The 113376-nt window shown below is 63.6% G+C and carries 105 protein-coding genes and 1 pseudogene (2 of these 106 only partly in view); 62 read left to right on the top strand and 44 right to left on the bottom strand.

Annotated elements, in window-relative coordinates; translation table 11 throughout:
* The 3 genes in view from BTN82_RS01035 to BTN82_RS01025 are tightly spaced (at most 51 nt apart) and all read left to right on the top strand, a layout consistent with a single transcriptional unit that may run on beyond the window.
* On the top strand, positions 1–662 hold the end of the coding sequence (locus tag BTN82_RS01035) for an ATP-binding protein (RefSeq protein ID WP_075117492.1). Its footprint begins 1147 nt before the window's first position; only the last 662 of its 1809 coding nucleotides appear in the window; the start codon falls outside the window, past its left edge; its stop codon occupies positions 660–662.
* Complete coding sequence (locus BTN82_RS01030) at positions 659–2056, top strand: sigma-54-dependent transcriptional regulator (protein WP_075117330.1); 1398 nt, start codon at positions 659–661, stop codon at positions 2054–2056. The genes BTN82_RS01035 and BTN82_RS01030 overlap by 4 nt, the downstream gene beginning before the upstream one ends.
* Before the next feature lie 51 nt (positions 2057–2107).
* The gene (locus BTN82_RS01025; RefSeq protein WP_075117329.1) at positions 2108–2563 is read left to right on the top strand and encodes a YiiD C-terminal domain-containing protein; all 456 of its coding nucleotides are present in this window, start codon (positions 2108–2110) and stop codon (positions 2561–2563) included.
* A 33-nt stretch (positions 2564–2596) separates the two neighbouring features.
* On the opposite strand, the gene cysQ is transcribed toward BTN82_RS01025, so the two are convergent.
* Positions 2597–3424 (bottom strand): 3'(2'),5'-bisphosphate nucleotidase CysQ, encoded by an 828-nt coding sequence (cysQ, locus tag BTN82_RS01020; protein WP_075117328.1) that lies wholly within the window; start codon positions 3422–3424, stop codon positions 2597–2599.
* A gap of 11 nt (positions 3425–3435) precedes the next feature.
* Positions 3436–4002, bottom strand: a complete 567-nt coding sequence (nudE, locus tag BTN82_RS01015) for an ADP compounds hydrolase NudE (protein ID WP_075117327.1) — start codon at positions 4000–4002, stop codon at positions 3436–3438.
* 89 nt (positions 4003–4091) lie between these two features.
* Between nudE and yrfG the strand changes: the two genes are divergently transcribed.
* A complete protein-coding gene (gene yrfG, locus BTN82_RS01010; protein ID WP_075117326.1) occupies positions 4092–4754 on the top strand; it encodes a GMP/IMP nucleotidase in 663 nt (220 codons plus the stop codon).
* A gap of 119 nt (positions 4755–4873) precedes the next feature.
* On the opposite strand, the gene lysM is transcribed toward yrfG, so the two are convergent.
* Positions 4874–5314 carry a peptidoglycan-binding protein LysM gene (gene lysM, locus BTN82_RS01005; RefSeq protein WP_075117325.1) on the bottom strand — a complete coding sequence of 147 codons (441 nt, stop codon included), beginning with the start codon at positions 5312–5314 and terminating at the stop codon, positions 4874–4876.
* Between the two features lie 138 nt (positions 5315–5452).
* On the opposite strand from lysM, the gene BTN82_RS01000 reads away from it, so the two are divergent.
* The 4 genes from BTN82_RS01000 to BTN82_RS00985 all read left to right on the top strand — a co-directional run bounded on the left by BTN82_RS01000 (position 5453) and on the right by BTN82_RS00985 (position 10383).
* On the top strand, positions 5453–6340 hold the full coding sequence (locus tag BTN82_RS01000) for a LysR family transcriptional regulator (RefSeq protein ID WP_075117324.1): 888 nt from the start codon (positions 5453–5455) through the stop codon (positions 6338–6340).
* Positions 6341–6435: 95 nt separating this feature from the next.
* Positions 6436–7275, top strand: a complete 840-nt coding sequence (gene fdhD, locus BTN82_RS00995; protein ID WP_075117323.1) for a formate dehydrogenase accessory sulfurtransferase FdhD — start codon at positions 6436–6438, stop codon at positions 7273–7275.
* Complete coding sequence (locus BTN82_RS00990) at positions 7272–9620, top strand: FdhF/YdeP family oxidoreductase (RefSeq protein WP_075117322.1); 2349 nt, start codon at positions 7272–7274, stop codon at positions 9618–9620. Before fdhD ends, BTN82_RS00990 begins: the two co-directional genes overlap by 4 nt.
* A 280-nt stretch (positions 9621–9900) precedes the next feature.
* Positions 9901–10383: a YMGG-like glycine zipper-containing protein gene (locus BTN82_RS00985; RefSeq protein WP_075117321.1), complete on the top strand. Its 483-nt coding sequence runs from the start codon at positions 9901–9903 to the stop codon at positions 10381–10383.
* Between the two features lie 128 nt (positions 10384–10511).
* On the opposite strand, the gene BTN82_RS00980 is transcribed toward BTN82_RS00985, so the two are convergent.
* The 9 genes from BTN82_RS00980 to BTN82_RS00940 all read right to left on the bottom strand — a co-directional run bounded on the left by BTN82_RS00980 (position 10512) and on the right by BTN82_RS00940 (position 18547).
* Positions 10512–10943 carry an acyl-CoA thioesterase gene (locus BTN82_RS00980; RefSeq protein ID WP_075117320.1) on the bottom strand — a complete coding sequence of 144 codons (432 nt, stop codon included), beginning with the start codon at positions 10941–10943 and terminating at the stop codon, positions 10512–10514.
* 156 nt (positions 10944–11099) lie between these two features.
* Positions 11100–11555: an HIT family protein gene (locus BTN82_RS00975; RefSeq protein ID WP_075117319.1), complete on the bottom strand. Its 456-nt coding sequence runs from the start codon at positions 11553–11555 to the stop codon at positions 11100–11102.
* 6 nt (positions 11556–11561) lie between these two features.
* The gene (locus tag BTN82_RS00970) at positions 11562–12539 is read right to left on the bottom strand and encodes a ThiF family adenylyltransferase (RefSeq protein WP_075117318.1); all 978 of its coding nucleotides are present in this window, start codon (positions 12537–12539) and stop codon (positions 11562–11564) included.
* Positions 12540–12590: 51 nt separating this feature from the next.
* Positions 12591–12797 (bottom strand): hypothetical protein, encoded by a 207-nt coding sequence (locus BTN82_RS30820; protein ID WP_148169437.1) that lies wholly within the window; start codon positions 12795–12797, stop codon positions 12591–12593.
* 165 nt (positions 12798–12962) lie between these two features.
* Positions 12963–14897 carry an ATP-dependent DNA helicase RecQ gene (locus BTN82_RS00965; protein WP_075117317.1) on the bottom strand — a complete coding sequence of 645 codons (1935 nt, stop codon included), beginning with the start codon at positions 14895–14897 and terminating at the stop codon, positions 12963–12965.
* Between the two features lie 235 nt (positions 14898–15132).
* Positions 15133–16257, bottom strand: coding sequence for a polysaccharide deacetylase family protein (locus BTN82_RS00960; RefSeq protein WP_075117316.1), 1125 nt, complete (start codon positions 16255–16257; stop codon positions 15133–15135).
* A gap of 66 nt (positions 16258–16323) precedes the next feature.
* Positions 16324–17499: a tetratricopeptide repeat protein gene (locus BTN82_RS00955; RefSeq protein WP_075117315.1), complete on the bottom strand. Its 1176-nt coding sequence runs from the start codon at positions 17497–17499 to the stop codon at positions 16324–16326.
* Positions 17500–17674: 175 nt separating this feature from the next.
* Positions 17675–17905: a hypothetical protein gene (locus BTN82_RS00950; protein ID WP_075117491.1), complete on the bottom strand. Its 231-nt coding sequence runs from the start codon at positions 17903–17905 to the stop codon at positions 17675–17677.
* A 219-nt stretch (positions 17906–18124) separates the two neighbouring features.
* Positions 18125–18547 carry a hypothetical protein gene (locus BTN82_RS00940; RefSeq protein WP_315969259.1) on the bottom strand — a complete coding sequence of 141 codons (423 nt, stop codon included), beginning with the start codon at positions 18545–18547 and terminating at the stop codon, positions 18125–18127.
* A 188-nt stretch (positions 18548–18735) separates the two neighbouring features.
* Here BTN82_RS00940 and BTN82_RS00935 point away from each other — a divergent pair, with 188 nt between their 5' ends.
* Positions 18736–19089, top strand: coding sequence for a DUF1493 family protein (locus tag BTN82_RS00935; RefSeq protein WP_075117313.1), 354 nt, complete (start codon positions 18736–18738; stop codon positions 19087–19089).
* 140 nt (positions 19090–19229) lie between these two features.
* On the opposite strand, the gene BTN82_RS00930 is transcribed toward BTN82_RS00935, so the two are convergent.
* Both BTN82_RS00930 and hslO read right to left on the bottom strand, forming a co-directional pair.
* Positions 19230–20771: a phosphoenolpyruvate carboxykinase gene (locus BTN82_RS00930; protein ID WP_075117312.1), complete on the bottom strand. Its 1542-nt coding sequence runs from the start codon at positions 20769–20771 to the stop codon at positions 19230–19232.
* A gap of 179 nt (positions 20772–20950) precedes the next feature.
* Positions 20951–21853, bottom strand: coding sequence for an Hsp33 family molecular chaperone HslO (gene hslO, locus BTN82_RS00925; RefSeq protein WP_075117311.1), 903 nt, complete (start codon positions 21851–21853; stop codon positions 20951–20953).
* 100 nt (positions 21854–21953) lie between these two features.
* Between hslO and BTN82_RS00920 the strand changes: the two genes are divergently transcribed.
* Positions 21954–22754: a phosphatase PAP2 family protein gene (locus tag BTN82_RS00920; protein ID WP_075117310.1), complete on the top strand. Its 801-nt coding sequence runs from the start codon at positions 21954–21956 to the stop codon at positions 22752–22754.
* Between the two features lie 138 nt (positions 22755–22892).
* On the opposite strand, the gene BTN82_RS00915 is transcribed toward BTN82_RS00920, so the two are convergent.
* Entirely contained in the window at positions 22893–23291 is a 399-nt protein-coding gene (locus BTN82_RS00915; RefSeq protein WP_075117309.1) for an RNA-binding S4 domain-containing protein, read from the bottom strand.
* Between the two features lie 219 nt (positions 23292–23510).
* On the opposite strand from BTN82_RS00915, the gene BTN82_RS00910 reads away from it, so the two are divergent.
* Together BTN82_RS00910 and rimK are read left to right on the top strand one after the other, a co-directional pair.
* Entirely contained in the window at positions 23511–23993 is a 483-nt protein-coding gene (locus tag BTN82_RS00910) for an ATP-dependent zinc protease (protein WP_075117308.1), read from the top strand.
* Entirely contained in the window at positions 23990–24895 is a 906-nt protein-coding gene (rimK, locus tag BTN82_RS00905) for a 30S ribosomal protein S6--L-glutamate ligase (RefSeq protein ID WP_007931744.1), read from the top strand. Before BTN82_RS00910 ends, rimK begins: the two co-directional genes overlap by 4 nt.
* A 108-nt stretch (positions 24896–25003) precedes the next feature.
* Here rimK and BTN82_RS00900 read toward each other — a convergent pair whose 3' ends face one another.
* Positions 25004–26317, bottom strand: a complete 1314-nt coding sequence (locus tag BTN82_RS00900; RefSeq protein WP_075117307.1) for an ATP-binding protein — start codon at positions 26315–26317, stop codon at positions 25004–25006.
* A gap of 102 nt (positions 26318–26419) precedes the next feature.
* Positions 26420–27160: a two-component system response regulator OmpR gene (gene ompR, locus BTN82_RS00895; protein WP_075117306.1), complete on the bottom strand. Its 741-nt coding sequence runs from the start codon at positions 27158–27160 to the stop codon at positions 26420–26422.
* A 360-nt stretch (positions 27161–27520) separates the two neighbouring features.
* Here ompR and BTN82_RS00890 point away from each other — a divergent pair, with 360 nt between their 5' ends.
* The 9 genes from BTN82_RS00890 (at position 27521) to BTN82_RS00850 (ending at position 36756) form a co-directional block, all read left to right on the top strand.
* Positions 27521–29845, top strand: a complete 2325-nt coding sequence (locus BTN82_RS00890; protein ID WP_075117305.1) for a Tex family protein — start codon at positions 27521–27523, stop codon at positions 29843–29845.
* Positions 29845–30228 (top strand): PaaI family thioesterase, encoded by a 384-nt coding sequence (locus BTN82_RS00885; protein WP_075117304.1) that lies wholly within the window; start codon positions 29845–29847, stop codon positions 30226–30228. The genes BTN82_RS00890 and BTN82_RS00885 overlap by 1 nt, the downstream gene beginning before the upstream one ends.
* Before the next feature lie 292 nt (positions 30229–30520).
* Complete coding sequence (gshA, locus tag BTN82_RS00880) at positions 30521–32104, top strand: glutamate--cysteine ligase (RefSeq protein ID WP_075117303.1); 1584 nt, start codon at positions 30521–30523, stop codon at positions 32102–32104.
* 235 nt (positions 32105–32339) lie between these two features.
* The gene (gene tauA, locus BTN82_RS00875; RefSeq protein WP_075117302.1) at positions 32340–33317 is read left to right on the top strand and encodes a taurine ABC transporter substrate-binding protein; all 978 of its coding nucleotides are present in this window, start codon (positions 32340–32342) and stop codon (positions 33315–33317) included.
* A 106-nt stretch (positions 33318–33423) separates the two neighbouring features.
* Positions 33424–34218: a taurine ABC transporter ATP-binding subunit gene (gene tauB, locus BTN82_RS00870; protein WP_075117301.1), complete on the top strand. Its 795-nt coding sequence runs from the start codon at positions 33424–33426 to the stop codon at positions 34216–34218.
* The gene (gene tauC, locus BTN82_RS00865; protein ID WP_075117300.1) at positions 34215–35054 is read left to right on the top strand and encodes a taurine ABC transporter permease TauC; all 840 of its coding nucleotides are present in this window, start codon (positions 34215–34217) and stop codon (positions 35052–35054) included. The genes tauB and tauC overlap by 4 nt, the downstream gene beginning before the upstream one ends.
* Positions 35055–35129: 75 nt before the next feature.
* Positions 35130–35978, top strand: coding sequence for a taurine dioxygenase (gene tauD, locus BTN82_RS00860; RefSeq protein WP_075117299.1), 849 nt, complete (start codon positions 35130–35132; stop codon positions 35976–35978).
* A 107-nt stretch (positions 35979–36085) separates the two neighbouring features.
* Positions 36086–36331, top strand: a complete 246-nt coding sequence (locus BTN82_RS00855; RefSeq protein WP_075117298.1) for a FitA-like ribbon-helix-helix domain-containing protein — start codon at positions 36086–36088, stop codon at positions 36329–36331.
* The gene (locus BTN82_RS00850; RefSeq protein WP_075117297.1) at positions 36328–36756 is read left to right on the top strand and encodes a type II toxin-antitoxin system VapC family toxin; all 429 of its coding nucleotides are present in this window, start codon (positions 36328–36330) and stop codon (positions 36754–36756) included. The genes BTN82_RS00855 and BTN82_RS00850 overlap by 4 nt, the downstream gene beginning before the upstream one ends.
* 107 nt (positions 36757–36863) lie before the next feature.
* On the opposite strand, the gene mgrA is transcribed toward BTN82_RS00850, so the two are convergent.
* From mgrA to BTN82_RS00835, 3 genes are all read right to left on the bottom strand, one after another.
* Positions 36864–37901, bottom strand: coding sequence for an L-glyceraldehyde 3-phosphate reductase (gene mgrA / locus BTN82_RS00845; RefSeq protein ID WP_075117296.1), 1038 nt, complete (start codon positions 37899–37901; stop codon positions 36864–36866).
* A gap of 146 nt (positions 37902–38047) precedes the next feature.
* Positions 38048–39376 carry an LLM class flavin-dependent oxidoreductase gene (locus tag BTN82_RS00840; protein ID WP_075117295.1) on the bottom strand — a complete coding sequence of 443 codons (1329 nt, stop codon included), beginning with the start codon at positions 39374–39376 and terminating at the stop codon, positions 38048–38050.
* A gap of 110 nt (positions 39377–39486) precedes the next feature.
* Complete coding sequence (locus BTN82_RS00835) at positions 39487–41745, bottom strand: TonB-dependent receptor (RefSeq protein WP_075117294.1); 2259 nt, start codon at positions 41743–41745, stop codon at positions 39487–39489.
* Positions 41746–41951: 206 nt separating this feature from the next.
* Between BTN82_RS00835 and BTN82_RS00830 the strand changes: the two genes are divergently transcribed.
* Positions 41952–42998 (top strand): LacI family DNA-binding transcriptional regulator, encoded by a 1047-nt coding sequence (locus BTN82_RS00830; RefSeq protein WP_075117293.1) that lies wholly within the window; start codon positions 41952–41954, stop codon positions 42996–42998.
* A 45-nt stretch (positions 42999–43043) separates the two neighbouring features.
* Here the strand turns inward: BTN82_RS00830 and BTN82_RS00825 are convergent, their stop codons facing one another.
* The 3 genes from BTN82_RS00825 to BTN82_RS00815 all read right to left on the bottom strand — a co-directional run bounded on the left by BTN82_RS00825 (position 43044) and on the right by BTN82_RS00815 (position 44672).
* On the bottom strand, positions 43044–43445 hold the full coding sequence (locus BTN82_RS00825; RefSeq protein WP_075117490.1) for a type II toxin-antitoxin system HicB family antitoxin: 402 nt from the start codon (positions 43443–43445) through the stop codon (positions 43044–43046).
* Positions 43446–43474: 29 nt separating this feature from the next.
* Positions 43475–43657, bottom strand: a complete 183-nt coding sequence (locus BTN82_RS00820) for a type II toxin-antitoxin system HicA family toxin (RefSeq protein ID WP_075117292.1) — start codon at positions 43655–43657, stop codon at positions 43475–43477.
* Positions 43658–43781: 124 nt separating this feature from the next.
* A complete protein-coding gene (locus BTN82_RS00815; RefSeq protein ID WP_075117291.1) occupies positions 43782–44672 on the bottom strand; it encodes a LysR family transcriptional regulator in 891 nt (296 codons plus the stop codon).
* 127 nt (positions 44673–44799) lie between these two features.
* On the opposite strand from BTN82_RS00815, the gene BTN82_RS00810 reads away from it, so the two are divergent.
* The 5 genes from BTN82_RS00810 to BTN82_RS00790 all read left to right on the top strand — a co-directional run bounded on the left by BTN82_RS00810 (position 44800) and on the right by BTN82_RS00790 (position 47868).
* Positions 44800–45540, top strand: a complete 741-nt coding sequence (locus BTN82_RS00810; protein WP_075117290.1) for an SDR family oxidoreductase — start codon at positions 44800–44802, stop codon at positions 45538–45540.
* A gap of 31 nt (positions 45541–45571) precedes the next feature.
* Entirely contained in the window at positions 45572–46081 is a 510-nt protein-coding gene (locus BTN82_RS00805) for a DUF1097 domain-containing protein (protein WP_075117289.1), read from the top strand.
* Between the two features lie 29 nt (positions 46082–46110).
* A complete protein-coding gene (locus BTN82_RS00800; RefSeq protein ID WP_075117288.1) occupies positions 46111–47007 on the top strand; it encodes an SDR family oxidoreductase in 897 nt (298 codons plus the stop codon).
* Positions 47008–47078: 71 nt separating this feature from the next.
* The gene (locus BTN82_RS00795) at positions 47079–47558 is read left to right on the top strand and encodes a DoxX family protein (protein ID WP_075117287.1); all 480 of its coding nucleotides are present in this window, start codon (positions 47079–47081) and stop codon (positions 47556–47558) included.
* A 52-nt stretch (positions 47559–47610) separates the two neighbouring features.
* The gene (locus tag BTN82_RS00790; protein WP_075117286.1) at positions 47611–47868 is read left to right on the top strand and encodes a hypothetical protein; all 258 of its coding nucleotides are present in this window, start codon (positions 47611–47613) and stop codon (positions 47866–47868) included.
* A 95-nt stretch (positions 47869–47963) separates the two neighbouring features.
* Here BTN82_RS00790 and betT read toward each other — a convergent pair whose 3' ends face one another.
* Positions 47964–49928, bottom strand: a complete 1965-nt coding sequence (gene betT / locus BTN82_RS00785) for a choline transporter BetT (RefSeq protein ID WP_186828342.1) — start codon at positions 49926–49928, stop codon at positions 47964–47966.
* Between the two features lie 367 nt (positions 49929–50295).
* Positions 50296–51222, bottom strand: coding sequence for a serine O-acetyltransferase EpsC (gene epsC / locus BTN82_RS00780; protein ID WP_075117284.1), 927 nt, complete (start codon positions 51220–51222; stop codon positions 50296–50298).
* Positions 51223–51414: 192 nt separating this feature from the next.
* Here epsC and BTN82_RS00775 point away from each other — a divergent pair, with 192 nt between their 5' ends.
* The 11 genes from BTN82_RS00775 (at position 51415) to BTN82_RS00725 (ending at position 62681) form a co-directional block, all read left to right on the top strand.
* A complete protein-coding gene (locus tag BTN82_RS00775; RefSeq protein WP_075117283.1) occupies positions 51415–52410 on the top strand; it encodes a D-cysteine desulfhydrase in 996 nt (331 codons plus the stop codon).
* A gap of 310 nt (positions 52411–52720) precedes the next feature.
* A complete protein-coding gene (tcyJ, locus tag BTN82_RS00770; protein WP_075117282.1) occupies positions 52721–53518 on the top strand; it encodes a cystine ABC transporter substrate-binding protein in 798 nt (265 codons plus the stop codon).
* Positions 53518–54183, top strand: coding sequence for a cystine ABC transporter permease (gene tcyL / locus BTN82_RS00765; RefSeq protein ID WP_075117281.1), 666 nt, complete (start codon positions 53518–53520; stop codon positions 54181–54183). Before tcyJ ends, tcyL begins: the two co-directional genes overlap by 1 nt.
* A 4-nt stretch (positions 54184–54187) precedes the next feature.
* Complete coding sequence (gene tcyN / locus BTN82_RS00760) at positions 54188–54949, top strand: L-cystine ABC transporter ATP-binding protein TcyN (RefSeq protein ID WP_075117280.1); 762 nt, start codon at positions 54188–54190, stop codon at positions 54947–54949.
* Between the two features lie 366 nt (positions 54950–55315).
* Positions 55316–56557: an SfnB family sulfur acquisition oxidoreductase gene (locus BTN82_RS00755; protein WP_075117279.1), complete on the top strand. Its 1242-nt coding sequence runs from the start codon at positions 55316–55318 to the stop codon at positions 56555–56557.
* A gap of 24 nt (positions 56558–56581) precedes the next feature.
* Positions 56582–57787, top strand: a complete 1206-nt coding sequence (locus BTN82_RS00750; RefSeq protein ID WP_075117278.1) for an SfnB family sulfur acquisition oxidoreductase — start codon at positions 56582–56584, stop codon at positions 57785–57787.
* Positions 57787–59181 (top strand): LLM class flavin-dependent oxidoreductase, encoded by a 1395-nt coding sequence (locus BTN82_RS00745; RefSeq protein WP_075117277.1) that lies wholly within the window; start codon positions 57787–57789, stop codon positions 59179–59181. Before BTN82_RS00750 ends, BTN82_RS00745 begins: the two co-directional genes overlap by 1 nt.
* Positions 59182–59268: 87 nt before the next feature.
* A complete protein-coding gene (locus BTN82_RS00740) occupies positions 59269–60078 on the top strand; it encodes a MetQ/NlpA family ABC transporter substrate-binding protein (protein ID WP_075117276.1) in 810 nt (269 codons plus the stop codon).
* Position 60079: 1 nt separating this feature from the next.
* On the top strand, positions 60080–61216 hold the full coding sequence (locus BTN82_RS00735) for a methionine ABC transporter ATP-binding protein (RefSeq protein ID WP_075117275.1): 1137 nt from the start codon (positions 60080–60082) through the stop codon (positions 61214–61216).
* Positions 61206–61850 carry a methionine ABC transporter permease gene (locus tag BTN82_RS00730; RefSeq protein ID WP_075117274.1) on the top strand — a complete coding sequence of 215 codons (645 nt, stop codon included), beginning with the start codon at positions 61206–61208 and terminating at the stop codon, positions 61848–61850. The genes BTN82_RS00735 and BTN82_RS00730 overlap by 11 nt, the downstream gene beginning before the upstream one ends.
* Before the next feature lie 204 nt (positions 61851–62054).
* The gene (locus BTN82_RS00725; protein ID WP_075117273.1) at positions 62055–62681 is read left to right on the top strand and encodes a class I SAM-dependent methyltransferase; all 627 of its coding nucleotides are present in this window, start codon (positions 62055–62057) and stop codon (positions 62679–62681) included.
* Positions 62682–62700: 19 nt separating this feature from the next.
* Here the strand turns inward: BTN82_RS00725 and BTN82_RS00720 are convergent, their stop codons facing one another.
* The 4 genes from BTN82_RS00720 to BTN82_RS00705 all read right to left on the bottom strand — a co-directional run bounded on the left by BTN82_RS00720 (position 62701) and on the right by BTN82_RS00705 (position 70286).
* Positions 62701–64956, bottom strand: a complete 2256-nt coding sequence (locus BTN82_RS00720) for a glycoside hydrolase (protein ID WP_075117272.1) — start codon at positions 64954–64956, stop codon at positions 62701–62703.
* Positions 64957–65059: 103 nt separating this feature from the next.
* Entirely contained in the window at positions 65060–68125 is a 3066-nt protein-coding gene (locus BTN82_RS00715) for an efflux RND transporter permease subunit (RefSeq protein WP_075117271.1), read from the bottom strand.
* On the bottom strand, positions 68122–69192 hold the full coding sequence (locus tag BTN82_RS00710) for an efflux RND transporter periplasmic adaptor subunit (protein ID WP_075117270.1): 1071 nt from the start codon (positions 69190–69192) through the stop codon (positions 68122–68124). Before BTN82_RS00710 ends, BTN82_RS00715 begins: the two co-directional genes overlap by 4 nt.
* Entirely contained in the window at positions 69189–70286 is a 1098-nt protein-coding gene (locus BTN82_RS00705) for an efflux RND transporter periplasmic adaptor subunit (protein ID WP_075117269.1), read from the bottom strand. The genes BTN82_RS00710 and BTN82_RS00705 overlap by 4 nt, the downstream gene beginning before the upstream one ends.
* 251 nt (positions 70287–70537) lie before the next feature.
* Between BTN82_RS00705 and BTN82_RS00700 the strand changes: the two genes are divergently transcribed.
* Positions 70538–71698 (top strand): AAA family ATPase, encoded by a 1161-nt coding sequence (locus BTN82_RS00700; RefSeq protein WP_075117268.1) that lies wholly within the window; start codon positions 70538–70540, stop codon positions 71696–71698.
* Positions 71699–71867: 169 nt separating this feature from the next.
* Here BTN82_RS00700 and BTN82_RS00695 read toward each other — a convergent pair whose 3' ends face one another.
* The 11 genes from BTN82_RS00695 to BTN82_RS00645 form a co-directional block, all read right to left on the bottom strand.
* A complete protein-coding gene (locus tag BTN82_RS00695) occupies positions 71868–72752 on the bottom strand; it encodes a transporter substrate-binding domain-containing protein (protein WP_075117267.1) in 885 nt (294 codons plus the stop codon).
* Positions 72749–73531: an amino acid ABC transporter ATP-binding protein gene (locus BTN82_RS00690; protein ID WP_075117266.1), complete on the bottom strand. Its 783-nt coding sequence runs from the start codon at positions 73529–73531 to the stop codon at positions 72749–72751. The genes BTN82_RS00695 and BTN82_RS00690 overlap by 4 nt, the downstream gene beginning before the upstream one ends.
* A complete protein-coding gene (locus tag BTN82_RS00685; protein WP_075117265.1) occupies positions 73528–74187 on the bottom strand; it encodes an amino acid ABC transporter permease in 660 nt (219 codons plus the stop codon). Before BTN82_RS00685 ends, BTN82_RS00690 begins: the two co-directional genes overlap by 4 nt.
* Positions 74168–74833, bottom strand: a complete 666-nt coding sequence (locus tag BTN82_RS00680; protein WP_075117264.1) for an amino acid ABC transporter permease — start codon at positions 74831–74833, stop codon at positions 74168–74170. The genes BTN82_RS00685 and BTN82_RS00680 overlap by 20 nt, the downstream gene beginning before the upstream one ends.
* Before the next feature lie 490 nt (positions 74834–75323).
* Positions 75324–76106 (bottom strand): MetQ/NlpA family ABC transporter substrate-binding protein, encoded by a 783-nt coding sequence (locus BTN82_RS00675; RefSeq protein WP_075117263.1) that lies wholly within the window; start codon positions 76104–76106, stop codon positions 75324–75326.
* 335 nt (positions 76107–76441) lie between these two features.
* Positions 76442–77374, bottom strand: a complete 933-nt coding sequence (locus tag BTN82_RS00670; RefSeq protein ID WP_075117262.1) for a sigma 54-interacting transcriptional regulator — start codon at positions 77372–77374, stop codon at positions 76442–76444.
* A 55-nt stretch (positions 77375–77429) separates the two neighbouring features.
* Positions 77430–78011 carry an alpha/beta hydrolase gene (locus BTN82_RS00665; protein ID WP_075117261.1) on the bottom strand — a complete coding sequence of 194 codons (582 nt, stop codon included), beginning with the start codon at positions 78009–78011 and terminating at the stop codon, positions 77430–77432.
* Positions 78012–78417: 406 nt separating this feature from the next.
* Positions 78418–78819 (bottom strand): ExbD/TolR family protein, encoded by a 402-nt coding sequence (locus BTN82_RS00660; protein WP_075117260.1) that lies wholly within the window; start codon positions 78817–78819, stop codon positions 78418–78420.
* 1 nt (position 78820) lies between these two features.
* Entirely contained in the window at positions 78821–79546 is a 726-nt protein-coding gene (locus BTN82_RS00655) for a MotA/TolQ/ExbB proton channel family protein (protein WP_075117259.1), read from the bottom strand.
* Positions 79547–79624: 78 nt separating this feature from the next.
* Positions 79625–80434 (bottom strand): energy transducer TonB, encoded by an 810-nt coding sequence (locus tag BTN82_RS00650; protein WP_075117258.1) that lies wholly within the window; start codon positions 80432–80434, stop codon positions 79625–79627.
* Positions 80435–80735: 301 nt separating this feature from the next.
* The gene (locus BTN82_RS00645; protein ID WP_075117257.1) at positions 80736–81593 is read right to left on the bottom strand and encodes a LysR family transcriptional regulator; all 858 of its coding nucleotides are present in this window, start codon (positions 81591–81593) and stop codon (positions 80736–80738) included.
* Positions 81594–81702: 109 nt separating this feature from the next.
* On the opposite strand from BTN82_RS00645, the gene BTN82_RS00640 reads away from it, so the two are divergent.
* The 12 genes from BTN82_RS00640 to BTN82_RS00585 all read left to right on the top strand — a co-directional run bounded on the left by BTN82_RS00640 (position 81703) and on the right by BTN82_RS00585 (position 95898).
* Positions 81703–82362 carry an ankyrin repeat domain-containing protein gene (locus BTN82_RS00640; protein WP_075117256.1) on the top strand — a complete coding sequence of 220 codons (660 nt, stop codon included), beginning with the start codon at positions 81703–81705 and terminating at the stop codon, positions 82360–82362.
* Positions 82363–82383: 21 nt separating this feature from the next.
* Positions 82384–82845 carry a nucleoside deaminase gene (locus tag BTN82_RS00635; RefSeq protein ID WP_075117255.1) on the top strand — a complete coding sequence of 154 codons (462 nt, stop codon included), beginning with the start codon at positions 82384–82386 and terminating at the stop codon, positions 82843–82845.
* A complete protein-coding gene (locus BTN82_RS00630) occupies positions 82832–84049 on the top strand; it encodes a CynX/NimT family MFS transporter (RefSeq protein WP_075117254.1) in 1218 nt (405 codons plus the stop codon). The genes BTN82_RS00635 and BTN82_RS00630 overlap by 14 nt, the downstream gene beginning before the upstream one ends.
* Before the next feature lie 311 nt (positions 84050–84360).
* Entirely contained in the window at positions 84361–84879 is a 519-nt protein-coding gene (locus BTN82_RS00625; protein ID WP_009041653.1) for an Hcp family type VI secretion system effector, read from the top strand.
* A gap of 134 nt (positions 84880–85013) precedes the next feature.
* Positions 85014–87056, top strand: a complete 2043-nt coding sequence (gene tssI / locus BTN82_RS00620; protein ID WP_075117253.1) for a type VI secretion system tip protein TssI/VgrG — start codon at positions 85014–85016, stop codon at positions 87054–87056.
* Complete coding sequence (locus BTN82_RS00615) at positions 87046–87783, top strand: DUF4123 domain-containing protein (protein ID WP_075117252.1); 738 nt, start codon at positions 87046–87048, stop codon at positions 87781–87783. The genes tssI and BTN82_RS00615 overlap by 11 nt, the downstream gene beginning before the upstream one ends.
* Positions 87783–92585, top strand: coding sequence for an RHS repeat-associated core domain-containing protein (locus tag BTN82_RS00610; protein ID WP_075117251.1), 4803 nt, complete (start codon positions 87783–87785; stop codon positions 92583–92585). The genes BTN82_RS00615 and BTN82_RS00610 overlap by 1 nt, the downstream gene beginning before the upstream one ends.
* Complete coding sequence (locus BTN82_RS00605) at positions 92582–93013, top strand: hypothetical protein (protein ID WP_075117250.1); 432 nt, start codon at positions 92582–92584, stop codon at positions 93011–93013. The genes BTN82_RS00610 and BTN82_RS00605 overlap by 4 nt, the downstream gene beginning before the upstream one ends.
* A 447-nt stretch (positions 93014–93460) precedes the next feature.
* Complete coding sequence (locus tag BTN82_RS00600; RefSeq protein WP_075117249.1) at positions 93461–93898, top strand: hypothetical protein; 438 nt, start codon at positions 93461–93463, stop codon at positions 93896–93898.
* Between the two features lie 55 nt (positions 93899–93953).
* On the top strand, positions 93954–94622 hold the full coding sequence (locus BTN82_RS00595) for a hypothetical protein (RefSeq protein WP_075117248.1): 669 nt from the start codon (positions 93954–93956) through the stop codon (positions 94620–94622).
* Between the two features lie 27 nt (positions 94623–94649).
* Positions 94650–95012, top strand: a complete 363-nt coding sequence (locus tag BTN82_RS00590) for a hypothetical protein (RefSeq protein ID WP_075117247.1) — start codon at positions 94650–94652, stop codon at positions 95010–95012.
* A 214-nt stretch (positions 95013–95226) separates the two neighbouring features.
* Positions 95227–95898 carry a hypothetical protein gene (locus BTN82_RS00585; RefSeq protein ID WP_075117246.1) on the top strand — a complete coding sequence of 224 codons (672 nt, stop codon included), beginning with the start codon at positions 95227–95229 and terminating at the stop codon, positions 95896–95898.
* Between the two features lie 108 nt (positions 95899–96006).
* Here the strand turns inward: BTN82_RS00585 and BTN82_RS00580 are convergent, their stop codons facing one another.
* The gene (locus tag BTN82_RS00580) at positions 96007–98376 is read right to left on the bottom strand and encodes a TonB-dependent receptor (RefSeq protein WP_075117245.1); all 2370 of its coding nucleotides are present in this window, start codon (positions 98374–98376) and stop codon (positions 96007–96009) included.
* Between the two features lie 154 nt (positions 98377–98530).
* Between BTN82_RS00580 and BTN82_RS00575 the strand changes: the two genes are divergently transcribed.
* A complete protein-coding gene (locus BTN82_RS00575) occupies positions 98531–99475 on the top strand; it encodes a LysR family transcriptional regulator (RefSeq protein ID WP_075117244.1) in 945 nt (314 codons plus the stop codon).
* 230 nt (positions 99476–99705) lie between these two features.
* Complete coding sequence (locus tag BTN82_RS00570; protein WP_075117243.1) at positions 99706–101322, top strand: alkaline phosphatase family protein; 1617 nt, start codon at positions 99706–99708, stop codon at positions 101320–101322.
* Positions 101323–101454: 132 nt separating this feature from the next.
* Here the strand turns inward: BTN82_RS00570 and BTN82_RS00565 are convergent, their stop codons facing one another.
* Entirely contained in the window at positions 101455–102360 is a 906-nt protein-coding gene (locus BTN82_RS00565) for a TauD/TfdA dioxygenase family protein (protein WP_075117242.1), read from the bottom strand.
* 181 nt (positions 102361–102541) lie between these two features.
* On the opposite strand from BTN82_RS00565, the gene BTN82_RS00560 reads away from it, so the two are divergent.
* Positions 102542–103462, top strand: coding sequence for a LysR family transcriptional regulator (locus tag BTN82_RS00560; protein WP_075117241.1), 921 nt, complete (start codon positions 102542–102544; stop codon positions 103460–103462).
* A 236-nt stretch (positions 103463–103698) separates the two neighbouring features.
* Here the strand turns inward: BTN82_RS00560 and BTN82_RS00555 are convergent, their stop codons facing one another.
* Positions 103699–104721: an ABC transporter substrate-binding protein gene (locus tag BTN82_RS00555; RefSeq protein ID WP_075117240.1), complete on the bottom strand. Its 1023-nt coding sequence runs from the start codon at positions 104719–104721 to the stop codon at positions 103699–103701.
* A 427-nt stretch (positions 104722–105148) separates the two neighbouring features.
* Between BTN82_RS00555 and BTN82_RS00550 the strand changes: the two genes are divergently transcribed.
* The 3 genes and pseudogenes from BTN82_RS00550 to BTN82_RS30815 all read left to right on the top strand — a co-directional run.
* Positions 105149–106744 (top strand): ABC transporter permease, encoded by a 1596-nt coding sequence (locus BTN82_RS00550; protein ID WP_075117239.1) that lies wholly within the window; start codon positions 105149–105151, stop codon positions 106742–106744.
* Positions 106741–107574 carry an ABC transporter ATP-binding protein gene (locus BTN82_RS00545; protein WP_075117238.1) on the top strand — a complete coding sequence of 278 codons (834 nt, stop codon included), beginning with the start codon at positions 106741–106743 and terminating at the stop codon, positions 107572–107574. The genes BTN82_RS00550 and BTN82_RS00545 overlap by 4 nt, the downstream gene beginning before the upstream one ends.
* Before the next feature lie 14 nt (positions 107575–107588).
* Positions 107589–107687 (top strand): annotated as a pseudogene (locus BTN82_RS30815) (hypothetical protein); the annotation flags it as partial.
* Between the two features lie 169 nt (positions 107688–107856).
* Here BTN82_RS30815 and BTN82_RS00535 read toward each other — a convergent pair.
* A complete protein-coding gene (locus tag BTN82_RS00535; RefSeq protein ID WP_075117237.1) occupies positions 107857–108717 on the bottom strand; it encodes a LysR family transcriptional regulator in 861 nt (286 codons plus the stop codon).
* A 113-nt stretch (positions 108718–108830) separates the two neighbouring features.
* Here BTN82_RS00535 and BTN82_RS00530 point away from each other — a divergent pair, with 113 nt between their 5' ends.
* The 5 genes from BTN82_RS00530 to BTN82_RS00510 all read left to right on the top strand — a co-directional run.
* A complete protein-coding gene (locus BTN82_RS00530) occupies positions 108831–109244 on the top strand; it encodes a VOC family protein (protein WP_075117236.1) in 414 nt (137 codons plus the stop codon).
* A gap of 161 nt (positions 109245–109405) precedes the next feature.
* Positions 109406–110437, top strand: coding sequence for an amino acid ABC transporter substrate-binding protein (locus BTN82_RS00525; RefSeq protein WP_075117235.1), 1032 nt, complete (start codon positions 109406–109408; stop codon positions 110435–110437).
* 63 nt (positions 110438–110500) lie between these two features.
* The gene (locus BTN82_RS00520; RefSeq protein ID WP_075117234.1) at positions 110501–111679 is read left to right on the top strand and encodes an amino acid ABC transporter permease; all 1179 of its coding nucleotides are present in this window, start codon (positions 110501–110503) and stop codon (positions 111677–111679) included.
* 10 nt (positions 111680–111689) lie between these two features.
* A complete protein-coding gene (locus BTN82_RS00515; protein ID WP_075117233.1) occupies positions 111690–112787 on the top strand; it encodes an amino acid ABC transporter permease in 1098 nt (365 codons plus the stop codon).
* A gap of 10 nt (positions 112788–112797) precedes the next feature.
* A protein-coding gene (locus BTN82_RS00510) for an amino acid ABC transporter ATP-binding protein (RefSeq protein ID WP_075117232.1) crosses the window boundary here: on the top strand, positions 112798–113376 show its 5' portion. 186 nt of this gene lie beyond the right edge of the window; the window shows 579 of its 765 coding nt (coding positions 1–579); the start codon lies at positions 112798–112800; its stop codon lies off the right edge, out of view.

Below are 113376 nucleotides of genomic sequence, written 5' to 3'. Positions count from 1 at the left end.
CGCTGGCGGCGATCCGCAGCTACGCGGAAAACGCCGAGGTGCTGCTGGACCATCAGCGTACCGAGGACGCGCGCGGCAACCTCAAGCTGATCAGCGAACTGACCGGGCGCATGGCCTCGATCATCGCCCACCTGCGCGCCTTCGCCCGGCGCGACCGCCACGCGCCGGAAAGCGTCGCCCTGCAACCGGCGCTCGACGACGCCCTGGCGCTACTGGCCAAGCGCCGACGGGCAATGGAAGTGGAACTGATCCGCGACCTGCCGGCGGCCACCCTGTGGGTCGAGGCCGGGGAGACGCGTCTGCGCCAAGTGCTCGGCAACCTGCTGGCCAATGCCCTGGACGCCCTGACCGAGAAAGCTCCGCCGCGCCGGCTCTGGCTGAGTGCCGAATCCACCGCCACCGGCGTCAACCTGTACATTCGCGACAATGGCCCGGGCTTCTGCATGGAAGCCCTGGGCCGTGCCGGCGAGCCGTTCTACACCACCAAGACCCGCACCCAGGGCCTTGGCCTGGGCCTGGCGATCTGCGACACCCTGATGCGCGCCTTCGGCGGTGAACTGTCGTTCGCCAACTACCGCGAAGGCGGCGCCCTGATTACCCTGCGGCTGCGCGCCGGCGCGCCGGGAGTGAGCCTGCAACCGTCCGAGGACCGCAGCGTATGAGTACACCGATCCCCCGCGATGTGCAGGTGGTGTTGATCGACGACGATCCGCACCTGCGCCAGGCCCTGAGCCAGACCCTGGACCTGGCCGGGCTGAAGATCCTGCCCCTGGGCGAAGCCCGGGGCCTGGCCGCGCGCCTGGAACGCGACTGGCCGGGGGTGGTGGTCAGCGACATCCGCATGCCCGGCATGGACGGCCTCGAACTGCTCGGCGAACTGCACGCCCAGGACCCGGAGCTGCCGGTGCTGCTGATCACCGGCCACGGCGACGTGCCGCTGGCGGTACAGGCAATGCGCGCCGGCGCCTATGACTTCCTGGAAAAACCCTTTGCCAGCGACGCCCTGCTCGACAGCGTGCGCCGGGCCCTGGCGTTGCGCCGCCTGGTGCTGGACAACCGCAGCCTGCGCCTGGCCCTGAGCGACCGCCAGGAACTCAGCGCGCGGCTGGTCGGGCTGTCGGCACCGATCCTGCGCTTACGCGAGCAAATCGGCGCCCTAGCGGCCACCAAGGCCGACGTGCTGATCCTCGGCGAGACCGGCGCCGGCAAGGAAGTGGTGGCGCGGGCGCTGCACGACCTGTCGAGCCGGCGCAACGGCCCGTTCGTGGCGATCAACGCCGGGGCCCTGGCCGAATCGGTGGTCGAAAGCGAGCTGTTCGGCCATGAGCCGGGAGCCTTTACCGGCGCGCAGAAACGCCGCATCGGCAAGTTCGAATTCGCCAACGGCGGCACGCTGTTCCTCGATGAAATCGAAAGCATGAGCCTGGACGTCCAGGTCAAGCTGCTGCGCATGTTGCAGGAGCGGGTGGTCGAGCGCCTGGGCGGCAACCAGTTGATCCCGCTGGACATCCGCATCATCGCCGCGACCAAGGAAGACCTGCGCCAGGCGGCCGACCAGGGACGCTTTCGCGCCGACCTGTATTACCGCTTGAATGTCGCGCCGCTGCGCATCCCGCCGCTGCGCGAGCGCGGCGAGGACGCTTTGTTGCTGTTCCAGCATTTCGCCGACGAAGCCAGCGCCCGCCACGGCCTGCCGCCCCACGAACTGCAACCGGGGCAACGCGCCCTGCTGCTGCGCCATAGCTGGCCGGGCAACGTACGCGAACTGCAGAACGCCGCCGAGCGCTTCGCCCTCGGCCTGGAGTTGGCCCTGGACAACAGCGCCCCGGACGGCACCCCACAACCGGCGCAGACGGTGGTCGAGGGCGGCCTCAGCGAACAGGTGGAGAACTTCGAGAAGAGCCTGATCGCCGCCGAACTGGCACGCTCCCACAACTCCATGCGCAGCCTGGCCGAAGCCCTGGGCTTACCGCGCAAGACCCTGCACGACAAACTGCGCAAGCACGGCCTGAACTTCGGCGACAGCGGCGCCAGTACCGGCGACGATATCGACTGAACGATGCCGACTAATCTTGTTAAAGCACCTCCTTCACCACCGAGGCCCCGCATGAACCGCGACAGTCGTTACCTGGAATCCATCCTCCATCACGACATTCCCCTCACCCGGGACATGGGCCTCAAGGTGCTCGACTGGCGCGCCCAGGAACTGCGCCTGCAACTGCCGCTGGACGCCAACGTCAACCACAAGAGCACCATGTTCGGCGGCAGCCTGTATTGCGGCGCAGTGTTGGCCGGCTGGGGCTGGCTGCACCTGCGGTTGAAGGAAGCGGGAATCGACGACGGGCACATCGTGATCCAGGAAGGGCAGATCAATTACCCCCTGCCGGTGACCAGTGACGCCACGGCCATTTGCGCCGCGCCGAGCGAAGAGGTGTGGCACCGGTTTATCGCCATGTACCAGCGCTACGGTCGGGCGCGGCTGATCCTGCACACGCGGGTGGTGAATGATGGCAGCGACGAGGATGCGGTGCGTTTTACCGGGCAGTACGTGTTGCACCGCTAGATTCCTTCGCGAGCGAGCGCAAAGCGCTCGCCTTCAGCCCTGCGCCAGTTCCAGCAAGCGCCCGCGCCAGGCGGCCTTGGCCGGCAGCGCCAGGAAGAAACCATTGAGCAGCGACTCCCGCGCCGGGTAACGGAACGGCGCGCCGCTCAGGTCCAGCACCTCGCCGCCCGCGCCTTCCAGTACACCCTGGGCCGCCGCGGTGTCCCACTGCGAGGTCGGCGCCAGCCGCGGATAACAATCCGCCACGCCCTCGGCCAGCAGGCAGAACTTCAGCGAACTGCCGATGTTCGCCAGTTGCAGCTCGCCCAGGGTCGCGCTCAACCCGGCCAGCAGACGCTCCTGTTCGGGGCTGCTGTGCCGCCGGCTGGCGACCACGGTGAAGGCCTGGCCCGCCGAAAGACTGTCGCGAACCTGGATCGCCACCGGCGCCTCGCCCTGGTCGACGCGCCACGCGCCGAGGCCGGCGCCGCCGAAATAGCAGCGACCGCTGGTCGGCATCGACACCACGCCGAACACCACCCGGCCTTGTTCGATCAGGGCGATATTGACGGTGAACTCTTCGCTGCCGGCGATGAATTCCTTGGTCCCGTCCAGCGGGTCCACCAGCCACCAGCGCTGCCAACCGGCACGCACCTCGCGCGAGATATCGGCGTCTTCTTCGGAGAGCACCGGGATGCTCGGGTCCAGCGCGGTCAGGCCTTGCAGGATCAGGTGGTGGGCCGCGAGGTCGGCCGCCGTCACCGGCGACTCGTCAGCCTTGCTCGCGACCGCGACGCCGGAGCGCCAGAACGGCAGGATGGCCTCGCCGGCCTGCAAGGCCAGGTCGATCACCGGGGCCAGCAGCGGGTGGGGGAAATTCATCGATGGCTCGCTCATGCTTGAAAGGCGCCGCGCTGGATCAACAGGTCGCGGGCCAGGTACAGCGCGGCCAGGGCACGGCCCTCGGTGAACTGCGGATTCTGCGCCAGGCCCGACAGTTCGCGCAGGTTGATCTTGTCCACGCGCATCGGCTCGGGCTCGTCGCCTTCGAGCCGCTCCTCATAGAGATCGGTGGCCAACACCACCTGGATCTTCTGGCTCATGTAGCCGGGGGACAACGACAACTCGGTCAGGTGCTCCAGTTGCCGCGCGCCGAAACCGGCCTCTTCCTTGAGCTCACGCTCGGCGGCCGCCAGCACATCCTCGCCCGGCTCGATCAGGCCCTTGGGCAGCGACAGCTCATAGGCGTCGGTGCCGCCGCAATATTCCTCGACCAACACCGCGTGGTCGGCATCGAGCATCGCCACGATCATCACCGCGCCGTAACCGTTGCCCTTGCCCACCAGCCGCTCGTAGGTACGCTCCACGCCATTGGAAAAGCGCAACTGCACCGCCTCGACGCAAAACAGACGGCTGGTGGCGACGATCTCGCGGGCGAGTACGGTGGGTTTCTGGCGCATAAAAGGCTCCTTGGCGTGAACGCGCTACTATAGCGCGGCTTTCCCGATTGTTTGTGTCGGATATCTTTCTACCGCTCGAGACGTTTTCCATGCCTTCACTGCCCTGGCGCGACATCGATACCGTTCTGCTGGATATGGACGGCACCCTGCTGGACCTGCACTACGACAACCACTTCTGGCTGGAACACCTGCCCCAGCGTTATGCCGAACTGCATGGCGTCAGCCGCGCCATGGCGGAAATGGAACTGCGCCCGCTGTTCGAGCGTAACGCCGGACAATTGCAGTGGTATTGCCTGGACTTCTGGAGCGCCGAACTGAAACTGCCGGTGCGCGAACTGAAGCTGGAGACCGCCCACCTGATCGCCCTGCGCCCGGATGCCGATACTTTTCTCGCGGCGATCAAACAGGCCGGCAAACGTGTGGTGCTGATCACCAACGCGCACCGCGACTCGCTGTCATTGAAGCTGGAAAAAATCGAACTGGCGCCCTATTTCGAGCGGTTGATCAGCTCCCACGATTACGGCTTCGCCAAGGAAAACCCGCAATTCTGGGACGCCCTGCAAGCGGATATCGGCTTCGATCCGGCGCGCAGCCTGTTTATCGACGACACCTTGCCGATCCTGCGCAGCGCGAAGATTTTCGGCGTGGCCCATCTGTTGGCGGTGAGTGAACCGGACAGCCGCAAAGGGCCGAAAGACACGGCCGAATTTGCCGCGGTGGGGGATTATCGGGAGTTGATAGAAGGGTTGTAGAGCAACCCTGTAGCCGCTGCCGCAGGCTGCGATCGACCGTGAAACGGTCGTAGCGATATCCATCGCAGAAGGTCCTTCGGACCTTATCGCAGCCTTCGGCAGCGGCTACAGACCGAGCATTACTCAGGAATGCGCAGTACCTGGCCCGGGTAGATCTTGTCCGGGTGCGACAGCAGCGGCTTGTTGGCCTCGAAGATCTTGTTGTACTTGTTGGCGTCGCCGTACTCGGCCTTGGAAATGGCGCTGAGGGTGTCGCCTTTTTTCACGGTGACGAAACGCGCGGCGGCGGCCACAGGACCGGTGACGGTGATCTGGTCGTCCACGCTACCCACGCCGGCGATGTTGCCCACGGCCAGCAGAATCTTTTCCTTTTCTTCCTGGCTCGCGACTTCGCCGGTCACGATGACCTTGTCGCCTTCCACGGTTGCCTGGACGTTGGGGTTGCCCAGGCCGACCTTGGCGATGTGGTCCTTGAGCTGTTCGCTCGCATTGGCATTACCCGGCGTCAACAAATCGATAAGCTTTTCGCCCGCTTCTTTCACAAAGCTAAAAATACTCATGGTGCACACTCCTTGGGTTTTATGGGTCCAGACGCGAAAGACTAGACCAGAGCGCAGAGGCGAGGTTCAAAATCGACCAATGACTCTGTGCCCGGCAAGCACGCTAGAATCGCCTACCCCCCGCCGCCAGGAGCGAAGATGGACATCAAACAGCTGAAATTCCTCATCGCCCTCGACGAAACCCGCCACTTCGGCCAAGCCGCCGCGCGCTGCCACATCACCCAGCCGACCCTGTCCATGCGCCTGCGCAGCCTCGAGGAAGAACTCGAGCTGCCGTTGGTCAACCGCGGCCAGCGGTTCGAGGGTTTTACCGCGCCGGGGGAGCGGGTGCTGGCCTGGGCCCGCAGCGTGCTGGCCGCCTACGACGGGCTGCAGGCCGAGGCGGCGGCCTGTCGCGGTAGCCTGGTCGGCACCCTGCGCCTGGGTGTGGTGCCGCTGTCGAGCTTCGACCCCCTGCCGCTGATGCAGCAATTGCACCAGGCCCACCCGAACCTGCGCTTCGAGCTGTCGGCCTTGAGCTCCGAGCAGATCCTCGAACAGCTGGCGAGCAATCGGCTGGACCTGGGCGTGTCCTACCTGGAGCGCCTGGACAACGAACGCTTCGAGTCCCGGGCCCTCGGCAAAACCCGCATGGGCTTGCTCTATGACCAGCGCTTCTTCAGCTTCGGCGAGCAGCCGCTGAGCTGGGAGGCGTTGATCGAACTGCCGCTGGGCATGCTGACCAGCGGCATGCATTTCCGTCAGTCCATCGACCACAACTTCCACAGTCGCGGCCTCACTCCGCAACCGTTGCTGCAAACCGATGCCGTGCACCAACTGATGCAAATGGTGCAAGGCGGCCTGTGTTGCGCGGTCATGCCGCTGGACGGCGGCCTGGAAGCCTTCACCGAACACCTGCGCCTGCAACCGATAGCCGACGCCCATACCCTGGCGCAGTTGGGTTTGATCATGCGTCGCAGCGCACCGCGTTCGGCGCTGGCCGAGGCCTGCTTCGCGCTGTACCAGGAATCACCAATCGAACCTTGATCGACGTCATCTATCGGAGCATCAGTACTAGCAATTAGACGCGACACTTTGACGCGCTTAGTCTAGGGGCTGGATATTCCGCCGGTGATGCCCCCATGAAACCCCAGCGCCCGGCCCGCGCGACGCCTGCACCACAAACGCCCGCGCCCGCCGCCAGTCAGAGCTACCGCTACAGCAACCTCGACCGCAGCGAGTCGGCCAGCACGGCGCTCGCCGAGGAAGTCGCGCTGGCGATCGCCTATAACGGCATCAACCAGGCCGTGATGCTGGTCACCCCCAGCGACCTGGAAGACTTTATCGTCGGTTTCAGCCTCGGCAGCGGCATCATCGAAGACGCCTCGGATCTCTACGACCTGCAATTGAGCGGCAACGGCTCGGCCCAGTACGCCCAGGTGCAGATTTCCAGCCGCGCCTTCTGGAGCCTCAAGCAGCAGCGCCGCCAAATGGCCGGTACCAGCGGTTGCGGCCTGTGCGGCGTGGAAGCAGTGGAACAGGCGCTGCCGGATCTCAAGGTCCTGCCCGGCGCACCCTTGCCGCCCGCCCAATGGCTCGACGGCCTGCGCCAGCGCATCAGCGCCTTCCAGCCGCTGGGCCAACACTCCGGCGCGGTGCATGCGGCGGTGTTCATGAACGCCCAGGGCGAACTGCTGCTGGGCCGCGAAGATATCGGCCGGCACAACGCCCTGGACAAACTGATCGGCGCCTTGATCCGCCAGGACATCCCCACGGCCGGCGGCGTGGCCATCGTCACCAGCCGCTGCAGCCTGGAACTGATCCAGAAAGTCCTGCGCGCCGGCATCCAGACCCTGGTCAGCCTCTCGGCGCCCACCGGCCTGGCCCTGCAATGGGCGCGCCGGCACAACCTCAATCTCATCCACCTGCCGCAGAAAAGTGCGCCGCGGGTCTATAGCCCAGCCATGGAAAATCAAGCGTGAGCACTCATCAACAAGCCGACCAGACTCCCACTCCACGCTACAAGCCCTACAAGGGGCCGGCGGGCGGCTGGGGCGCGCTCATCAGCGTCGCCCAAGCCTGGCTGACCAGCGACAACGCGCTGAAGAACCTGCGCATGATGCTCAAGACCAACCAGAACGGCGGTTTCGACTGCCCGGGCTGCGCCTGGGGCGACTCGCCGGAAAGCGGCATGGTCAAGTTCTGCGAAAACGGCGCCAAGGCGGTGAACTGGGAAGCCACCAAACGCCGCGTGGACGGCAAGTTCTTCGCCAAGCACAGCGTCGCCTCGCTGCTGGAACAGAGCGACTATTGGCTCGAATATCAGGGCCGCCTGACCGAGCCCCTGAGCTACGACGCCGAGACTGATCGCTATAAGCCCATCAGCTGGGAGGCGGCCTTCGCCCTGATCGGCAAGCACCTGCAGGCGCTGCCCAGCCCGGACATGGCCGAGTTCTACACTTCCGGCCGCGCCAGCAACGAAGCCGCCTACCTCTACCAGTTGTTCGTGCGCGCCTACGGCACCAACAACTTCCCCGACTGCTCGAACATGTGCCACGAAGCCAGCGGCGTAGCCCTGGCGCAAAGCGTCGGCGTCGGCAAAGGCACCGTGACCTTCGACGACTTCGAGCATGCCGACGCGATTTTCGTCTGGGGCCAGAACCCCGGCACCAACCACCCGCGGATGCTCGAACCGTTGCGCGAAGCCGTGAAACGCGGGGCTCAGGTGGTGTGCGTCAACCCGCTGAAAGAGCGTGGCCTGGAACGTTTCCAGCACCCGCAACACCCGTTCGAAATGCTCACCAACGGCGACAAGCCGACCAACACCGCCTTCTTCCGCCCGGCCCTGGGCGGCGACATGGCCCTGGTGCGGGGCATGGCCAAGTTCCTTCTGCAATGGGAACGCGACGCGCAGAAGAGCGGCGCGCCGGCCGTGTTCGATCATGACTTCCTCAACGAGCACACCGCCGCCGTTCTCGACTACCTGGGCGTCATCGACGACACCCCCTGGGAGCAGATCGTCGAGCAGTCCGGCCTGACCCTGGTGGAGATCGAACGAGCGGCGCGCATGTACGCCAAAGGCAAGAACGTGATCATGTGCTGGGCCATGGGCCTGACCCAGCATCGCCACTCGGTGCCGACCATCCAGGAAATCGCCAACCTGATGCTGCTGCGCGGCAACATCGGCCGTCCCGGCGCCGGCCTGTGCCCGGTACGCGGCCACAGCAACGTGCAGGGCGACCGCACCATGGGCATCAACGAACGCCCGCCGGTCACCTTCCTCGACAGCCTGGAGCGGCGCTTCCAGTTCAAGGTGCCTCGCGAGAACGGCCATAACGTGGTCGAGGCGATCCACGCCATGCTCGACGGCCGCTCGAAAGTCTTCATCGGCCTGGGCGGCAACTTCGCCCAGGCCACGCCGGACAGCCCACGGACCTTCCAGGCCCTGAGCAACTGCGACCTGACCGTGCAAATCAGCACCAAGCTCAACCGCAGCCACCTGGCCCACGGCAAGGAGGCGCTGATCCTGCCGTGCCTGGGCCGTACCGACATCGACCTGCAGACCGAAGGCGCGCAAGCGGTGACAGTGGAAGACTCCTTCAGCATGGTCCATGCCTCCAACGGCCAATTGCAGCCGCTGTCGCAGCACATGCGCTCGGAACCGGCGATCCTCGCCGGCATCGCCGCTGCCACCCTGGGCAGCCATCCGGTGGACTGGAACTGGCTGGTGGCCGACTACGGCCGCATCCGCGACCTGATCGCCGACACCATCCCAGGCTTCAAGGACTTCAACGAACGGCTGAAGAACCCCGGCGGTTTCTACCTCGGCAACACCGCCGGCATGCGGCGCTGGAATACTCCGTCGGGCCGTGCCAATTTCCGCCCGAACCTGCTGCCCAAGGACCTGGTACACGAGCGCACCCGCGCCACCGGGCAATTGCCGGACCTGATCCTGCAATCGATGCGCTCCCATGACCAGTACAACACCACCATCTATGGCCTGGACGACCGCTATCGCGGCGTGAAGGGCCAGCGCGACGTGTTGTTCGCCAACGAAGCCGACATCATCCGCCTGGGCTTCAAGCCGGGGCAGAAAGCCGACATCGTTTCGCTGTGGGACGACGGCCGCGAACGCCGGGTCAAGGGTTTCACCCTGCTGGCCTTCGACATTCCGGCAGGACAGGCCGCGGCCTACTACCCGGAAGTGAACCCGCTGGTGCCGCTGGAAAGCACCGGGGACGGCAGCCACACCCCGACCTCGAAGTTCATCGCGATCCGCCTGGAAGCAGCCAGCGACAATGGCTTGATCATGGCCAAGTCGGCCTGAGCCTTATCGTGGGCCAGCCAGCTCCTATATCCCTTGTAGGAGCGAGCTTGCTCGCGAAGCGCCCTCCCCCCACCCAACAAATCCCGGGCACAAAAAAGGCCGCTTTCCTGCGAAAGCGGCCTTGTTCCAAGTAGCTAAAGACCGACGAAAATCACTTAAGTTCCGCATTAAAAACAATAAGTTACGAGATTGTGTACAACTCGTGTTATTCGTCGGATTTCGATTGTAAGCCCCTCAACACAGCCTCAGGATCGCGCCGTCATCCCTTTGAGGCTCCTCTATGAAGTTCTCCTCGATTCTCTTGTTGTCCCTTGGCCTCGTCAGCGGCATCGCCTCTGCCGGCGGCACCACTGAAGCAGGTGTGGGCGGCGCATTGGGCGGGGTTCTAGGCTCGGTCGTCGGTCAATCCCTGGGTGGTAGCACCGGCTCTACCATCGGCGCAGCCCTGGGCGGCGCAGGCGGCAGTGCGGTCGGCGCGGACAAACGCAGCCGTGGCGAAGCCGCTATCGGCGGCGCGCTGGGCGCCGCCGGCGGCAACGTGGTTGGCCGCAGCATGGGCGGTACCACCGGCAGCCTGATCGGCGCGGCAGCAGGCGGCGGCGCCGGTGGCGCGCTGGGTAACTACATGGGTAACGACAGCGATCGCGATGATCGCCACTACCGCGATCGTGATCGCGATGACCGCCGCTACTACCGCGACGGCCGCCGGGGTCATGGTCATGCCTACGGGCATCGCAAGCATAAACGTCACTGGCGCGACTAAGACCTGAAACGGTCGCAACCCGCTGACGAAAACGACCGCAGCCTGACGGCAGCTCCTGTAAAACAGGGTTCATCACCCCCGGGATGAACCCAAGGAGCCCGCCCGAAGGCTGCGGTCGTTTTTGTGCCTTACACCAGCAAACGCTCCAACGCCTCCCGCAACCCGACGGGAATCCCTACCGGCTGGTTCGACGCCCGATCGACGAATACATGCACGAAGCGCCCTGCCGCGCAGGCATCCGCTTCATCTGCCTTGAACACCGCCAACTCGTACTGCACCGAACTGTTGCCCAGCTTGCCGACGCGCAAGCCAATCTCGATGCGCTCGGGAAAAGCGATCGAGGCAAAATAATCGCAGGCCGAACTCACCACGAAGCCCACCACCTCGCCATCGTGGATATCCAGGCCGCCCTCTTCGATCAGGTAGGTATTCACCGCCGTGTCGAAAAAGCTGTAGTAAGTGACGTTGTTCACATGGCCATAGACATCGTTGTCGTGCCAACGCGTGATGATCGGCTGGAAATGGCGGTAGTCGGTACGTTGCGGCATGCGGTCAGTCATGGGGCCCCCGGCGGCGATACGCCTTCCCGCGCCATGCGGGAAAGCCTGCGCGGACGCTGGCGTCCGCTCCTGTAGCGGCGGTCATCTTATCCAGTGCCCGGCAAAACACCCACCCTGGCGTTCACCCCGACACTGACCCCGAAGTACGCTACCGATCTAACTACCGCTTATAAGCCTGGCTATTTCCCGCAACTTTTCGTCGCTCTCGCGAACATGGTCATGTGAAGAGATATAGCCTTCGTAAGTCTGGAAATACTTATCGACATTGGACTTGACCTGGCGCCACTCTTTCTGCCCGCCGGTACCATGCATCGGGAACAACTTGGCATGAACATGATTGACGCCAAACCCCTCAAGCATCATTCCGGTTCTGCCCACATCATCAAATGCCCGATCTATCAACTGCGCTACTTTCTTGCAAGCAATAACCAATTCGCTGAGCACTACATCATCAAGCTCGAAGGCATAACTGGAATAATGCTTTTTCGGCAAGACCACACTAAAGCCTTCCGTATTGGGATAGATCGAAAGTATGGCAATGTGTTTTTCATCTTCCCAAATCTTATGACAGGGAGCTTCCCCGCTGACAATATCGCAAAAAATGCACGACATCGGACATCACTCCCGTAATGACTTTCTTGGAAATACCCTTGAATCCCAGACGTCCTTGAAACCTTCTTGCCAATTCAGCCCATGGCCTTTATCGACAACATAATTGACGGTAAACGAGGCAATGAGTCCGGCCAGTTCAGTATTCGACGGCCCGAAACTTGGGCCGATGAAACCAGGGCTGCGTCGCCACTGAATGTCTTCCGTCGCGCTGTTGTACGAGGTGGAAGCATTGCCAGCTTCAATGGACAAGTACTGGTGAAAATAGCCGCTGCTGATGACCAATCTATCGGCCGTATGCAACGCGCCGTTCATCGCCGATTGGCCGAGCCCGAGAGGCTCGTCGGCGGTAATGATGGTCACGTCGTGGTCGCGAGAACGTTCTGTTATTTCGTCCTCGGAAAGAAATTCGTTAGCGATAATGCAGTCAACATCGGCAAACCTGTTGCCAATGACTTGCTTTAGCTGATCCGCCTTGAGCTTCCCGACATCGGCATCCTCCCAGAAGAACTGACGGTTCAGGTTGCTTTTCTCGATCCGGTCGCCATCGATCAACGTGATATGCCGAACGCCTGCGCCGGCCAGGTTCAATGCCGTCATCGAACCGATTCCGCCACAACCGACAATCAGCACTTTTAGCGCCTCGAGGCGCTCGGCGGCAGAAAGAAAGTCATGGCAGTTCTTGATACGGCCCAGCAGATAGGACGATGTCCGACTGGTTCTGCCCGCCTGAAGCCGTTCTTTTACTTGGCGGATTTCCTCCGCCTGGCCAAAGATCAACGAACCGCTCTGCACCAGAGCGGACCATAAGGATTCATGTGTAAGGGCTTCAATCTTTATGACGCACGCGGGACCAGAAACGTAATTGGCCCCACTCCGGTCTGTTCCGAAAATAACCGAGGGGACCAAGATGGCCAATGGCTGATCGTCGCTATAGGCAATGCCATCGACTATCTTCTCTCGTCCCTGAGACAACAACTCTTCCATGCTTCACATCCAATGCCCCTTGCCGTCGGCAAAGGGCACTCTCCTGATAAGTTAGTTACACTTCAATCCCATCGCCCGTGCATCCTGATAGCTGAGCGGGATATTAGAGCACCAGCCTTGCGGCACCGATTCGATCTTTTTCTCGGCCACGGACTTCAAGCCGAGATTGGAGTGAGAGTTGACAGCGGAAGATCCTGTTTCCATTGCAAAGCTCTGGGCAGCAAAAAGCATCAAGCCAACTGCAGTAACTTTTTTCATCTAAATATTCCCTTTTAGGTCGCTTGAAAAATCAAAGCGAGCGGATGCTAGCAGCCCGGACAAACGCGATCAAGTATCATTATCATCTTGTTTTATCAAACTAACACTCGACTCCACATAACCGTGGCCGCGACGCAGATTTCACCAGCGACTACAGAAGTGCGTTCATTGCCGCAGGCAGGCTTGCACCCACTTTCGCACCTCGGCGTAGGGGTAATCCTCGAGCACCGCAAAACCTGGAATCGAGCGCGCCTTGAGCTTGGTGAACAGCGGCACGCTGAGGCCGCACAGAAACCGGGTCAGCCGTTCCGCTCCCGGAACCGTGCCGTTGTGCTGTTGGTGCCTGTGGATAAAGTCGCTACACAACGCCTCGAAATTTTTATCCACAAGCGCGGGCAGCGCCGGTGGCTCCGGTAGACGAGCCACCTGGCCATGGCACACCGAGCAATGCCCGCATTGCCGTGGTGCCTGGCTATCACCAAAGTACTGCGCCAGGCGATAGCCCAGGCACTGCTCGGTGGCGAACAGCTCGAGCATGGCGTGGATCCGGGCGATCTCGCTGCTTTCGTGCTGCTTGAAGTAATCGTGCAATTGTTGGCTCAAGGCCACGGCATCGCCCCCCGTTTCCAGCAGGTTGTAGACCTCGGTCATCTGCTTGCTTTCCAGCTCAATCCAGCCCCGCTCCTGGAAATAATCCAGGGCCTTCACCACCCGGTTACGTTCAGCCCGATGCTGCTGGTAAAGCGCGTCGAAATCCACCGTGGCCCAGGTCCGGGCGCGGCTGGAGGTCTCGATGATCGCCGCCACGAACGCTCGACGCTCGCCCTCGAAACGCGCCAGCAGCGCCTGCGGCTCTTCGAGAAACTTGAAGCGGTATTCGGCGAAGTAGGCATACCGCGGCGCGATCAGGCCACGCAGCTCCAGCTGCACCAGCAGCGTCTTGAGCGGCAGTTGGCGAATATTGCTCTGGTCCGCCAGCGGCCCCAGCAGGAACTCCCACTGCCCTTCGGGCACCGCCCCCTGCAGTTCCTCCAGAACGCAGCGAATGCCTTCCAGCTCCGGCGTATCGCCGTAGACGAAGTTCTCCAGCACGTTGAGGCTGTCGCGGTTGGCCAGCACCAGGCAGTCGGACGGCTTGCCGTCGCGCCCGGCGCGGCCGATTTCCTGGCTGTAGTTCTCGATGGACTTGGGCAGGTCGAAATGCACCACGTTGCGGATGTCGCTCTTGTCGATGCCCATGCCAAAGGCGATGGTGGCGACGATGCAATTGGACTGGCCGGCCATGAACCGGCGCTGGATGGCCTCGCGCTGCTCGTGAGGCAGGCCGGCGTGATAGGCCTCGGCCTGGATACCGTTACGACCCAGGTGTTCGGCGATGTGCTCGGCGGTTTTTTGCAAGGTGACGTAGACGATGCTCGGCTGCCCGGAGCGAGCGCCCAGCCACTCCACCAGACGCCGGCGCTTGTCCTGGCCACGCACCGGTTCCACCAACAGGTTGAGGTTGGGCCGGTAGAAGCCGGTGGTCACCACGTCCTCCGCGGCGATGGCGAATTTCGCCTGCATGTCGGCGATCACCTTGGGTGTGGCGGTAGCGGTCAGCAATAAGGTCTGGGGGATATTGAACTGGCGCTGGTAGTCCGGCAGCTTGAGGTAGTCGGGACGGAAGTTGTGGCCCCATTCGGAGATGCAGTGCGCCTCGTCCACCACCAGCAGGGAAATCCGCACCTGCTGCAGGAAGTTGCGAAAGCGTTCGTTCTTCAAGCGCTCCACCGAGATCATCAGGATCTTCAACTCGCCGGCCCGGGCTCGCGCCATGACGTTGTTGGCGTCGTCGCGACTCTGCACCGAATCGATGCTCGCCGCGGCGATGCCGTGCCGTTGCAGGAACGCCAGCTGGTCTTGCATCAGCGCCAACAATGGCGAGACCACCAGTGTCAGGTGCGGCAGCAGCAGCGCTGGCAACTGATAGCACAGCGACTTGCCGGACCCCGTGGGAAAGATCGCCGCCGCCGAGCGCCCGGCCAGCACCGCGCTGACCGCCGCCTCCTGGCCAGGACGAAACTGTGGATAACCGAAGACCTGTTCGAGGGTGTCGTGCATGAGCTGTCACTCCTTTGACCGCTGACGTGCCTTGCAGCCTGGCACAGCGGTCGGGAAAGGTCGGGAGAGGAAAGGATACGGGATGATACAGGGGGACGGAGAGCCGCGTATGGCGAGGGTTACGCGGTGTTTTTCAGGGTGTATCGCGAGCAATCGAGCGTCGACCGGCTGCTCCTACGTCGACCGCGTCGTCCCCTGTAGGAGCGAGCTTGCTCGCGATGGCGATTTCAGGTCATCACCGCGTCGCGCGACAATCCACCCACCTCACGCCATTGCTCTTGTTCGCGGCAATCAGCGCCGGCACCGCAGCAGGCGCCTTGTTGTGGATATCGTGGAACAAAATGATCCCCCGGCGCCATAGCAACATCAGCGTCTGCACCCGCTGGTTCGCCGCGCTGGCGCTGATCGATTTGCTCCAGTCCTGGGAGTCGATGCCCCAGAGCATCACCTTGATTCCCTGGGCCTTGAAAAATACCGCGCTGTCGCTCTGGCGCTGGCCATAAGGCGGGCGGAACAACGGCTGGTAGTCATCCGGCAACGTGCCGCGTACCAGGGTCACAGAGCGGGTGACGGATTGCTGCCATTCGCTCCAGGCGCTGTGAGACTTGTGCGCCCAGCCATGCAGGGCAACGCATTGGCCGCTGTACAACTCGCGCATCTTGGCCGGCGACGACTGGCGCAGGCGGGCTTGGAACGGCTCGCCCAAGACGAAGAACAGGCCATGCAGGTCGTTGGCCCGCAGTACGTTAGCCAGGGTATCGGTGTGCCCGCCCGCTGCCGTAGGACCGTCGTCGAAGGTCAGCAGGAACTGCCGGTCCGCCAGTTCGTCGCCCATGAGCTCGCTGCTGTCGAAACGCTCAATCTCGCTGCTGATCTTGGGAAACAGCGCGGCCAGGCGCAGTTGCTCGTTCAGGTACTGCTCATGAAACAGTCGGCTCGCCTGGGCCCACCCGTCGTAGGCCGGGCTGGTCGTTCCGGTAAAGCTCTGGGCCAGTTGTCGCAGGTCGTCCAGGTTGCGTACCGGCGGGCAGAAGATCGCGCCTGCGCAATTCTGGCTGGCGCTGTGGTAGCCGGCGAGCAAACGGATCCAGAAACGCTCGCGTACTTGCTCCACCGAATGATGGTCCAGGGTTTTGACGCCCAGGCGCTGCTGCAGGCTGGCATCGTCCAGAGCCTCACTGGCCAGCAGGGCCTTGCCGAACATCAGGATTTCCGCGCGCGAAGCGGTATCGAAGCCCGCCGCGGTGGCTAGCGAACCCGGCCAGGTGCTGCGGTCGAGGGTGGCGAACACCAGCGGACCGGCAGCCTGGGCAACGGCGGTCCACAGGGACAACATCAAGGCAACGAGCAAAACCCGCATGACACAACCTCCATAAATGCATAACGCGCCGGGGAACGGCGCGTTATGGGGTCCAACATCCGTGAATCAGCGGTTCTGTACGCGCTCGATGGCTTTGTCGTACACCGGATTGGCCTTTTGCTGCTTGGCCAACTGATAGTGCCGCAGGGCATCGGCGAACTGGCCGGCCGCTTCATAGATACGGGCAATGTTGTAGTAGGAGCTGGCGCGCACGGTGGCCGCCGAATTGCCGCTGGCCAGGGCGATGGCCTTGCGGTTGGCCCAGATCGACTCGGCGGTGTTGCCGGCCTTCTGATAAGCCAGGCCGAGGTTGCTGTAAGCCTGGCCGTAGCCGTTGTTCAGCTCGATGGCCTGGCGGTAGAAGTCGATGGCTTGCTGCAGGTTACCGGCGTGGTAAGCCTCTTCGCCTTTACGGTTCAGGGTTTTCGCATCGGCTTGCGCGCTGCTGCTGACGGCGACGGCCGCGACTTCCACTTTGTCGTCGAGCAACGGCGACACTTCGTTCAACACGTCCTGGGCGTCGACGGTCACGCCAGTCAGGGTGTTGATGTCCTGGAAGTCGCCGTTACCGGTCATGCGGAACACCGTCCACAGGTTGCCGCTGCGGTTCTGCGGCACGTAGTAGGTGCGCACCAGCGACTGGCCCATGTACACGAACACCTTGGCCTGGCTGGCGGAGAGCTGGCTGGAGTTCGGACGGGTCTGGTTGCTGTAGTCATGCACCGCGTACACGTAGCTTTCGCCGTAGTGTTTCTTTTCCAGGGTGATGGTTTCCGGGCCGTAGCTGTCGATATCGTCGACGTCCAGGTGGGCGTCATCGCCTTGCTGGTTGCGGAAGTAGATGTTGTTGCCCGGGAAGATCATGTGCGAATCGAGGTCGCTGGGGTTAGCGCCCCAGGTCAGCACCACCCGCAAACCGTCGAGGTTCTGCATCACCGGGCTGATGGCGTAGGTCATGCCGCTGCACGGGCACTTGACTACCAGGTTGGAATAGCCGGGTTTCTTGATGATCAGCAGGTTGCTGGCGTCATCGGCGAAGTCGGTATTGAGGGTCACCTGGCCTTGCGCATCGGTACGGCCGACCACGCTCTGCGCGCCATTGCGCTGCACCAGCACTTCGGCGTCAGCGATCTTCTGATCCTTGACCACCGCACTCAGCACCTCGACCGGCAGCTGCTGCGCCGTCACCGAAAACGCCAATGCCCACAACGAAAAAATCGAAGTCACGCGAAACAAGCGCATACCTAATTCCCTTTAAGTGTATGAAGTCGGCACCCAAGGGCGCCCGGCAGATTTGGCGGGCACGATACACAGAATTTTCGGGGTTTGCTCGCTAATCCATCGGGAAAGCGAGTGTCTGCGGGGATTCTTGAAATTTGCTGAGAAGTGGGGGATGACAGCAACTCCCAGGAAACGCTCAGCCATTTACTGTGAGCTGGAAGTCATAAGCCGAAATATCAAACTTCTTCCCTGAGATTTCCTCCAGCACCACCAGTTGAGCAGCACTCAGATCGTATCCCTCCCAACCTTGCTGCTCCACCGTCCACCCCATCAGGCGCTTGAGCTGCTCATCGCAACCAGCGGGTAGCCCCACTTCAAAGACCAAGCATTCGGTCTGCCTATCAAAGGCTTCAATCCGATACTCCATGAAACTCTGCTCCATGTCGTTTCAAGATGGGAGGCATAGATCTACGCACTGCACGACAGGAAAAACAGGTACTCCGGGCTGTGAAATTGGTGCCCTATCAGCTTCTCCAAATCAGCTATCTGCTCATCTGATAGCTCGTACTCATAGATCGGGTCATCAGGCTCTTGCCATTCCATCAACCCTGTTAGCTGCTCAAAGTTTTCCGAGGGAATCTCCACCTTAAAAGCCAGACGTTCCGTCGTTCTGTAAAATGCTCTGACTGAGTGTTTCATTTAGCCGTTCTCCGTTTAGGGTTGGGATTTTCCAATCCTTGCGACCACCCAACAGCGTCAGAGCACCGTAATTCGCCACCGCATCGGTCGGGATAAAGCCTGTCGGGGTGACGTAGTCGATAACTGCATCCGGCAGCTTGCACGACTTGGCGAATACGCAACCGGTAAGTACTGGTGGCGCCTCCACCCGCGGAGGCGGCAAGCGGTCTTCATAAGCTTGCTGGCGAGCGAGCATCTGCTCATAGTGCCGCTGCGCCTCATCCCGCTCGGCCAGCTCGCTCGCGGTCATCTTGCGCAAGCGGCGGTAGCCACCGCCGTCAGCGTCGTGGTGCTGCCATACCTGGGGCACATCATCCTTGTCACGGGGCATAGTCCTTTGCTCGGTCGCCTGAGGATCCCGGCCTTCAACCGGACCCTCACGTTAACCAGCGCAAGCGAAGCTGGCTGTCAGGCAAATCCGAGTTGCTCGAACGACTTTTCTTTTTCGTTCAACCCGACCGATTACTCCTAAACTGGAGGCCGACCGGCATCACCGACAAACCCTGCGGACACTCCACCATGCACCTCGCCCCCGGCTTCCCCGACGACCCGACCATGCGCCAGCTCATGCAGTTGCTGCACGAAGAAATCGGCCTACCCGAACGCAAGAGCATCAGCCTCAAGACCGCTATCAACCACGACCTGGGCTGCGACGGCGCGGACGCCGAACAGTTAGTGCAGCTGTTGGAAGAACAGTTCGCCATCGAGTTTATCGACTACGACGCCTACCGCTATTTCCAGCCCGAAGGCTACGACGTCTTCCTCAAGCGCCGGGCCAAGGGACGCGGCGACAAGCTCCCGCTGACCATCGGCATGCTGTACCGGGCGATCAAGGCCAAGTGTTGGGATACGCGGGAATTGGAAGGGGCCTGAGCGCCGTGCCGGCCCCTCGCCAGCCGGCAACGAAGCTTCACCCTCTATCGTCAAGGCGCCCCACTGCGCATTCACCCGTGCGATGACGCCCACAAAAAAGCCGCCCCTAAGGGCGGCTTCTCAAACCACTGACCCGACGCTTACAGCTTCGGACCGGCAGCCTTGATAGCGTCGCTCACGTCGAACTTCTTGAAGTTCTCGATGAACAGGCCGGCCAGGGCCTTGGCGGCTTCGTCGTAGGCAGCTTTGTCGGCCCAGGTGTTGCGCGGGTTGAGCAGGCCGGTTTCGACACCTGGTACGGCCAGTGGCACGTCCAGGTTGATGGTGTCCAGGTGCTCGGTCGCGGCACCGACCAGAGCGCCGCTCTGGATGGCAGCGATCACGCCACGGGTGGTCGGGATGTTGAAGCGTTTGCCGACGCCGTAGCCACCACCGGTCCAGCCGGTGTTGACCAGGTAGACCTTGGAGCCGAAGCCGCGGATGCGCTTGATCAGCAGCTCAGCGTATTCACCGGCAGGACGCGGGAAGAACGGTGCGCCGAAGCAGGTGGAGAACGTGGACTTGATGCCGCTGCCCGAACCCATTTCGGTCGAGCCCACCAGCGCGGTGTAGCCGGACAGGAAGTGGTAGGCGGCTTGTTCTTCGCTGAGGATCGACACCGGCGGCAGTACGCCGGTCAGGTCGCAGGTCAGGAAGATCACAGCGTTCGGCTCGCCGCCGAGGTTCTTCTCGGAACGCTTCTCGACGTGCTCCAGCGGGTAGGCGGCGCGGCTGTTCTGGGTCAGGCTGCCGTCGGCGTAGTCGGCCTTCTTGGCATCGTCCAGTACCACGTTTTCCAGCACGGCGCCGTGCTTGATGGCTTTCCAGATGACGGGCTCGTTCTTCTCGGACAGGTCGATGCACTTGGCATAGCAACCGCCTTCGATGTTGAACACCACGCCCTCGCCCCAGCCGTGTTCGTCGTCGCCGATCAGGTAGCGGCTTTCGTCGGCGGACAGGGTGGTCTTGCCGGTGCCCGACAGACCGAAGAACAGGGTCACGTCGCCTTCTTCGCCGATGTTGGCGGCGCAATGCATCGGCAACACGTCGGCGGCCGGCAGCAGGAAGTTCTGCACCGAGAACATGGCTTTCTTCATTTCACCGGCGTAACGCATGCCGGCGATCAGCACTTTCTTCTGCGCGAAGTTGAGGATCACGCAACCGTCGGAGTTGGTGCCGTCACGCTCTGGAACGCATTCGAAGTTGGCAACGTTGAGCACCTGCCACTCGTCACGGCCAGCCGGGTTGTACTGGACCGGATCGATGAACAGGCAACGGCCGAACAGGTTCTGCCAGGCAGTCTGGGTGGTCATCTTCACAGCCAGGTAGTGCTCTTCGGCAGCACCTACATGCACATGGGAAACGAAATGCTCTTGCGCGTTGTTGAACGCCTCGACGCGAGCCCACAGGGCATCGAACTTGTCGGCCGGGAACTTGCGGTTGATCGGGCCCCAGGCAATGGCGTCCTGGGTGGAAGGCTCTTCAACGATGAAACGGTCGACTGGCGAACGGCCGGTGCGGTGACCGGTTTCCACGACCAGCGCACCCGTATCGGCAAGCACGCCTTCACCGCGCTGCAGGGCTTCTTTGACCAGATCATCAACACTCAGATCGGTGTACACGGCGTTATTGGCTTGCGTCATGAGGTTCCCCGTCGGCCAGTGGCCGAGTGCTCCAAACGTTTTGTAGTAGAAACTCGCGCACTACTACCGCGAAAAAAGTGCGCCGGATTATGCCAGAAAAGCCCAAAAAGAGTAGGGCCCTCCCGTCAGAACGGCGTTAATCCGGCACTTGCCAGGTGATTTACCTGCGCTGAAACGTTTTAGTGACGAGTATCTGACGGTGACTCGACACCCGCTCCGGCGAACAACTGGCTGATATCGGCCGCATCGAACAGGTAGCGCTCGTTGCAGAACTGGCAATCGATCTCGATGCTGCCGCCGTGTTCGACCACCAGTTTTTGCGCATCTTCCAGGCCCAGGCTGACCAACGCATTGCCCGAACGCTCCCGTGAGCAGCTGCAGCGAAAACGCAACGACTGCACGTCGAACAGGCGCACGGCTTCTTCATGGTAAAGGCGATGGAGCACGGTTTCGTTGTCCAGGCTCAGCAATTCGTCGGCGCTCAGGGTACTGGCCAGCGCGGTGATGTGCTGCCAGCTGGCGGCGCGTTCTTCTTCGTCCTTGAGGCGGTCGGCCGGCAGTTGCTGCAACAGCAGGCCGCGGGCGCGACGACCGTCGGCGTGCAGCCAGAAACGGGTACCGGTCTGCTGGGACATGACGAAGTAGTTGGTGAAGCATTCCGACAGGGTCGCGCCGTCCAGGTCGACGATGCCCTGGTAGCGCTGGCCTTGTCTTGGGTCGACGGTCAGGGCCAGTACGCCATTGGGCATCATGTCGGCCAGGGTCGCATCCGGCGCGATCTGCTCAGCGTCGTAACGGGCCAGGCCGCGGATCTCGCGCTCGCTGGAGCACTCGATCATCAGCAACGGCACCGGGCCTTCGGAACGCGCCTGGAGAATCAGCAAGCCATCGAACTTCAGGGTGCCGACCAGCAGCGCGGCGGCCGCCATCAGCTCGCCGAGCAACTGCGCGACCGGCTCCGGGTAAGCGTGTTTGGCAAGGACTTCGGCATAGCTGAGTTCCAACGCCACCAGCTCGCCGCGGGTGTCGCTCTCATCGAAGATGAAGCGTTGGGTGAAGTCGGTATCCGGCAAATGAGTCATAGGTTTGGGTATCTGAAATGATGACAAAATAGTTACAAGACATGAAAATCGTATTTTTGCACTATAACGGTGCGCGATTTTCTGCCATTGGAGGCATTTTATGAACAATCCGGGTTTGTTCCAAGCAAGGTGGAACCTCGGCAAGCTGGCGCTGTGCAATTTACTCCCCCTGGCACTGTTGGGTTTCTGGTTATGGCCAAACGGACAGATGCTTTGCACGATGTTCGACGAATGGTTGTTCCGCCTGCTGAATACTCCCCTTGCGAGCAACTCCACCTGGCTGCATATCTGGGCCGTGGCCAGCCTGCGGCCTTTCGACGCGGTGGTCGGGCTGATTCTGCTGACCCTTTTGATTCGCGGCGACTGGGTGTTCAAGGCCGTGGACGTACGCCGAGCCTTTTTCGGCTTCCTGTCGATCCTGGTGCTGATGCTGATTATCCGCCTGCTGTTTTCCAAGCTCGCCGATACCCTGGGCTGGCAGCATGACAGCCCGTCAATAATGCTCGAGGGCGCTGTGCGCATGAGCGACTACTTCCCGTCCTGGGAAAAGGCCTGGGAGCTCAAAGACCGCTCCCGCCAGAGCTTCCCCGGCGACCACGCCTCGGTGCTGCTGATCTGGGGATTGTTCATGGGAATTTTCAGCCGTAGCGTCGGCCAGTTCCTGGTGATCTGGGGCCTGACCCTGCTGTTCATGATGCCGCGCCTGGTGGCCGGCGCGCACTGGGGGCAGGACGACTATATCGGCGGCGTGCTGCTGGCGGTCTGGGCCCTCGGCTGGGGCTACTACACCCCATACGCGGCCAAGGCCTCGAACTTCCTGATGCGCGTCACCGACCCGCTGTTCAATCTGCTGGGCAAGCTACCGGTGGTGTCGCGCCTGAGTGTGGTGCGGGCGGCCTGACTGGGCGTGCTGCTGTCTCGCGTCTTTGCCGCTGATCGCGGGCAAGCTCGCTTCTACAGGAAGTTTGAGCGCATGCGCCGTCTGGGTAGGAGCCCACTTGCTGGCGATTGAGCCCGCAGGGCGCAGAGGGCCAAGGGTCTATTCGCTGCTGCGGAACTTGAACAAGTCGCGCCTCTGCTTCTTGGTCGGCTTGCCGTCAGTACTCACGCCCAGGGCGCCGGCCTTGCGCAGCGCCGCGGCGTTTTCCCGCTTGGCGATGCTGGCCGCGGTTTCCTCGTAGAGAGTCTGCGCTTGCGGCGCGCCACGCCGCACGATCGACAGCGCCTGGACCACCACGGTGCGCTCGTCGAAACCGGTACGTATCTCGTACTCGTCGCCAACCCTCGGCTCCTTGCCCGGCTTACAGCGCTCGCCGCGGTGATGCACCTTGCCGCTCTCGATGGCGGCCTTGGCCAGCGCGCGGGTCTTGTAGAAGCGCGCCGCCCACAGCCATTTATCCAGACGGACCTTGTCGTCGTCCTCGGCCTTTTGTGCCATGGCATTTCCTCATTCTGAAATATTTTCGAACTGTACTACCGTTTCTCTCGTGCCATGAATGACGATGGCTCGGTTTAGAATGCGAGACTCCACAGTCGCCCGTCCGGGGGCTGGGAACCGGGCCTTAGATATCTGTCGCCTTTTACCCATTATTCTGCGTGAATACCGCGAATTCGGCCGCTCGACGGCGCGAGCGGGTTCCCCAGCGGTTGAGCACATTTGAAGACATTTGACCATTTGACCGTCGTGGGTCTGCGCGAGTGGGTGGCGCTCCCGGATCTGGGAGTCGCCGGCCTGCGCGCCAAGATCGATACCGGCGCCAGCACCTCCAGCCTGCACGCCACCGAAATCGAGCCGTTCCAGCGCGACGGCGAGCAATGGGTGCGCTTCAACGCGCATCTGGGCAGCGTGGTGCAATTGCGTCACCGGCGCTGCGAAGCGCCGCTGGTGGCGATGAAAACCATCAAGAGTTCCAACGGCCAGGCCCAGGTGCGCTATGTGATCAGCACTACCCTGGCGCTCGGCGACCGGGTGTGGCGGGTGGAGTTCACCCTCGCCTGCCGCAAGGCCATGCGCTATCGCCTGCTACTGGGCTCCAAAGCCCTGATCGACGGCCAGCTGGTGGTCAATCCGGGGATCAAATACGTTCAAGACAAACCGGTGTTCCCGGTGTCCACTACCTCTGCCACAGGTGTTGCATGAAGATCGCTGTGCTGTCGCGTAACCCGCGTCTGTATTCCACTCGTCGCCTGGTCGAAGCCGGTACCGAGCGTGGCCATGAAATGGTGGTGGTCGATACCCTGCGCGCCTATATGAACATCGCCAGCCACAAGCCGCAGATCCACTATCGCGGCAAGCCGCTGGAAGGTTTCGACGCGGTGATTCCGCGGATCGGCGCCTCGGTGACGTTCTACGGCTGCGCGGTGCTGCGCCAGTTCGAAATGATGGGGGTGTTCCCGCTCAACGAGTCGGTGGCCATCGCCCGCTCGCGGGACAAGCTGCGCTCGCTGCAACTGCTGTCGCGGCGCGGCATCGGCCTGCCGGTGACCGGTTTCGCCCACTCGCCGGACGACATCCCCGACCTGATCGAGATGGTCAACGGCGCGCCGCTGGTGATCAAGGTGCTGGAAGGCACCCAGGGCATTGGCGTGGTGCTGTGCGAAACCGCCACCGCGGCGGAGTCGGTGATCGAGGCCTTCATGGGCCTGAAGCAGAACATCATGGTCCAGGAGTACATCAAGGAAGCCGGCGGCGCCGACATCCGCTGCTTCGTGGTCGGCGACAAGGTGATCGCCGCGATGAAGCGCCAGGCCAAGCCCGGCGAGTTCCGCTCCAACCTGCACCGCGGCGGCAGCGCCAGCCTGATCAAGATCACCCCGGAAGAACGCATGACCGCCCTGCGCGCGGCCAAGGTCATGGGCCTGAGCGTGGCCGGCGTGGACATCCTGCGCTCGAACCACGGGCCGCTGGTGATGGAGGTGAATTCCTCACCGGGCCTGGAAGGCATCGAGACCACCACCGGCAAGAACGTGGCGGGGATCATCATCGAGCACATCGAGAAGAACGGCGGGCCAAACATGACCCGGACCAAAGGCAAGGGTTGAGTTGTAGCCGCTGCCGCAGGCTGCGATCGGCTGCGTAGCAGACGCAGCATTCGCAAATCGAGCGAAGGTCCTGCGGCCCTTATCGCAGCCTTCGGCAGCGGCTACAGGTCAAACCGCATCCCTGGGCAGTAGCAGCCCCAACGGCAAGCGCACCCGCGCTTCCAGCCCACCGTCGGCGCGGTTGCGCAGTTCGACGTTGCCGCCGTGCATCGAGGCGATTCGCTTGACGATCGCCAGGCCCAGGCCAGTGCCCTTGCCGCCCCGGGCACGGTCGCCGCGGGTGAAGGGGTTGAAGATCGCCTCCAGCTCCGATGGATCGATGCCCGCGCCGCGGTCCATCACGCTCAGCACCACATAAGGCGCACTGGTGTCGCCCGACACATAGGCCGCCACTTCGACGTCGGTGCCGGCGTGGTTCAAGGCGTTGCCGATCAGATTGTTCAACAGGCGCTTCATCGAGACCCGACGCAGCGGAAACGGCGGGATCGGCTCCAGGCGCAGGCGCACCTGCTCCTCGTTCTGGTTGTAGGGCGCCGCCACTTCGCGCACCAGGTCGCTGAGGTCGACCTCCTCCACCGACTCGTCGCGACCGTCGCGGATAAAGGCCAGGAACTGATCGAGGATCGCGTCCATGTCTTCGATGTCGCGGACCATGTCGTCGGTCAGGTCGGTGTGGTCGCCCATCAGCTCCAGGGACAGGCGCAGGCGGGTCAACGGCGTGCGCAGGTCGTGGGACACCCCCGCCAGCATCAACTCGCGTTCGCGACCGGCTTGTTCCACGTCCTCGGCCATCTGGTTGAAGGCGCGGTACACCTCGGTCATCTCGCTCGGCGTATCGCTGATCGGCAGGCGCACACTGCGGCCCTGGCCCAGTTGCCGGGCGGCATAGACCAGGCGCTTCAACGGTTGGTTGAGCTGGCTGACGAAGATCCACGCCGAGGCCGTGGACAACAGGCCGATGGCCAGGAACCAGCCCAGCACGCTCCAGATCTTCTGGCCCCGCAGCGGGTGCGGATACAACGGCACTTTCAGCCAGCCATCGCCTAGGCTCGGCGCGCGCACCCAGAGCGCCGGCGGCGCATGCATGCGCAAGCGGACTTCGGTGTCGGCGCCCAGTTCGGCCTGCATCTGCCGCTGATAGATCTCGCTATACGGCCAATGCTGCTCGCCCGCCGGCACACCGCTGCCGACCACCTTGATCAGCCCCGCGGCCTCGGCGATCTGGTCGCGGTTGGACTCGTCGGCGGCCCAATAGGCGCGCAGGGTCAGGGCCACGCCGTGGCTGTACTGGCGGTCCACCAGCACGTCCTCGTTCATCAGCAGATAAACCAGGGTCAGCGCCTTGGAGAACAGCACCACGATCAGCACCAGCCACAGGGTGCGGGAGAAGAAACTCTGGGGGAACCACAGCGGGGTTTTCATAACAGCCAATACACACTTTGCAGGAGCGAGCCACGCTCGCAGCGTTGCGGAATGCGAACGCCCGGGTCAACGGCCCGGGCGCTCGCTCCTACAAATCACCGATCACTTGGTCGCGGTGCCGTCCGGCACGAACACATAACCCACGCCCCAGACCGTCTGGATATACCGCGGCTTGGACGGATCGGGCTCGATCATCCGGCGCAGGCGAGAGATCTGCACGTCGATGGAACGCTCCAGGGCATCCCACTCGCGGCCGCGGGCCAGGTTCATCAGCTTGTCGCGGGTCAGCGGCTGACGGGCGTTCATCACCAGCGCCTTGAGCACCGCGAACTCACCGGTGGTGAGCATGTGCACTTCTTCGCCGCGCTTGAGTTCGCGGGTGGCCAGGGACAGCTCGTAGTCGCCGAAGGTGACGTTCTCGTCTTCGCTGCCCGGCGCGCCCGGCACCGGGGCCGACTGGCGACGCAACACGGCCTTGACCCGCGCCATCAGCTCGTCGGGGTTGAACGGCTTGGCCAGGTAATCGTCGGCGCCCAGTTCCAGGCCCTTGATCCGGCTCAGCTCGTCACCCTTGGCGGTCAGCATGATGATCGGGATCTGGTTGTTCGCGCTGCGCAGGCGGCGGCATGCGGTCAGGCCGTCTTCGCCAGGCAGCATCAGGTCGAGGACGACCAGGTTGAATACTTCGCGGCCCAGCAGACGGTCCATCTGCTCGGTGTTGGGAACCGCGCGGGCACGGTAGCCCTTGCTGACGAAAAAGCGCTCCAGCAGGCTGCTCAGCCCCGGGTCGTCGTCAACAATCAGAATTTTTTCGCCTTCAGCAGTTTGTGCGGTGCTGCTCATCGGATGCTCCTTTTATCTCGGTGCGCATTATGGCGTAGCTGCCGTTATACGCACCGTGTGCATTGTTAGCAGATTTTTCCTCAATCGCCAGAAAACCCGCCGTCGGCCGGCGCCCTCCGATGCTCCTCAAGTCCGGAACGCTGGTTATAATGCGCCGCCTTTTGTGTCAGGCAACCTCTTATCGTTATCGCCCGCGGCCCCTTTTTATTTTTCCCGGCCAGGCAGTAATTGTTCGATTTCACGGGTCAACAGGCTGCCTTTTGATCCAGGTAGCGGCGCATGCCAGGCCGCTCAACCAGACTCGCCGAGCCCAATGCTCCGTGCCGGCGGGCCTGCTTTCACAATTTGTCAGGTGGTTTTATGGACAGCATCAACAGCCGCATTGCCGAGGAACTCGGCGTACGCCCACAACAGGTCGAAGCGGCCGTCGCTCTATTGGATGAAGGCTCCACCGTGCCCTTCATCGCCCGCTACCGGAAGGAAGTGACCGGCAGCCTCGATGACACCCAGTTGCGTCATCTGGAAGAGCGCCTGCGCTACCTGCGAGAACTCGACGAGCGGCGCGCCAGCATCCTCGCCAGCATCGAGGAACAAGGCAAGCTGACCCCGGAGCTGGCCCGCGACATCAAGCTCGCCGACACCAAGACCCGCCTCGAAGACCTCTACCTGCCGTACAAGCAGAAGCGCCGCACCAAGGGCCAGATCGCCCTGGAAGCCGGCCTCGGCGAACTGGCGGACGGCCTGTTCAACGACCCGAACCTGGCCCCGGAAAGCGAAGCCGCGCGCTTCGTCGACGCCGAAAAAGGCGTGGCCGACGTCAAGGCGGCGCTCGAAGGCGCCAAGTACATCCTCATGGAACGCTTCGCCGAAGACGCGAGCCTCCTGGACAAGCTGCGCAACTACCTCAAGCAGGAAGCCACCCTCAGCGCCCGCGTGATCGCCGGCAAGGAAGAGGAAGGCGCCAAGTTCCGCGACTACTTCGAGCACGACGAGCCGCTGAAAAGCATGCCGTCGCACCGCGCCCTGGCGATTTTCCGCGGCCGCAACGAAGGCATCCTCAGCTCCGCGCTGAAAGTCGGCGACGAGCTGCCGGGCACCATGCACCCGTGCGAAGGCATGATCGGCCAGCAAGTCGGCATCCAGAACCAGAACCGCGCGGCGGACAAATGGCTCGGCGAAGTGGTGCGCTGGACCTGGAAGGTCAAGCTCTACACCCACCTGGAAACCGACCTGCTGGGCGAGCTGCGCGACGGCGCGGAAACCGAGGCGATCAACGTCTTCGCCCACAACCTGCACGACCTGCTGCTGGCCGCGCCGGCCGGCCCGCGCGCCACCCTGGGCCTGGACCCGGGCCTGCGCACCGGCTGCAAGGTCGCGGTGGTGGATGCCACCGGCAAACTGCTGGACCACGCCACCGTCTACCCGCACGTGCCGCACAACAAGTGGGACCAGACCCTCGCCGTGCTGGCCGCCCTGTGCGCCAAGCATTCGGTGGACCTGATCGCCATCGGCAACGGCACCGCCAGCCGCGAGACCGACAAGCTGGCCGCCGACCTGATCAAGCAATACCCGGCCATGCGCATGACCAAGGTCATGGTCTCCGAGGCTGGCGCCTCGGTGTACTCGGCCTCGGAACTGGCGGCCAAGGAATTCCCCGACCTGGACGTGTCGATCCGTGGCGCGGTGTCCATCGCCCGCCGCCTGCAGGACCCTTTGGCCGAGCTGGTGAAGATCGATCCGAAATCCATCGGCGTCGGCCAGTACCAGCATGACGTGTCGCAGTTGAAGCTGGCACGCGGCCTGGACGCGGTGGTCGAGGACTGCGTGAACGCCGTCGGCGTGGACGTGAACACCGCCTCCGTGGCGCTGCTGGCGCGGATCTCCGGCCTCAACACCACCCTGGCGCAGAACATCGTCAGCCACCGCGATGAAAACGGTGTGTTCAAGACCCGCGCCGCGCTGAAGAAGGTCGCCCGCCTGGGCGAGAAGACCTTCGAACAGGCCGCCGGCTTCCTGCGTGTGATGAACGGCGACAACCCGCTGGACGCCTCCGCGGTGCACCCTGAGGCTTATCCGCTGGTGCAACGCATCGCCGCCGAAACCGACCGCGACATCCGCTCGCTGATCGGCGACAGCGGCTTCCTCAAGCGCCTGGACCCGAAGAAGTTCACCGACGAGACTTTCGGCCTGCCGACCGTCACCGACATTCTCCAGGAACTGGACAAGCCCGGCCGCGACCCGCGCCCCGAGTTCAAGACCGCCGAGTTCCAGGAAGGCGTCGAAGACCTCAAGGACCTGCAACTGGGGATGATCCTCGAAGGCGTGGTGACCAACGTCACCAACTTCGGCGCCTTCGTCGACATCGGCGTGCATCAGGACGGCCTGGTGCATATCTCCGCGCTATCGGAGAAATTCATCAAGGACCCGCGCGAGGCGGTGAAGGCCGGCGACGTGGTCAAGGTCAAGGTCATGGAAGTCGACATTCCGCGCAAACGCGTGGGCCTGTCGATGCGCATGAGTGACACCCCGGGCGAGAAAATCGACGGCGCCCGCGGTTCGCGTCCAGGTTCGGCGCCGCGCTCTTCCCAGGGCAACGCTCCACGCAAGGAAACCACGGCCGCGGCGCCAAGCAACAACGCCATGGCCTCGCTGTTCGCCAACGCCAAACAGTTGAAGAAACGCTGATGGAAATCCCTGCCGGCCTGACCGAAAGCGCCTTCAGCCAATTGCTCGGCTGCCGCCTGCAACGCCTGGAAACAGGCGAGGCGGACGTCGCCCTGGCGCTGACCCCGCAGTTGCGCAATCGCGGCCAGAAGCTGCATGGCGGGGCGATCTTCAGCCTGGTGGACATTGCCATGGGGCTGGCCTGTTCCAGCTCCCACGGTTTCGACCAGCAGAGCGCGACCATCGAGTGCAAGATCAACTACATCCGCGCGGTGGCCGAAGGCGAGGTGCTGTGCCGCGCCAAGGTCATCCACCCCGGCCGCCGCACCCTGGTGGTCGAGGCCGATGTGGTGCAGGGCGACAAACTGATCGCCAAGGCACAAGGCACGTTCGCGGTCCTCTGAGGCCCCGGTTGGCGACAGCCGCGACGCAAACTCATCCGGTAGCGACGCGGCCCGCCCCCGAACAGCGACAAACCTAGCTCCGCGCCCTCGATTTGAGTTAATTTCGGCGCTGCGAAAGCGGCGTCGGAGTTTTCCGCGTGCGCCAAAACCAGATTCAGGGATGAAGCGTGGTGCTTGCAAAACGGGCCGAGACGGCTCAACGACCAGGCGAAAACGCCAGTTTCAACTTCACCCTTGTAGACCGTCCTGCCCACCCCCATATTGGGGCGACTGACGCGTGAAGGAATCCAACTTGAGCGAACTTCTCAACCGCCGCCTGGCCCTGCTCGGCGAGCGCGCCAACCTCTCTCTGCTCGAGCAGTGCCTGCACGGTATCGAGCGCGAATGCCTGCGCGTGACCGGCGAGGCGCGCCTGGCGCAGACCCCGCACCCGGAAGAGCTGGGTTCCGCGCTGACCAACGAACAGATCACCACCGATTATTCCGAGTCGCTGCTGGAATTCATCACCCCGGCCCTGGCCGATCCGGCCGACACCCTGGCCAGCCTCGACAAGATCCACCGCTTCGCCTACAGCAAGCTCGGCAACGAGTACCTGTGGAGTCCATCGATGCCGTGCCCGTTGCCGGCCGAGGAAGACATCCCGATCGCCTACTACGGCACCTCCAACATCGGCCGCCTCAAGTATGTCTACCGCCAGGGCCTGGCCCTGCGCTACGGCAAGACCATGCAGTGCATCGCCGGGATCCACTACAACTTCTCCCTGCCGGAGAAACTCTGGCCGCTGCTCAAGCAGGCCGAAGGGTTCGTCGGCAGCGACCGCGACTATCAGTCCTCGGCCTATATCGCGCTGATCCGCAACTTCCGCCGCTACAGCTGGCTGTTGATGTACCTGTTCGGCGCTTCGCCGGCGCTGGACGCAGGCTTCCTGCGTGGGCGCTCGCACCAGCTGGAACAACTGGACGCCGAGACCCTGTACCTGCCGTACGCCACGAGCCTGCGCATGAGCGACCTGGGCTACCAGAGCAACGCCCAGGCCGGCCTGACCCCTTGCTACAACGACCTGAACAGCTACACCGACAGCCTGCGCAAGGCCGTCGCCACGCCGTACGCGCCTTACGTGGAGATCGGCACCCACCAGGACGGCGAGTGGGTCCAGCTCAACACCAACATCCTGCAGATCGAAAACGAGTACTACTCCAACATCCGCCCGAAACGCGTGACCTACACCGGCGAGCGGCCGATCCAGGCGCTGATGGCCCGGGGCATCCAGTACGTCGAAGTGCGCTGCCTGGACATCAACCCGTTCCTACCGATGGGCATCGACGTGCAGGAGGCGCGCTTCCTCGACGCCTTCCTGCTGTATTGTGCGCTCAACGAGAGCCCGCTGCTGGAGAACAACGAGTGCGGCAACGCCACCTCGAACTTCCTCAGCGTGGTCAAGGAAGGACGCCGCCCGGGGCTGCAACTGCAGCGCCAGGGGCAGCCGGTGGAGCTCAAGGAGTGGGCCGGCGAATTGCTGGAGAAGATCGCGCCGCTGGCCGCCCTGCTCGACCGCAGCCAGGACAGCGATGCCCACAGCAAGGCGCTGGACGCCCAGTTGGACAAGGTCAAGGACCCGTCCCTGACCCCTTCGGCCCAGGTCCTGGCCGCCATGCAGGAGCACAAGGAAAGCTTCAGCCAGTTTTCCCTGCGCCAGAGCCTGGCCCACGCCGAGTTCTTCCGCAGCGAGCCCCTGAGCAAGGAAGACCAGGCGCGCTTCGAGGAAGCGGCGCGCAACTCGCTGCAACAACAGGCCGAGCTGGAACAGAACGAAGTCGGCGACTTCGATGTGTTCGTCGGCTCGTACCAGGCGAGCATCCTGGCGATCAGCAATTAAGCCAAGCGCCTGCGGCGCTTATCGCGGGCAAGCCTCGCTCCTACAGAATCATACGGCCCCTGTAGGAGCGAGCTTGCTCGCGATGGAGCGCAAAGCGCTCCCTCCCGGCAAAACGCCCTCATTAGAACATTCCCCTTTTAAGCTAATTCCAAAAAGTTATTTATTTCAGAGTTCTTAGATCATTTAGTCTCCTTACACGCCCCACACCCGGCCGCCTGTCTTGAGGAGCTTCACAATGAAACTGCACGCCCCCCTTCGCCTGCTGGCGGCCGCATCGCTGGCCACCGCGAGCTTCTTCGCCCAGGCCGCCGACGTCACCGTCGCCTACCAGACCACCGTCGATCCGGCGAAAGTCGCCCAGGCCGACGGCACCTACGAAAAGGTCACCAAGGCCAACATCGACTGGCGCAAATTCGACAACGGCGCCGACATCATCGCCGCCATCGCCTCCGGCGACGTGCAGATCGGCTACCTGGGTTCCAGCCCGCTGACCGCCGCGATCACCCGCAAGGTACCGGTGCAAACCTTTCTGATCGCCACCCAGATCGGCGCCGCCGAGGCCCTGGTGGCCCGTGACGGTTCCGGGATCAAGACGCCCCAGGACCTGGTCGGCAAGAAGGTCGCCGTGCCGTTCGTTTCCACCGGCCACTACAGCCTGCTGGCCGCGCTCAAGCACTGGAACATCGATCCGGCGAAAGTCCAGGTCCTCAACCTCGCGCCACCGGCGATCATCGCCGCCTGGAAGCGCGGCGACATCGACGCCACCTACGTCTGGGACCCGGCGTTGGGCGTGGCCAAGGAAAACGGCAAGGTGCTGATCACCTCCGGCGAACTGGCCAAGTTCGGCGCGCCGACCTTCGACGCCTGGATCGTGCGCAAGGACTTCGCCGAGAAGCACCCGGAAATCGTCACCGCCTTCGCCAAGGTGACCCTGGATGCCTATGCCGACTACCGCAAGGACCCGGCCGCCTGGCTGGCCAACCAGGGCAACGTCGACAAGCTGGTGAAGCTGTCCGGCGCCAAGGCCAGCGACATCCCGCTGCTGTTGCAGGGCAACGTCTACCCGCTGGCCGCCGACCAGATCAGCAGCCTCGGCGCGCCGACCACCCAAGCGATCACCGACACCGCGGCGTTCCTCAAGGAGCAAGGCAAGGTCGAAGCGGTGCTGCCGGACTACGCGCCTTACGTCAGCGCCCGGTACATCACCCAGTAAAGGCCTGCCGCTGGAGTCGCCGGGCACTGGCCCGGCGTTCTTCGTCACGCTTGGCGCCGCGGTAACCGCTGCATCTGTAAAAAGGCATCTATAAAGGAGAGCCGTCATGGCTTTGCTACAACTGGAGCGCATCAGCGCACAGTACCCCGGCGCCGCCGAACCGGTGCTGGCGGATATCTCCCTGACGCTCGGCCCCCGGCAACTGCTGGTTGCCCTCGGCCCTTCCGGCAGCGGCAAGACATCACTGCTGAACCTGATCGCCGGCTTCGTCGCCCCCAGCGCCGGACGCATCACCCTGGATGGCGTACCCGTCGCCGGCCCCAGCGCCGAACGCGGCGTGGTGTTCCAGGACGATGCCCTGCTGCCCTGGCAAAACGTGCTGGCCAACGTTGGCTTCGGCCTCGAACTGGCCGGCGTCGCCCGTGAGCAGCGTGAGGCCCGGGCCCGGGAGATGCTGGCGCTGGTGGACCTGGCCGGCTTCGACACGCGGCGCATCTGGCAGCTGTCCGGCGGCCAACGCCAGCGCGTCGGCCTGGCCCGGGCCCTGGCCGCCGACCCGCGCGTATTGCTGATGGACGAACCTTTCGGCGCCCTCGATGCCTTCACCCGCGAGCAGATGCAGGAGCTGTTGCTGCAAGTCTGGCGCCGCACCGCCAAGCCGGTGTTCCTGATTACCCACGACATCGAAGAAGCGGTGTTCCTCGCCACCGAGCTGATCCTCCTGGCGCCCAACCCGGGGCAGATCGTCGAGCGCCTGAGCCTGGACTTCGGCCAGCGCTATGCGGCCGGCGAGTCGGCGCGGGCGATCAAGTCCGACCCGCGCTTCATCGAAACCCGCGAACACGTGCTGGCCCGGGTGTTCTCCCAACGCAGCGCCGCCTCGCGGCAGGAGCCCGCATGAGCAGCTATGACCTTCCGGCCGCCACGGCCAAAACCACCACCGCGCCCACGGCGCTGCCTGTGCGTCGCAGCCTGAGCACGCGCTGGATCAGCGTCCTGACCCTGGTCGTGCTGCTCGCGCTGTGGTGGGCAGTGACCGCCAGCGGGCTGATCGAGCCGCTGTTCCTGCCGTCGCCCGGCGCCGTGCTGCAAAAAGGCTGGCTGCTGGCGACCAGCGGCTATATGGATTCCACCTTGTGGCAGCACCTGGGCGCGAGCCTCGGGCGCATCGGCCTGGCCCTGGGCTTTGCCGTGCTGACCGCGATTCCGGTGGGCATCGCCATCGGCCACAACCGCATCGCCCGTGGCGTGCTGGACCCGCTGATCGAGTTCTACCGGCCGATTCCGCCCCTGGCCTACCTGCCGCTGATCGTCATCTGGTGCGGCATCGGCGAGCTGTCCAAGGTGCTGCTGATCTACCTGGCGATCTTCGCGCCGATCGCCATCGCCACCGCGACCGGCGTACGCACCGTGGACCCGGTCCGGCTGCGCGCCGCGCAGTCCCTGGGCGCGACCCGGGCCCAGCTGATTCGCCATGTGATCCTGCCCAGCGCCCTGCCCGACATCCTCACCGGCGTGCGCATCGGCCTCGGCGTGGGCTGGTCGACCCTGGTCGCCGCCGAACTGATCGCCGCCACCAGCGGCCTGGGCTTCATGGTGCAGTCCGCCGCGCAGTTCCTGGTCACCGACGTGGTGGTACTGGGAATCCTGGTCATCGCCCTGATCGCCTTCGCCATGGAAATGGGCCTGCGCGCCCTGCAACGCAAGCTGGTGCCCTGGCATGGCCAGGGCCATTGAAACCCTGTAGCGGGCATATTTTTACCGAAAAAGCTGACCACGCCGGCAATTCGGCGCCCTAATCCGAGAACGACCATGAGCCTGACCGTCACCCCTTTAAGCTCCGCCCTGGGCGCCCAGATCGGCGGCGTCGATATCCGCCAGCCGCTGGACGCCGAACAGCGCGACGCCATCGAACAGGCGCTGCTCCAGCATCAGGTGCTGTTCTTGCGCGACCAATCGATCTCGCCGCAGCAACAAGCGCGCTTCGCGGCCAATTTCGGCGACCTGCATATCCATCCGATCTACCCCAACGTGCCGGAACAACCGCAGGTGCTGATCCTCGACACCGCCGAAACCGATGTGCGCGACAACGCCATCTGGCACACCGACGTGACTTTCCTGCCGACCCCGGCCCTGGGCGCGGTGCTCAGCGCCAAGCTACTGCCGGCCTACGGCGGCGATACCCTGTGGGCCAGCGGCATCGCGGCCTTCGAGGCGCTTTCGGAGCCGATGAAGAAGCTGCTGCAAGGGCTGACCGCGACCCACGACTTCATCAAGTCCTTTCCGCTGGAGCGCTTCGGCAATACCCCCGAGGACCTGGCGCGCTGGGAAGAAACCAAGCGGAAAAACCCGCCGCTGTCGCACCCGGTGATCCGCACCCACCCGGTCAGCGGACGCCAGTCGCTGTTCGTCAACGAAGGCTTCACAACGAAGATCAACGAGCTGTCGGACAGCGAAAGCGAGGTCATCCTCAAACTGCTGTTCGCCCATGCCACCCGCCCCGAATTCACCCTCCGCTGGCGCTGGCAAACCAACGACGTGGCCTTCTGGGACAACCGCGTGACCCAGCATTACGCGGTCGACGACTACCGCCCGCAGCGCCGCGTGATGCACCGCGCGACGATTCTGGGGGATGCGCCGTTTTTCAAAGAGCTCCCGTAGCGCATGGCCCGCATAGAGCGGGCCACCCAGACGACCAGCGGTTGCTCGCCTCCGCCAACTCGCCGTTATGCTATCAATGATTGCATTGATTTCATCCGGAGGAGCCCATGGCCAGCCTTACCATCCGCAATCTGGACGACCAGATCAAAGAGCGCCTGCGTATCGAGGCCGCCCACAACGGTCATTCCATGGAAGAAGAAGCCCGACTGATCCTGCGCCGCGCCCTGAGCCGCACGACCGACGGCCAGGGCCTGGGCAGCCGCATCCGCACACGTTTTGCCGCGACCGGCGGGGTGGAACTGGAACTGCCCGAGCGCACCGAGCCGGCCCGCGCAGCGGACCTGAACGAATGATCGTGCTCGATACCAACGTGCTGTCAGAACTGATGCGTCCTCAACCGGATGCCTCGGTGCTGCTGTGGATCGAGTCGCAACCCATCGAAGACCTCTATATCAGCGCCATGACCATGGCCGAGATTCTCCACGGCATCGCGCGCCTGCCCCACGGCAAACGCAAGCAGACGCTGCATGCCTCGGCGCTGGCCATGTTCGAGGAAGACTTCATCGACCGCATCATGCCCTTCGGCACCCAGGCCGCGCTGTACTACGCGCACCTGATCTCGCACCGGGAAAAGTCGGGCCGTCCGATCAGCCTGGTGGATGCGCAGATTGCAGCGATCTGCCGGGTCCACGACGCCGCCATCGCCACCCGCAATACCAGGGACTTCGCCGACACCGGGCTGATCGTTATCAACCCCTGGTTGCCGCTCGAGGGTTGAGCGACTGCTTGGCAGTCATCGCGAGCAAGCTCGCTCCTACAGGATTCTGTCGGACCTTGTAGGAGCGAGCGTGCTCGCGATGCGGCCCGAAGGGCCGCGTGCCGGCCTCACTCCGCCGTCGAGGGTTTCTCCCACAGATTGATCCCGCCTTCCTGGGCAAAGCGGTCGATTTGCGCCAGCTCTTCGGCGCTGAAGCTCAGGTTACGCAACGCGCCGACGTTCTCGACAATCTGCTCCGGGCGGCTGGCGCCGATCAGCGCCGAGGTCACCCGCGGGTCACGCAGGGTCCAGGCCAGGGCCAGTTGCGCCAGGCTCTGGCCGCGGCTTTTGGCGATCTCGTTCAAGGCCCGTACATGGGCGATATTGGCCTCGGACAGGTGCGAGGCTTGCAACGAACCGCCGCCCGGGCGGTTGACCCGCGCATCCTCGGGAATGCCATTGAGGTACTTGTCGGTCAGCAGGCCCTGGGCCAACGGCGTAAAGGCGATCACCCCGGCGCCGAGCTCGTCGGTGGTGTCCAGCAGGTCCTTTTCCACCCAGCGGTTGAGCAGGTTATAGGCCGGCTGATGGATCAGCAGCGGCACCTTCCATTCCTTGAGCAGGGCGGCGATTTCGCGGGTTTTAACCCCGGAGTAAGACGAGATGCCGATGTACAGCGCCTTGCCCTGCTGCACCGCGGTGGCCAGGGCGCTGGCGGTTTCTTCCAGCGGCGTGTCCGGGTCGAAACGGTGGGAATAGAAGATATCCACATAGTCCAGGCCCAGGCGCTGCAGGCTCTGGTCGAGGCTGGCCAGCACGTACTTGCGCGAACCGCCGCCCTGGCCATAGGGACCGGGCCACATGTCCCAGCCGGCCTTGCTGGAGATGATCAACTCGTCGCGGTAGTGCTTGAAGTCTTCGCGCAACAGGCGCCCGAAGTTGATCTCGGCGCTGCCGTAGGGCGGGCCGTAGTTGTTGGCCAGGTCGAAGTGGTTGATGCCCAGGTCGAAGGCGGTGCGCAGCAGCGCGCGCTGGGTGTCGATCGGCGTGCTGTCGCCGAAGTTGTGCCACAGGCCCAGGGACAGCGCCGGCAGCACCAGGCCGCTGCGCCCGACGCGGCGGTAGGGAATGGAGTCGTAACGGTTTTCGGCAGCGATATACGTCATCAGATCCTCTCTCATTGGCGGGACTATGTGTGGGGTAAAGCCTTCAGGTCCTGCGGACCTTATCGCGAGCAAGCTCGCTCCTACAGAGGGAGCGCAATCCTGTAGGAGCGAGCGTGCTCGCGATCGACCGCGCAGCGGTCGTCTATCTATGCAAAACGGTTCTTCGGTCGCGCCAGCCCCAGGTTCTCGCGCAACGTCTTGCCTTCGTATTCGGTTCTGAACAACCCGCGGCGCTGCAGTTCCGGAACCACGGCATCGGCAAAGTCCTGCAACCCGCCCGGCAGGTGCGGGACCAGCACGTTGAAACCGTCCGCCGCGCCCTCCTCGAACCAGCTCTGCAACTCGTCGGCGATCTGCGTCGGCGTACCGATCAGGCTGTAATGCCCGCGGCCGCCGGCGATTTTCCGCCCCAGCTCGGCCAGGCTCAGGTTGTCCTGGCCGGCCAGTTCGGTCAGCAGTTTCTGCCGGCTTTGCTGACCGCTTTCGGTCAACGGCAATTCGGGTAGCGGGCCGTCCAGCGGGTACGGCGACAAGTCGAAGTTGCCCAGCATACGCCCAAGCAAGGCCACGCCAACCTCGGGTTCGACCCACTGCTGAAACGATTCATATTTTTCCCGGGCTTCGCTTTCGCTCTGCCCCACCACCACGAACACCCCGGGCATGACTTTCAACGAATCGGCCTCGCGCCCGTAGCGCGCAAGGCGGCCCTTGAGGTCGGCGTAAAACGCCTGGGCGCCGGCCAGCGAAGCCTGGGCGGTGAACACCACGTCGGCGGTCTGCGCCGCCAGTTCGCGCCCGGCTTCGGAGGAGCCGGCCTGGACGACCACCGGGTGGCCCTGGGGCGGGCGCGCCACATTCAGCGGCCCCTTGACCCGGAAGTGTTCGCCCTGGTGATCCAGCACGTGCAGCTTGTCCGGGTCGTAGTACAGGCCGCTGGCCTTGTCGCGGACGAAGGCGTCGTCCTGCCAACTGTCCCAGAGCCCGGTGACCACCTCATGGAACTCGCGGGCACGGCGGTAGCGCTCGGCGTGGCCAAGATGCTGTTCGAGACCGAAATTCTGCGCTTCGGCCGCATTATCGGAAGTCACCAGATTCCAACCCGCTCGACCGCCCGACAGGTGATCCAGCGAAGCGTACTTACGTGCTACGTGGTACGGTACGTTATAGCTCGTAGTACTAGTGGCAATCAGCCCAATATGCGCGGTGACGACGCTGAGGGCGGCCAATAAAGTCAAGGGTTCAAACTGGTCGGAACGCGCCATCCTGCTGGCCCCGGGGCCTATGGCGGCAGCCACGCTGTCGGCCAGGAACAGCGCGTCGAACTTCGCGTCTTCAGCGATCCGGGCCAATTGCCGGTACGCAAAAAAGTCTAGTCCAGCATCCGCTGGTACGTACGGATGCCGCCAGGCGGCAACGTGATGACCGGTCGCCATCAGGAAGGCGCCGAGCTTGAGTTGGCGAGGAGCTTGGGGCATGGGCGGGTCCTTGGAGCATGTGGACGGGTTCAGGCGGGGGGCGAGCCTGGGTGCGCTATCGCGAGCAAGCTCGCTCCTACAAGGGGGGCGTGCCCCCTCTTCTCGAGTGCTCAGAAATCCTTGCGCAGCTGCACCCCGAAATAGCGTTCGTCGTCCCGTGGCACGGCGCGATAGATGTAGTTGCCGCCGCTGGCCAGCAGTGGCGAATAGGACTTGTCGGCGAGGTTCTTGCCCAGCAGCGCCACCCGCCAGCCCTGGTTGTAGTCGGCCAGGGCGATGCTGGCGTTCCAGATGCCATAGGCGCCCTGCTTGGTGTCGGCGTTCTGGCTGATGTCGTACTGCACTTCGCTCTGCCAGCTGTAGTCGGTGCCCAGTTCGATATCCAGGCCGTTATCCAGCGGGATGCTGTAATCGGCGCGCACGTAGCTCTTCCAGTCCGGGGTGAACGGCAGCGGCTTGCCGTTGACGTTGCAGGAGGCCGCCGCGCCCACCGGGCATGCGAACTCGTCGATCCGCGCACGGGTGTAGGCCAGGGCGCCGGAGATCTTCAACTGCTGGGTCGCCTGCAAAGCGTAATCCAGCTCGACGCCTTCAGTGCTGACGCTGCCGGCGTTGATCAGGCGGGTCACCACCTGACCGGCGACCGTGTCGAAGAAGTTCGCCTGGTAGTTGTCGTAATCGCTGTGGAAGATCGCCAGGTTGGCAGTCAGGCGCTTGTTCCAGGCCGTGGCCTTGACCCCGGCTTCCCAGGTGTTGGAGGTTTCCGGTTTCAGCGCCTCGGTGTCCCGCGGCTGCATGTTGAAGAACACGTTGTAGGCCGGCCCCTTGTAGCCGCGCGAATAGGTCAGGTAGGTGGTGACCGCCTCGCTCAGGTCGTACTGCAGGCCCAGGCGCCCGGACCAGCCATCCTCGTCCACCGACCCCGAACTGCTGGTGCCGGGCTGGATGCCGCTGACGGTGGTGGCCGACGTGGACACGCGGCGGTGATCGTATTCCAGGTCGTCGTGGGTCCAGCGTAGGCCGACGATCCCGCGCAAATCCGAGGTGAAGTTCAGGGTGGTTTCGCCGAACACCGAATAGCTGTCGCTGGTGGTGCTGTAGTCGGCAATGCCGCGGTTGATGCCGGTGGTCGTGGTCAGGGTGCGCCGATAGGTTTCTTCGTCCTTGCCGTGCATGTAGAACAGCCCGCCGACGTACTCGAGGAACTGCCCCTTGGGCGAAGCCAGGCGCAGCTCCTGAGAGTACTGGTTGTAGTCCAGGTCGCCCTTGTCGGCGGTGCCGGGGAACGCTGCGGTGACGGCGCCGAGGCGATCGCCATCCTGATACTGGGTGTTGTTCCAGCCGCGCCAGGCGGTGATCGAGGTCAGGGTGTAATCGCCGAGGTTCCAGTCCAGCTGGCCGGACAGGCCCTTGTTGATGTCTTCGACGTGAGTGCGGGTATCGGTGTTGATATCGCGGTTGTCGCTGCGGGCCCGGAACGGGCTCAGCGCGCTGGCGAAGGCCGGCGTCAGGGCCTTGCTGACAACGCCGTTGGGCGCGTCGTCATGGGACTGCATGTAGTCGGCCGCCAGGGTGAAGGTGAGGTCGTCGCTAGGGGTGAACTCCAGCTTGCCGCGCACGCCTTTGCGGTTGTAGCCGTTGACCTCATGGCCGTTGTGCCGGTTGTCGACGTTGCCGTCGTAGCTGCCGAACAGGGTGGTGACCGAGCCCTTGAGCGTGTCGGGAATCAGGCTGCCGCCGATGCCGAAGCGGGTGCGGCTTTCGTTGCCGCTGTAGTAGCCCTGGTCGATGTAGCCATGGGTTTCGGCGGTCGGCGCCTTGGTCACGATGTTCAGCACCCCGGCCGAAGCGTTCTTGCCGAACAGGGTGCCCTGGGGGCCGCGTAGCACTTCGATGCGCTCCAGGTCCAGCAGATCGAGGGTGGCCTGGCCCGGCCGGCCATAGACCACGCCGTCGATCACCGTGGCCACGGTCGGCTCGACGCCCGGCGAGGTGGAAATGGTGCCTACGCCGCGAATGAACAGCGACGTGTCCTTGTTCGAGGCGCCCGTGCGAAAGTTCAGCGAAGGCACCTGCTGCACGATGCTGGCGACGCCGTTGCGGTTGTCGCGCTCCAACTGTTCGCCATCGACCACCGACACTGCCACCGGCACCTTTTGCAGCGACTCTTCGCGGCGAGTGGCGGTGACCGTCACCGACTTCAGCGTCGGTTCCTGAACCTGCGCCGCCTGGCCATTGTCGGCGGCGAACGCGCCCGGCGACGGCAGCGCCGCCAGCCCTGCCAACAGCCAGCCCAGAGGCGCTCGCGATGCGTTGACCGCGCGGATCGACCGCGCCCGTTTCTGCTGATCCCCATGAATGTTCTGCATGCTGCACCTGCGCGGAATTTGCCCTGAACCGCTGCCGATCTACGCCGGCAGCGCCGAAAAACAGGTCGTGGGCATTCGCTCGAGCGAGTAGCAGACAACTGACTTTGTTAGCGCTAACATCGCCAGTATCGGTACGCTGCACATAGAGCGTCCAATACTGAAAAATTACTTTTATATGCCTTTTCGTTTCATGGAAGGAGCGTGTCTTGACCGCTGAAAAATCCCCAGGCCGCAAACGCCGCGGCGCCGGGCGGGTGACCCTGAACACTGTCGCCCGCCAGGCCGGCGTTTCGGCGATCACCGTGTCGCGCTATTTCAACCAGCCGGACAGCGTCTCGCCGGAACGCCGCGAACGCATCGCCCAGGTCGTGGCCGAACTGGGTTATGTACCGAACCTGGTGGCCGGCGGCCTGGCCTCGGCACGGGGCAAGATCGTCGCCATGGTGATTCCGAACATCTCCGGGCCGATCTTCGCCGACACCATCCAGGGCTTCAGCGATACCCTCAGCCGCCACGGCTACCAGCTGCTGCTGGCGTCGAGCTACTTCGATGCGCAGCAGGAGGAAAACGCCGTGCGGGCCTTTCTCGGCTGGTCGCCGGCGGCCCTGGTGCTGACCAGCCACTTCCACAGCCCGGGCACCGAAAAGATGATCGCCGAGGCGGATATCCCGGTGATCGAAACCTGGGACTACCAGCCCCAGCGCGAACCGCTGCAAATCGGTTTTTCCCACTATCAGGTCGGGGTGACGGCGGCGCGTTATCTGCACGGCAAGGGCTACCGGCGGATCGCCTTCGTGCAGAACAGCGCCCCCGGCGACCTCAGCGCCCTGGAGCGCCGCGACGGCTATGCCGCGACCCTGAACGAGTTGGGCCTGGAACCCTGGGTGTTCGCCCCGGATGCCGACCGGCCGCCATTCGAGGCCGGCAAGCAGGCCATGGAAGCCTTGATGAACAGCCGCCCGCGCCCGGACGCGATCGTCTTCGCCAACGACAACCTGGCCGCCGGCGGCTCCCTGGCCGGGCAACGGGCGGGGCTGAAGATCCCCGAGGAATGCGCGGTGCTGGGCTTTGGCGATTACCCCTTCGCCCAGATGTTGCTGCCCAGCCTGAGCACCATCAAGCCGCCGGCCCTGGAGATCGGCGTGCTGGCGGCGACGCGGGTCCTGGAAAGCCTGGGCGTGTTGCCGGTGGAAGAGGACGTGCAGCGCCTGAACCTGCTGGAATGCCGGGTAATCGAGCGCGAGAGTGCGTGAAGGCCCTTGCGGGCCTTATCGCGAGCAAGCTCGCTCCTACAGCGGCTAGACCGACAGCTCGCGCAAGGCCGCGGCCGCCAGGAAGCCCGAGCGCGAACGGTAGCGCTGGTCGCGCTTGACGGTCTGGTCGATGCGCTCCAGCAATTGCTCCGGCAGGGTGGCGTTGAAGCGCACCGACTTGCCGAAGTACGGAGTGATATCGAACTCGACCACGCCCCAGACACCGCCGGCGTAATCGGGGTTGTCGATATGCGCGTCGATCTCGCGTACCTGGGGCAGCGGCTCGCCGTCGGCCACCAAGCCCTCGTAGTGCAGGGACAGCGCCTCCTGCACGTTATCGAACGCTTGGGCCACGCTCGGGCCCGCGGAAAAGCAGCCCGGCACATCGGGGACGATGACCCCGTACTCGGAGTCGGCATCCTTGTGCAGCACCACCGGAAATTTCATGTCGTTGACCCTCTCATCGAACACCTGCCTCATTTCAGGCCCGCCTGCTTCAGGATGCTGTGGACCGTACCCCTGGGCAGATCCGCGTCCGGGTGGGGGACAGTAACCCGCCCCGGCTTGTGCAGATGCTTGTACTGGTGATGACTGCCCTTGACCGCGATCAGATACCACCCATCCTCCTCGATCATCCTGATCAGTTCCCGACTGCGCATTGCCGTGTCCTTTCGATGCGTCACGAAAAGCCACCGTACACAGTCAAAAGCTAACAATACACACTATACACATCATGACATTCAATACAGTAAACGGCGATGACTGGCGTCGCTCGGGCACGCTTCAGACCGCCCGGGCGAACACCTGCGCCAGCCAGTCGACGAACACCCGCACCCGGGGCGACATGTGGCGGTTGTGCGGGTACAGCACCGACACCGGCATCGGCGGCGGGGGCGTATCGGCCAGGATCTCGCGCACCAGCCCCTGGGATATCTGCTCGGCCATGCGGTAGCGCGGGCACTGGATGATGCCCAGCCCGGCCACCGCCGAGGCCGCGTAGATTTCGGCGCCGAACACCGACAGCGCGCCGTCGATGGCGACTTCCCGCAGCTCGCCGTCGACCATGAACTCGAACGGGAACAGCTTGGCCGTGGTGCGCGAGACGTAGTTCACCGCACGGTGCCGCGCCAGGTCGTCGAGGCTCTTCGGCTCGCCGTATTGGCGCAGGTACGCCGGGCTGGCGCAGGTGATCTGTTGCAGGTTGGCCACGCGCCGGCCGATCAGCGTCGAGTCGCCCAGGCTGCCGGCGCGTAGCACGCAGTCCACCCCTTCGGCGATCAGGTCGACAAAACGGTCGGCCTCGCTGACCGACAGCTCGATGTCCGGGTAGCGCGCCATGAATTCGGGCAGCGCCGGAATCACGAAGTACTTGGCCAGGGTGCCATGCAGGTCGACCCGCAAACGGCCCTTGGGCGCCACCGTGCGAAACGCCAGCTCGGCCTCTTCCAGTTCCGCCAGCAACTGCACGCAACGCGGGTAATAGGCCTCGCCGTCGAGGGTCGGGCGCACGCGACGGGTGCTGCGCTCCAGCAGGCGGGTGCCGAGCCAGGCCTCGAACTGGTTGAGGGAATGGGTCAGGGTGGCGCGCGGCAGGTTCAGGTCCGCGGCGGCCAGGGTGAAGCTGCCGCGTTCGTAGATCCGCACGAACACCTTCATCGCTTTGACTTGATCCACGCCGGCCTCCCGAGGTCTTGATTGTTGGCGATTATTGAACAGTCAAGCCAACTCTGGCGCATTTATCCGCCGGGATAAACCTGTGAATCTGCTTCCACCGCACACTCCTCCCATCAGGTAATTCGCCATGACTGAACAGACTTCGAAAGTTGCCATCGTGACCGGCGCCTCCCGCGGCATCGGTGCCGTCATCGCCAGGCAACTGGCCCACGACGGTTTCGCCGTCGCCATCAACTACGCCAGCAGCGCCACCGAAGCCTCGGCGCTGGTGGTGGAACTGCGCCAGGCCGGGCATCGGGCCATAGCGGTCAAGGCCGACGTGGCCGATGCCAGCGACGTGCGCCGGCTGTTCGACGAGACCGAAGCGCAACTGGGCAAGGTCGATGCGCTGATCAACAACGCCGGCATCCTCAAGGTCCTGCCGTTGGCGCAACACAGCGATGAGCTGTTCGAGCAGACCTTCGCCATCAACACCCGCGGCACCTTCAACACCCTGCGCGAAGCGGCCACCCGCCTGAACGCCGGCGGGCGCATCGTCAACTTCTCCAGCACCACGGTGGCCCTGAACCTGCCGGGCTACGCGGTGTACATCGCCAGCAAGGCCGCGGTGGAGTCCCTGACCCAGGTGTTCGCCAAGGAGTTGCGCGGCCGCGACATCACCGTCAACGCCGTGGCCCCTGGCCCGGTCGCCACCGAACTGTTCCTGCACGGCAAGAGCGAAGAGCAGATCCAGCATTTCGCCAAGATGCCGCCCCTGGAACGCCTCGGCCAGCCGGAAGACATCGCCGGCGTGGTTTCCTTCCTGGTCAGCCCGGCAGCCGCCTGGGTCAACGGACAGATCCTGCGCGCCAACGGCGGCCTGGCCTGAGCCGCCCCACTCACGGTCGAAGGAGGCATCCATGAACCACTCCACCCCGACACCTGCCCGCAGTGGGCAGACCAAACTGATGTTCACCCTGTTCACCGCGATAGCCGCCGCCACCGCTGCGCTGGCGGCGGGCTCCAGCCTGCTGCTGAGCCTGCCGGTCTGGGCGATGTTCGTCGGTTGGGTCGCGTTTTTTAGCCGTGGCCTGACCCTGCGCGACGGGCTGATCAACCTGGGTTGTGTACTGACGGGGCTCGCCGTCGGCATGGCCGCGGCGCTGAGCATCGGCGCGTTGAGCCCGAGCCTCGGCCCCTGGGCCCTGCCGCTGGTGGTGTTCGGGGTGGCGATGCTGGTGGTGTCGCTGCGCAGCCTGCGGGTGATGAACAACCTGGTCGCCTACTTCCTCGGCTTGATCGCCTGGTTTGCCGCGCACCTGGAACCCTCGCTGGAGAGCTTCGCCGAACTAGGCGGCGCCGGGACCCTGGGCTCCTTCGCCGGCTGGCTGTCCCATGCCATACAGCAACGCTTGCCCCGTCGCGCCTGAAACCACCCTTACCCGAAGAGATCAATGCCATGCAAGCCGTCATCCTGATTACCGGTGCCTCCAGCGGTTTTGGCGCCCTGACCGCCCGCGCCCTGGCCGACGCCGGCCATATCGTCTACGCCAGCATGCGTGAAACCCTGGGCCGCAACGCGCCCCAGGTGGCCGAGGTGCAACGCTACGCCGACGCGCAACGGGTGGATTTGCGCAGCGTCGAACTGGACGTTGCTTCCAGCGCCTCGGTCGAGGCCGGCGTCGCCCGGATCATTGCCGACTGCGGCCGCCTGGACGTGATCATCCACAATGCCGGGCACATGTCTTTCGGACCTGCAGAGGCGTTCACGCCCGAACAGTTCGCCCAGCTCTACGACATCAACGTACTGAGCACCCAGCGAGTCAACCGCGCGGCCCTGCCACAGTTGCGCAAGCAGGGCCGGGGATTGGTGGTATGGGTGTCTTCCAGCAGTGCCCGCGGCGGTACCCCGCCCTACCTGGCGCCGTACTTCGCGGCCAAGGCGGCGATGGACTCCCTGGCGGTGTCCTATGCCGGCGAGCTGGCGCGCTGGGGCGTGGAGACGTCGATCGTGGTACCCGGCGCCTTCACCCAGGGCACCAACCACTTCACCCATTCAGGAACCCCGGCCGACCAGGACCGTGCCGTCGAATACAACCATGGCCCCTATGCCGGCGTTCCGGAACAGGCGCTCCATGGCCTGGCCGCCCTGGAGCCGGCCGACGCCGATGTCGCCGAGGTGGCTAGGGCCATCGTCGAGATCGTCGGCCTGCCCTTCGGCACCCGGCCATTACGTCGGCATATCGACCCGTCCCAGGACGGCGCCGAAATCGTCAATGCCATGGCCGACCGGGTGCGCGCCGAGATGTTCCGCCGCATCGGCCTGGAAGACCTGCTCAAGCCTGCGGTTCGCTGAAACAACGCATCGATGGCCCGGGCAACCCAGGGGCCGTCGGTGACTCTGATGACCCATCCGCGGAGCCCGCCATGCCCTCTGCCAGCACCTCGCCCAACACTCTGCTGATCCCGGCCCTGGCCCCGCTGTACCAGGTCGGCGAACCCCTGGCCTACGCATTGCTGCGGGTCTGTTACGGGGCGATCATGATCACCCACGGCCTGCCCAAACTGCTGGGCCGCCCCCACGGCTCGATGGCCGACCCGATGGCGGCCTCCATCAACCTGATCCAGAACGTCCTGCATCTGCCAGCACCTGCGTTGATTGCCCTGTTCGTGGCGCTTCTGGAAGGCCTCGGCGGACTGCTCCTGGCCCTTGGCCTGGGAACGCGCCTGATCGTGGCCATGATGGGCGTGCAGATGCTGACCATCGCCGGCCTCCTCGGCCCCACCTGGCCGTGGATCGACCAGGGCATGGAGTACCCGCTGCTGCTGGCGTTCTTGTCGCTCTACATCCTGTTTCGCGGAGCAGGACGCTATTCCCTGGACCACACTCTAGGTCGGGAGCTTTGAAGAGCCGTCGACCTTGAGCTCACCCCTGAATCCCGCCCGCGAGGACGTCATCATGCACACCGCAATCATCACCACCTTCGGCCTGGTCCTGCTCGCGCTGATGCTGTTCATCGGCGACAAGCTCGGCCTTGGCCGCCAGATCCTGGCCTATAGCTTCGCCCTGCTCTGGCTGGCGCTGACACTGATCAACGGTGCGGTAGGGATGGTCCACGCCGGCCAGAGCTTGAGCACGGAACTGGCGGTCGGCAGCGTGGTGTTCGGCGTGCCGGTGGCGGCGCTGGTGCTGTTCATGGTGATGAGCCAGGCCTGATCGCAAGCAAGCTCGCGCCTACAGGTTCGGTGAATCCCTTGTAGGAGCGAGCTTGCTCGCGATGGCGGCGGCACTGACGCCGCCTTTCCCTGCGATCAACGCACCAGGTGCAGGAACTGCATATGCCGTTCGTACTGGTCGAGGATGTCGTTGATGATCTGCTCCTTGGTGTAGCCCATCAGGTCGTAGTCCTGGCTACCTTCGCTCAGGTGTACCTCGGCCCGGTAGTAACGCCGGTTGCGCATTTCCTTGGGCCCCATGCCGCCGCGGGCGAAAGACGGGGTGAAGTAGCCGCGCATCTGCACCTGATAGACGAACGGATGCTGGTCACCATGGACGATTTCCAGGCTGACGCTGTCGTTGGCCGGGTCCGGCTGGGTGATCACGTTCAGGCCTTTCTCGACGAACACCGCGGTCACTTCCTCGATGGCCGGACGCACGGTCTGATCGAGGAAGCGATACACCTCGTCGCGCGACGGGAAATGCACCGCCTGGCTCAGGCGCTGGCGCCAGCCGCCCTTGCCGCGACGCGAAGACGACGACACCGGCGCCAGCGAATGCAGCTGGGCGATCTGCTTCTGCGATTCGAGGTAGAAGGCCTTGTGCAGCCCCCACATCATCAACAGCAGGATCATCGAGAACGGCAGCGAGGTCAGCACCACCGCCGACTTCAATGAGTCGATGCTGCCGGCGAACAGCAACGCGCTGGTGACCAGCGCGGTCATCGCGCCCCAGAACACCCGCAGCCATTTCGGCCCGTCCTCGTCGGCGTTGCCGCCCTTGGCCGAGAGGGTCGAGAGCACCACGGTGCCGGAGTCGGCCGAGGTGACGAAGAACACGAAACTGATGAACACCGTCACCGCGATGACGGTCTTGCTCCATGGGTAGGTTTCCAGCAGCAGGTAGAGCGCCATCGACGGGTCTTCGATGGCCGCCAGGCCCAGCGCGTTCATCCCGTGGTTGAGCACCTGGTCGATGGCGCTGTTACCGAAGATCGACATCCAGGCCAGGGTGAAGCCCAGGGGAATCAACAGCACGCCAAAGACGAATTCGCGGATGGTCCGGCCGCGGGAAATCCGCGCGATGAACAGGCCCACGAACGGCGACCACGCGATCCACCAGGCCCAGTAGAACACCGTCCAGCCGCCCAGCCAGTCACTGGGCTTGTTGTAGGCGTAGAGGTCGAAACTCTTGACCGGCAAGGCGCCCAGGTAGTCGCCCAGGTTCTGGATCAGGGTGTTGAGCAGGTGCTGGGTAGGCCCGGCGAACAGCACGAACAGCAGCAACGCGCAGGCCAGCAGCATGTTGATGTCGGACATCACCCGCACGCCCTTGTCGACCCCGGACACCGCGACGACGATCGCCGCGCCCATCATCAGGGTGATCAGGCCGACCTGGATCCACTGGGTATGGGCGATGCCGAACAGGTAGTCGAGGCCGGAGTTCAGGTGCAGCACGCCAAAGCCCATGTCGGCGCCCAGGCCGAACACCGTGGCGATGATGCCGAAGCCGTCCACCGCATAGCCGATGGGGCCGTTGATGCGCTTGCCGATCAGCGGGTACAGCGCCGAACGCAGGGCCAGCGGCAGGTTGTGCCGGTAGGCGAAATACGCCAGGGCCATGCCGACGAAGGCGAACACGCCCCAACCGTGCAGGCCCCAGTGCAGGAAGAGCACCTGCATGGCCTGGCGCGCGGCGTCCGCGGTGCCGGCCTCGCCCTGGGGCGGTTGCAGCATGTGGGTCAGGGGTTCCGACACGCAGAAGAAAAACAGGGTGATGCTGATCCCCGCGGCGAACAGCATGCCGGCCCAGGACAGGTAACTGAACTCGGGTTCGTCGTGGTCGGCACCGAGCTTGATCTTGCCGTAGCCGGACAAGGCGGTGACCACCACGAAGACCAGGTACAGGGTCATTGCCAGCATGTAGTACCAGCCGACCGTGTTGGCCGCCCAGTCTTGCGCGGCCAGCAACCAGGCACCGGCCTGTTGCGGGAAGGAAATCACCACCAGGCCGAAGGCCAGGATAAAGCTCGCGGCGAAGTAGAACACCGGCGGGTTCATGCGGATCGAGCCGCTGGCGGGGGTGGACGATGCACTCATGAAAGGTGCACCTCGAACGGGTAAAAAACGCCTGAAAAGATCGGACTCAGCAAAGGTAAGCCTCCTGGTGTGAGCGGGCGGCGAGCTGCCGGTTTAACTTGAACAAGCGTTCAAGTTAAACACGGATAAGTGGGTCAGGACCAATCGCCGGGCTGGGCGGTAGCCTGGTTACGCTAGCTCAGAGGAGGGTATGACGGGTGACGGAAGCAAATCGTTCAGTACTGGCTGTGGCGCGTTTTATCGCGAGCGGGCTCGCTCCTGCAAGGGCTGCGCCGTTGCCTGCGGGAGCGAGCTTGCTCGCGAAAAGTCCGACCGTTTCAGAAGATTCTTATTTTTGCGAACCGTCGTCATGTTGCAGGTTGGCCTGGGTCAGATTGCAGCCCGCCGGCACGCTGCGGGTCAGCCAGACGTTGCCGCCGATGGTCGAGCCCTTGCCGATGGTGATGCGCCCGAGAATGGTCGCGCCGGCGTAGATCACCACGTCGTCCTCGACGATCGGATGGCGCGGATGGCCCTTCTGCAACTGGCCGTCTTCGTCCGCCGGGAAGCGCTTGGCACCCAGGGTCACGGCCTGGTAGATGCGCACGCGCTCGCCGATGATCGCGGTTTCGCCGATCACCACGCCGGTGCCGTGGTCGATGAAGAAACTGCGGCCGATCTGCGCCCCCGGGTGAATGTCGATGCCGGTGGCCGAATGGGCGATTTCCGCGCTGATCCGCGCCAGCAGCGGCAAGCCGGCACGGTACAAATGGTGGGCCAGGCGATGGTGGATCACCGCCAGGATGCCCGGGTAGCACAGCAACACTTCATCGACGCTGCGCGCCGCCGGGTCGCCGTGGTAGGCGGCCAGTACGTCGGTGTCGAGCAGCACCCGCAGGCCTGGCAAGGCCAGGGCGAAATCCTGGATGAGGCGAATGGCCCGGGCATTGACGCCTTCGTCCGCCTCGCCGCTCTGGCGCGCGGCGTAGCGCAGTTCCAGACGCGTCTGGGCGAGCAGCGCGTTGAGGGCCGCGTCCAGGGTATGGCCGACGTAGAAGTCCTCGCTCTCTTCGCGCAGGTCCACCGGGCCCAGGCGCATCGGGAACAAGGCGCCGCACAGCGCTTCGAGAATCTCGGCCATGGCCGCGCGCGACGGCAGTTCGCGACCGCCTTGCTCGCCGCTGACCCGACCGTTGCGGGTACGCCACTGGTCGCGGGCATCGCGCAGTTGACCGACGATGGTCTGCAATTGCCAATGGCTGGAACGCTCGCTCACGATAGGACTCCTCTACGGCGGCGGCCGGACGATCTGGCCGCGCAAACGACGCCACTTTACGGTATGCGCCCCGGGCCAAATTAAGAACTAATTGTTCGGCGCTAAGCACCTTTTGGCATAAGCGATTGGCGGTTGCCCCAGGAAATATCGCTGCCTATAGTCCCTGGCACCTCTGACCACCCGTACGGCCCCATGATCAAACAACAGCTCGCCCGTTTTAACCGTCTCGACCTGCTGGGCGGCGCCACCGCCCTGGAAAAACTCGAACGCCTGTCGGCGTGGCTGGGCCGCGATGTCTACGTCAAGCGTGACGACACCACACCGCTGGCCATGGGCGGCAACAAGCTGCGCAAACTCGAATACCTGGCCGCCGATGCCCTGGCCCAGGGCGCCGACACCCTGATTACCGCGGGCGCCATCCAGTCCAACCATGTGCGCCAGACCGCGGCTCTCACCGCCAAGCTGGGCCTGGGCTGCGTGGCCCTGCTGGAGAACCCGATCGGCACCGACGAGCGCAATTACCTGGGCAACGGCAACCGCCTGCTGCTCGATCTGTTCGACGCCAAGGTCGAGTTGGTGGAAAACCTAGACAACGCCGACGAGCAATTGCACGCCCTGGCCGAACGCCTGCGCAGCAACGGCAAGCAGCCCTATGTGGTGCCGATCGGCGGCTCCAATGCGTTAGGCGCCCTGGGTTACGTGCGGGCCGGCCTGGAGCTGGCGGAGCAGATCCGGCACACCGGGCTCGACTTTGCCGCGGTCGTGCTGGCCTCGGGCAGCGCCGGCACCCACAGCGGCCTGGCCCTGGCCTTGAGCGAGGAACTGCCGCAGTTGCCGGTGATCGGCGTCACCGTCTCGCGCACCGACGAAGCGCAGCGGCCGAAGGTCCAGGGCCTGGCCGAACGCACCGCCGAACTGCTCGGCGTGGCGCTGCCGGACAGCTTCAAGGTGCAGTTGTGGGACGAGTATTTCGCCCCCCGTTATGGCGAACCGAACGCCGGCACCCTGGCCGCGGTGAAGCTGCTGGCGAGCCAGGAAGGCCTGTTGCTGGACCCGGTCTACACCGGCAAGGCCATGGCCGGCCTGCTCGACGGCATCGGCCGCCAGCGCTTCGACGACGGCCCGATCCTCTTCCTGCACACCGGCGGCGCGCCGGCGCTGTTCGCCTATGCCGACTCGTTCGCCTGAACGATGATCGGTAGCCGCTGGCGCAGCCTGCGCTCGGCGGCGAAGCTGTCGTGAAGCCTGCGCCGCATTTGCGCCTGCTGCGCAGCCTTCGGCAGCGGTTACAGGCAGAGGCTTTAATATTCACAAATAGAATATAAATGTGAAATTATATTATTTTTGAATCTATCAGCAGCCGCTTATAGTCGCGCCGCAGGCGCATTTGCCGGAAGACGCATACGCTGCATTAGTGCAGGATAAAGCGCGCGTTCCAGCTCACGGATTGACCTGCATTTCCCATCGGTATCTTCATAAGAAAACACAGGGGCTTGTCATGATTTTTTCCGCACTACGTCGAAATATCCTCATTGGCTCGCTGGGTCTGGCACTGGGTGCCGGGCTGCTGGGGCAAGCGGTTGCCGGTGAGCAACTGCAGAAAATCAAGGACGCCGGCACCCTCAACGTCGGCCTGGAAGGCACCTACCCGCCGTTCAGCTACGTCGACGAAAACGGCAAGCTGGCCGGCTTCGAAGTGGAGTTCTCCGAAGCCCTGGCGCAGAAGCTGGGCGTGAAGGTCAAACTGCAGCCGACCAAATGGGACGGCATCCTCGCGGCCCTGGAATCCAAGCGCCTGGACGCGGTGATCAACCAGGTGACCATCTCCGAGGAACGCAAGAAGAAGTACGACTTCTCCACCCCCTACACCGTTTCCGGCATCCAGGCCCTGACCCAGAAGAAGGACGAAGGCAAGTTCAAGACCGCCGCCGACCTGGCCGGGCACAAAGTCGGCGTGGGCCTGGGCACCAACTACGAACAATGGCTCAAGGACAACGTACCGAAGGCCGTCATCAAGACCTACGACGACGATCCGACCAAGTACCAGGACCTGCGCGTGGGCCGGATCGACGCGATCCTGGTGGACCGCCTGGCCGCCTTCGAGCTGATCAAGAAAACCAACGACACCCTGGCCGTTTCCGGCGAGCCCTTCTCCCGCCAGGAAGCCGGCGTGGCCCTGCGCAAAGGCGAACCCGAGCTGCTGGCCGCGGTGAACAAGGCGATCGAGGAACTGCGCGCCGACGGCACGCTGAAAAAGCTCTCGGAAAAATACTTCAACGCTGACGTCACCCAATAATGGAAGCAGGTTTTCAGCTTGCTCTGGACTCCGCGCCCTTCCTCCTGAAGGGCGCGTACTACACCGTCATCCTCAGCCTCGGCGGCATGTTCTTCGGCCTGGTGCTGGGCTTCGGCCTGGCGCTGATGCGCCTGTCGCGCTTCAAGCTGCTGAGCTGGAGCGCCCGGGTCTACGTGTCGTTCTTTCGCGGCACGCCGCTCCTGGTGCAACTGTTCGTGATCTATTACGGCCTGCCACAGCTGGGGATCGAGCTCGACCCGCTGCCGGCGGCGCTGATCGGTTTCTCGCTGAACATGGCGGCCTATGCCTGCGAGATCCTGCGCGCGGCCATCGGCTCCATCGAGCGCGGGCAGTGGGAAGCGGCGGCCAGCATCGGCATGACCCGGGCGCAGACCCTGCGCCGGGCGATCCTGCCGCAAGCCATGCGTACCGCCCTGCCACCGCTGGGCAACAGCTTTATCTCGCTGGTCAAGGACACGGCCCTGGCCGCCACCATCCAGGTGCCCGAGCTGTTCCGCCAGGCCCAGCTGATTACCGCCCGGACCTTCGAAATCTTCACCATGTATCTTGCCGCCGCGCTGATCTACTGGGTGCTCGCCAGCGTGCTGGCGCACCTGCAGAACCGACTGGAAGCGCGGGTCAATCGGCACGACCAGGAGTCCTGAACCCATGATTGTGGTTGAAAAACTGACGAAGCAGTTCAAGGGTCAGACCGTTCTCAATGGCATCGACCTGACGGTGGCGGAAGGCGAAGTGGTCGCCATCATCGGCCCCAGCGGCTCGGGCAAGACCACCTTCTTGCGCTGCCTGAATTTTCTCGAAGAACCTACCAGCGGCCGGATCAAGGTCGGCCAGATCGAAATCGACGGCAGCCGCCCGCTGGTCCAGCAACAGGGCCTGGTACGGCAACTGCGCCAGCAGGTGGGTTTCGTGTTCCAGAACTTCAACCTGTTCCCCCACCGCACGGCCCTGGAAAACGTTATCGAAGGCCCGCTGGTGGTGAAGAAGACGCCGCGCGAACAAGCCGTGGCCCTGGGCCGCCGGTTGCTGGCCAAGGTCGGTCTGGCGGGCAAGGAGGACGCCTACCCGCGGCGCCTCTCCGGCGGCCAGCAACAGCGCGTGGCGATCGCCCGGGCGCTGGCGATGGAGCCGCAGGTGATCCTGTTCGACGAGCCGACCTCGGCGCTGGACCCCGAACTGGTGGGCGAGGTGCTGGCGACCATCCGCGGCCTGGCCGAGGAGAAACGCACCATGGTCATCGTCACCCACGAAATGAGCTTCGCCCGCGACGTGGCCAACCGGGTGATCTTCTTCGACAAGGGGGTGATCGTCGAACAGGGCGAAGCCAAGGCGCTGTTCGCCAACCCCCGGGAAGAACGCACCCGGCAGTTCCTCAGCAAATTCCTCACCTCAGGCCAGCCCCAAGGCTGATCCACGCCCTCGCTGCCGGGCCCGCCATCAGCTCGGCAGCGATCCGAAAAACACGCCTGCTGCGCAGCCGTACGCAGCCTGCGGCAGCGGCTACAAAGGCCTGCGTCCATCCACCGAAACCTTATGGCAACGGCCGTCCGGCACCTGCCTGCCGTATACGTAAACCCCTTCTATGCATATTCCTAGAAGTTAGTTTATTTAATTTTTATACACGCATAGGGTATATGCACCGGACCACCGGACATTCTTGAACCCGATTACGCCGCACGACGCGGCAATCCAAAGATGTGAGGTAGGTATGGTCCGGAACACAATCACCCCAGTGCAGATCGCCAGGGCATTGCGTGCAGCCAAGGAGTGGCGCTGATGTCCAGTCTGGCCGATGCAACTGTCCAGAGCGATCTGGATATCGCCCCCCTGTTGTTGCCCGCACGGGTACTGCGCAACGATGCGCAAGCCCTGCAAGCCGCCCATGAACTCGCCGCCGTCGCCCGCCAACAAGCGGCCCGGCGCGACCAGCAGCGCAAGCTGCCCTGGGCGGAAATCGAACACTTCACCCGTAGCGGCCTGGGCAGTATCGCCATCCCTCGGGAGTACGGCGGCCCGCAGGTGTCCTTCGTGACCCTGGCCGAAGTTTTCGCGATCATTTCCGCGGCCGACCCGGCCCTGGGACAGATCCCGCAGAACCAGTTCGGCATTCTCAACCTGATCCTCGGCAGCGCCACCGAACGGCAGAAAAAACAGCTGTTCCAGAGCGTGCTGGAAGGCTGGCGCATCGGTAACGCCGGCCCCGAACGCGGCACCAGGAACACCCTCGAACTCAAGGCGCGGATCACCGCCGACGGCGACGGCTACCTGCTCAACGGCCAGAAGTTCTACTCCACCGGCGCGCTGTTCGCCCACTGGGTCGCCGTCAAGGCGCTGAACGACGACGGCAAGCAGGTCCTGGCGTTCGTCCGGCGCGGCACCCCGGGGCTGCGCATCGTCGACGACTGGAGCGGCTTCGGCCAACGCACCACCGCCAGCGGCACCATTTTGCTCAACGACGTGCGGGTCGACGCCGAGCTGGTGGTGGACACCTGGCGCATCAACGAGTCGCCCACGACCCAGGGCGCGGTCTCGCAGTTGATCCAGGCGGCCATTGACGCCGGCATCGCCCGCGGGGCCATCGACGACGCCATAGCTTTCGTCCGCGAACGCTCGCGGCCGTGGGTCGACGCCAACGTCGAACGGGCCAGCGACGACCTGTACGTGATCGCCGACATCGGCAAGCTGAAGATCGAACTGCACGCCGCCGAAGCCCTGCTGCGCAAGGCCGGCCAGGTGCTCGACCAGGTCAACGGCGCACCGCTGACCGCCGAGGCCGCCGCCCGCGCCTCGATCGCCGTGGCCGAGGCCAAGGTGCTGACCACCGAGATCTCGCTGCTGGCCAGCGAGAAGCTCTTCGAGCTGGCCGGCAGCCGCGCCACCCTCGCCGAATTCAACCTCGACCGGCACTGGCGCAATGCCCGGGTCCACACCCTACACGACCCGGTGCGCTGGAAATACCACGCCGTCGGCGCCTACCACCTGAACGGCACCCTGCCCGCTCGCCATTCCTGGATTTAAGCGACCAGATCTCTGGAGAAGCACATGACTCTTTCCCAACACGTCGCGGTCATAACCAGCGATGAGCAAGCCCTGATCGTCGCCAGCGACCTGGCCGAGGATTTCAAGCGCGACAGCGCCCTGCGCGACCGCGAACGCCGCCTGCCGCACCCCGAACTCGAAGCCTTTTCCCGCTCCGGCCTGTGGGGCATCAGCGTGCCGAAAGAATACGGCGGCGCCGGCGTCTCCAACGTCACCCTGGCCAAGGTCATCGCCCTGATCGCCCAGGCCGACGGCTCCCTGGGACAGATCCCGCAGAACCATTTCTATGCCCTGGAAGTGCTGCGGGTGAACGGCAGCGCCGAGCAGAAACGACGCCTGTACGCCGAAGTCCTGGCCGGCCAGCGCTTCGGCAACGCCCTGGCGGAGCTGGGCACCAAGACCGCCCACGACCGCACCACCCGCCTGACCCCCGGCGAGCACCAGGGACGCGCCGGCTATCGCATCAACGGCCGCAAGTTCTACTCCACCGGCGCCCTCTACGCCCAGCGTATCCCCACCTCGGTGGTGGACGAAGACGGCGTGCAACAGTTGGCCTTCGTCCCGGCGGGCAGCCCGGGCCTGAACGTGATCGACGACTGGAGCGGCTTCGGCCAGCGCACCACCGGCAGCGGTTCGGTGGTGTTCGAGGACGTGTTCGTCGCCGCCGAGGACGTGATCCCCTTCCAGAGCGCCTTCGAGCGCCCGACCCCGGTCGGCCCGCTGGCGCAGATCCTCCACGCCGCCATCGACACCGGGATCGCCCGTGCCGCCTATGAAGACGCCCTGCACTTCGTGCGGACCAAGACCCGGCCCTGGATCGATTCCGGCAACGACAAGGCCAGCGAAGACCCGCTGACCCTCAAGAGCTTCGGCCACCTGAGCATCCGCCTGCACGCCACCGAGGCGCTGCTGGAGCGCTCCGGGGAGTACCTGGACGCCGCCCAGGCCGAGACCAACGCCCAGACCGTGGCCGCCGCCTCCATCGCGGTGGCCGAGGCCCGCGCCATCAGCACCGAGATTTCCCTGGCCGCCGGCAGCACCCTGTTCGAGCTGGCCGGCAGCCAGGCGACCCTGGCCGAGCACGGCCTCGACCGTCACTGGCGCAACGCCCGGGTGCACACCCTGCACGATCCGGTGCGCTGGAAGTACCACGCCGTGGGCAACTACTACCTCAACGAGACGAACCCGCCGCTGCGGGGGACCATCTGATGAGCGCTCTTGAGAAAGGCAAGAAGAAGATCCTGCTCAACGCCTTCAACATGAACTGCATCGGGCACATCAACCACGGCCTGTGGACCCATCCGCGGGACAACTCGACCCAGTACAAGACCCTCGAATACTGGACCGAGCTGGCGCAACTGCTGGAGCGCGGGCTGTTCGACGGGCTGTTCATCGCCGACATCGTCGGGGTCTACGACGTCTACCAGAACTCCCTGGACGTGACGCTCAAGGAGTCGATCCAGTTGCCGGTCAACGACCCGCTGCTGCTGGTCTCGGCCATGGCCGCGGTGACGAAAAACCTCGGCTTCGGCCTCACCGCCAACCTCACCTACGAGGCGCCGTACCTGTTCGCCCGGCGCATGTCCACGCTGGACCACCTGAGCCGCGGCCGGGTCGGCTGGAACATCGTCACCGGCTACCTCGACAGCGCCGCCAAGGCCATGGGCCTGGACGAACAGGCCGAGCACGACCGGCGCTACGACCAGGCCGACGAGTACCTGGAAGTGCTCTACAAACTCTGGGAAGGCAGTTGGGAAGACGACGCGGTGGTCAACGACCGCCAGCAGCGGATCTACGCCCGACCGGACAAGGTGCACAAGGTCGAGCACCAGGGCGAGTTCTACCGGGTCGAGGGTTATCACCTGTGCGAACCCTCGCCGCAGCGCACGCCGGTGCTGTTCCAGGCCGGCAGTTCGGAGCGCGGCCTGGCGTTCGCCGGGCGCCATGCCGAATGCGTGTTCATCAGCGGGCAGAACAAGGCCTCGACCAAGGTCCAGGTGGACAAGGTGCGCGCCAGCGCCGTGGCGGCCGGGCGCAACCCCGAAGACATCAAGGTGTTCATGGGACTCAACGTGATCGTCGCCGCGACCGAGGAACTGGCCTGGAAGAAACATGCCGAGTACCGCAGCCACGCCAGCGCCGAAGCCGGGCTGGCGCATTTCTCGGCGTCCACCGCCATCGACTTTTCCCGGTACGAGATCGACGAACCGATCCAGTACGTGAAGAGCAACGCCATCCAGTCGGCCACCAAGAACCTGCAGAACAACGACTGGACCCGGCGCAAGCTGCTGGACCAGCACGCCCTCGGCGGACGCTACATCACCGTGATCGGCTCGCCGCAGCAAGTGGCCGACGACCTCGAATCCTGGATCGCCGAAACCGGCCTGGACGGCTTCAACCTGACCCGCATCGTCAGCCCGGAAAGCTACGTCGACTTCATCGACCTGGTGATCCCCGAGCTGCAACGCCGCGGCTCGTACAAGACCGCCTACGACAGCGGCACCTTGCGCGAAAAGCTGTTCCACGGCGAGGCACGATTGCCCGGGCAACACGCCGGAGCGGGCTATCGCCCGATCGCGAGCAAGCTCGCTCCTACAGGTTGAGCGCACTCCCCTGTAGGAGCGAGGCTTGCCCGCGATGAGGCCAGCACCAACACCCAAAACTTCATGCACTGACTGGAAACCCGACCCATGAAAACCAAGCTTCTCAGCCACCCAGTCAAAGCACTGGCCCTCGCCCTCGGGCTGTTCAGCGGCACGGTATTCGCCGCCGACGCGCCGCTGAAGGTCGGCACCACCGCCGCCTTCGCCATCCCCCTGGAGGCCGCTGTCGAGGAGGCCGGCAAACAGGGGCTGAAAGTCGAGCTGGTGGAGTTCACCGACTGGATCGCGCCGAACGTCAGCCTGGCCGCCGGCGATATCGACGTGAACTACTTCCAGCACATCCCGTTCCTGGAAAACGCCAAGGCCGCCGCCGGTTTCGACCTGGTGCCGTTCGCCCCGGGGATCATCAACAACGTCGGCCTGTACTCGAAGAAATACAAAAGCTTCGACGAGCTGCCCATCGGTGCCAGCGTGGCCATCGCCAACGACCCGATCAACAGCGGCCGCGGCTTGCAGCTGCTGGCCAAGGCCGGGCTGATCACGCTCAAGCCGGGCGTGGGCTACAAGGCCACCGAGGAAGACATCGTCGCCAATCCGAAAAAGCTGAAGATCCTCCAGGTGGAAGCCGTGCAACTGGTGCGCGCCTACGACGACGCCGACCTGGTCCAGGGCTACCCGGCCTATATCCGCCTGGCCAAGACGTTCGACGCCGGCTCGGCGCTGCTGTTCGACGGCCTGGACCACAAGGAATACGTGATCCAGTTCGTGATCCAGCCCAAGAGCAAGAGCGATCCGCGGCTGATCAAGTTCGTCGACATTTACCAGCATTCGCCAGCCGTGCGCGCCGCCCTGGATAAAGCCCACGGCAAGCTCTACCAAGCCGGCTGGGAAGGTTGAAATGAGCGTTGCCTACCTGCATAAACAGGCGCCCGAACAACCCCTGGGCGCGCGGCAGACCGAACTGCACCCCGAGCTCAACCGGGCCCATGTGCGCTTTATCGGCCTGACCAAGACCTACCAGGGCCAGCAAGGCCCGGTACAGGCCCTGCACAGCATCGACCTGGCGATCCAGCACGGCGAGGTGTTCGGCATCATCGGCCGCAGCGGCGCCGGCAAGTCGTCGCTGATCCGCACCATCAACCGCCTGGAACAGCCGTCCGGCGGGCGGGTGCTGATCGATCAGGTGGACATCGGCGACTTCGACGAAGACCGCCTGGTGGAGCTGCGCCGGCGCATCGGCATGATCTTCCAGCACTTCAACCTGATGTCGGCCAAGACCGTGTGGCAGAACGTCGAGCTGCCGCTGAAGGTGGCCGGCGTGCCCAAGGAGCAGCGCGAGCGCAAGGTGCGCGAACTGCTGGAACTGGTGGGCCTGAAGGACAAGCACAAGGCCTACCCGGCGCAGCTGTCGGGCGGGCAGAAACAGCGCGTCGGCATCGCCCGGGCGCTGGTGCACGACCCGGCGATCCTGCTCTGCGACGAAGCCACCTCGGCGCTGGACCCGGAGACCACCCAGTCGATCCTCGGCCTGCTCAAGGAGATCAACCAGCGCCTGGGCCTGACCATCGTCCTGATCACCCATGAGATGGCGGTGATCCGCGATATCTGCGACCGGGTGGTGGTGCTCGAACACGGGCGCGTCGTCGAGCAGGGGCCGGTCTGGGAAGTGTTCGGCAACCCGCAGCACGAGGTCAGCAAGACCCTGCTGGCGCCCTTGCAGCACGACCTGCCGCAGGAGCTGCAAAACCGCCTCCAGGCCCAGCCACCGTCCGCGGAAGCAGCGGTGGTGTTGCGCGTGCGCTTCACCGGCCGCAGCAGCGACGAGCCGGACCTGGCCGCGCTGTTCGCCACCCTGGGCGGGCGCGTGCGTCTGCTGCACGGCGGCGTGGAACGCATCCAGGGCCACGCCCTGGGGCAACTCTTGCTGGCGGTCAGCGGCTCGTCCCAGGGCGCCGAGGAACAGCGCCTGCGCGCGCAACACTTCTTGCAGAAACAATGGACCCAACAGGTGGAGGTACTCGGCTATGTGGTTTGATCGCTTGCTCCAGGGCGCTGTCGATACCTTGCTGATGGTCGGCGTGTCGTCGCTGATCGCCTTGCTCGCGGGCGTGCCGCTGGCGGTGTTCCTGGTCACCAGCGGCAAGGGCGGGATCTACGAGGCGCCGAGGCTGAACGCGGTCCTGGGGGCCTTCGTCAACCTGTTCCGCTCGATTCCGTTCCTGATCCTGATGGTCGCGCTGATCCCCTTCACCCGGCTGATCGTCGGCACCACCTACGGCGTCTGGGCGGCGGTGGTGCCGCTGACCATCGCCGCCACGCCGTTCTTCGCGCGGATCGCCGAAGTCAGCCTGCGCGAGGTCGACCACGGGCTGATCGAAGCCGCCCAGGCCATGGGCTGCCGGCGCTGGCACATCGTCCGCCATGTGCTGTTGCCGGAAGCGCTGCCAGGCATCGTCGGCGGCTTCACCATCACCCTGGTGACCATGATCAACTCTTCGGCCATGGCCGGGGCCATCGGCGCCGGCGGCCTGGGAGACATCGCCTATCGCTACGGCTACCAGCGTTTCGACAGCCAGATCATGCTCACGGTGATCGTGCTGCTGGTGATCCTGGTGGCGGCGATCCAGCTCGGCGGCGACCGGTTGGCGCGGGTGCTCAACAAGCGTTGAGAAACACCGCCTGGTACTGACGAACATCCTGTAGCCGCTGTCGAGCCTTGGCGAGGCTGCGATAAGGTCCGCAGGACCTTCGGGGCCCTCAAGAGCGGCGCCTGCTGCGCAGTCGGGCGCAGCCTGCGGCAGCGGCTACAGGGAGCGGAGCGGCCGGCATGGGGGTAATATTCGGCACACCATCCCCAGCCAACGCAGCCCGCCATGAAACTCGCTCCGAACGACCTCGACCAGATCACCGCCACCACCCTGGGCCACTACAACCAGGTCGCCGAAGGCTTTCGCGAAGGCACCCGCGACCACGACGTCAGCCAGAACATCGACGCGCTGTTGCGGCATCTCCAGGGTTCGGCGCCTTTTACCGTGCTGGACTTCGGCTGCGGCCCCGGGCGCGACCTGCAAACCTTCACCCGCCTGGGCCATGTCGCCATCGGCCTGGACGGCTCCGAACGTTTCGCCCAGATGGCCCGGGACGACAGCGGCTGCGAAGTCTGGCAACAGGACTTCCTCAAGCTCGACCTGCCCGCCGCGCACTTCGATGGCATCTTCGCCAACGCCGTGCTGTTCCATATCCCCGTGCAGGAACTACCGCGTGTGCTGCGTCAGTTGCATGCGACGCTGAAACCCGGCGGTGTGCTGTTCAGTTCCAACCCCCGCGGCGACAACCAGGAAGGCTGGAACGGCCCGCGCTATGGCGCCTACCACGACCTGGCGGCATGGCAGCAATTGCTCGCGGCGGCGGGGTTCGTCGAGCTGGAACATTACTACCGCCCCGCCGGCCTGCCGCGCGAGCAGCAGCCGTGGCTGGCGAGCGTCTGGCGCAAGGCCTGAGGCCCACGCCTGGGCTGCTTCAAGGCTGGCGCGCGACCTGGTACTCACGCACCTCGCCGTCCGCCAACACGGCCTTGATGCTCTGCCCGGGCAACATCTCGCCTTCCACCTCACGGGCTCGGGAATCGAAATTCGCCAGCAGCCGCGAGCCGTCGGCGAAGGTGGTCTGCTGCACCTGGCGGTCCGCCGTCAGCCAGCGAAAATCGGTGAGGGCCTGGGTGCCCAGGCGCTGGTGCAAAGGCCGGAAAAACCCATCCTGGCGGACCATCGGCGGCAAGCGCTGGCGCAAGGTGGCGGCACTCAAGTGATACAAGGGCGGCACGTTGTAGAGCAGTTGGGCCAATTCGTTCTCGACCCGCACGTTGCTTAACTTGAGGCTGTCGAACAACCAGTGATGGCTGGTCACCAGCGCCCCATGGAACACCGCCTGGTACAGCGGCAAGCGCGTCGCCGGAGCGAAATACACCGTGCGGTAAGGCTCCTTGAGAGGCGCACTCTTGAAGAACACCGCCGGCTGCTCCGGCGGGTACCAGTTGCCCAGGTAATAGGGCGACTTCGGCTCCTTGCTCATCTGCGCGTCCCCCCAGCCCATGACCGGGGTCTGCATGCCATGGGCGAACAGCACGCCGCCAGCCGTTACACCATTGCCGTCTTCGGAACCGCTGACCAGTTGCTGCTGCTCGGCAAGCCAGCGCGACGCATCGATATTGCCCTCGGCGTTCTGCGCCTGGGTCATCGGCCTCTCGGCGCGGTAGCTGTCGAACAGCATGCCGGTGGCGTAGGCGTCGAGGAACCAACTGTTGAACCCGACCCGGGCCTGCACGGCCTTGACCCGGGCCTCCAGCAATGGCCTGACGCAACGGGGGTCGGTGTAATGCCCGGACTGCTGGAAACCGCTCTTGAACTGGCCGTCCTCCAGCACTATCGCGCACTCGCGGTTGGCCCGCGCGCCCAGGTGGGCGGTGCTCCAGTCGGGGTTTTCATCGCTGCGCAACGCGGTCTCGTAGGAGTCGTAGGGCGCCACCAGATAACCCGCAGCCACCCCGGCCCGCACCGCTTCGGGGTGCCATAGCCCGCCCTCCCAACCTTCGCCGAGGCCCAGCCACAAACGGCTCAGCCCGGCCGCCTGCAAGCGCTCCATGGTCGCCAGCGACAGGCTGCTGCCCCAGCGCGCCGGATCGGCGGTCAGGGCCATGGCGAATACCTTGGCCATCTGCGTACGCAGCTCGCCGTAGCCCCGCGCCAGGGCTTGCATGTCGGGCTCTTCCGCGCCCTGCCAGCCCAAGCGGGCCTGCTGGTTCAACGCACTGTTGAGGCTGCGCAGCAGGGTGGTGCGCCGGTAGGCGTCCAGGGTGGCCGCCGGCGCCTCGAGAATCTTCGCGCTTTCCTTGTCCAGGCCGGCCCGCAGCTTCACCGCCAGCGGCTCGTTACCGCGCAGATCCTGTAGCAGGTGCGGCCAGCTGCGCACATCGTCCGCCCCCAGCAGATCGTTGCCCCACAGGTAGACATGGCTGGCCCCCAGCAACTCGCTCCCTTGCGGCGTGCGCGCCAGCTTGGCCTCCAGGGTCTGGTAGCGGCCGTTGTCGATCAGCCATTGGCGATAGCGCTTGGCCCCCGCCAGCAGGTCGGCGTCGCCCAGGTACAAGGTAAAGGTCAGCGGCGCATCGGTTTCCAGCCGGGTGAAATGATGCTGCCCCGTCAGCGCCATGGCCGGCCCTTCGGCGCTCAGGTTCAGGCGATTGTTATAGGGGCGGGTCAGCAGCCAGCTCAGGGTGAAGGCGCCGTGATCCAGGGTCCACAGCGGCAGGCTCAGGTCCTGGGTCGTGTTGACCTCGCCCTGGTCCAGGAGAAACCGTTGCCAGCGCAGGTCCCCCGCCGGTACGTAGTGCCCCTCGGCCAGCGGCCAGACCAGGCCCTTGCCCATGGCGCTGGCCGGCTGGCGCAGAAACGCCAGCGAACCCGGCTCCCGGGCCTGGATGGAGAACACCAGGTCGCGCTGCTGCAAGGTTGCGCTGAGACTCCAGGCGCCATCGTCCCATTGCCAGCTGAGCCGCTGCGGCGTCTGCTGCAAGGCGCTGACCCGGTGGCGGTCCACGCCCGCCGAAGCCTGTACGGCCGGTTGGCCCGTGGGGGTCACGCGAATCGCCAGAGTCGCCGGATCGATCTCGACCTGCCACAGCGAGTTTTCCAACGACGGCTGGGCCAGCGCCCAGGGCGACAGCAGCAGGGCGACGGCAAGCAACAGGCCACGTAGCGGCCGGACAACGCAGGACATGAGCGATCCCTTCTCGAATGAAGGGCGAGAGTGTAAAGCAAAGCGCGGCCTGCTCCGCCCGCCCCGGGAAAAGCCCTGCGCGCAGCACGCGCAGGGCCCTGCCTCAACCGGCGGTTTTCTGCGGTTCGCGAATCTTGTACCAGGCCACATACAGCGCCGGCAGGAACAGCAGCGTCAGCAGGGTGGCGACGATGATGCCGCCGATCATGGCGTAGGCCATCGGGCCCCAGAACACTTCGCGGGCGATGGGGATCATGCCCAGGCTGGCCGCCGCGGCGGTCAGCAGGATCGGCCGGCGCCGGTGCTCGGTGGCCTGCACCACCGCGTCCCAGGGCGAATAACCGTCGCGCTCGAACTCGTCGATCTGGGTCACCAGGATCACCGAGTTGCGGATGATGATGCCGATCAGCGCGAGAATCCCCAGGATCGCCACGAAGCCCATGGGCGTGCCCGTCGGCACCAGGGCCAGGACCACGCCGATCAGCCCCAGCGGCGCGACGCTGGCCACCAGGAACAGTTTCTGCACGCTGTGCAGCTGGATCATCAGGAAGGTCGCCATGAGGAACAGCATCAGCGGCACCACCTTGGCGATCGGCCCCTGGGCCTTGCCGCTCTCTTCCACCGTGCCGCCGGTGGCCACCGAATAGCCGACCGGCAGGCTCGCGGAAAACCTGTCGATGTCCGGCTTGAGCTGGCGCACCAGGTCGGTGGGCTGGATCGCGTCGCGCACCGCTGCCTTGATGGTGATGGTCGGCTTGCGGTCGCGGCGCCAGACCAGCGGCTGCTCCAGCTCGTAGCGCACGGTGGCGAAGGCCAGCAGCGGGATCGAAGTGCCGTTGGGGCTGACGATCTGCAGGTTCTGCAGGGTTTCCGGGGAACCGCGCTCGCTGTCGTCGGCGCGGCCGACCACGTTGATCAGGTAGATGTCGTCGTCCACCTGGGTCACGGTGGTGCCGCTGACGATGCTGTTCATCAGTTGCGCCACGTCCTCCGAGGACAGCCCCAACTGCCGCGCCTTGTCCTGGGCGATGTCGATGCGCAGGACCTTGCCGGGCTCGTTCCAGTCGTAAATGATCTCGCCGATGTGCGGGTTCTTGTCCAGTTCGGTGGCCAGCTCGATGGCATGCTTGCGCACCTGGTCGATGTCCTTGCCGCTGACCCGGTACTGGATCGGCCGCCCCACCGGCGGGCCCATTTCCAGGGCCTGGACGTAGCTGCCGATGCCGACGAAGTCGTCGCGCAAGCGCTTTTTCAGGCGCTCGGCGAGCGCCGTGCGCGACTCCAGGCCTTTGCTGACGATCACCAGCTGCGCGTAGTAGGGGTTCTGCAACTGCTGGTCCAGGGGCAGGTAGAAACGGATCGCGCCTTCGCCGATGTAGGTGCTCCAGCGCAGGATATCCGGGTCGTCCTTGAGGGTCGCTTCCAGGCGGTCCACCGCCTTGCGGGTCTCGGCGATCGAGGCGTTCTGCGGCAGGTTGAGGTCGACCAGCAGCTCCGGCCGGTCCGAGGACGGGAAGAACTGGTTCTGCACGAAGCGCATGCAGAACACCGCCAGCACGAACGTCAGGACGGTGATGCCGATGGCCCACCAGCGGTTGCGCATGGCCCACAGCAGACCGCCGTTGAAGGCCCGGCCGATGCGGCCCGGCTCTTCGGAGTGGGGCTTCACGTTGGTGCTGAGGATATGGATGCCGATCACCGGGGCGAACAGCACGGCGACGATCCACGACACCAGCATGGCCACGGCGATCACCGCGAACAGGGTGAAGGTGTATTCGCCGGCGGAACTGGCGTTGAGGCCGATGGGCACGAAGCCGGCGACCGTCACCAGGGTCCCGGTGAGCATCGGGAAGGCCGTGGAGGTATAGGCGAAGGTCGCCGCCTGCTCCTTGGTCTCGCCCATCTCCAGGCGCGTGACCATCATCTCCACGGTGATCATCGCGTCGTCCACCAAGAGGCCCAGGGCGATGATCAACGCCCCCAGGGAAATCCGCTGCATGGTGATGCCGCTGTACTCCATGAAGACGAAGACCATCGCCAGCACCAGCGGAATCGAGCACGCCACCACCAGCCCGGCGCGCACGCCGAGGCTGATGAAGCTCACCACCAGCACGATCACCACCGCCTCGAACAACGCGCTGGTAAAGCCGCCGACGGCTTTTTCCACCACCTCGGCCTGGTCCGACACGGTGTGCACGCCGACGCCCACCGGCAGGTCGGCGGTGAGCTGGCTCATTTTCGCGTGCAGGGCCTTGCCGAAGTCCTGGATGTTGCCACCCTTCTTCATCGCGATCGCCAGGCCGATGGCCGGCTGGCCGTTGAAGCGAAATTGCGGGGTCGCGGGGTCGACGTAGCCGCGGCTGATCTCGGCGATATCCGCCAGGCGATAGAAGCGGTCGTTGAACCGCAGGTTGACCGTGGCCAGGTCCTTCTCCGAGGCGAACTGCCCCGAGGTGCGCACGGAAATCCGCTCCGGCCCGGCCTCGATCACCCCCGCCGGGGTCACCGCGTTCTGCGCTTGCAGGCTTTGCAGGACCTGGCGCTGGTCGATGCCCAGGGCCGCCAGCTTGCGGGTGGAGAAGTTCAGGTAGAGGACCTCGTCCTGCTCGCCGACCATCTCCACCTTGCCCAGGTTCGGCACTTCGCGGATCTCGGCGCGCACCTGCTCCACGTAGTCGCGCAGCTGGCGCATGCTCAGGCCGTCGGCGGTAAAGGCGTAGACCGAGCCGAACACGTCGCCGAACTCGTCGTTGAAGCCCGGCCCTTGCAAACCCTGGGGAAAATCGCCGCGGATGTCGTTGATCTTCTTGCGCACCTGGTACCAGATCTCGGGGATGTCCTTGCCGCTGGTGGTGTCGCGCAGGTTGACGAAGACCGTCGATTCGCCGGGGCGGGTGTAGCTTTTCACGTAGTCGAGGGAGTCCAGTTCCTCGAGTTTCTTCTCGATGCGGTCGGTGACCTGCTTGAGGGTTTCCTCCTGGGTCGCGCCCGGCCAGCGGGTCTGGATGACCATGGTCTTGATGGTGAAGGACGGGTCCTCCTCGCGCCCCAGGTTCATATAGGAAAACACGCCCATCAGCAGGGCGACGAACATCAGGTACCAGACGAACGACTGATGCCTGATGGCCCACTCGGATAAGTTGAAACTGCCTTTCGCGGCGGGGGTCATCGTGGGCTGTCCTCGTCGATTTTGACTTTCTGCCCCGGCTTGAGGCTGTTCACCCCGGCGCTCACTACCCGCTCGCCGATCTTGATACCGCTGCCGATCAACGCCGACTCAGGGCCGCGGCCGAGCAGCGTGACCTCGCGCGACGCCACGGTCTGCGCCTGCGGGTCGACGATCCACACCCGGGTCTGGCCGTCCGCCTCTTGCAGGGCCGACAACGGCACTTCGATGCGCGGGACGATCACCGAGCTGAGGGTCACGCTGACCGCCGTGCCCAGGTGAAAGGCCGGCGGGGTGTCGGTCAGGCTCAGGCGCGAGCGCCGGGTGCGGGTGGCGCTCTGCGCCTGGGGCTCGATCTCGCGGACGGTGGCGCTGGTGTTGATGCTCGGGTCCAGTTGCGAGGCGACCTTGAACACCACATCGGCCGGCAACTGATCCACCAGGGCGGCCGGCAGGTCGATCACCGCTTCCTTGATGTCCGGGCGGGCCAGGGTCACCACCTGCTGGCCGGCGCTGACCACCTGGCCGGCCTCGGCGCTCCAGGCGGTGACCACACCGCCGTGATCGGTGCGCAGTTCGCTGTAGGCGAGCTGGTCGCTGGCCTGGCGGACCGAGGCCTTGGCCTGCTCCAGCGAGGCGCTGGTGGTTTTCAGGTTGGTCTGGGCGATATCCAGCTGCGCCTGGGCGCCGACGCCGCGGTCGAACAGTTGCTGCTGGCGCCGGGCGTCGGCCTGGGCGTTGATCCACTGCGCCTGGACCCGCGCCAGGTCGCCCTGGGCGGAACGCAGCTGGTTCTGTTGATCGGTGGGGTCGAGGGTCGCGAGCAAGGCGCCCTTGGCCACCTCGGCGCCGACATCGACATTACGCTTGGCGATACGCCCCGGCACGCGGAAACCGAGGTTGGTTTCATAGCGCGCCTGGATGCTTCCGGCGAACCTTCCGAGGCTCGCCTCGGACTCGGCCCGCACCTCGAACGACAGCACCGGGCGCACCGGCTCGGGCGCCGGTTCCTGCTTGGAACAGGCGCCCAGCGCCAGCCCAGCACACACCAACAACGGTAGGCGCTTCATGGCGTGGCTCCTTGTGGCGCCGCGGGTTCGGCGACGATCTCGACGCGCATTCCCGGATGCAGCAACTGGCCGCCGGCGACCACCACTTTTTCGCCGCCCTTGAGGCCGTCGCTGACAATCACCCGGCCAGTCTGGTAACGCCCTACCGTGACCTTGTGCAAGGCGCTCGTCCCGTCTTCGCCCACCAGCCATACCGCCGGGTCGCTGAGGCTCTTGGTCAGCGCCGCCCAGGGCAACTCGACACTGGCCTGGCCGGCGGCCTGGGCAGTGGCGCTGACCACCGAGCCCAGGTCCATGCCCGCCGGCAAGCCGTCGAGCGCCACCTTGACCTGCACCGTGCCGCTCTGCGCCGACACCACCGGGGTGACTTCGCGCACCTTGCCGGTGGTCTTGATGTTCGGGTTGTCCAGCAGGCTGACGGTGATCGCGCCTTCCTTCGCCGGGGCTGCCAGCAGCGATTCGTAGACGTTGAACACCGCGTCGCGCTCGCCGTCGCGGGCCAGGCTGAAGATCGGCATGGTGGCCTGCACCACTTGGCCGACCTCGGCCTGGCGCGCGGTGATCACCCCCGCCACGTCGGCGACCAGCGCGGTGTAGCTCAGTTGCTCGCGGGCGTTGGCCAGCTGCGCCTGGGCCGCGGTCAGGGCGCTCTGGCTGCTGTGCAACGCGGCCTGGGCGGCATCGTATTCACTCTGGCTGGTGTAACCCTTGGGCAACAGTTTCTGCTGGCGGACGAAGGCCGCGGCGGTCTGCTTGACCCGCGCCTGCTCGGCGAACACCGAGGCGGCGGCGGAGTCGACGTTGGTCTGCAAGTCTTTCGGATCGAGCCGAGCCAGTACCTGGCGGGCCGTGACCCGGTCGCCGACATCCACCAGGCGCTGGATGATCTTGCCGCCGACGCGGAACGACAATTCGGTCTGCACCCGCGCCTGGACGTCCCCGGTGAGGGTCACCTGCGCGGCGAAATCGCTGGGCTGCACGGTTTGCACACGCACCCGCACGCGGTCCTTTTCGGTCGGCTTGTCTGCCCCGCAACCGCTCAGTAGAGCCACCAGCGTCAAACCCACTATCCACTTCGATTCGAGACCGGCCATGCAGGCTCCCCCAGGCAATGCTGTCGTACCGATGACGATACGACTGTGAGCTTAGAACAGGGTTCAAACGCTGCACGGGGCCGCAAAACAAATGCCTGGACCACCCCTTGTAGGAGCCAGCTTGCTGGCGATGAGGCCCTTGAGGTCGATGTCGCTCTTGAGGCCGTCATCGCCAGCAAGCTGGCTCCTACAGGGGTTGGGGATGCTGGGTTTGTGCTGCACACTGCGCCCCACGCAACAGGAGACGCAGGATGCTCAAGACCCTGGCAGTGGCCAACTACCGCTCGATCAACAAACTGGTGATTCCGCTGGCGCGGCTGAACCTGATCACCGGCCCCAACGGCAGCGGCAAGTCGAATCTGTATCGCGCGCTGCGCCTGCTGGCGGAAACCGCCCAGGGCGGGGTGATCAACGCACTGGCCCGCGAGGGCGGGCTGGACTCGACCTTCTGGGCCGGCCCGGAGCAGATCAGCCGACGCATGCGCAACGGCGAGGTGCCCATCGAGTCCACCGTGCGCCAGGGCACCAAGCGCCTGCGCCTGGGGTTTTCCGGCGAGGACTTCAGCTACGCCATCGCCCTGGGCCTGCCGGAACCCAGCCGCTCGGCGTTTTCCCTGGACCCGGAAATCAAGCGCGAGTGCATCTGGGCCGGGCCGCTGTATCGCCCGGCCAGCCTGCTGGTCAACCGCGCCGGGCCGATGATCCGCACCCGTGAGGGGCGCAGCTGGGACGTGCAGGCCCAGCACACGCCGACCTTCGACAGCCTGTTCGACCAGGTGGGCAACCTGCGCTCCTCGCCGGAAGTGCTGTTGTTGCGCGAGAACATTCGCGGCTGGCGTTTCTACGATCACTTTCGCAGCGATGCCGAGGCCCCGGTGCGGCAACCGCAACTGGGCACCCGCACCCCGGTGCTGCATCACGACGGCCGCGACCTGGCGGCCGCCCTGCAAACCATCCGCGAGATCGGCGACCCCGAGGCCCTGCAACGGGCGATCAGCGACGCCTTCCCCGGGGCGCGGTTGAACATCGCGCCGTTGCAGGGCGGACGCTTCGCCATCGAGTTCTATCAGGAAGGGTTGCTGCGGCCGCTGTCGGCGGCGGAGCTGTCGGACGGCACCCTGCGCTACCTGCTGCTGGTCGCCGCCCTGCTGACGCCGCGACCGCCGACGCTGATGGTGCTCAACGAACCGGAAACCAGCCTGCACCCGGACCTGCTGCCGGCGCTGGCGCGGCTGATCATCCGTGCCAGCCAGGACTGCCAGGTGTGGGTGGTGTCTCATGCCAGCCGGCTGATCGCCGCCCTGCAACAGGACCCGGAGTGCAACGCCATCGTGCTGGAAAAGAATTTCGGCCAGACCGAAATCGTCGGCCAGGGCATGCTCGACGAACCGGCATGGCATTGGCCGGATTGAGCGCAACCGTAAAAGCATCGCGGGCAAGCCTCGCTCCTACAGTTCGCGGTACCTCCCTGTAGCCGCTGCCGCAGGCTGCGATCGACTGCGCAGCAGGCGCCGTCTTTAAGGCCCTCGGAAGGTCCTGCGGACCTTTTCGCAGCCTGCGGCAGCGGCTACAGGGATCAGGTCAGCCCTGCCACTTGCCGCCTTCGACGATCACGCTTTCGGGGTTAGTGTCGTCGCTCAATTCCTTGCGCACGTACTGGTCGTAGAGCTTGAGCAGGTACTTGTCTTCGCCCAGCTTGGCCAGCTCGGCGTTGACCCAGTCGCGCAGTTCGATATTGCCTTTCTTCACCGCCGGCGCGATCGGCGCCTGTTCGCCCAGGGTCTGCGGCAGCACGCGGTAGCCCGGGTTCTGCTTGGACCAGCTGAACAGGATCAGGTTGTCCTGGGCATAGGCATCGCCACGGCCGTTGGCCAGGGCCTGCAAGGACTCGGAGTTCTTCTCGAACTTCAGCAGTTTCCAGTCCGGGTGATTCTTGGTCAGCCAGATATCGGCGGTGGTGCCAGTGGTGACGATGGTGGTGCGGCTCGCCAGGTCGTCCAGCTGCTTCACCGCGCTGCCTTCGGGCACCAGGGCCTGGACCGCGACCTTGAGGTTGGGGTTGGTGAACTCCACCGCTTCCTTGCGCTCGGGGGTGACGGTCATGTTGGCCAGGATCAGGTCGACCTTGTCGCTTTGCAGGAACGGAATACGGCTGGCCGGCTCCACGGCCACGAACTCCACCTTGTTCTCGTCGCCCAACAGGTCCTTGGCGAATTGCCGGCCGATGTCGGTATCGAAGCCCACATAACGGCCGGCCTCGTCGACGAAACCGAACGGCGGCTTGTCGGTGAACACGCCGACGATCAGCTTGTCGCGGGCCTTGATCTTGTCCAGGTAGCCGGTCGCCGGCGCGGCACTGGCGCTGGTGGCCGCGGGCTTGGGCGCCTCGGCGGACTTGTCGCAGCCGGCCAGCAGGGCGAGGCCGAACAGCGGGAGTAACAGTAGCGAAGACTTGGCAGTTTTCATAAGAGCTCCAGTTCCTTTGCAGGGGTCTTTTTGGGCAGTGCTTCAACGAAGGAGAATTTCTCCAGGAACTGCTGCGCGCGTGCGGTCTGCGGTTTCGTAAAGAAGGTCTCGGGAGGGTTCTGTTCGAGGATGCGTCCGGCATCCATGAACACAATGCGGTCGGCCACCGCGCGGGCGAAGGCCATTTCGTGGGTGACGATCAGCAGGGTCATGCCGTCGCGGGCCAGGCCCTGGATCACTTGCAGTACTTCCTTGACCATTTCCGGGTCGAGCGCCGCGGTGACCTCGTCGAACAGCATCACCTGGGGGTTCATGCACAACGAGCGGACGATGGCGATGCGTTGCTGCTGGCCGCCGGAAAGCTGGCGCGGGAAGGCGTCGCGCTTGTCCAGGAGGCCCACGCGCTCGAGCAGCGCCTCGGCCTGGGCGCGGGCCTCGCGGCGGTCGCGCTTTTGCACCTTGAGCGGGCCGAGCAGGATGTTGTCGAGCACGCTCATGTGCGGGAACAGGTGGTAGCTCTGGAACACCATGCCGATCCGCTGGCGCACCTGGCGCCAGTCGGTGGCCTTGTCCAGCAGCTCGCGGCCGGCGAATCTGAGGTGGCCGCCGTGGGCCTGCTCCAGGCCGTTGAGGCAACGCAGCAGGGTGGATTTACCGCAGCCGCTGGGGCCTAGAATCACCACCACCTCGCCCTGGGCGACCTTGAGGTCGACGTCCTTGAGCACCTGCTGCTCGCCGAAGAATTTGTTGAAACCCTGGAACTCGATCAGTGCGCTCATGCTTGCGTCCAGCGCCGCTCCAGCACACGCGAGGCGGCCGACAGCGGGTAGCAGATAAAGAAGAAAAACAGGAACAGGGCGCCGTAGATCAGCACCGACTCGTAGGTGCGCTCGATGATCTGCTGGCCGACCTTGATCACGTCCACCACGCCGATCAGCACCGCCAGCGAACTGGTCTTGATGATCCGCGTGTAAACGTTGATGGTCGGCGGCGTCATGCGTTTCAGCGCCTGGGGCAGCAGCACATGGCCGTACAGCTGCGGGGCGGACAGGCCGATCGACAGCCCCGCTTCGCGCTGGCCGCGGGGCAGCGAATGCAGGGCGCCGCGCACCACCTCGCCGACCTCGCTGGCCCCCCACAGCGACAGCACCAGCACCGCGCAGGTGAAACTCGGGATGCTGATGCCGAAGAAGATCGGGAAACCGAAAAACAGCAGGTACAACCAGACCAGCACCGGGATCGCCCGGAACAGCTCCAGATAAACCCGCAGCACGGCGTTCAGCCACTTGCTGTCGAGGGTTCGCAGCACGCCGTAGAGCACCCCGCCAACGGTGCTGAAGGCAATGCTCAGCAGCGAGATCGACAGGGTTTGCGCGGCGCCCTTGCCCAGTTGCGGCAAGGACACCCAGAGCAACTCAAGACCCGAACTGGCCATGTTGCAGCCTCCTTTCCAGGCGGCTGAGCAACAGCGACAGCGGCAGGAACAACAGCACGCAGATCAGCGTCAGCACGGCGAGCATTTCGTAAGTCTTGTAGTAGAGGGCGATGTAACTCTTGGTGGTGTAGAGAATTTCCGGCACTGCCACCGCGGAGACCACGGTGGTTTCCTTGAGCAGGAAAATGAAGTTGGCGAACAGCGACGGCAGGCTGAGGATTCCGGCCTGGGGCAGGATCACATGGCGCAGCAGCTGCCAGTGCGACAGGCCGATGGAACGGCCCGACTCCAACTGCGCCGCCGGCACCGCTTCGACGCCGGCGCGCAGCACCTCGGTGAGGTAGGCGCCGCCGAGAAAGGTCATGGTGATGATCGCCGCGGCAAAGCCGGAAATCTTCAGCCCCAGCGCCGGCAGGGCGAAGTAGACGAAGAACAGTTGGATCAGCAGCGGGGTGTTGCGCGCCAGCTCCACGTACAGGCCGACCAGGCGCTGCAGGTAGGGGGTGCGCAGCACCAGGATGGTGGCGTTGATCAGCGCCACCAGCAGGGAGGTGACGATGGCGATCAGGCCGACCTGCAAGGTCACGCCCACGGCCTTGAGAAAGGCCGGCAGCGTGCTGAGGATAAAAGCGTAGTCGAGGGTCATGGCAATCCTGGACGCCGCTGGGGTACAGCGGCGGTGGCGCAGTCCATTGGGCGGTGGGTAACCACCCGGCAGGCGTCGACTTTATAGCTATAAAAACAATAATTTAAATACCGTTAAAGCATATTGATATCACCCAAAAAACTAACCTGCGGGTTTGCCATGGGCGCGTGGGCCGACTACTTTTTCTGGCGCCGACGGGGATCTTTTTCCCCTCTCCAAGGAACGGACAGCCGGCGCCCGACCGCCACGGGCCACCCACAAGGACGACAAGACATGACCGAGCTCGACACCCCGCAACCCCTCGATCCACAGGACATCGTCAAATGGCTGAAGGCCTTGCGCCGGGCCATGAGCCCTTCCTGACCCCCCGCTCCTACAGCGATGGCGTCCAGCCAGACAAGCCGAGGCGCGGGCAATAAAAAACGCCGACGCTGTAGGAGCCGTCGGCGTTTAAACCTTGAAGGGGTTTGTACAACTCAAGCGTAGTTCATCAGAACGCCGGCAATACCGCGCCGCTGTATTTCTTCGCGATAAATTCCTTCACTTCCGGGCTGGTCAGGGCCTTGGCCAGTTTCTGGATCGCGGCGCTGTCCTTGTTGTCCGGACGGGCCACCAGGAAGTTCACGTACGGCGAATCGGCGCCCTCGATCACCAGCGCGTCCTTGGCCGGGTTCAGGCCGGCTTCCAGGGCGTAGTTGGTGTTGATCATGTCCAGGTCGACCTGGTCCAGCACGCGCGGCAGCAGGGCCGACTCCAGTTCCTTGAACTTGAAGTTGTGCGGGTTCTTGGCGATGTCCTTCGGCGTCGCCAGGGCGTTTTTCGGGTCCTTGAGTTCGATCAGGCCGGCTTTCTGCAGCAGGATCAGGGCCCGGCCGCTGTTGCTGCCTTCGTTCGGAATGGCGATGGTCGCGCCGTCTTTCAGCTCGGCCAGGGTTTTGACTTTCTTCGAGTAGCCGCCGAACGGTTCGACGTGCACGCCGATCACGGTCACCAGGTTAGTGCCTTTGCCTTCGTTGAAGCTTTTCAGGTACGGCAGGGTCTGGAAGTAGTTGGCGTCCAGACGCTTCTGGTCGACCTGCACGTTGGGCTGCACGTAGTCGGTGAAGACTTTGATTTCCAGGTCCACGCCTTCCTTGGCCAGGGTCGGCTTGATCAGCTCGAGGATCTCGGCGTGCGGCACCGGCGTGGCCGCTACTACCAGTTTCTCGCCAGCCTGGGCGATACCCGCGGTCAGGGCAGCCGCCAACGCGGTGAACAACAGAACCTTTTTCATGCAGTGTCCTTATGAGTCGTCAGGGACGACGGCTTTTATAATGAAGGTGCCAGCGAAGTGCTATCTCTGGCGTGGAGCGGAAGATACCGGGATTTTTTATTCCTTAAAAATATCTTTTATTCACGTTGATATTCCATTTTATTCATACAGATCCGAACCGCTCTAGCCTGCACCTGGCGCGACTCACACGGTCTCTGTAGCCGCTGCCGAAGGCTGCGATAGGGCCGAAGGCCCTCCTACGTCCACAAGATCGCCACGACCGTTCCGGTCGATCGCAGCCTTCGGCAGCGGCTACAGAAGCGGACCGTGAAGGCCCGTAGAAATGGGCAACGCGATCAGAGCAGGCCGTGCTGTTTGAGCAGGTGCTTCAGGGCCTGGAACTCGGCGGCGGAGCCATCGGCGACCAGGCTCTTGAGGTGCTGATCCACCTGCTCCAGCCGCGACAGCTGCGGCGGCAGGTTCAGGTGCTCCGGCAGGATCTCCTCGCCGCTGCTGACCAGCAGGGCAAAGTGAATGACGTTCTCCAGCTCGCGGGTGTTGCCCGGCCAGTTGTGCTGCTCCAGCACCTGCTGCGCGGCCTCGCTGATCAGCGGCACCGGCAGGTCCAGGCGCTGGCTGTAAATGCCGAGGAAGTACTCGGCCAGCGACAGGATGTCGCCGACCCGCTCGCGCAGCGCCGGCAACTCCAGGTGCCCTTCGCCCAGGTAGTGGTACAGCCGCTCGTGGAATTTGCCCGCCGCCACCGCCTGGGCCAGGTCGATGCTGGTGGCCGCCACCAGGCGCACGTCCACCGGGCTCGGCTGATGGGCGCCGACCCGGGTCACCTCGTGGTTTTCCAGGGCCGACAGCAGCTTGATCTGGATCGGCAACGGCAAGTCGCCGATCTCGTCCAGGTACAGGGTGCCGCCGTTGGCCGAGCCGAACCAGCCGGCGCGGCTGCTGGCCGAACCGCTGAACGTGCCGGCGGCATAGCCGAACAATTCGGCGTCGGCGTAGGTCGGGCTGATGGCCCCGCAGTTGACCGAGACGAACAGCCCGCCGCGATCGCTGGCGCGATGGATATGCCGGGCCAGCAGCTCCTTGCCGCTGCCGGTTTCGCCGCGGATCAGCACCGAGGTCGAACGCGGCGCCAGCTGTTCCAGCTCCTGGCGCAATTGCCGCGAACGCGGATCGACGAACACCAGCGCCTTGGCGCGGATGCTCAGCGGGCTTTTCTCGGCATCGGGAAAGGTCAGCAGCGGCTGACCGAAAGACTCATGCAGACTCATGGCAGACTCCCGCCCAAATCCGCCAGGAGACGGGGGCGTTTAACAAAAAGGAATATCAGGCGCGGCGCAGGGCATGCTGTTCCATGCGGTTTTGCAGGCGGTAGAGATAGGCGAAGCCTTGCTCCCAGCGCTGGTGGCCGGACTTGACGTTGATATGCCCGGCGCCGGCGAGAATCCCCGCCTCGGCGCCCCAGTTGCGGGCCAGTTCCAGGGCCCGCGGCGCGCTGATGGCGCTGTCGTTGTCGGAGCTGACGACCTGGCTCGGGAACGGCAACGGCTCGCCGGGGATCGGCGCGAAATTGCGCAGCGCCGGCACGCAGGCCGGACGCTCGACATCCGCCGGCGCCACCAGCAAGGCACCGCGCACCTGGCGCAAGGCGCTAGCCGGCGCATGGGCCGCCCAGTGCGCCACGGTGATGCAGCCCAGGCTGTGGGCGATCAGGATCACCGGCGTGCTGTCGGCGGCAATCGCCTCGGCCAGCGCCGCGACCCAGTCTTCACGCCGCGGCGTCAGCCAGTCGGCCTGCTCCACCCGCGCGCTGTTCGGCAGGCTGTTCTGCCAGTGGCTTTGCCAATGATCTTCTGGCGATCCTTGCCAGCCCGGCACAATCAGGTAGCGAATTGATTCGTTGCGCATGGGGAGCTCTCCTGCTGCGTGTCTGTTCCCGATCGAGTATAGGGACGAGAGTTATATTCGTTAAGGAATAAGAAGCTATTTATTAATACCCATAAAGAATATCAAACTTCACCTGTACCTCTGCTGTACGAGCGCATCGCGGGCAAGCCTCGCGCCTACAAAAGCTCGCACGTACGACACCGGACCTGTAGGAGCGAAGCGTGCTCGCGATGGCGTCCAGACAGACACACCGCAGCGCCTGCATCGCGGGCAAGCCTCGCGCCTACAAAAGCTCGCACGTACGACACCGGACCTGTAGGAGCGAGCGTGCTCGCGATGGCGTCCGGGCAGGCAAACCGCAGGCATAAAAAAAGGCCGCACCCTGCCAAGGAGACGGCCTGAAAAGTCGTGGCTTAACGACACTGTTTCAGCGGGCGGTGATCACCGACAGTTTGGTGATGCCGGCCCGCTCGATGGAGGCCATGGCGCGGGCCACTTCGCCATAGTTGACGCCGTCGTCCGCCTGCAATTGCACGCGCACCTCCGGATCCTTGGCCTTGGCCGCCTGCAGATTGCTTTCCAGCAGGTCCGGCTGGATCGGGTCCTTGTTGATAAAGAGCTTGCCGCTGCCGTCGATGCTCACCACCAGCGGGTCCTTCTGCTCCACCGGGGCCACGGCCTCGGTCTTGGGCAAGTTGATCGGAATCGCGTTGGTCAGCAGCGGCGCGGTGACGATGAACACCACCAGCAGCACCAGCATCACGTCCACCAGCGGGGTGACGTTGATCTCGCTCAGTACCTCGTCGCTGTCCTGGGTCGAGAAGGCCATATCAGGACGCCTCCTTTACTTTCTGCGCGCCGCCCTGGGCCGCGACCTTGTGCGCGGCCGGGTGGATCAGCACGCGGAACGCGCTCTTCTGCGCCAGGCTGTAGAAGTCGTGGGCGAAGTCGTCCAGGTCGGCGGCGGTCAGCTTCAGGCGGCGCAGGAAGTAGTTGTAAACCAGCACCGCCGGCACCGCGACGGCGATCCCCACGCCCGTGGCGACCAGCGCCGCGCCAATCGGCCCGGCCACGGTTTCCAGGCTCGCCGAGCCCGCCGCGCTGATGCCTTTAAGGGCTTCCATGATCCCCCACACGGTGCCGAACAGGCCGATGAAGGGCGAGGTGCTGCCGATACTGGCGACCACCGCCAGGCCGGTTTCCAGGGAACGTCGCTCGCGCACGATCTGTTGGCGCAGGGCCCGCTCCAGGCGGTCCTGGTGATTGATGGCCTGGCTCAGGTCCGCCGCATGGGTCGTGTCGCCGACCTGGATCGCCGCGTAGCCGGCCTGGGCTACCCGCGCCGCGGCGCCGGGCTGGGTTTCGCTGAATTCGGCTGCCGAGTCGAGGCTGGAGGCGGCCCAGAACTGTTTGTGGAACTTGCGATCCTGGGCCTTGAGGCGGGCGAATTGCGCGCCCTTGAGCAGGGCCAGGCCCCAGGTGGCCACGGAAAACACCACCAGCAGCCAGATCACCGCGCTTTCGATGGATTCGAGTGGAGATGCCAATAAACTCATGATGTGTCCCTCTATAACCCTTGTAGGAGCGAGCGTGCTCGCGATAGCGACCGACCAGGCACCGCGCCTGGCGCAGGCTCAATGAATCTTGAAATCGATAGGGACGCTGACCCAGCCGTCCAGGGCGACATCACCCTGCTTGGCCGGCACGAAGCTCCAGCGCTTCACTGCCGCCAGCGCCGCGTCGTCAAGTTGCTGGCGACCGCTGCTTTTCTGGACCTGGATCTCGCCCGGCTTGCCGCTGGCCAGGACATGCACCCGCAGCAGCACCGTGCCTTCCCAACCGCGACGCTGGGCCAGCGATGGGTATTCCGGCGCCGGGTTCTTCAAATAGGCGGCGTTCGCCGATGCCGGGGTCACGGGCGCCGGGGCCGGTGGCGCGGGCGGTGCCGGAGCGGCGACAGGCGCGGCCGGTTGGGGCGGCGCGGGCTGTTGCTGGACCGGTTTCGGCGCGGGCTTGGGCACAGGCTTGGCAACCGGTTTCGGCTTGGGCACAGGCTTGGGCGGTGGCGGCTTGACCGCCAGTTCGTCTTCCACCGGCGGCGGTGGCTCGACCACCGGTTGTACCGGCTGCGGTGGCGGCGGTTCGACCACCGGCGGCGCAGGCCGGGAAAACTCGATGGTCATCGGCGGAATTTCCGGCGGCACGATCGGCAAGACCGGGGTCGGCTGCTGGTTGATCCAGTAGATCACCGCGCCGTGCAGCACCAGGGCAATCACCCCCAGCGCGATCGCCTCGCGCCGCCGCAGCCCGGCCTTGGGCGCTTTCTGCAAACGCAGCTGGCCCAACGGCAAGCGATGTGGCCGGCCGAGGTCCACCAGATCGCCGCTCGGTGCCTGACGCCACGGCACCTCGTGCGTAGCGGCGGCGGTCTGGACATTGCCCATTGAATGACTCCCTACAGTCTTTTGCGAATAACCCGACCCGCACTCGCTGAATCCCCCGGTGCGGCGTCCTGGGCTGAATGATTGGCGCCAGACACTTATCTCCGAAAGTAATCTTTGAAGTTATGGATAGATCAAAAACACATATAAAAAGCCGTCATTTCGCGCCAGGCCGCGCGAATCAAGGGCTGTAGGGAAGGCGGCAAAAAACCATGCTTTTCAAGCATTGAAAATATTCGCCAAAGGCATCGAATTGCCCCGGTAAAACCGCGGCGAAACGCCTGGTCGACGGGTTACCAGGCGCTCAGACCTTCAGCGCCTGGCTCTCGCACAGCGCCAGCAACTGGCTCTCCAGGGCTTTGCCGGCACGGTTCAAACCGCCGCGGCCGTACAGCGCCAGGCGCACGCCCTGGATATCCGGCAGGCCGCTCGCAGCGTCGAGAATGCGGTGCCCGGCGGCCACCACGCGCACGGGCAGCAGGCTGATCCCCAGCCCCGCCGCCACCGCCGAGCAGACGCTGGCCAGGCTGGCGCTGGAATAACCGATGCGCCAGCGCCAGCCGCCGACTTCCAGGTGGTGGAGCATTTCATGGCGATACAGCCCGCCCACCGGAAAGGCCACCAACGGCAACGGGTCGCGACCGAAGGCCGGCGTGCCGCGGCTGTCGACCCAGCACAGCGGTTCCGGCCACGAGCCCAGGCAGTCGTCGCTGGCGCCCATCTGCTTGACCAGCAGCAAGTCGAACTCGCCGCGCCGATACAGCCGGGTCAATTCCGGGCCCAGGCCGCTGGTGACTTCCAGGCGCACGCCGGGGTGGTCCTGGCCGAAGCGCGACAACAGCGGCATCAAGCGTTCGGCGGCGAAGTCTTCCGGCACCCCGAGGCGCAACACGCCTTCGCTCTGTTGATGCAGCAGCACATCGCTGGCCTCCTCGTTGAGGGCCAGGATGCGCCGCGCATACCCCAAGAGGCGCTCGCCCTCGGCGGTGGCCACCACCCGGCGCTGGTCGCGGTCGAGCAGTTGGCAGTCCAGGCTTTCCTCCAGCCGGCGCACCTGCTGGCTGACCGTGGACTGGGTGAGGTGCAGGCGCTCGGCGGCGCGGGTGAAGTTGGCGCAGTCGACGACGGCGACAAAACTGCGCAGCAGCACAGGATCGAACATGGCGACACCATTCTTAATGCCACTGATTGGCATGGTTATATTTAATTTCAGAATACATCAGGGCCTGACCATACTCGCCGTTCATTCAACGCACAGGGAGCCTGGTGCCATGCGTTACCTGTCTTGCAAACGCGCCGTTCTGGCCCTCGGTCTATTCGTGGTAGGAGTGGCCATGGCCAGCGATAACCCACTGCTCAAGGCTGTCCGCGATGGGCAACTGGACCAGGTCCAGGCGCTGATCGGCCAGGGCGTCGACCTCAACGCCCGCAGCCTCGACGGCAGCAGCCCGTTGCTGCTGGCCACCGCCGCCAACCAGGTCGAGATCGCCCGGGCGCTGATCGACGCCGGCGCCGACGTCAATCAGAAGAACCTGATCCAGGACAGCCCCTACCTGCTGGCCGGCGCCAGCGGACGCAACGCCATCCTGCAAATGACCCTGGCCCACGGCGCCGACCTGCGCAGCACCAACCGCTACGGCGGCACCGCGCTGATCCCGGCCTGCGAGCGCGGGCATGTCGACACCGTGCGCCTGCTGATCGCCGCCGGCGTCGACCTCGACCACGTCAACCGCCTGGGCTGGACCTGCCTGATGGAAGCCATAGTGCTGGCCGACGGCGGCCCGGCGCACCAGCAGATCGTCGCCCAATTGATCGCCGCCGGCGCCGACCTGAACCTGCCGGACAACGCCGGCCTGAGCCCGCTGCGACAGGCGGAAAATCGCGGCCAGACGGCCATCGCCAAACTGCTGCGGGACGCCGGTGCGTCCTGATTGCCGACATAAGGAACCCCCATGAAAAACGATCAGGCTTACCTGCAACGCGCCGTCGAACTGGCCCGCGACAACGTCGCCGCCGGCGGCCGGCCGTTCGGCGCAGTGCTGGTGCGCGACGGCCAGGTGCTGGCCGAGACGGTCAACCAAATCCACCTGGACCAGGACCCCACCGCCCACGCCGAACTGCTGGCCATCCGGGTCGCCAGCCAGCAGCTCGGCCCGCGCCTGGACGGCTGCGTGATCTACGCCAGCGGCCAGCCCTGCCCGATGTGCCTGGGCGCCATGTACCTGTGCGGGGTGGAGCGCGCGGTGTTCGCCGCGGACAACGCCAGCGCCGCGCCTTTCGGCCTGTCCACCGCAACGATCTACGAACAGCTGGCCCAACCGCTGGCAGCCCAACGCTTGCCGGTGCAGCACCTGCCGCACGCGGCGATGCACGAGATCTACCGCGACTGGCAGGCCCGCCATGCCACACGTTGAGTCGCGCCTGCGACGCCTCGGCGGCTGGGCCCTGCTGATCGCCCTGGGGCTCAACCTGCGGCCGCTGCTCAGCTCCATCAGCCCGCTGCTGATGGAGATCCGCGAAGCCACCGGCATGAGCTTTCAAAGCAGCGCCTGGCTCACCAGCCTGCCGGTGGTCTGCATGGGCCTGGTGGCGTTGCTCGGGGTGCGCCTGGAAGCGCGCCTGGGGGAACGCCGCGGCATCGCCCTGGGCCTGGCGATGATCTTCTGCGCCTGCCTGGCGCGGTTGCTGTGCGACCGCGCCGACGCGCTGCTGGCCACGGCGCTGTTCGGCGGCGCCGGCGTGGCCTTGATCCAGGCTCTGGTGCCGGCGCTGATCAAGCGTCAGTTCCAGCACCGAGTGGCGCTGGCGATGGGCATCTACTCGGCGTCGCTGATGGGCGGCGGCGGTCTGGCGGCCCTGCTCAGCCCGCGGGTGGCCACGCACTTCGCCCACTGGCAGGCCGGGCTCGGCGTGTGGTTGCTGCCGGCCCTGGCGGCCCTGCTGCTGTGGTGGCTGCTGCCGTTCGCCGGACCGGGCCAGCGCCTCGACGCGCCCTCCATCAGCTTGTGGCGCAACCGCCGGGCCTGGTTGCTGGCGCTGTACTTCGGCCTGGTCAACTGCGGCTACATGAGCATGGTCGCCTGGCTGCCGGCCTATTACCTGCAACTGGGCTGGAGCGCGACCCAGAGCGGTTCGCTGCTGGCCTTCATGACCATTTTCCAGGTGCTGGCGGCGCTGTCGATGCCGGCCCTGGCGCAACGGCAGAGCGATCGCCGGCCGCTGCTGGCCGTCAGTCTGCTGGCCCAGGCCCAGGGGTTCACCGGGCTGGTGCTGTGGCCGCTGCAAGCGCCGCAACTGTGGGTGGCGTTGATCGGCTTCGGCCTCGGCGCCTGCTTCGCCCTGAGCCTGATCCTCACCCTCGACCACCGCCGCGACCCGCGACAAGCCGGGCAACTGGCGGCCTTCGTGCAGGGGGTGGGGTTCCTGATCAATGCCGTGTCGCCGTGGATGACCGGCTGGCTGCGGCAACTGACCGGCAGTTTCACCAGCGCCTGGTGGGTGTTGATCCTGAGCGTGTTGGCCATGCTGGCGCTGACCCGGGTCTTCAGCCCGGCCAGCTACCGGGAGCCGCCACCGGCGACCCGGGCCGCCCGCGAAGGCGCTTCGACCTGCGCCTGATAAGGCCCATGGCCAGCATGCGCAACTTCTTGCGCACCCGCCTGTGGATAACACTGTGAACAGATAGCGCAAAGCCTCGTAAAACAAGGCACGCAGAAGAGTGCGCAACTTCTTGCACAGCACTGCGCAAGAAGTTGCGCACTTTCGGCGGCCGCCGCGGCGAAAACGTCGTGGCGCAAACTCAAAAACAAACTAACTGATTGATTTATATACTATTTATACGCCGTGGCACGCTCCTTGATACCCCTAAGCGCACCCACCGGACGATTCGTCCCACCGGGCACCTTTTATTTTCAGCAAGGAGAGCATCCATGGCTACACCAGCGTATATGTCCATCACCGGCACCAAACAAGGCCTGATCACCGCCGGTGCCTTCACCGCTGACTCCGTTGGCAACACCTACCAGGAAGGCCACGAAGACCAGGTCATGGTTCAAGGCTTCCAGCACGAAGTGATCATCCCGCGCGACCCGCAGTCCGGCCAGCCAACCGGCCAGCGCGTACACAAGCCAGTGGTCATCACCAAGGTGTTCGACAAGGCTTCGCCCCTGCTGCTGGCAGCCCTGACCTCCGGCGAGCGTCTGACCAAGATCGAAATCCAGTGGTACCGCACCTCGGCTGCCGGCACCCAGGAGCACTACTACACCACCACCCTGGAAGACGCGATCATCGTCGACATCAAGGACTACATGCACAACTGCCAGGACCCGGCGAACTCGCACTTCACCCACCTGGAAGACGTGCACTTCACCTACCGCAAAATCACCTGGACCCACGAAGTCTCCGGTACTTCCGGTTCCGACGACTGGCGCTCCCCGGTCGCGGGCTAAGTCCGGCCGACCGTTACACCGACATCGGCCAGCTCTGCTGGTCGATGTTGTTTACGCCATAAGGGATTTCTTGCGTTCGTCGGCGCCCGCTCTTAGGCCCGGCCCACGCTGCAGTACTGCACGAGGAACAAGGGATGTTCGCGCCGGCCAATCAGACCCATTTCAGCCTCACTGTCGAGGGGCTGGAGAATGACCTCCAGGTCCTGTCCTTTACCGGGCGGGAAGCCATCAGCCAGCCGTTTGCCTTCGAGGTGGAACTGGTCAGCGCCCAGGCTGCCCTGGACCTGGAAAGCCTGCTGCACAAACCGGCCTTCCTGCAGTTGGCCCCCAACGGCACCGGCATCCACGGGCAGATCTACCGCGTCGCCCAGGGCGATTCCGGCAAGCGCCTGACCCGCTATTCGGTCACCGTGCGCCCGCACCTGGCCTACCTCGCGCACCGCATCAACCAACGCATCTTCCAGAACCTCACGGTGCCGAAAATCATCGGCCAGGTCCTCGAAGAACACGGCATTCAAAGCGACGCCTACGAATTCAAGACCGGTTCGATCTATCCCGAGCGCGTCTACTGCGTGCAGTACGATGAATCGGACCTGCATTTCATCCAGCGCCTGTGCGAGGAAGAAGGTATCCACTACCACTTCCAGCACAGCGCCGAGAGCCACAAAATCGTCTTCGGCGACGACCAGACGGTGTTCCCCAAACTCGCTCCCGTGGCCTACCAGCAAGACTCCGGCATGGTCGCCAACGACCCGGTGATCAAGCGTTTCGACCTGCGCCTGGAAGCCCGTACCAGCCGCACCACGCGCCGCGACTACGACTTCGAAAAACCGCGCCTGACCCTGGAGAGCGACGCCAAGAGCGAGCTCAAGCCAGACCTCGAGGACTACGACTACCCGGGCCGCTTCGTCGATCGCGAACGCGGTAAACACCTGGCCAAGCGCGCCCTGGAACGCCACCGCAGCGACTACCAGCTGGCCGAGGGCAAGAGCGACCAGCCGCTGCTGGTCAGCGGTCATTTCCTGGCCCTGAGCGAACACCCCAAGGCCAAGTGGAACGACCTCTGGCTGCTCACCGAAATCGTCCACGAAGGCAAGCAGCCGCAGGTGCTGGAAGAGTCGGTGACCAGCGACACCACGGCCCTGAAGGACGACTTCCACCAGGGTTACCGCAACCGCTTCCAGGCCACCCCCTGGGACGTGCCGCACCGCCCGCCGCTGGCGCACCCCAAGCCGCGCATCCTCGGCAGCCAGAGCGCGGTGGTCACCGGCCCCAAGGGCGAGGAGATCCACTGCGATCAATACGGCCGGGTGAAAGTGCAATTCCACTGGGACCGCGAAGGCCAGTCCGACGACAAGACCAGCTGCTGGCTGCGCGTGTCCTCGGCCTGGGCCGGCGCCCAGTACGGCGGCATCGCCATCCCGCGGATCGGCATGGAAGTGCTGGTGACCTTCCTCGAGGGCGACCCCGACCAGCCGCTGATCAGCGGCTGCCTGTACCACAAGGAAAACGTCGTCCCCTACGAGTTGCCGGCGAACAAGACCCGCAGCACCTTCAAGACCCTGAGCAGCCCCGGTGGCGGCGGCTACAACGAGCTGCGCATCGAGGACAAGAAGGGCCAGGAACAGATCTTCCTGCACGCCCAGCGCGACTGGGACGAGAACGTCGAGCACGACCAGAAGATCCGCGTCGGCAACGAACGCCACGACACGGTCGAGGCCAACAGCTACAGCGAGTTCAAGGCCGAGGAACACCACACCGTGCACGCCGACCGCAAGGTCGAGACCCGTGCCAACGACCACCTCACCGTCGGCGCCAACCAGCACATCAAGATCGGCACCGGGCAGTTCATCGAGGCCGGCCAGGAAATCCACCTCAATGCCGGGCTCAAGGTGGTCATGGAAGCCGGCAGCGAACTGACCCTCAAGGGCGGCGGCAGCTTTATCAAGCTCGACGCCGGCGGCGTGACCATCAACGGCGCGGTGGTCAAGGTCAACTCCGGCGGCGGCCCGGGCAGCGGCTCCGGCGCCGCCCCACTGATGCCCGGCGTGCTGCAACAGGCCGACGCTGACAAGGCCGGCGCCCTGCTGACCCCGGCGCAAATCAACACCCTCAAGCGCAATGCACCGTTCTGTGAAGAGTGCGAAAAGTGCAAGGACGGTGCCTGTGCCCTCTGATCGCCTGACACCCCAAGCCTGGCTCGCCCGCCAGCCATTGCACGCCGACGAACGCCTGTACCTGGTCGCCAGCAACGCCAGCGACGCCGACCCGCTCAAGGACTTCTACCAGAGCGAAGGCGCCAGCGGCCTGACCGCGATCTGGAGCGGCACGCCCTACGCCGACTGGCAGCCGGTGATGCCCTACCTCGCCGAACTCAAGCCGACCTCCGCCTTCCTCGACTGGATCGCCAACACCGACGCCGACGACTGGGGCTGGCTGGCCGTCTCCAGCTGCGAGCCGCTGGTGGTGTTCGAGCACCTGCGCAGCCTGACCCAGGTGAAGATGCCGGATGGCGCAGAGGTGTTTTTCCGGTTCTGGGATGGGCGGCATATCGGGCCGATTCTGCAGGGGTTGGGGGATGGCGCCGGAGAAGTACTGCCGGTGTTCAATCGCTACTGGATCAACGGCCAACCCCTGGAAACCGGCACGCGCCCGGTGCCGAAGGTCAAGCAATGGCCCTGGTGGGAAGTACCAAAGACGCTGCTCGATCAGTTGGCCAAGAAGGACCCGACCACCCTGATCGACAACCTGATGCAATGGCTGAGCGAGGAACGCCCAGACCTCTACGACGCTTTCCCCGAGGCCGTGTTGCGCCACAAAGTCGCGCACTTCGTACGCCGGCCAAACGCGCCGAAAGCCCTTAACGAAGCACTGCTTAACCACCTGACTCTGGAGCAAGGATGATGGGTCGTGTTGCCGATATCGAAAAACAACTGAATTCGTTCAAAAGCAGCCTGACGCTGTACCGCCAGCAGACCGAAAAATGGTATGCGCAAGCCGCAGATGCCGTGAGCGAGAAGACAGACATGCCTTCCTTGCTGGGCATGGAGCGAGTCATCAAAGTCGGTGGCACCAGCAAGGCTGTCAGCATGACTGACGGCAGCTTCACCTCCAACATTGCAAGGTGTCCGCTGAAAGGGCCGCTGCTGATCGAGAGCAAGTTCGAATCGGTCTACGACATTCCTTTGGGAGGCATCCAGGTCGAGGTCATTCCGGTCAAGGGCGGTGCCGCGACCAAGCTGACGCTGGACGCCAAGGGCAAGGCCAGCTATCAGGGCAAGCCGGGGGAGCTTTACAAGATCCGCGTGCAGAACGAGGTGACCCCCGCTCAAGTCAACGCGCTGTTCAAATCCTATGACGGCCTGACCGGCGAGCTGGAAGGCTGGCTGCGCAAAGAGTGGGCAGTCTTCAAGCCGCAATGGTCCACTCAGTCGGCGGCGGCCTCTCTGAAGGCCGTCGGCAACGGCATCCTTGCCGGTAGCTGGGAAGCAATCAAAGGCGTGTGGGATGGCATCACGCTCATTCTCGACATCCTGCAAAACCCGATGAAGTACGTCGACAGGCTAGGAGCAGGCGCGGAGAAACTCGCCAAACTGGCCAAAGAAGCGCCGGACGTCATGCGCAAGGCGATGCTGTTTGCCAGCGACGAGGCGGCGTTGTTCCTGCTGGTACGCAGCGCGTCGATCTGGCTCAGCGCGTTGCCCCCAACTCAAATTGCCGGCGACGCGGCCAAATTCATTTCCTCTGCTGTCGTGTCGATCCTGATCGATATCATCCTGGGCATCGTGCTGACCATTGCCCTGGAAGGCATGGGAGTCGTCTACCTGGCCCTGCGCCTGAAGAAGTATGGCCAGGTGATCGTCAAGGCCGCGACCCGCTTTGTCGAGGCCATATTCAAAATCATCAACAGCTTCATGGGCTACATCAAGAAGTACACCGAAGTGGCTGCGCGTGGCATCCAGACCGCGGCCAAGAGAGGTACTGTCGAGGTTCGTTTCGATGGCAGGAAAAACTCCGTACTAGGAGGAAGGCCTGCGACTCCCGACGCCTCTCGTCCTGCAACGACTCCAGCCAGACGCAACGCCGATTCCGCCAGCAATACCTGCACCAGCGGCTGCCCGGTTTCGATGGTCACCGGCGAAGAGCTACTGACCCTGACCGATGGCGGGCTTGATGGGTTGCTACCGTTTGAATGGACGCGCCTGTATCGCACCAGTGCCGCCGAACTCAACTGTGGCCTGGGTTATGGCTGGAGCCATGCCCTCGCCCAACGCGTCGAGATCGATGGCGAAAGCGTTGTCTGGACCGACCACGAGAACCGCTCCACGACCTTCCCTCTACCCAACGAACAACGTCCGGCCATTACCAACACTCTTTCCCGGGCAGCGATTTTCCTGGGGGACGATCCTTCCGAACTGATCCTGTGCCAGGCCGGCAAATCGTCGCGTTTCTACCACTTCCGCTACAACAGCAAGGGCGCGAGCCTGATCGCTATCAGCGACAACTACGACAACCGCCTGCACATCACTCGCGATATCCAGGGTCGGATCAAACGTATCGACAACGGTGCCGGACGCGCCCTGTTGTTGCGCTACGACCGCACACTGATCGTTGCCGTCGATTACCAGCAGTTCACCCCGGCAGACATCCTCGAAGAAGGCTGGAGTACCGTCCAGACCCTGGTCAGCTACAGCTACGACAACCAGCATCGCCTGATAGAAGCGAAGAACGCTGCCGGTGAGGCAGAGCGATACGCCTATGACGAACAAAACGTCATTCTCGAACGGCAACTGGCCGGCGGGGCCAGCTTCTTCTGGGAATGGGAAAACCGGGGCAAGGACTCACGCTGCGTCCATCACTGGGCGAACTTTACGCAGATGGATCAGCGCTACATCTGGGATGACAAAGGCAGCGTCACGGCCGTCAATGCCGATGGCAGTGAAGAAATCTATACCCACGACGAGCAGGCTCGACTGATCAGCAAAGTCGACCCGGACGGCGCCGAACACCTCAAGGCCTATGACGAAAAAGGCCGGCTGATTGCGGAAAAGGATCCACTCGGTGCAGTGACCGAATACCGCTACGACGAAGCAGGGGACATCGTGGCGGTGATTCCGCCGGAAGATAAACCTACCGCCTACGAATACGACAACGGTCGCGTCAGTGCAGTCCATCGCGGCAACGCGACATGGGAATACCAGCGCAACCAGCAGGGCGACATCACCCGGCAAACTGATCCCGACGGCAACGAAACCTACTACAACTACGACCGCCAGGGCCGCCTGCTGGAAATCACCCACCCCGACGGCAGCCGCCACCAGTTGGGCTGGAACGGCCTCGGCCAGCTGCTGGAAGAACGCCTGCCCGACGGCGGCCAGCGCAAATACCGCTACGACGCCCTGGGCCGGCAGATCACCCGCCAGGACGAAAGCAGCGCCGTCACCCAGTACCAATGGGACGCCGCCAACCGCCTGGCGCAGATCATCCTGCCCGGCGGCGCGACCCGCGCCTTCAGCTACAACGCCTACGGCAAAGTCACCGCCGAACGCGACGAGCTGGGTCGCGTCACCCGCTACGAATACGCCGACAACCTGCACCTGGTCAGCCGCCGCATCAACCCGGACGGCAGCCAGCTGCGTTATCGCTACGACAATGCGCGCCTGCTGCTCACCGACATCGAGAACGAGCGCGGCGAGCAGTACCACCTGGATTACTACCCCAACGGCCTGATCCAGCAGGAAACCGGCTTCGACGGGCGCAGCACTGCTTACGCCTACGACCTCAACGGCAAGCTGCTGAAAAAAACCGAATTCGGCGACGACGGCAGCGAGCTGGTCACCGAGTATCAACGTGACGCCGCTGGCCGCCTGCTGGTGAAAACCCTCGCCGATGGCGAAGAAATTCACTACAGCTACGACGCCCTCGGGCGCCTGGTCAACGTCGACGACAGCCACTGGCCGCTGGCCTACGAATACGACCTGCAAGATCGGCTGATTACCGAGCACCAAGGCTGGGGCACCCTGCGCTACGAGTACGACAAACTCGGCCAATTGAGCCACTGCCGCCTGCCCGACGGCAGCAAGCTCGACTATCGCCACGCCCCGGGCGGGCAACTGAGCAGCATCGACCTCAACGGCTCGCGCCTGACCAGCCACCAATTCGACGCCGGCCGCGAACAGCAACGCCAGCAAGGCCTGCTGCTCAGCCAGTACCAGTACGACGAACAAGGCCGCCTGCAGGCCCACAGCGTCAGCCAGCAACAGCACGGCCAGCAGCAACGCAACCTGTTCCGCCGCGCCTACGCCTACGACGCCAACGGCAACCTCGCCGGCATCGACGACAGCCGCAAGGGCAACCTGCGTTATCACTACGACCCGCTGGACCGCCTGATCAACGTCCGCGGCGCCACCCCGGAAAGCTTCGCCCACGACCCCGCCGGTAACCTGCTCGGCCAGGGCGACCAACCCGCCGCCAACCTGGCCAACGTCAAAGGCAACCGCCTGCTGATGCAAGGCGACCGCCACTACGACTACGACGCCTTCGGCAACCTGAGTCGCGAACGTCGTGGGGCGGGCCAGAAGCTGGTCACGGAATACCAATACGACTGCCAACATCGGTTGATTGGTGTGAGCCTGCCGGGAGGCAGCACCGCCACCTATAAGTACGATGCCTTCGGCCGGCGCATCGCTAAAACCGTCGATGGCCGCACGACCGAGTTCCTCTGGCAAGGTGAACGGCTGATCGCCGAGAGCGCTGAAAATCGCTATCGCAGTTATATCTACGAACCCGGCACCTTCCGCCCGCTGGCCATGCTCGACGGCGAAGGCCCGACCCAGGCCACGCCGTTCTATTACCAACTCGATCACCTGGGTACACCGCAGGAACTGACCGCCTACAGCGGCGAGATCATGTGGTCGGCGAAGTACCGGGCGTATGGCAATTTGGCCGCGCTGGACGTTTCGGAAATCGACAATCCGCTGCGTTTCCAGGGGCAGTATTTCGATACGGAAACCGGGCTGCACTACAATCGTCATCGCTATTACAATCCGAGCTCGGGGCGGTTTCTGACGCCGGATCCGATCAAGCTGGCGGGGGGGTTGAATAACTACCAGTACGTGCCTAACCCTACGGGGTGGGTGGATCCGTTGGGGTTGAACTCCACCACCGGACAATGCCCCCCAGGTACTGAGCCGCCTAAGAGATGGACAGAGAGGTCGGTATTTAATAAGTACCCCGAAAGAAAGGTCATAAAAACTTCAGGTCCCGAAGAGCAAGCAGCCTTTTTGCAAGAGCATCTTCCTGGGCTACCTAAAGAGCAGGCACAGATGATTCTTGAGGACTCTTATAAAAAGGGAACTTCGGTTGTAATCGGAGGAAGCAGAGTTAGAGGTGACAATCTTCCCGGCAGCGACTTAGATGTTGGTTTCGGGAACCTTAATGCAAACCAGGCTGGCAAACATGTTAAAGCCCTTGAAAGTAAATTTGAGGGTGAGGAGAGTTTCCTAACGCTTGAAAAGACCAGAATCGTGCCAGGAAATAAAACAGCAAACATTGAAGAGATAAAATCTCCAGAAGAGTTTTTCCAGCGTTCAGGAACACGCGCCGGTCTTGACCCGAAAGCTGGTCAGGAATATAAACCTTCTGGGTCTATTACACTGGAAAAAGACGGCACAATCACTTTGCTACCACCAGGAACAAAACCATGATATTCAAATCAGCAGGTGAGAACATCAGTCCATGTTCAGTGGGATATCGAAGCCTTGGCTTTGGTGAGGATACGGGCCTTGAAACAAGCCCTTATGAATTAACAATAAGCTTCAGCGAACTACCAGAAGCCTTTATAAAAAGTTCTGATTCCTTTATAGAACAGTGCAAAACCGATGATATCCAGCAAGGTTTTGCAGACATCGACGAGCTAGAAAAGCTAAATTATCCACCCTTTAAAAACTTGATCAAAAGCAATCCAAAATTAGTGGCCGCCCTCATCAAAGACTACCTATACTTTGATTTATTAGACTCGCTATTCCCAGAAAATAAAAACTTAAAACTAGTAATAAATAACATAGAAAGAATTTACACAACGGAGTCTGGCATCATAGTCTCCGGCGAGACATTCCCCTTTAAAACCATATAGTTTAAAAACACATATTAAACGATACCCCGGAATTCTGATAACTTTACACCAATGAAAAACAATAAAATTAGACGCCAAATCAAAAGCATTCCTGAAAGATCAAACCATCAAATATCTCAAACAAAGTGCACAACGTCATTACCGAACCAGTAAGTCTTATTCCTACAAAACTCGGAGAGTTTTCCTGCAGCCGGCATTGACTTCCATTAACTTGTGCCAAGGCATCCACCTAGATAGCATCTTCAAGTCGCTGCGAAATCAGCGATCGGATGTGGAAGTCCGCTCTATAGCTAAAGGTGCTAAAACGCCAAAAAAACATGTAGGTATTTTTTATGCCTGCATTATTGTGTTGCGGCACGCTGCGCGTGCGGCACTTTCAAGTGCGCCGTTTTTCCTTTAGCCCTAGTCTTCCATGCCCGCATACAACTCCCCCCTATAAGGCCTCCTATGAAAGTTATCTATCACTTCAAAGAGCGCATCAAAGAAGATCCCGAGTACATTCGAAAAGCCCAAGAGCTGACTCTTAATGAGTCAAAACCGAAAGCCGGTCTTAAAGGAACTTTTGGATTGCTGGGCTCAGATGAGTGGTGGAACAACCTCAACAAAGGTCTCATCCCTCAAAAAGAGATTTCTGGAGTTATCACAAGGGTATATTTAACCGGACAAGACAATATCGAAAAAATCAATACCATCGATATAAAAGCAGATGACAACAGCCTCTATACAGAAGGCATATACGCAAACAAAAACTCCGAAAAGCATCACTACAAACCCGGAGCAAAAATAAAAATAAAATATGCCTTTGACCCTCTAAAAAGAACCAAATCCAATGGACATATCGACTACTCAAAAATAATAATTGAAATTTCAATTTCTCAAAAATAAGACTCTAATAAAAATCAACAAAAATACCTCCAACCAAAGAACCGAGGCTAAATCAATGTACATCAACAAGGTTCCCAAAACCGAACCAGCCTCATACATTGGAGGCAAACCAGTCATCCCCCAAGGGATGAGCATCCCCAAAAGCCCAAGCGGCAGCTTGATGAGCTTTTATTTCACCCTACAGTTCCCAGAAGCTCATTCCCTGCATGGCTACACGCTTAGTGTTTTTGCAGCAACAGATGACTTCAACGAAGACTATACGATTCCTGAAATGCTCAAGGTCCCACTCTTGGGAGCAAGCGTTCCCGATGGCTTCTTAAGAAATTACCAAAAATATTTCGCACTCTTTCTTTTCAAGAACGAAGAGAAGGTCTATTTGACTGATTACCCAATACGGATCGCAATGACTCCCTTAGCGTTTAGCCATAGCAAAGGCCATGATGTGTTCGGTTGGGCTGGCGACAAGCCTAAATGGGTTCTGAATTATGAGACGCCGGGCCAGTACAAGGGAGCGGCTTTTGACTTTTTACTGCAAGTATATGGAGAGCAGTCATTTCCGATTACTGGTTCCGCCCCCGCGCAACGAGAAACGAATATCTTTGGCGGAAGCAAGCCCCGAGCAAAGAGAAACTATATTTTATTCAATCAGAACGAAGTCTACTTCTTTGGAAGCAGGGCCGGCGATGTCGATGATCGAGTTTACATAGTTACACAATGCAACTGACCTAAACCCAACCAGTAATGCAGACAAATGAATACACTCACTCTCAAACAAAAAAACATCATCCACAACTGTTTGCTCGATCTAAAGGACTCCTCCTCTCTGAAAAGCCCAAGCTTTCTACCAATAGCCTTGGACAAGCTCATGGTCTCGGAAGGTTTCGGCATAGAAATGTCTGGGATCTACCTCAGCACCGATAAGGACGCTGAGAACATTCCCGGATATCTGAGAAAAGGCATGGCTTTCGAGTTTATGGACGAGCACGTGGTGATTTCATTTTCTGATGGCGTTGCAGCCATCACCCACTGGTGCGAAAGCAACGAGATTCCCGATCGGGAAAGCACTTTATTAAAGTGCGAAATATTGAAGGAGCGACTTTCTAGAGAAGCCTGATCGACGCCGAAAAATCGCCCCCAGCGACAAAAAACCACAACCACCTCCCCCACCAAACCCGTCATGCTCCCTCCCCCTGCGCCCCCACCCGGCAGGCGCTTTAACCTGTCGTAAACCCAGCAACCCGTACCCTCACCCCCACTGCCCATTTGTTTATTCCGCCATTCATCCGTTTAATCCCTATCCACTCCCCCGCGGCACAACGAAGACCCTCATGACTCGATACATGCTTTACCCCCTCCTTCTCCTTTCCCTCCTGCTTACTGGCTGCGCCACTGAACTCGGCGTGGCGCTCAATGGCACGCCCGATCCGGACTATGCCTTCGACCGGCAGGCGCCGGTGTTGGTGACGGTGACCCAGGGCAACGACGAGCATGGGCTCAATGCCCGTTACTACCTGCGCGACATGGTCAATGCGATGAAGGACCAGGGGTTTCGCGAGGTGTTTACCGAGGCGACGCTGCCGAAGAAGCATGCGCCGATCAAGATGACGGTAACGCTGGATATCGGCAGCAAGCGGGTGACTTATCGCTACACCGCCACCGACTATGGGCAGGTGGCGAACAGCACCACGACGGTCTGCAAGGACAAGCAGAAGAAGGACAAGAGTCTGGTCTGCACCAGTACGCCCAACACCAGTTACGGGCCGGTGGGGACTTCGGAGCGCACCGGTTATGCCAGCCTGACCACGTTCACCGTGACGGCCCGGGACGAGGCGAGCAAACGCGCGGTGTATCTCTTGCGGGCGTCGTCGCAGAACGACGATTGCCAGGACGCCAAGGTCGAAGCCTTTGTGGTGGAGCAAGGTTTGCAGAACCTGGATTTCCGCGACCGGGTGCAGCGCACGTACACGGTGACCATGCCGGACAGTTACAGCTGCAAATAGGCCGGCGGCTGTAGAAGCGAAGCTTGCTTGCGATAGCGTTCGGCCTGATACGCCGAGGCGTCTGTATTGCGGGCAAGCCTCGCTCCTACAAGGGAGCGCGGGGTCCGGTCAGAAGTCGTAACGCCCGGTCACGCCCAGGGTCCGAGGCGTCCCCAACAGCCCTTCATACCCACCATTCCCGCCGGTCCACAGCGTGGTGTAGTAGGTCTTGTCGAAGGCGTTTTTCAGCCACAGCGACACGTCCCACTGGCCTTGTTCGTAGTTGCCGCGCAGGCCGGTGGAGAGGTTGACCACCGCGTAGCTGGGGATCTGGCCGTAGTCGGAATCCTCCACCGTGCCCACCGCCTTGGAGCGGAAGGCGTAGCTGCCGGTGACGTAGGGTTCCAGGCCGTTGTCCAGGTTCCATTTGTATTCGCCGTTGGCGTTGCCGATCCATTTCGAGGCGCCGACCACTTGGTGGCCGCTGAGGTCGCAGGAGGCCGGGGCGCCGGGGCGCAGGCTGACTTCGGGCGGGCACGGCGCGTCCTTGTAGGACAGGTAGCGCACGTCGTTGTAGGAGCCGTTGAAGTTCAGCGTCAGGCCACGAATGGGGATCAGCGTGCTTTCGAATTCCACCCCGCGCGAGCGCACCGAACCGGCGTTGGTCAGGTACTGCACACGGTTGGCCTCGTCGTAGGCGTTGGTCTGGTAGCCGTTGACCTGGGTCCAGAACAGGTTGGCGTTGAGCTGCAGGCGCTTGTCCCACAGGGTGCTCTTGAAGCCCAGCTCGGCGTTGTTGGCGCGTTCGGTACCGACCAGCAGCGAGTCGGCGCCGGCGGTCGGCGCCGAGCCCACCACCAGGTTGACCCCGCCGGACTTTTCGCCGTGGGACAGGGTGGCGTAGCCCAGCAGGTCGTCGGTGAAGCGATAGCTGAGGTTGAGCAGGCCCGAGGGGCTGGTGCTGTATTGATTGAGGTCGCCGGAATCGTAGGCCCCGGCCCGTCCGCGCCGCGCGGTGGCCGCGGCACCGCTCACTGCGGCGCCCCCCACTGGCGCGTTGCGGGTCACCCAGGCGCTTTTTTCTTCATAGGTGCCGCGCAGGCCGGCGGTGAAGTCCAGGCGTTCGGTGAGGTGCCAGGTGCCTTGGGCGAACAGCGCGAAACTGTCAGTGCGGATATGCCCGTTGCCGATGCTGGTGACGTTGTTCAGCGCGCCGGTGGGCGTGCCGTTCCAGATGTCCGCCTGGGGGCCGTAATAGGCGAAGGATTTGTTGTCCAGGTCGGAGCCGAAGTAGTAGGCGCCGAGCACGTAGTCGAAGAAGCCGCCGGTGGGCGAGGCCAGGCGAAATTCCTGGGACCACTGTTTGTCTTCCACCGAGACCCCGGCGTTGTAGGTCGCCGGCACGTTGAGGCCGTCATCGTTGCGCGGGGTGAAGTTCCACCAGCGGTAGGAGCTGACGGAGGTCAGGGTGAAGTCGCTGGGCAGGGTCCAGTTGGCCTCCAGCGAGGTGCCGCCCTGGAACACCGTGACGTGCTGGTCGTTGTCCAAGTTGACCTTGCGGTGCGTGCCGTCGACCAGGGTCGCCCCCGCGGCGTTGGCCCGCGCCTGGTAGAGGTTGGTGCCGTTGATGGTCGGCCCGGTGCTGTACAGCACCCGGGTGCCGGCGCTGGAGTCCTCTTCGTTGTAGTCGCCGATCCAGCGCAGGTTGAAGTTCTCGTTGGGCTTGTACAGCAGTTGCCCGCGGAAGCCCTGGCGCGAGCCGCCGTTCAAGTCGTGGCCGTCGTATTCGTTCTTGATGTCGCCGTCGCTGCGGGTGCGGTACGCCGAAAAGCGCCCGGCCAGCTCGTCGTTCAGCGGGCCGGAGATCGTGCCCTTGGTCTGGAAATAACCGTCCTCGCCCACCGAGGTCTCGATGCTGCGCTCGGGGGTGAAACTCGGCGCGCGGGTGCTGATGTTGATCACCCCGGCGGTGGTGTTCTTGCCGAACAGCGTGCCCTGGGGACCGCGCAACACTTCCAGCTGCTCGATGTCCATCAGGTCGAACACGGCCATGCCCGGCCGTCCCAGATAGACGTTGTCGATGTACAGCCCGACGCTGCCTTCCAGGCCGTCGCTGGCCGGATTGTTGCCCAGGCCGCGGATCGACACGCTGGACTGGCGCGCATGCATGTAGGCGACGTTGACGCTGGGCACCAGCTGTTGCAAGTCCTGGATGCGGTAGACGCGCTGGCTCTCCAGGGCCTGGCCGCCGATCACGCTCATCGGCGTCGGCACGTCCTGGGCGCTTTCCTCGCGACGCCGCGCGGTCACGGTCACGGTTTCCAGCTGGCCGCTGGCGGCGGGCTTGCCAGCGCTGGCCTTGGCCGCGGCTTCGACGGGCGCTTCGGCTTCAGCAGCATAGGCCTGGGACCAGCCGGCGCTGCCGGCCAGCAACAAGGCCAGCGGCAGGCGCTTGAGCCGTCGGGGGGAGATAGGTGACGCAAGGTTCAACGGGCTCATGGGCGGCTCCTGGGCAAAAAACAGACTGATCCGTATATTCTTTTTGATTATTTATTTATGTTTTTACGAACATTTACGGAATAAGAGATTGCCTTTATAAAGAGTCGACCCAATGCATAGCCAATGCATTTGCCCGATATTTTCAATGTGAAAAATGCATATCGACCTGCGCCAACTCAGACACTTCATCGCCCTCGCCGAACAGCGCAGCTTCGTCGCGGCCGCCTTGGCGGTGAACCTGTCGCAATCGGCCTTCAGCCGCAGCATCCAGGCCCTGGAACACAGCGCCGGCTGCCAGCTGGTGGACCGCGGGCGCAAGGACCTGGCCCCGACCAAGCAAGGGCTGGTGCTGCTCGAACACGCGCGGCGGCTGGTCAGCGGCGCGCAGCAATTGGCCAACGAGATCAGCCAGTTCAACGGCCTGGAAGCCGGCGAGCTGCGTTTCGGCTGCGGGCCGGCGCCGGCGGCGGGCTTGATCCCGCGGGCCATCGGCAGTTTTATCGGGCGCTACCCCAAGGCGCGGGTGCAGTTCCAGGTGGACGACTGGCAAACCCTGAGCAAACGCCTGCTCAGCGAAGAGTTCGAATTCTTCGTCGCCGACACCCGGCACTTCGAGGCCAACCCGGACTACCTGACCCAGCGCCTGCGCCCGCGCAAATGGCATTTCTGCTGCCGCGCCGGGCATCCGCTGGCCAGTCAGGAAAGCGTCAGCGCCGCCGAGCTGATGAGCTACCCCATGGCCGTGACCATCCGCCCGCCGAACCTGCGCAAGGTCATCGTCGACCTCAGCGGCCGCCCGGACTTCACCCCGAATGTGGAATGCGAGAACAGCTACAGCCTGCTCGGCGTGGTGCTGCGTTCCGACGCCATCGGCATCGTCGGCTCCTACAGCGACGCGCTGCACCAGGCCAGGGGCGAGCTGGTGTGCCTGAAGATCGAGGGCCTGGCCGACGACCTGGAAGAGCTGTACACCCGCTACGGCATCGTCAGCCGCGCCGGGTATCGGCTGTCGCCGCTGGCCGAGGCGATGATCGAAGAGATCCAGCGCACCGACGCGCTGGATGAGGACGTGTATTCGCTGGAGAATTTCGCCGTCTGAACCCGGACGCCGGACCCTGTAGCCGCTGCCGCAGGCTGCGCACGACCGCGCAGCGGGCGCCGCTCTTGAGATCGCCGGAGGTCCTGCGGACCTTGCGCAGCCTGCGGCAGCGGCTACAGGGGTAGTTTTCGCCCCATGCGGATCACGCATGAAAACCATGCGCCGAATGCGCTTGTCGTAACCGGCGGCGAAGGCGAAAACCCTCACCTGTCTTTCGATCGGTGAACCCCATGTCCAACCCCGTCCCACCCGTGCGCAACGTGCTGTACATCATGTGCGACCAGCTGCGCCGCGATTACCTGTCGTGCTACGGCCACCCGCACCTGCACACGCCGAACATCGACCGCCTGGCCGCCGCCGGGGTGCGTTTCACGCGCGCCTATACCCAGGGCACCATCTGCGGACCGTCGCGGATGTCGGCCTACACCGGGCGTTATGTCAGCAGCCACCAGGTGGCCTGGAACGCCGTGCCGCTGCCCCTGGAAGAGCTGACGATCGGCGACTACCTGCGCCCCCACGGCATTCGCACTGTGCTGGTGGGCAAGACCCACGCCACGCCCAACCTCGACGCCCTGCAACGCCTGGCCATCGACCCCGAAAGCCGGCAGGCCGAAGCCCTCAACGAGGTCGGTTTCGAACCCTACCTGCGCCACGATGGGATCTTCCCCGACAGCCCGCTGTTCGACGACAAGCGCGAATCCGCGCCCTACACCCATTACCTGCGCGAACAGGGTTACGCCGGGCGCAACCCCTGGCACGACTGGGCCAATGCCGCCAGCGGTGAGCAAGGCGAAATCCTCAGCGGCTGGCAGATGCGCAACGCCCACCTGCCGGCGCGGGTTGCCGAACAGCATTCGGAAACCGTCTACACCACCGACCGCGCCCTGGACTTCATCAAGGAGCAGGGCGAACAACCCTGGTGCCTGCACCTGTCCTATATCAAGCCGCACTGGCCCTACATCGCCCCGGCGCCCTACCACGCGTTGTACGGCGCCGGGCAGGTGATCGAGCCGGTGCGCGCGAGCGCTGAAGAGGCCAGCGACCACCCGGTGTACGCCGCGTTTCGCCAGCACGAAGAGAGCCGCAACTTCTCTCGCGACGAAGTGCGCCTGAACGTGGTGCCGACCTACATGGGCCTGATCAAGCAGGTGGACGACCAGCTCGGCCGCCTGTTCGATTTCCTGCAAGGCAGCGGGCGCTGGGACGACACCCTGATCGTCTTCACCAGCGACCACGGCGATTTTCTCGGCGACCACTGGCTGGGGGAAAAGGAGTTTCTGCTGGAGCCCGCGGTGGGCGTGCCGCTGATCGTGCGCGACCCGCGGGCAGCGGCGGACGGCAGCCGCGGCACGCAAGACGAGCGCCTGGTGGAAACCATCGACGCCCTGCCGACCTTTCTCGACGCCCTCGGGCTGCCCGGCGCCGAGCACCGGCTGGAAGGCCGCTCGCTGATCCCGCTGCTGCACGGCACGGCCGGCGACTGGCGCCGCTACGCCATCAGCGAATACGACTACGCCTTCCAGGCCCCGGCCCGCGAACGCCTGGCCCAACCCATCGACCGCTGCCGCATGACCATGGTGCGCAGCGAGCGCTGGAAGTACCTGGCCTACGACGGCTTCCGTCCGCAGCTGTTCGACCTGCACAACGACCCGCAGGAACTCCACGACCTCGGCGCCGACCCGGCCTATGGGGCGGTGCGCGAGGAACACCTGGGGTATCTGTTCGACTGGCTGCGCGGGCTGAAGCGGCGGACCACCATCAGCCACGCAGAGATCGATCTGCGTGGGCAAAGGTTTCGTTATGGCGAGCCGGAGGCGCAGAAGGTGGTGCAGATCGGGGTGTGGTGAGAGCGCCGCTGCGCGGCTGATCGCGAGCAAGCTCGCTCCTACAGGAGATTAGCCGAACCTGTAGGAGCGAGCTTGCTCGCGAAAGACCGCAAGAACACCGCGTCTGTAGCCGCGTCGACCAGAATGAGCGCGTCACAACCCCTTGATGGTCTGGCTGCGCTGCCCGTGCACGCCCACCGGCACGTCGCCCTTGAGGGTCACGCGGCGCACGATGCGGTCCTGGGTGCCGTAGTCGTCGACCGCGTAATGCTGGGTCGAACGGTTGTCCCAGATCGCCACGTCGCCGACGGTCCAGCGCCAGCGCACGGTGTTTTCCAGGCGGGTGACGTGGCTTTGCAAGAGGTTGAACAGGTGCGCCGAATCGGCCTGGGTATAGCCCTTGATGCGTTTGACGAAGTGCCCGAGCACCAGGCTTTTCTCGCCGCTCAGCGGGTGCACGCGCACCAGCGGGTGTTCGGTTTCGTAGACGGTGGAGGTGAAGATCTTGCGGTAGCGCTCCAGCTTCTCCACCGACACGTCCGGCTTGGCCCCGGCGTAGTCGTATTCGTTGCTGTGCACCGCCCAGAGCTTGTCCGCCAGTTCGCGCAGTTCCACCGGCAGTTCGTTGTAGGCCGTGGCGGTGTTGGCCCAGACCGTGTCGCCGCCGGAGGCCGGGGCCACCACCGAACGCAGGATCGAGGCTTTCGGGTAGGCGTCGACGAAGGTCACATCGGTGTGCCAGGAGTTGGCGCGCTGGCCCTCGGCGCCGTCCAGTTCGAGCAGGTAGCGGGTGCCGTCGCGCACCGGCACGGTAGGGTGCGCCACCGGCTCGCCGAGCAGGTGGGCGAAGGCCTCCTGGCTCTGGTCGTCGAGGTGGGTCTGGCCGCGGAAGAAGATCACCTTGTGCTCCAGCAGCGCCTGCTGGATGGCTTCGACCGTGGCGGCGTCCAGCGCGCCGGAGAGTTGCACGCCGCGGATCTCGGCGCCGATACGGCCGGCCACCGGGTGGATCTCGAGCGCCTGGACAGCGGGTTTAACAGCTAATGCGGCATTGCTCATCGGGTAACCCTCATCTGACTGCTTACGGTTGGCGGCAGCGAAACAACGCTCTATCTATATTCAATTTAGATCTAATAGATAACTACTTGCTTCGTTGACGGAATAAGAGCTTGCATTTAAAACCTCATTCCTCACTCGTCGCAAATGCCTTCGGGCTATTTTTCGGATGCCGGGAAAGCATATGGATCTTCGCCAGTTGCGTTACTTCATCGCCCTCAACGAACACCGCAGTTTCGTCCGCGCGGCCGACGCCATGGGCATCACCCAGCCGGCGTTCAGCCGCAGCATCCAGGGCCTGGAACAGGAGTTCGGCTGCGTGCTGGTGGACCGCGGCAACAAGGACCTGCGCCCCACCCCGGAGGGCCAGGTGGTACTGCAACACGCTCTGAGCCTGGTGCAGGGCGCGGCGCTGCTGAACAGCGAAGTGACGCAGATGACCAAGCTCGACGCTGGCGAGCTGCGCTTCGGCTGCGGCCCGGCGCCGGCGGTGAAACTGGTGCCCGACGCAGTGGCGCAATTCACCGGCAGCCACCCGAAAGTGCGGATCTGCCTGGAGGTGGACAACTGGGAAAAACTCAGCCGCAGCCTGAGCCGCGAAGAGATCGAATTCTTTATCGCCGACATCCGCCATTTCGAGGCCGACCCGAACTTCCAGACCCAGCCCCTGACGCCCAAGCGCGGGGTGTTCTTCTGCCGCCCCGGGCACCCGCTGCTGGACAAGGAAAGCCTGTCGACCAACGACATGTTCGACTACCCGCTGGCCACCACGCTGATCCCGCCGGGCATCCGCAAACTGCTGGCCAACCTCAGCGGGCGCATCGACTTTTCCCCGACCATCCAGACCGAGCACTTCCCGGCGCTGGTGAAGATCGTGCGCCAGTCCAACGCCATCGGCGTAGGCACCGAAGAGGCGTTCGTCGAGGACATCGCCCAGGGCTCCCTGGCGCTGCTGCACTGGCGCAACCTGCCGCAGAACATCGAGAGCATGAATGCCCGCTGCGGCATCGTCAGCCGCACCGGATTTCGCCTGTCGCCGGCGGCGCGCAAGATGATCGAAGTGCTGGTGGCGGTGGATCGCCAGCAGGTGAGCATCGCCTCCTAGGACGCCATCGCGAGCAAGCTCGCTCCTACAGAAGACACGCTCTCCTGTAGCCGCTGCCGAGCCTGCGAGGCTGCGTACGAGGTGGGCGGCATTCCGACGCAGTCCTCGCCAAACCTACTTGCGCGGGTTGCCTGGAAGATCGCAGCGCACGGTTTTGCGGCCCCTACGGGGCCGTACGCGGCCTCGCGTGCTCGGCAGCGGCTACGGGACGTATTCCAGGCGAATCGCCAGGTGGCTTACAGGCCGGCGGCCGCCAGCTGCGGCGCTACCCATTCGCTGACCTTGAACGGCTTGCGGATCAGCCGCTGTTGCGCGGCGAGGTCCACGGCGTCTTGCAGTTTGCCGAGGAACACCGGGTCCAGGCTGGAGGGGAAGACTTCGCTGAGGTTCTGGTCCTTGAGGTCCTGCTGCAGGATCACCGGCGGGTAGCTGGCCAGGCCCGACACCAGGTCGATATAGGCCTGCTTGTTGCTGTCCTGGGTCAGCCATTGCACCGCCTGCTGCTGGGCCTTGAGCAGTTTTTCCACGGCCTCGGGATGGGCATCGACGAACGCGCCGCTGGCCACCAGCACCGCCTGCACGCTGCCGGCGCCGCCCAGGTCCTTGGTGTTCAGCGGCACCTCGGCCAGGCCCTTGGCCTGCAATGCCGTCAGCCCGGAACCGCCCCAGGAGGCGTCGATCTGCCGGGCGGCCAGCGCCGCCACCGCGGCATTGAAATCCAGGTTGATGATTTTCAGGTCCTTCTCGCTCAGGCCCTGGCTGGCCAGCGCCGCGTCCAGCGACAGCTGGGTGGCCGTGCCGCGGAACACCGCCAGGCGCTTGCCCTTGAGGTCTTGCAGGGTCTTGATTCCCGAACCCGGGACCACCCCCAGGTATTGCTTAACCCCGCGCGCGGTAGCGCTGAGCAGCCGGGTATCGAGGCCGTTGGACTTGCCGATGATCGCCGCCAGGTCGCCCAGGTAGGCCAGGTCCACCTGACCGTTGGCAAAGGCCTCGTTGATCACCGGGCCGGCGCCCTTGAAGTAATTCCACTGGATGCTGACGCCCTGGTCGGCGAAAGCCTTCTCGAAGATCTGCTGCTGGCGCAACACATCGGTGATGCCGCCGCCGCTGTGCCCGGTGCCGGCGCTGAGGTCCGGCACGGCGATGCGGATCTGCTTGAGCTCATCGGCCTGGGCCAGCACTGGCAGGCAGCCCAGGAGCCCCGCCAGGGCCGGCGCGGCGAACAGGCTGAGGACGCGTTTGAAGGGAAGGTTCATAAGGTGCGGCTCCTGGCTGCGACGGGCATTGAGGAGCAGAAGGTAGGCCGAAGGCGACCCGGGCTTTAAATACTATAAATTCACATTTTAATAACCTTATCGAATAAATCAGCCAGGACGGGGCTCTTGGCGCCGTATGCATGGACAGCATCGAAAATATTCTTCAAATGCATTGGATGCTGCGGGCCTGGAGGCCTTAAATGGCCTCTCTTATCTCCCAATAGCATCGATATAACTTTTTATATAACCAAAATATCAAACCAACACACCCCCCTGTAGGAGCGAGCTTGCTCGCGATAGCGGCCTCAAGGCCGCACCCAGGCCACCAGCGGCCTGTGGCCTATCGCGAGCCCGCTCGCTCCTACGGAAAAAACAGAGGGCGCCCGGACAGCAGGGACGCTCGAAAACCCGACAACGGAGTTCGTCCATGGCCCGTGTTTCCCTTCTCAGCTTGCCGTTGGCCGCGCCCGTCGATAAACCGCTGTCGTGGCCGCGGATCAACCGACGGCTGTTGCCCTGGCTGCTGCCCCTGGGCCTGTTCGCCCTGTGGTGGCTGGCCAGCCGCAACGGCTGGATGAGCGAGCAGATCCTGCCGGCGCCGACGCTGGTCTGGCACAGCGCCCTGGAACTGGCCGGCGGCGAGTTGTGGAGCCATCTGGCGATCAGCCTGCAACGACTGTTCTGGGGCCTGCTGGCGGGTATCGGCGCCGGCGCCGTGCTCGGTGCGGCGCTGGGCGCCAGCCAGCGCCTGGAACGGCTGGTTTTCCCCACCTTCGCCGCTTTGTCCCAGGTCCCGACCCTGGCCTGGATTCCACTGTTCATGGTGTTTTTCGGCATCGGCGAACTGCTCAAGCTGGTGGTGCTGGTCAAGGCCATCGTGGTGCCGGTGACCCTGCATACCCTGGTCGGCGTGCGCGACGCCCAGCCCAAATTGCGCGAAGCCGCCGCGGTGCTGCGCCTGCCACCGCATTTACTGATCCGCCGCCTGGTGCTGCCCGCCGCCCTGCCAGCCTTCATGGCCGGCGTGCGCCTGGCCCTGGCCGCCGGCTGGACCTCGTTGCTGGCGGTCGAGCTGCTGGCTTCCAGCGAAGGCATCGGCTACCTGATGGTCTGGGCGCGCCAGCTGTTCATGCTGGATATCGTCTTCGTCTGCATCGTGGTCATAGGCGTGATCGGCGTGGCCATGGACCGCGGCATCGGCCTGCTGGACAAGGCCCTGGTGCACTGGCCCCACCCGGCCATCGCGCAGATCCGCCGCGGCCCGCGCTATCAAGGCTGGCAACGCGTGCAACCGTGGCTGCTGCCGCTGTTGCTACTGGCGCTGTGGCAACTGGCGAACCAGCAGGAGTGGGTCGACGCCAATATCCTGGTCAGCCCGCTGGCGGTGCTCGACACCGCCTGGAACGGCCTGCTCGACGGCACGCTGTCCAGCGGCCTGGCCCTGAGCCTGGAGCGCACCCTCGGCGGCCTGCTGCTGGGCGGCGGCCTGGGGTTCGCCCTGGGCCTGCTGCTGGGCCTGTCGCCCCTGAGCGAACGCCTTTTAGGGCCGACCCTGGCGGCGCTCCGGCAGATCGCGATCTTCGCCTGGGTGCCGCTGCTCACCGCCTGGTTCGGCCTGGGCGAGCTGGCGAAATGGGTGTTTGTCGCCCTGGCCGCGTTCTTCCCGCTGTTCATCGCCACCCAGCGCGGCGTCGCCAACCTGTCGCCGCAACTGGCGGAGGCGGCCCAGGTGCTGCGCCTGAACCTCTGGCAGCGCCTGCGCCGCCTGGTGCTGCCGGGCGCCGCGCCGGGGATCTTCGCCGGCCTGCGCCTGAGCCTGATCTACGCCTGGCTGGGCACCATCGGCGCGGAATATTTCATGCCGTCCAACGGCGGCATCGGCAGCCAGATGATCGGCGCCCAGCAGTTGCTGCGCATGGACCTGATCATGGCCGGCATGCTCCTGGTCGGCCTCACCGGCGCCCTGCTCAACCTGATCGGCCAACAGCTCGAACGTCGCGCCACCCGCTGGAGACACGCATGAACGCACTCGCATCGCCACCCGCCCCCATCGTCAGCTTCGATCAGGTGGGCAAGAGCTTCGAGGTCGCCGGCGGCGAACTCGAAGCGATCCGCGACTTCAACCTGGCAATCGCCGAGGGCGAATTCGTCGCCATCGTCGGCGCCAGCGGCTGCGGCAAGTCCACCCTGCTGCGCCTGCTGATCGGCCTGGACACGCAGTTTCGCGGCGAGATTCGCGTCGACGGCAAGGCCGTCAGCGGCATCGGCGGCGAGCGCGGCATCGTGTTCCAGGAGCACCGCCTGTTCCCCTGGCTGACGGTCGAGGAAAACATCGGCCTGGGCCTGGTCAACGAACCCTTGGGCGCCGCCGAACGCCATGCCCGCATCGGCGAATTCGTCGAGCTGGTGGGCCTCGCCGACTTCGCCCGCGCCTACCCGCACCAGCTCTCCGGCGGCATGGCGCAACGGGTGGCCATCGCCCGCGGCCTGGTAGCCAGCCCGCGCATCCTGCTGCTGGACGAACCCTTCGGCGCCCTCGATGCGCTGACCCGTCAGCAAATGCAGGACGAGCTGCTGGCGATCCGCGAGCGCGCGCGGATCACCACGGTGCTGGTGACCCACGACGTCGAGGAGGCGATCTTCCTCGCCGACCGCGTGATGGTGATGGAACCGCGCCCCGGGCGCATCAAGCGGGTGGTCGAGGTCGCCCTGCCCCATCCGCGCCAGCGCAGCGCTTTCGACTTCCACCAGCTGCGCGAAGAACTGCTCCACGAACTGACCAGCGACTATCACTACCAGGCGCCCTTGCCGGCGCAGATCCGTGACTTGCCGCTGGCCTTCATTGCTTGCTGAACAGGAGTGCATCGATGCCGCAACGTCCCAATTTCCTGGTGATCCTCGCCGACGACCTGGGCTTCTCCGACCTTGGCGCGTTCGGCGGCGAAATCGCCACGCCGAACGCGGAAAAACAGCGGTTGCCTCACCCAATTGACTGAAACGCCAATTCGACGTCAGGGAACCCAACAAAGTCTGGGTCATCGATATCGCGTAGATCCGGACCTATCAGGGCTGGCTGTATTTGGTCGTGGCGCTCGATCTGTATTCATGTATGGGCGGCCAGATCAAAAATTAACTTTAGGTTGTTGAAAGTGCTTTATATAAAACATTCAACATGTTTGGCCGGTCAGTCTGAACATGGCTGAGCAACACAATCTCTCTGTCATACCGAGCATTGCCTACCCAGTCCACAGCGCACTTATGGCCCCACTGTTCAAAGCCTGACCAATACGGCACAAGACTGACGCCAAGACCTTCGGTTACCAACATGGCAATTGTCTCTAGTGCGTCCAGATCCACCAGTGGCGTCGGCATTAAGCCATTGTCTGCCAAGTAATGCTCAGCATGACGTCCGCCCCACGAATCTGGATCGTACCGAATATAGGAATGGGTTTGCAGTTGAACAAGGATACTGTCCGGGGACTTATCCTTCGACAGGAAAACCAGTGGCTCCTTTCGTAATGACGCCATGCGCAAAGCTTTTGGCACTTCAAAAGGCGGAGCTACCAATATGGCAGCATCCAGTTCGTCTGAGAGCAGTGCTTGATATAACGAACGCGATGTTCCTGGCACTATAACCGGTTTGAGGCTTGGCGCTAACTCGGTCAGGGCCCGCAATCCTCGGGGTAACAGGCCGGTCAGAACGGTCGAAATTGCGCCTATTCTCAACGGTCCCGTAAGCCCTCCTACGTCGGCGTCACCCGCTAATAACGCGACTTCGCGAACGATGCGTTTAGCTCTGGGCAATAGAGCAAGACAAGCTTCACTCGGCTTAGCCGCGTGCCCGACGCGAGACAGTAGTTCAAAGCCGAGCTGCCGCTCGAGCGCGAGAATTCGCTGACTGATCGCAGCAGCCGTCAGCCCTTCAACTCGTGCGGCATGGGCTATGGAGCCGCATTCCACAACAGTGATAAGGCTTCTCAGATAACGGGTATCCATAAGAAATTCTTTCTATGGTAGAAAAAATTAAATGCTATCTCTTTTCATAAAACCAGCACAAGCTTTGTCCGGCACAGTCATTTCCACTCATTGGTGTTTTTAGGAGCGCCCCTATGCAGTCGATTTTTCATTTTGCTTATCACGTCCGCGACTTGGAGCTTTCCCGCCAGTTCTACTGTGATTTGCTGGGTTGTGAGGAGGGTCGTAGCACCGATACATGGATAGACGTCAACTTTTTCGGGCATCAGTTATCGCTGCACTTGGGCGAACCATTTCCTGTGACTAATACAGGCAAGGTTGGCAACCACATGGTGCCGATGCCTCATCTTGGAGTGATCCTGAAAATGTCAGATTGGCTTGTTTTAAAAGACCGCTTGATCAAGGCCGACATGAAGTTTGTTCTCCCACCTAATATCCGCTTTCCAGGAGAGGCCGGTGAACAAGCGACCATGTTCTTCCTGGACCCCGCCGGAAATCCTATTGAGATAAAAGGTTTCAATAATCTGGAATTAGTTTACGCAACTTGAAATTCTTCCCAGCATTGCAACTTCCGTAAATATCAATTCTTCAAGGGATGACTAACACCAGGATTAACTCATCCGGTTAATTCATCGAGCAACTGCCAGAACTCGACAAAACTCAAGCTCCTGACAAAAACAACAACGGCATACAAACTTGAGGTATTGAAATGAATATTTTCAAACTTACCCGGATCGCACTAACTGTAGTGCCTATGATCGGGGCTAGCAGTGCAGCCTTGGCAGGCTCCACGCTGGATGCCATTCAGAAGAAAGGTTTCATTCAATGTGGCGTCTCCGATGGGTTGCCAGGTTTCTCCGTTCCGGATTCCACGGGCAAGATTGTTGGTATAGACGCCGACGTCTGCCGCGCCGTGGCCGCCGCGGTATTCGGCGATGCGACCAAAGTGAAGTTCAGCCAATTGAACGCCAAGGAGCGCTTCACCGCCCTGCAGTCAGGCGAAATCGACGTACTGTCGCGCAACACCACCTGGTCCAGTTCTCGAGACTCGGGCATGGGTCTGAAATTTCCTGGTTTCATCACCTATTACGACGGTGTGGGCTTCCTGGCCAACAACAAGCTGGGCGTGAAAAGTGCCAAGGAACTGGATGGGGCAACCATCTGTATTCAAGCCGGCACCACCACCGAGCTGAACGTGTCCGACTACTTCCGAGCCAACGGCCTGAAGTACACCACGATCACCTTCGACACCTCCGATGAAAGCGCCAAGTCGCTGGAGTCCGGTCGTTGCGACGTACTGAGCTCCGACAAGTCCCAGTTGTATGCACAGCGCAGCAAACTGGCTTCGCCGAAGGATTATGTGGTTCTGCCGGAAACCATTTCCAAGGAGCCCCTGGGCCCGGTCGTGCGTAATGGCGACGACGAGTGGCTAGCGATCGTTCGCTGGGTTGGCTACGCAATGCTCAATGCTGAAGAGGCGGGCATCACTTCCAAAAACGTCGCTGAAGAAGCCAAGTCGACCAAGAACCCGGACGTTGCCCGTCTGTTGGGTGCTGACGGCGAGTACGGCAAGGACCTGAAGCTGCCGAAGGACTGGGTAGTACAGATCGTCAAGCAAGTCGGCAACTACGGTGAAGTGTTCGAGAAGAGCCTCGGCAAGAGCACTCCGCTGGAAATCGACCGTGGGCTGAACGCGCTGTGGAACTTGGGTGGTATCCAGTACGCACCTCCAGTGCGCTGATCAATCCTGCCCTGGCAATATTTTTGCCAGGGTTGTTCCAAAGCATTTTCACTGGGGCACTTCATGCAAAATCATATCGTCCTACCCAATAGATTTTCCCTGACAGATCCACGTGTACGTGCATGGCTATTCCAGACCTTCACCGTTGTCGCGGTGGTCGCGATGGGCTGGTTCCTGTTCAACAACACTCAAACCAACCTTGCGCACCGGGGCATCACCTCCGGTTTCGACTTCCTCGAGCGCAGCGCCGGCTTCGGCATCGCCCAGCACCTGATCGCCTACACCGAAGCGGACAGTTATGCCCGGGTCTTCGTGATCGGCTTGCTCAACACCCTTTTGGTGACGTTCATCGGGGTGATCCTGGCGACCATCCTCGGGTTCATCATCGGGGTGGCGCGTCTGTCGCAGAACTGGATCATCAGCAAACTGGCGACCGTGTATGTGGAAGTGTTCCGCAACATTCCGCCGTTGCTGCAAATTCTGTTCTGGTATTTCGCGGTGTTCCTGACCATGCCGGGGCCGCGCAACAGCCATAACTTCGGCGACACCTTCTTTGTCAGCAGCCGCGGCCTGAACATGCCGGCGGCCCTGATGGCCGAAGGGTTCTGGCCGTTCGTGGCGAGCATCGTCGTGGCCATCGTCGCTATTGCGCTGATGGCTCGTTGGGCTAACCGGCGCTTCGAGGCGACCGGCGTGCCGTTCCACAAGTTCTGGGCCGGGCTGGCGCTGTTCCTGGCGATCCCGGCGTTGTGCATGCTGGTCTTTGGCGTCCCGGTGCACTGGGAAATGCCGAAGCTGGCGGGTTTCAACTTCGTCGGCGGCTGGGTGCTGATCCCGGAACTGCTGGCCCTGACCCTGGCCCTGACCGTCTACACCGCGGCGTTCATCGCCGAGATCGTGCGTTCGGGGATCAAGTCGGTCAGCCACGGCCAGACCGAGGCGGCCCGTTCCCTGGGCCTGCGCAACGGCCCGACGCTGCGCAAGGTGATTATCCCGCAGGCCCTGCGCGTGATCATTCCGCCGCTGACCAGCCAGTACCTGAACCTGGCGAAGAACTCGTCCCTGGCCGCCGGTATCGGCTACCCGGAAATGGTTTCGCTGTTCGCCGGCACCGTGCTCAACCAGACCGGCCAGGCCATCGAAGTCATTGCCATCACCATGAGCGTGTACCTGGCGATCAGCATCAGCATTTCCCTGCTGATGAACTGGTACAACAAGCGCATTGCGCTGATCGAGCGGTGAGGAAACGCGCATGAGTACCCATACCTTCAAACCCGACATGCCCCCGCCGAGCAGCAGCATCGGCGTGCTGGCCTGGATGCGGGCCAATATGTTCTCCAGCTGGCTCAACACCCTGCTGACCCTGTTCGCCTTCTACCTGATCTGGCTGGTGGTGCCGCCGATTCTCAGCTGGGCGATTTTCGACGCCAACTGGGTCGGCACCACCCGCGCCGACTGCACGAAGGAAGGCGCCTGCTGGGTGTTCATCCAGCAGCGTTTCGGCCAGTTCATGTACGGCTACTACCCGAGCGAGCTGCGCTGGCGCGTCGACCTGACCGTGTGGCTGGCGGTCATCGGCGTGGCGCCGCTGTTCATCTCGCGCTTTGCGCGCAAGGCGATCTACGGCCTGGGCTTCCTGGTGCTGTACCCGATCGTTGCCTACACCCTGCTGCACGGTGGGCATTTCGGCCTGAGCAACGTGGCGACCAGCCAATGGGGCGGCCTGATGCTGACCCTGGTGATTGCCACCGTCGGCATCGCCGGCGCCTTGCCATTGGGCATCGTGCTGGCCCTGGGGCGGCGCTCGAACATGCCGGCCATTCGCGTGGTCTGCGTGACCTTCATCGAGTTCTGGCGCGGCGTACCGTTGATCACCGTGCTGTTCATGTCCTCGGTGATGCTGCCGCTGTTCCTGCCCGAAGGCATGAACTTCGACAAGCTGCTGCGGGCGCTGATCGGGGTGATCCTGTTCCAGTCGGCCTATGTCGCCGAAGTGGTGCGCGGCGGTTTGCAGGCGATTCCCAAGGGGCAGTACGAAGCCGCCGCGGCGATGGGCCTGGGCTACTGGCGCGCCATGGGCCTGGTGATACTGCCGCAAGCCCTGAAGCTGGTGATTCCCGGCATCGTCAATACCTTCATCGCCCTGTTCAAGGACACGAGCCTGGTGATCATCATCGGCCTGTTCGACCTGCTCAACAGCGTCAAGCAAGCGGCCGCCGATCCGAAATGGCTGGGCATGGCCACCGAAGGCTACGTGTTCGCCGCCCTGGTGTTCTGGATTTTCTGTTTTGGTATGTCGCGCTATTCCATGCATCTGGAACGCAAGCTCGACACTGGCCACAAGCGTTAGGAGTTTCTCGATGAGCGAAGCAATCAAAAAGCCTGTGGGCCCTGAAGGCATTATTCAGATGCAGGGCGTGAACAAGTGGTACGGCCAGTTCCACGTGCTCAAGGACATCAACCTCAATGTCAGGCAGGGCGAGCGTATTGTCCTGTGCGGGCCTTCGGGCTCGGGCAAGTCCACCACCATCCGCTGCCTCAACCGCCTGGAAGAACACCAGCAGGGCCGCATCGTGGTCGATGGCGTGGAGCTGACCAACGACCTCAAGCAGATTGAAGCGATCCGCCGCGAAGTCGGCATGGTGTTCCAGCATTTCAACCTGTTCCCGCACCTGACCATCCTGCAGAACTGCACCCTGGCGCCGATGTGGGTGCGCAAGATGCCCAAGCGCAAGGCCGAGGAAATCGCCATGCATTACCTGGAGCGCGTACGCATTCCGGAGCAGGCGAACAAGTACCCGGGCCAGCTCTCCGGCGGCCAGCAGCAACGCGTGGCGATTGCCCGCGCGCTGTGCATGAAACCGAAGATCATGCTGTTCGACGAGCCGACCTCGGCCCTCGACCCGGAAATGGTCAAGGAGGTGCTGGACACCATGATC

The organism is Pseudomonas chlororaphis (assembly GCF_001921865.1).
In the GTDB taxonomy this organism is placed as follows: domain Bacteria; phylum Pseudomonadota; class Gammaproteobacteria; order Pseudomonadales; family Pseudomonadaceae; genus Aquipseudomonas; species Aquipseudomonas chlororaphis_D.
The sequence above is the reverse complement of the archived record's forward strand: the minus strand, read 5'-3'. Positions and strand labels throughout refer to the sequence as shown.

What these genes read in the sequence shown, in the direction of transcription:
- BTN82_RS01030 (WP_075117330.1), top strand. Translation starts at nt 659, where the DNA reads ATGAGTACACCGATCCCCCGCGATGTGCAGGTGGTGTTGATCGACGAC.
- BTN82_RS01025 (WP_075117329.1), top strand. Translation starts at nt 2,108, where the DNA reads ATGAACCGCGACAGTCGTTACCTGGAATCCATCCTCCATCACGACATT.
- cysQ (WP_075117328.1), bottom strand. Translation starts at nt 3,424, where the DNA reads ATGAATTTCCCCCACCCGCTGCTGGCCCCGGTGATCGACCTGGCCTTG.
- nudE (WP_075117327.1), bottom strand. Translation starts at nt 4,002, where the DNA reads ATGCGCCAGAAACCCACCGTACTCGCCCGCGAGATCGTCGCCACCAGC.
- yrfG (WP_075117326.1), top strand. Translation starts at nt 4,092, where the DNA reads ATGCCTTCACTGCCCTGGCGCGACATCGATACCGTTCTGCTGGATATG.
- lysM (WP_075117325.1), bottom strand. Translation starts at nt 5,314, where the DNA reads ATGAGTATTTTTAGCTTTGTGAAAGAAGCGGGCGAAAAGCTTATCGAT.
- BTN82_RS01000 (WP_075117324.1), top strand. Translation starts at nt 5,453, where the DNA reads ATGGACATCAAACAGCTGAAATTCCTCATCGCCCTCGACGAAACCCGC.
- fdhD (WP_075117323.1), top strand. Translation starts at nt 6,436, where the DNA reads ATGAAACCCCAGCGCCCGGCCCGCGCGACGCCTGCACCACAAACGCCC.
- BTN82_RS00985 (WP_075117321.1), top strand. Translation starts at nt 9,901, where the DNA reads ATGAAGTTCTCCTCGATTCTCTTGTTGTCCCTTGGCCTCGTCAGCGGC.
- BTN82_RS00980 (WP_075117320.1), bottom strand. Translation starts at nt 10,943, where the DNA reads ATGACTGACCGCATGCCGCAACGTACCGACTACCGCCATTTCCAGCCG.
- BTN82_RS00975 (WP_075117319.1), bottom strand. Translation starts at nt 11,555, where the DNA reads ATGTCGTGCATTTTTTGCGATATTGTCAGCGGGGAAGCTCCCTGTCAT.
- BTN82_RS00970 (WP_075117318.1), bottom strand. Translation starts at nt 12,539, where the DNA reads ATGGAAGAGTTGTTGTCTCAGGGACGAGAGAAGATAGTCGATGGCATT.
- BTN82_RS30820 (WP_148169437.1), bottom strand. Translation starts at nt 12,797, where the DNA reads ATGAAAAAAGTTACTGCAGTTGGCTTGATGCTTTTTGCTGCCCAGAGC.
- BTN82_RS00965 (WP_075117317.1), bottom strand. Translation starts at nt 14,897, where the DNA reads ATGCACGACACCCTCGAACAGGTCTTCGGTTATCCACAGTTTCGTCCT.
- BTN82_RS00960 (WP_075117316.1), bottom strand. Translation starts at nt 16,257, where the DNA reads ATGCGGGTTTTGCTCGTTGCCTTGATGTTGTCCCTGTGGACCGCCGTT.
- BTN82_RS00955 (WP_075117315.1), bottom strand. Translation starts at nt 17,499, where the DNA reads ATGCGCTTGTTTCGCGTGACTTCGATTTTTTCGTTGTGGGCATTGGCG.
- BTN82_RS00950 (WP_075117491.1), bottom strand. Translation starts at nt 17,905, where the DNA reads ATGGAGTATCGGATTGAAGCCTTTGATAGGCAGACCGAATGCTTGGTC.
- BTN82_RS00940 (WP_315969259.1), bottom strand. Translation starts at nt 18,547, where the DNA reads ATGCCCCGTGACAAGGATGATGTGCCCCAGGTATGGCAGCACCACGAC.
- BTN82_RS00935 (WP_075117313.1), top strand. Translation starts at nt 18,736, where the DNA reads ATGCACCTCGCCCCCGGCTTCCCCGACGACCCGACCATGCGCCAGCTC.
- BTN82_RS00930 (WP_075117312.1), bottom strand. Translation starts at nt 20,771, where the DNA reads ATGACGCAAGCCAATAACGCCGTGTACACCGATCTGAGTGTTGATGAT.
- hslO (WP_075117311.1), bottom strand. Translation starts at nt 21,853, where the DNA reads ATGACTCATTTGCCGGATACCGACTTCACCCAACGCTTCATCTTCGAT.
- BTN82_RS00920 (WP_075117310.1), top strand. Translation starts at nt 21,954, where the DNA reads ATGAACAATCCGGGTTTGTTCCAAGCAAGGTGGAACCTCGGCAAGCTG.
- BTN82_RS00915 (WP_075117309.1), bottom strand. Translation starts at nt 23,291, where the DNA reads ATGGCACAAAAGGCCGAGGACGACGACAAGGTCCGTCTGGATAAATGG.
- rimK (WP_007931744.1), top strand. Translation starts at nt 23,990, where the DNA reads ATGAAGATCGCTGTGCTGTCGCGTAACCCGCGTCTGTATTCCACTCGT.
- BTN82_RS00900 (WP_075117307.1), bottom strand. Translation starts at nt 26,317, where the DNA reads ATGAAAACCCCGCTGTGGTTCCCCCAGAGTTTCTTCTCCCGCACCCTG.
- ompR (WP_075117306.1), bottom strand. Translation starts at nt 27,160, where the DNA reads ATGAGCAGCACCGCACAAACTGCTGAAGGCGAAAAAATTCTGATTGTT.
- BTN82_RS00890 (WP_075117305.1), top strand. Translation starts at nt 27,521, where the DNA reads ATGGACAGCATCAACAGCCGCATTGCCGAGGAACTCGGCGTACGCCCA.
- BTN82_RS00885 (WP_075117304.1), top strand. Translation starts at nt 29,845, where the DNA reads ATGGAAATCCCTGCCGGCCTGACCGAAAGCGCCTTCAGCCAATTGCTC.
- tauA (WP_075117302.1), top strand. Translation starts at nt 32,340, where the DNA reads ATGAAACTGCACGCCCCCCTTCGCCTGCTGGCGGCCGCATCGCTGGCC.
- tauB (WP_075117301.1), top strand. Translation starts at nt 33,424, where the DNA reads ATGGCTTTGCTACAACTGGAGCGCATCAGCGCACAGTACCCCGGCGCC.
- tauC (WP_075117300.1), top strand. Translation starts at nt 34,215, where the DNA reads ATGAGCAGCTATGACCTTCCGGCCGCCACGGCCAAAACCACCACCGCG.
- tauD (WP_075117299.1), top strand. Translation starts at nt 35,130, where the DNA reads ATGAGCCTGACCGTCACCCCTTTAAGCTCCGCCCTGGGCGCCCAGATC.
- BTN82_RS00855 (WP_075117298.1), top strand. Translation starts at nt 36,086, where the DNA reads ATGGCCAGCCTTACCATCCGCAATCTGGACGACCAGATCAAAGAGCGC.
- BTN82_RS00850 (WP_075117297.1), top strand. Translation starts at nt 36,328, where the DNA reads ATGATCGTGCTCGATACCAACGTGCTGTCAGAACTGATGCGTCCTCAA.
- mgrA (WP_075117296.1), bottom strand. Translation starts at nt 37,901, where the DNA reads ATGACGTATATCGCTGCCGAAAACCGTTACGACTCCATTCCCTACCGC.
- BTN82_RS00840 (WP_075117295.1), bottom strand. Translation starts at nt 39,376, where the DNA reads ATGCCCCAAGCTCCTCGCCAACTCAAGCTCGGCGCCTTCCTGATGGCG.
- BTN82_RS00835 (WP_075117294.1), bottom strand. Translation starts at nt 41,745, where the DNA reads ATGCAGAACATTCATGGGGATCAGCAGAAACGGGCGCGGTCGATCCGC.
- BTN82_RS00825 (WP_075117490.1), bottom strand. Translation starts at nt 43,445, where the DNA reads ATGAAATTTCCGGTGGTGCTGCACAAGGATGCCGACTCCGAGTACGGG.
- BTN82_RS00820 (WP_075117292.1), bottom strand. Translation starts at nt 43,657, where the DNA reads ATGCGCAGTCGGGAACTGATCAGGATGATCGAGGAGGATGGGTGGTAT.
- BTN82_RS00810 (WP_075117290.1), top strand. Translation starts at nt 44,800, where the DNA reads ATGACTGAACAGACTTCGAAAGTTGCCATCGTGACCGGCGCCTCCCGC.
- BTN82_RS00805 (WP_075117289.1), top strand. Translation starts at nt 45,572, where the DNA reads ATGAACCACTCCACCCCGACACCTGCCCGCAGTGGGCAGACCAAACTG.
- BTN82_RS00800 (WP_075117288.1), top strand. Translation starts at nt 46,111, where the DNA reads ATGCAAGCCGTCATCCTGATTACCGGTGCCTCCAGCGGTTTTGGCGCC.
- BTN82_RS00795 (WP_075117287.1), top strand. Translation starts at nt 47,079, where the DNA reads ATGCCCTCTGCCAGCACCTCGCCCAACACTCTGCTGATCCCGGCCCTG.
- BTN82_RS00790 (WP_075117286.1), top strand. Translation starts at nt 47,611, where the DNA reads ATGCACACCGCAATCATCACCACCTTCGGCCTGGTCCTGCTCGCGCTG.
- betT (WP_186828342.1), bottom strand. Translation starts at nt 49,928, where the DNA reads ATGAACCCGCCGGTGTTCTACTTCGCCGCGAGCTTTATCCTGGCCTTC.
- BTN82_RS00775 (WP_075117283.1), top strand. Translation starts at nt 51,415, where the DNA reads ATGATCAAACAACAGCTCGCCCGTTTTAACCGTCTCGACCTGCTGGGC.
- tcyJ (WP_075117282.1), top strand. Translation starts at nt 52,721, where the DNA reads ATGATTTTTTCCGCACTACGTCGAAATATCCTCATTGGCTCGCTGGGT.
- tcyL (WP_075117281.1), top strand. Translation starts at nt 53,518, where the DNA reads ATGGAAGCAGGTTTTCAGCTTGCTCTGGACTCCGCGCCCTTCCTCCTG.
- tcyN (WP_075117280.1), top strand. Translation starts at nt 54,188, where the DNA reads ATGATTGTGGTTGAAAAACTGACGAAGCAGTTCAAGGGTCAGACCGTT.
- BTN82_RS00755 (WP_075117279.1), top strand. Translation starts at nt 55,316, where the DNA reads ATGTCCAGTCTGGCCGATGCAACTGTCCAGAGCGATCTGGATATCGCC.
- BTN82_RS00750 (WP_075117278.1), top strand. Translation starts at nt 56,582, where the DNA reads ATGACTCTTTCCCAACACGTCGCGGTCATAACCAGCGATGAGCAAGCC.
- BTN82_RS00745 (WP_075117277.1), top strand. Translation starts at nt 57,787, where the DNA reads ATGAGCGCTCTTGAGAAAGGCAAGAAGAAGATCCTGCTCAACGCCTTC.
- BTN82_RS00740 (WP_075117276.1), top strand. Translation starts at nt 59,269, where the DNA reads ATGAAAACCAAGCTTCTCAGCCACCCAGTCAAAGCACTGGCCCTCGCC.
- BTN82_RS00735 (WP_075117275.1), top strand. Translation starts at nt 60,080, where the DNA reads ATGAGCGTTGCCTACCTGCATAAACAGGCGCCCGAACAACCCCTGGGC.
- BTN82_RS00730 (WP_075117274.1), top strand. Translation starts at nt 61,206, where the DNA reads ATGTGGTTTGATCGCTTGCTCCAGGGCGCTGTCGATACCTTGCTGATG.
- BTN82_RS00725 (WP_075117273.1), top strand. Translation starts at nt 62,055, where the DNA reads ATGAAACTCGCTCCGAACGACCTCGACCAGATCACCGCCACCACCCTG.
- BTN82_RS00720 (WP_075117272.1), bottom strand. Translation starts at nt 64,956, where the DNA reads ATGTCCTGCGTTGTCCGGCCGCTACGTGGCCTGTTGCTTGCCGTCGCC.
- BTN82_RS00715 (WP_075117271.1), bottom strand. Translation starts at nt 68,125, where the DNA reads ATGACCCCCGCCGCGAAAGGCAGTTTCAACTTATCCGAGTGGGCCATC.
- BTN82_RS00710 (WP_075117270.1), bottom strand. Translation starts at nt 69,192, where the DNA reads ATGAAGCGCCTACCGTTGTTGGTGTGTGCTGGGCTGGCGCTGGGCGCC.
- BTN82_RS00705 (WP_075117269.1), bottom strand. Translation starts at nt 70,286, where the DNA reads ATGGCCGGTCTCGAATCGAAGTGGATAGTGGGTTTGACGCTGGTGGCT.
- BTN82_RS00700 (WP_075117268.1), top strand. Translation starts at nt 70,538, where the DNA reads ATGCTCAAGACCCTGGCAGTGGCCAACTACCGCTCGATCAACAAACTG.
- BTN82_RS00695 (WP_075117267.1), bottom strand. Translation starts at nt 72,752, where the DNA reads ATGAAAACTGCCAAGTCTTCGCTACTGTTACTCCCGCTGTTCGGCCTC.
- BTN82_RS00690 (WP_075117266.1), bottom strand. Translation starts at nt 73,531, where the DNA reads ATGAGCGCACTGATCGAGTTCCAGGGTTTCAACAAATTCTTCGGCGAG.
- BTN82_RS00685 (WP_075117265.1), bottom strand. Translation starts at nt 74,187, where the DNA reads ATGGCCAGTTCGGGTCTTGAGTTGCTCTGGGTGTCCTTGCCGCAACTG.
- BTN82_RS00680 (WP_075117264.1), bottom strand. Translation starts at nt 74,833, where the DNA reads ATGACCCTCGACTACGCTTTTATCCTCAGCACGCTGCCGGCCTTTCTC.
- BTN82_RS00675 (WP_075117263.1), bottom strand. Translation starts at nt 76,106, where the DNA reads ATGAAAAAGGTTCTGTTGTTCACCGCGTTGGCGGCTGCCCTGACCGCG.
- BTN82_RS00670 (WP_075117262.1), bottom strand. Translation starts at nt 77,374, where the DNA reads ATGAGTCTGCATGAGTCTTTCGGTCAGCCGCTGCTGACCTTTCCCGAT.
- BTN82_RS00665 (WP_075117261.1), bottom strand. Translation starts at nt 78,011, where the DNA reads ATGCGCAACGAATCAATTCGCTACCTGATTGTGCCGGGCTGGCAAGGA.
- BTN82_RS00660 (WP_075117260.1), bottom strand. Translation starts at nt 78,819, where the DNA reads ATGGCCTTCTCGACCCAGGACAGCGACGAGGTACTGAGCGAGATCAAC.
- BTN82_RS00655 (WP_075117259.1), bottom strand. Translation starts at nt 79,546, where the DNA reads ATGAGTTTATTGGCATCTCCACTCGAATCCATCGAAAGCGCGGTGATC.
- BTN82_RS00650 (WP_075117258.1), bottom strand. Translation starts at nt 80,434, where the DNA reads ATGGGCAATGTCCAGACCGCCGCCGCTACGCACGAGGTGCCGTGGCGT.
- BTN82_RS00645 (WP_075117257.1), bottom strand. Translation starts at nt 81,593, where the DNA reads ATGTTCGATCCTGTGCTGCTGCGCAGTTTTGTCGCCGTCGTCGACTGC.
- BTN82_RS00640 (WP_075117256.1), top strand. Translation starts at nt 81,703, where the DNA reads ATGCGTTACCTGTCTTGCAAACGCGCCGTTCTGGCCCTCGGTCTATTC.
- BTN82_RS00635 (WP_075117255.1), top strand. Translation starts at nt 82,384, where the DNA reads ATGAAAAACGATCAGGCTTACCTGCAACGCGCCGTCGAACTGGCCCGC.
- BTN82_RS00630 (WP_075117254.1), top strand. Translation starts at nt 82,832, where the DNA reads ATGCCACACGTTGAGTCGCGCCTGCGACGCCTCGGCGGCTGGGCCCTG.
- BTN82_RS00625 (WP_009041653.1), top strand. Translation starts at nt 84,361, where the DNA reads ATGGCTACACCAGCGTATATGTCCATCACCGGCACCAAACAAGGCCTG.
- tssI (WP_075117253.1), top strand. Translation starts at nt 85,014, where the DNA reads ATGTTCGCGCCGGCCAATCAGACCCATTTCAGCCTCACTGTCGAGGGG.
- BTN82_RS00610 (WP_075117251.1), top strand. Translation starts at nt 87,783, where the DNA reads ATGGGTCGTGTTGCCGATATCGAAAAACAACTGAATTCGTTCAAAAGC.
- BTN82_RS00605 (WP_075117250.1), top strand. Translation starts at nt 92,582, where the DNA reads ATGATATTCAAATCAGCAGGTGAGAACATCAGTCCATGTTCAGTGGGA.
- BTN82_RS00600 (WP_075117249.1), top strand. Translation starts at nt 93,461, where the DNA reads ATGAAAGTTATCTATCACTTCAAAGAGCGCATCAAAGAAGATCCCGAG.
- BTN82_RS00595 (WP_075117248.1), top strand. Translation starts at nt 93,954, where the DNA reads ATGTACATCAACAAGGTTCCCAAAACCGAACCAGCCTCATACATTGGA.
- BTN82_RS00590 (WP_075117247.1), top strand. Translation starts at nt 94,650, where the DNA reads ATGAATACACTCACTCTCAAACAAAAAAACATCATCCACAACTGTTTG.
- BTN82_RS00585 (WP_075117246.1), top strand. Translation starts at nt 95,227, where the DNA reads ATGACTCGATACATGCTTTACCCCCTCCTTCTCCTTTCCCTCCTGCTT.
- BTN82_RS00580 (WP_075117245.1), bottom strand. Translation starts at nt 98,376, where the DNA reads ATGAGCCCGTTGAACCTTGCGTCACCTATCTCCCCCCGACGGCTCAAG.
- BTN82_RS00575 (WP_075117244.1), top strand. Translation starts at nt 98,531, where the DNA reads ATGCATATCGACCTGCGCCAACTCAGACACTTCATCGCCCTCGCCGAA.
- BTN82_RS00570 (WP_075117243.1), top strand. Translation starts at nt 99,706, where the DNA reads ATGTCCAACCCCGTCCCACCCGTGCGCAACGTGCTGTACATCATGTGC.
- BTN82_RS00565 (WP_075117242.1), bottom strand. Translation starts at nt 102,360, where the DNA reads ATGAGCAATGCCGCATTAGCTGTTAAACCCGCTGTCCAGGCGCTCGAG.
- BTN82_RS00560 (WP_075117241.1), top strand. Translation starts at nt 102,542, where the DNA reads ATGGATCTTCGCCAGTTGCGTTACTTCATCGCCCTCAACGAACACCGC.
- BTN82_RS00555 (WP_075117240.1), bottom strand. Translation starts at nt 104,721, where the DNA reads ATGAACCTTCCCTTCAAACGCGTCCTCAGCCTGTTCGCCGCGCCGGCC.
- BTN82_RS00550 (WP_075117239.1), top strand. Translation starts at nt 105,149, where the DNA reads ATGGCCCGTGTTTCCCTTCTCAGCTTGCCGTTGGCCGCGCCCGTCGAT.
- BTN82_RS00545 (WP_075117238.1), top strand. Translation starts at nt 106,741, where the DNA reads ATGAACGCACTCGCATCGCCACCCGCCCCCATCGTCAGCTTCGATCAG.
- BTN82_RS00535 (WP_075117237.1), bottom strand. Translation starts at nt 108,717, where the DNA reads ATGGATACCCGTTATCTGAGAAGCCTTATCACTGTTGTGGAATGCGGC.
- BTN82_RS00530 (WP_075117236.1), top strand. Translation starts at nt 108,831, where the DNA reads ATGCAGTCGATTTTTCATTTTGCTTATCACGTCCGCGACTTGGAGCTT.
- BTN82_RS00525 (WP_075117235.1), top strand. Translation starts at nt 109,406, where the DNA reads ATGAATATTTTCAAACTTACCCGGATCGCACTAACTGTAGTGCCTATG.
- BTN82_RS00520 (WP_075117234.1), top strand. Translation starts at nt 110,501, where the DNA reads ATGCAAAATCATATCGTCCTACCCAATAGATTTTCCCTGACAGATCCA.
- BTN82_RS00515 (WP_075117233.1), top strand. Translation starts at nt 111,690, where the DNA reads ATGAGTACCCATACCTTCAAACCCGACATGCCCCCGCCGAGCAGCAGC.